118 protein-coding genes (2 of these 118 only partly in view) are annotated in these 109,602 nt (G+C 58.2%); 75 read left to right on the forward strand and 43 right to left on the reverse strand.

Translation table 11 applies throughout. The features are described from left to right. Window positions 1-53: the 3' end of a 3-mercaptopyruvate sulfurtransferase gene (gene sseA, locus AC2FJ6_RS15580; RefSeq protein WP_170771107.1), read on the forward strand. Its footprint begins 802 nt before the window's first position; 53 of the gene's 855 nt are visible here — the last part of the coding sequence; its start codon lies beyond the left edge, outside the window; its stop codon occupies window positions 51-53. Next, window positions 53-1,237, forward strand: a complete 1,185-nt coding sequence (locus AC2FJ6_RS15585) for an amino acid aminotransferase (protein WP_496669479.1) — start codon at window positions 53-55, stop codon at window positions 1,235-1,237. The genes sseA and AC2FJ6_RS15585 overlap by 1 nt, the downstream gene beginning before the upstream one ends. 106 nt (window positions 1,238-1,343) lie before the next feature. Here the strand turns inward: AC2FJ6_RS15585 and AC2FJ6_RS15590 are convergent, their stop codons facing one another. Together AC2FJ6_RS15590 and AC2FJ6_RS15595 are read right to left on the reverse strand one after the other, a co-directional pair. Further along, the gene (locus tag AC2FJ6_RS15590; protein ID WP_170771102.1) at window positions 1,344-2,648 is read right to left on the reverse strand and encodes an ammonium transporter; all 1,305 of its coding nucleotides are present in this window, start codon (window positions 2,646-2,648) and stop codon (window positions 1,344-1,346) included. Window positions 2,649-2,680: 32 nt separating this feature from the next. Further along, window positions 2,681-3,019 (reverse strand): P-II family nitrogen regulator, encoded by a 339-nt coding sequence (locus AC2FJ6_RS15595; RefSeq protein ID WP_058273036.1) that lies wholly within the window; start codon window positions 3,017-3,019, stop codon window positions 2,681-2,683. Between the two features lie 258 nt (window positions 3,020-3,277). On the opposite strand from AC2FJ6_RS15595, the gene AC2FJ6_RS15600 reads away from it, so the two are divergent. Then, a complete protein-coding gene (locus AC2FJ6_RS15600; protein WP_170771100.1) occupies window positions 3,278-5,464 on the forward strand; it encodes a transglycosylase domain-containing protein in 2,187 nt (728 codons plus the stop codon). A gap of 57 nt (window positions 5,465-5,521) precedes the next feature. On the opposite strand, the gene leuB is transcribed toward AC2FJ6_RS15600, so the two are convergent. Further along, window positions 5,522-6,625 carry a 3-isopropylmalate dehydrogenase gene (gene leuB, locus AC2FJ6_RS15605; protein WP_170771099.1) on the reverse strand — a complete coding sequence of 368 codons (1,104 nt, stop codon included), beginning with the start codon at window positions 6,623-6,625 and terminating at the stop codon, window positions 5,522-5,524. A 91-nt stretch (window positions 6,626-6,716) separates the two neighbouring features. Between leuB and AC2FJ6_RS15610 the strand changes: the two genes are divergently transcribed. Continuing rightward, on the forward strand, window positions 6,717-7,244 hold the full coding sequence (locus tag AC2FJ6_RS15610; RefSeq protein WP_170771096.1) for a redoxin domain-containing protein: 528 nt from the start codon (window positions 6,717-6,719) through the stop codon (window positions 7,242-7,244). A 24-nt stretch (window positions 7,245-7,268) separates the two neighbouring features. Here the strand turns inward: AC2FJ6_RS15610 and AC2FJ6_RS15615 are convergent, their stop codons facing one another. After that, window positions 7,269-8,123 (reverse strand): LysR family transcriptional regulator, encoded by an 855-nt coding sequence (locus AC2FJ6_RS15615; RefSeq protein ID WP_170771093.1) that lies wholly within the window; start codon window positions 8,121-8,123, stop codon window positions 7,269-7,271. Between the two features lie 182 nt (window positions 8,124-8,305). Here AC2FJ6_RS15615 and AC2FJ6_RS15620 point away from each other — a divergent pair, with 182 nt between their 5' ends. Next, window positions 8,306-8,704, forward strand: a complete 399-nt coding sequence (locus AC2FJ6_RS15620) for a hypothetical protein (RefSeq protein WP_170771090.1) — start codon at window positions 8,306-8,308, stop codon at window positions 8,702-8,704. Window positions 8,705-8,801: 97 nt separating this feature from the next. Here AC2FJ6_RS15620 and AC2FJ6_RS15625 read toward each other — a convergent pair whose 3' ends face one another. From AC2FJ6_RS15625 to AC2FJ6_RS15650, 6 genes are all read right to left on the reverse strand, one after another. Next, entirely contained in the window at window positions 8,802-9,830 is a 1,029-nt protein-coding gene (locus tag AC2FJ6_RS15625) for an endonuclease/exonuclease/phosphatase family protein (RefSeq protein ID WP_496669481.1), read from the reverse strand. Beyond that, window positions 9,827-10,657, reverse strand: coding sequence for a hypothetical protein (locus tag AC2FJ6_RS15630; RefSeq protein WP_170771085.1), 831 nt, complete (start codon window positions 10,655-10,657; stop codon window positions 9,827-9,829). The genes AC2FJ6_RS15625 and AC2FJ6_RS15630 overlap by 4 nt, the downstream gene beginning before the upstream one ends. Before the next feature lie 327 nt (window positions 10,658-10,984). Continuing rightward, window positions 10,985-11,590, reverse strand: a complete 606-nt coding sequence (gene leuD, locus AC2FJ6_RS15635; RefSeq protein WP_170771083.1) for a 3-isopropylmalate dehydratase small subunit — start codon at window positions 11,588-11,590, stop codon at window positions 10,985-10,987. A gap of 42 nt (window positions 11,591-11,632) precedes the next feature. Then, window positions 11,633-12,187 carry an HdeD family acid-resistance protein gene (locus AC2FJ6_RS15640; RefSeq protein WP_170771080.1) on the reverse strand — a complete coding sequence of 185 codons (555 nt, stop codon included), beginning with the start codon at window positions 12,185-12,187 and terminating at the stop codon, window positions 11,633-11,635. A 37-nt stretch (window positions 12,188-12,224) separates the two neighbouring features. Then, window positions 12,225-13,628 (reverse strand): 3-isopropylmalate dehydratase large subunit, encoded by a 1,404-nt coding sequence (gene leuC / locus AC2FJ6_RS15645; RefSeq protein ID WP_170771078.1) that lies wholly within the window; start codon window positions 13,626-13,628, stop codon window positions 12,225-12,227. A 43-nt stretch (window positions 13,629-13,671) separates the two neighbouring features. Next, window positions 13,672-13,779 (reverse strand): isopropylmalate isomerase, encoded by a 108-nt coding sequence (locus AC2FJ6_RS15650; RefSeq protein ID WP_174819376.1) that lies wholly within the window; start codon window positions 13,777-13,779, stop codon window positions 13,672-13,674. Between the two features lie 90 nt (window positions 13,780-13,869). On the opposite strand from AC2FJ6_RS15650, the gene AC2FJ6_RS15655 reads away from it, so the two are divergent. From AC2FJ6_RS15655 to AC2FJ6_RS15670, 4 genes are all read left to right on the forward strand, one after another. After that, on the forward strand, window positions 13,870-15,219 hold the full coding sequence (locus AC2FJ6_RS15655) for a mechanosensitive ion channel family protein (protein ID WP_170790124.1): 1,350 nt from the start codon (window positions 13,870-13,872) through the stop codon (window positions 15,217-15,219). A gap of 155 nt (window positions 15,220-15,374) precedes the next feature. Beyond that, a complete protein-coding gene (gene rsfS / locus AC2FJ6_RS15660; RefSeq protein ID WP_058276550.1) occupies window positions 15,375-15,734 on the forward strand; it encodes a ribosome silencing factor in 360 nt (119 codons plus the stop codon). A 44-nt stretch (window positions 15,735-15,778) separates the two neighbouring features. Further along, complete coding sequence (rlmH, locus tag AC2FJ6_RS15665; protein ID WP_170771073.1) at window positions 15,779-16,249, forward strand: 23S rRNA (pseudouridine(1915)-N(3))-methyltransferase RlmH; 471 nt, start codon at window positions 15,779-15,781, stop codon at window positions 16,247-16,249. 1 nt (window position 16,250) lies between these two features. Further along, window positions 16,251-16,736 (forward strand): flavodoxin family protein, encoded by a 486-nt coding sequence (locus AC2FJ6_RS15670; protein WP_480876316.1) that lies wholly within the window; start codon window positions 16,251-16,253, stop codon window positions 16,734-16,736. Window positions 16,737-16,738: 2 nt separating this feature from the next. On the opposite strand, the gene AC2FJ6_RS15675 is transcribed toward AC2FJ6_RS15670, so the two are convergent. Both AC2FJ6_RS15675 and AC2FJ6_RS15680 read right to left on the reverse strand, forming a co-directional pair. After that, entirely contained in the window at window positions 16,739-17,086 is a 348-nt protein-coding gene (locus tag AC2FJ6_RS15675) for a hypothetical protein (RefSeq protein ID WP_170786363.1), read from the reverse strand. 35 nt (window positions 17,087-17,121) lie between these two features. Then, window positions 17,122-17,820 (reverse strand): DUF599 domain-containing protein, encoded by a 699-nt coding sequence (locus AC2FJ6_RS15680; RefSeq protein ID WP_170771067.1) that lies wholly within the window; start codon window positions 17,818-17,820, stop codon window positions 17,122-17,124. Window positions 17,821-17,902: 82 nt separating this feature from the next. On the opposite strand from AC2FJ6_RS15680, the gene AC2FJ6_RS15685 reads away from it, so the two are divergent. The 7 genes from AC2FJ6_RS15685 to AC2FJ6_RS15715 all read left to right on the forward strand — a co-directional run bounded on the left by AC2FJ6_RS15685 (window position 17,903) and on the right by AC2FJ6_RS15715 (window position 24,634). Next, a complete protein-coding gene (locus AC2FJ6_RS15685) occupies window positions 17,903-19,342 on the forward strand; it encodes an FAD-linked oxidase C-terminal domain-containing protein (RefSeq protein ID WP_170771064.1) in 1,440 nt (479 codons plus the stop codon). 66 nt (window positions 19,343-19,408) lie between these two features. Further along, a complete protein-coding gene (locus AC2FJ6_RS15690; RefSeq protein WP_496669483.1) occupies window positions 19,409-20,509 on the forward strand; it encodes an FAD-binding protein in 1,101 nt (366 codons plus the stop codon). Window positions 20,510-20,513: 4 nt separating this feature from the next. Further along, window positions 20,514-21,836 (forward strand): glycolate oxidase subunit GlcF, encoded by a 1,323-nt coding sequence (gene glcF / locus AC2FJ6_RS15695; RefSeq protein WP_170771060.1) that lies wholly within the window; start codon window positions 20,514-20,516, stop codon window positions 21,834-21,836. 111 nt (window positions 21,837-21,947) lie between these two features. Then, a complete protein-coding gene (locus tag AC2FJ6_RS15700) occupies window positions 21,948-22,736 on the forward strand; it encodes a trypsin-like serine peptidase (protein WP_237217300.1) in 789 nt (262 codons plus the stop codon). Beyond that, window positions 22,733-23,545: a trypsin-like serine protease gene (locus tag AC2FJ6_RS15705; protein WP_170786374.1), complete on the forward strand. Its 813-nt coding sequence runs from the start codon at window positions 22,733-22,735 to the stop codon at window positions 23,543-23,545. The genes AC2FJ6_RS15700 and AC2FJ6_RS15705 overlap by 4 nt, the downstream gene beginning before the upstream one ends. Before the next feature lie 123 nt (window positions 23,546-23,668). Beyond that, window positions 23,669-24,136 carry an Hsp20 family protein gene (locus AC2FJ6_RS15710; RefSeq protein WP_496669485.1) on the forward strand — a complete coding sequence of 156 codons (468 nt, stop codon included), beginning with the start codon at window positions 23,669-23,671 and terminating at the stop codon, window positions 24,134-24,136. 255 nt (window positions 24,137-24,391) lie between these two features. Further along, window positions 24,392-24,634 carry a glycine zipper 2TM domain-containing protein gene (locus AC2FJ6_RS15715; protein ID WP_170771051.1) on the forward strand — a complete coding sequence of 81 codons (243 nt, stop codon included), beginning with the start codon at window positions 24,392-24,394 and terminating at the stop codon, window positions 24,632-24,634. Between the two features lie 73 nt (window positions 24,635-24,707). On the opposite strand, the gene AC2FJ6_RS15720 is transcribed toward AC2FJ6_RS15715, so the two are convergent. After that, on the reverse strand, window positions 24,708-26,891 hold the full coding sequence (locus AC2FJ6_RS15720) for an esterase-like activity of phytase family protein (protein ID WP_496669487.1): 2,184 nt from the start codon (window positions 26,889-26,891) through the stop codon (window positions 24,708-24,710). A gap of 270 nt (window positions 26,892-27,161) precedes the next feature. Here AC2FJ6_RS15720 and AC2FJ6_RS15725 point away from each other — a divergent pair, with 270 nt between their 5' ends. The 8 genes from AC2FJ6_RS15725 (at window position 27,162) to AC2FJ6_RS15760 (ending at window position 34,707) form a co-directional block, all read left to right on the forward strand. Beyond that, the gene (locus AC2FJ6_RS15725; RefSeq protein WP_170771047.1) at window positions 27,162-28,241 is read left to right on the forward strand and encodes a coiled-coil domain-containing protein; all 1,080 of its coding nucleotides are present in this window, start codon (window positions 27,162-27,164) and stop codon (window positions 28,239-28,241) included. Beyond that, a complete protein-coding gene (locus AC2FJ6_RS15730) occupies window positions 28,238-28,522 on the forward strand; it encodes a hypothetical protein (protein ID WP_170771045.1) in 285 nt (94 codons plus the stop codon). Before AC2FJ6_RS15725 ends, AC2FJ6_RS15730 begins: the two co-directional genes overlap by 4 nt. Next, window positions 28,515-29,633, forward strand: a complete 1,119-nt coding sequence (locus AC2FJ6_RS15735; RefSeq protein ID WP_170771043.1) for a hypothetical protein — start codon at window positions 28,515-28,517, stop codon at window positions 29,631-29,633. The genes AC2FJ6_RS15730 and AC2FJ6_RS15735 overlap by 8 nt, the downstream gene beginning before the upstream one ends. A 56-nt stretch (window positions 29,634-29,689) precedes the next feature. After that, window positions 29,690-31,621: an AAA family ATPase gene (locus AC2FJ6_RS15740; RefSeq protein ID WP_170771041.1), complete on the forward strand. Its 1,932-nt coding sequence runs from the start codon at window positions 29,690-29,692 to the stop codon at window positions 31,619-31,621. A 154-nt stretch (window positions 31,622-31,775) separates the two neighbouring features. Further along, window positions 31,776-32,072 carry a hypothetical protein gene (locus AC2FJ6_RS15745; RefSeq protein ID WP_170771039.1) on the forward strand — a complete coding sequence of 99 codons (297 nt, stop codon included), beginning with the start codon at window positions 31,776-31,778 and terminating at the stop codon, window positions 32,070-32,072. A 371-nt stretch (window positions 32,073-32,443) separates the two neighbouring features. Continuing rightward, window positions 32,444-33,781 carry a DUF6638 family protein gene (locus tag AC2FJ6_RS15750; RefSeq protein ID WP_170771037.1) on the forward strand — a complete coding sequence of 446 codons (1,338 nt, stop codon included), beginning with the start codon at window positions 32,444-32,446 and terminating at the stop codon, window positions 33,779-33,781. After that, window positions 33,782-34,048, forward strand: coding sequence for a hypothetical protein (locus AC2FJ6_RS15755; protein WP_170771035.1), 267 nt, complete (start codon window positions 33,782-33,784; stop codon window positions 34,046-34,048). 11 nt (window positions 34,049-34,059) lie between these two features. Further along, entirely contained in the window at window positions 34,060-34,707 is a 648-nt protein-coding gene (locus AC2FJ6_RS15760; RefSeq protein WP_170771033.1) for a DUF1523 family protein, read from the forward strand. Between the two features lie 56 nt (window positions 34,708-34,763). On the opposite strand, the gene AC2FJ6_RS15765 is transcribed toward AC2FJ6_RS15760, so the two are convergent. The 6 genes from AC2FJ6_RS15765 to AC2FJ6_RS15790 all read right to left on the reverse strand — a co-directional run bounded on the left by AC2FJ6_RS15765 (window position 34,764) and on the right by AC2FJ6_RS15790 (window position 41,988). Next, window positions 34,764-35,858 carry a flagellar basal body P-ring protein FlgI gene (locus AC2FJ6_RS15765; RefSeq protein WP_170771031.1) on the reverse strand — a complete coding sequence of 365 codons (1,095 nt, stop codon included), beginning with the start codon at window positions 35,856-35,858 and terminating at the stop codon, window positions 34,764-34,766. Beyond that, window positions 35,855-36,862: a flagellin gene (locus AC2FJ6_RS15770; protein WP_170771029.1), complete on the reverse strand. Its 1,008-nt coding sequence runs from the start codon at window positions 36,860-36,862 to the stop codon at window positions 35,855-35,857. The genes AC2FJ6_RS15765 and AC2FJ6_RS15770 overlap by 4 nt, the downstream gene beginning before the upstream one ends. Before the next feature lie 2 nt (window positions 36,863-36,864). Then, window positions 36,865-38,316 (reverse strand): flagellar hook-associated protein FlgK, encoded by a 1,452-nt coding sequence (gene flgK, locus AC2FJ6_RS15775; protein ID WP_170771027.1) that lies wholly within the window; start codon window positions 38,314-38,316, stop codon window positions 36,865-36,867. An 18-nt stretch (window positions 38,317-38,334) separates the two neighbouring features. After that, window positions 38,335-39,630: a flagellar hook protein FlgE gene (locus AC2FJ6_RS15780; protein ID WP_496669489.1), complete on the reverse strand. Its 1,296-nt coding sequence runs from the start codon at window positions 39,628-39,630 to the stop codon at window positions 38,335-38,337. Window positions 39,631-39,727: 97 nt separating this feature from the next. Continuing rightward, complete coding sequence (locus AC2FJ6_RS15785) at window positions 39,728-40,564, reverse strand: OmpA/MotB family protein (protein WP_170771023.1); 837 nt, start codon at window positions 40,562-40,564, stop codon at window positions 39,728-39,730. A gap of 86 nt (window positions 40,565-40,650) precedes the next feature. Further along, window positions 40,651-41,988, reverse strand: a complete 1,338-nt coding sequence (locus AC2FJ6_RS15790; protein WP_170771020.1) for a FliI/YscN family ATPase — start codon at window positions 41,986-41,988, stop codon at window positions 40,651-40,653. An 87-nt stretch (window positions 41,989-42,075) separates the two neighbouring features. Between AC2FJ6_RS15790 and AC2FJ6_RS15795 the strand changes: the two genes are divergently transcribed. The 9 genes from AC2FJ6_RS15795 to AC2FJ6_RS15835 are packed head-to-tail and all read left to right on the forward strand — an operon-like array spanning window position 42,076 to window position 46,642. Next, window positions 42,076-42,462, forward strand: a complete 387-nt coding sequence (locus AC2FJ6_RS15795) for a FlgB family protein (protein WP_170771566.1) — start codon at window positions 42,076-42,078, stop codon at window positions 42,460-42,462. A gap of 12 nt (window positions 42,463-42,474) precedes the next feature. Beyond that, a complete protein-coding gene (flgC, locus tag AC2FJ6_RS15800) occupies window positions 42,475-42,861 on the forward strand; it encodes a flagellar basal body rod protein FlgC (RefSeq protein WP_170353790.1) in 387 nt (128 codons plus the stop codon). An 11-nt stretch (window positions 42,862-42,872) separates the two neighbouring features. Further along, complete coding sequence (gene fliE, locus AC2FJ6_RS15805) at window positions 42,873-43,163, forward strand: flagellar hook-basal body complex protein FliE (RefSeq protein ID WP_170771019.1); 291 nt, start codon at window positions 42,873-42,875, stop codon at window positions 43,161-43,163. Window positions 43,164-43,167: 4 nt separating this feature from the next. Then, the gene (locus AC2FJ6_RS15810) at window positions 43,168-43,440 is read left to right on the forward strand and encodes a flagellar biosynthetic protein FliQ (protein WP_170353788.1); all 273 of its coding nucleotides are present in this window, start codon (window positions 43,168-43,170) and stop codon (window positions 43,438-43,440) included. Further along, window positions 43,440-44,150 (forward strand): flagellar hook-basal body complex protein, encoded by a 711-nt coding sequence (locus AC2FJ6_RS15815; protein WP_170771016.1) that lies wholly within the window; start codon window positions 43,440-43,442, stop codon window positions 44,148-44,150. The genes AC2FJ6_RS15810 and AC2FJ6_RS15815 overlap by 1 nt, the downstream gene beginning before the upstream one ends. Before the next feature lie 21 nt (window positions 44,151-44,171). Then, window positions 44,172-44,957, forward strand: coding sequence for a flagellar basal-body rod protein FlgG (gene flgG, locus AC2FJ6_RS15820; protein WP_170771014.1), 786 nt, complete (start codon window positions 44,172-44,174; stop codon window positions 44,955-44,957). After that, a complete protein-coding gene (flgA, locus tag AC2FJ6_RS15825; RefSeq protein ID WP_496669491.1) occupies window positions 44,957-45,373 on the forward strand; it encodes a flagellar basal body P-ring formation chaperone FlgA in 417 nt (138 codons plus the stop codon). Before flgG ends, flgA begins: the two co-directional genes overlap by 1 nt. Then, complete coding sequence (gene flgH / locus AC2FJ6_RS15830; protein ID WP_170771010.1) at window positions 45,373-46,104, forward strand: flagellar basal body L-ring protein FlgH; 732 nt, start codon at window positions 45,373-45,375, stop codon at window positions 46,102-46,104. The genes flgA and flgH overlap by 1 nt, the downstream gene beginning before the upstream one ends. Before the next feature lie 10 nt (window positions 46,105-46,114). Beyond that, window positions 46,115-46,642 carry a flagellar basal body-associated FliL family protein gene (locus AC2FJ6_RS15835; protein WP_170771008.1) on the forward strand — a complete coding sequence of 176 codons (528 nt, stop codon included), beginning with the start codon at window positions 46,115-46,117 and terminating at the stop codon, window positions 46,640-46,642. Window positions 46,643-46,647: 5 nt separating this feature from the next. On the opposite strand, the gene AC2FJ6_RS15840 is transcribed toward AC2FJ6_RS15835, so the two are convergent. From AC2FJ6_RS15840 to AC2FJ6_RS15870, 7 genes are all read right to left on the reverse strand, one after another. Continuing rightward, the gene (locus AC2FJ6_RS15840) at window positions 46,648-47,031 is read right to left on the reverse strand and encodes a hypothetical protein (RefSeq protein ID WP_170771006.1); all 384 of its coding nucleotides are present in this window, start codon (window positions 47,029-47,031) and stop codon (window positions 46,648-46,650) included. Continuing rightward, complete coding sequence (gene flhB, locus AC2FJ6_RS15845; RefSeq protein WP_170771004.1) at window positions 47,031-48,113, reverse strand: flagellar type III secretion system protein FlhB; 1,083 nt, start codon at window positions 48,111-48,113, stop codon at window positions 47,031-47,033. Before flhB ends, AC2FJ6_RS15840 begins: the two co-directional genes overlap by 1 nt. Then, the gene (locus AC2FJ6_RS15850; RefSeq protein ID WP_496669493.1) at window positions 48,110-48,883 is read right to left on the reverse strand and encodes a flagellar biosynthetic protein FliR; all 774 of its coding nucleotides are present in this window, start codon (window positions 48,881-48,883) and stop codon (window positions 48,110-48,112) included. The genes flhB and AC2FJ6_RS15850 overlap by 4 nt, the downstream gene beginning before the upstream one ends. Further along, complete coding sequence (gene flhA, locus AC2FJ6_RS15855; RefSeq protein WP_496669518.1) at window positions 48,880-50,907, reverse strand: flagellar biosynthesis protein FlhA; 2,028 nt, start codon at window positions 50,905-50,907, stop codon at window positions 48,880-48,882. Before flhA ends, AC2FJ6_RS15850 begins: the two co-directional genes overlap by 4 nt. A 69-nt stretch (window positions 50,908-50,976) precedes the next feature. After that, window positions 50,977-51,663, reverse strand: a complete 687-nt coding sequence (locus tag AC2FJ6_RS15860) for a lytic transglycosylase domain-containing protein (protein WP_170770999.1) — start codon at window positions 51,661-51,663, stop codon at window positions 50,977-50,979. A gap of 73 nt (window positions 51,664-51,736) precedes the next feature. Beyond that, window positions 51,737-52,165: an Lrp/AsnC family transcriptional regulator gene (locus AC2FJ6_RS15865; protein WP_170770997.1), complete on the reverse strand. Its 429-nt coding sequence runs from the start codon at window positions 52,163-52,165 to the stop codon at window positions 51,737-51,739. A gap of 33 nt (window positions 52,166-52,198) precedes the next feature. Beyond that, the gene (locus tag AC2FJ6_RS15870; protein ID WP_170770995.1) at window positions 52,199-53,419 is read right to left on the reverse strand and encodes an MFS transporter; all 1,221 of its coding nucleotides are present in this window, start codon (window positions 53,417-53,419) and stop codon (window positions 52,199-52,201) included. Between the two features lie 163 nt (window positions 53,420-53,582). Here AC2FJ6_RS15870 and AC2FJ6_RS15875 point away from each other — a divergent pair, with 163 nt between their 5' ends. The 7 genes from AC2FJ6_RS15875 to AC2FJ6_RS15905 all read left to right on the forward strand — a co-directional run bounded on the left by AC2FJ6_RS15875 (window position 53,583) and on the right by AC2FJ6_RS15905 (window position 58,368). Further along, window positions 53,583-54,197, forward strand: a complete 615-nt coding sequence (locus AC2FJ6_RS15875) for a ribonuclease D (protein WP_170770993.1) — start codon at window positions 53,583-53,585, stop codon at window positions 54,195-54,197. Then, window positions 54,194-55,162, forward strand: a complete 969-nt coding sequence (locus AC2FJ6_RS15880; protein ID WP_170770991.1) for a KpsF/GutQ family sugar-phosphate isomerase — start codon at window positions 54,194-54,196, stop codon at window positions 55,160-55,162. The genes AC2FJ6_RS15875 and AC2FJ6_RS15880 overlap by 4 nt, the downstream gene beginning before the upstream one ends. A gap of 12 nt (window positions 55,163-55,174) precedes the next feature. After that, window positions 55,175-55,774 (forward strand): LPS export ABC transporter periplasmic protein LptC, encoded by a 600-nt coding sequence (gene lptC / locus AC2FJ6_RS15885; protein WP_170770989.1) that lies wholly within the window; start codon window positions 55,175-55,177, stop codon window positions 55,772-55,774. A 3-nt stretch (window positions 55,775-55,777) separates the two neighbouring features. Beyond that, window positions 55,778-56,269, forward strand: a complete 492-nt coding sequence (locus AC2FJ6_RS15890; RefSeq protein WP_170770987.1) for an LptA/OstA family protein — start codon at window positions 55,778-55,780, stop codon at window positions 56,267-56,269. Further along, complete coding sequence (lptB, locus tag AC2FJ6_RS15895) at window positions 56,269-57,027, forward strand: LPS export ABC transporter ATP-binding protein (protein WP_170770985.1); 759 nt, start codon at window positions 56,269-56,271, stop codon at window positions 57,025-57,027. The genes AC2FJ6_RS15890 and lptB overlap by 1 nt, the downstream gene beginning before the upstream one ends. A gap of 252 nt (window positions 57,028-57,279) precedes the next feature. After that, on the forward strand, window positions 57,280-57,843 hold the full coding sequence (gene hpf, locus AC2FJ6_RS15900) for a ribosome hibernation-promoting factor, HPF/YfiA family (RefSeq protein ID WP_170770983.1): 564 nt from the start codon (window positions 57,280-57,282) through the stop codon (window positions 57,841-57,843). A gap of 60 nt (window positions 57,844-57,903) precedes the next feature. Next, window positions 57,904-58,368 carry a PTS sugar transporter subunit IIA gene (locus AC2FJ6_RS15905; protein WP_170770981.1) on the forward strand — a complete coding sequence of 155 codons (465 nt, stop codon included), beginning with the start codon at window positions 57,904-57,906 and terminating at the stop codon, window positions 58,366-58,368. A 61-nt stretch (window positions 58,369-58,429) separates the two neighbouring features. On the opposite strand, the gene dalA is transcribed toward AC2FJ6_RS15905, so the two are convergent. Continuing rightward, window positions 58,430-58,945 (reverse strand): divisome-associated lipoprotein DalA, encoded by a 516-nt coding sequence (dalA, locus tag AC2FJ6_RS15910; protein WP_170770978.1) that lies wholly within the window; start codon window positions 58,943-58,945, stop codon window positions 58,430-58,432. Window positions 58,946-59,114: 169 nt separating this feature from the next. On the opposite strand from dalA, the gene AC2FJ6_RS15915 reads away from it, so the two are divergent. Both AC2FJ6_RS15915 and AC2FJ6_RS15920 read left to right on the forward strand, forming a co-directional pair. Further along, on the forward strand, window positions 59,115-59,714 hold the full coding sequence (locus AC2FJ6_RS15915) for a L,D-transpeptidase (protein WP_170770976.1): 600 nt from the start codon (window positions 59,115-59,117) through the stop codon (window positions 59,712-59,714). A gap of 139 nt (window positions 59,715-59,853) precedes the next feature. Further along, on the forward strand, window positions 59,854-60,036 hold the full coding sequence (locus AC2FJ6_RS15920; RefSeq protein WP_170770974.1) for a hypothetical protein: 183 nt from the start codon (window positions 59,854-59,856) through the stop codon (window positions 60,034-60,036). Window positions 60,037-60,124: 88 nt separating this feature from the next. Here the strand turns inward: AC2FJ6_RS15920 and hemH are convergent, their stop codons facing one another. After that, the gene (gene hemH, locus AC2FJ6_RS15925) at window positions 60,125-61,174 is read right to left on the reverse strand and encodes a ferrochelatase (protein WP_170770973.1); all 1,050 of its coding nucleotides are present in this window, start codon (window positions 61,172-61,174) and stop codon (window positions 60,125-60,127) included. A 58-nt stretch (window positions 61,175-61,232) separates the two neighbouring features. Beyond that, window positions 61,233-62,063 (reverse strand): methyltransferase domain-containing protein, encoded by an 831-nt coding sequence (locus AC2FJ6_RS15930; protein ID WP_170770972.1) that lies wholly within the window; start codon window positions 62,061-62,063, stop codon window positions 61,233-61,235. Window positions 62,064-62,109: 46 nt separating this feature from the next. Between AC2FJ6_RS15930 and AC2FJ6_RS15935 the strand changes: the two genes are divergently transcribed. The 4 genes from AC2FJ6_RS15935 to AC2FJ6_RS15950 are packed head-to-tail and all read left to right on the forward strand — an operon-like array spanning window position 62,110 to window position 64,385. Then, window positions 62,110-62,808: a ComF family protein gene (locus tag AC2FJ6_RS15935; protein WP_170770971.1), complete on the forward strand. Its 699-nt coding sequence runs from the start codon at window positions 62,110-62,112 to the stop codon at window positions 62,806-62,808. A 37-nt stretch (window positions 62,809-62,845) separates the two neighbouring features. Next, window positions 62,846-63,103 (forward strand): glutaredoxin 3, encoded by a 258-nt coding sequence (gene grxC / locus AC2FJ6_RS15940; protein ID WP_170770969.1) that lies wholly within the window; start codon window positions 62,846-62,848, stop codon window positions 63,101-63,103. Next, the gene (locus AC2FJ6_RS15945; RefSeq protein ID WP_170770967.1) at window positions 63,100-63,930 is read left to right on the forward strand and encodes a carbon-nitrogen hydrolase family protein; all 831 of its coding nucleotides are present in this window, start codon (window positions 63,100-63,102) and stop codon (window positions 63,928-63,930) included. Before grxC ends, AC2FJ6_RS15945 begins: the two co-directional genes overlap by 4 nt. Window positions 63,931-63,944: 14 nt before the next feature. After that, window positions 63,945-64,385 carry a MarR family winged helix-turn-helix transcriptional regulator gene (locus AC2FJ6_RS15950; protein ID WP_170770965.1) on the forward strand — a complete coding sequence of 147 codons (441 nt, stop codon included), beginning with the start codon at window positions 63,945-63,947 and terminating at the stop codon, window positions 64,383-64,385. Between the two features lie 2 nt (window positions 64,386-64,387). On the opposite strand, the gene ubiG is transcribed toward AC2FJ6_RS15950, so the two are convergent. Beyond that, window positions 64,388-65,134 (reverse strand): bifunctional 2-polyprenyl-6-hydroxyphenol methylase/3-demethylubiquinol 3-O-methyltransferase UbiG, encoded by a 747-nt coding sequence (gene ubiG, locus AC2FJ6_RS15955; RefSeq protein ID WP_170770963.1) that lies wholly within the window; start codon window positions 65,132-65,134, stop codon window positions 64,388-64,390. Between the two features lie 48 nt (window positions 65,135-65,182). Here ubiG and pip point away from each other — a divergent pair, with 48 nt between their 5' ends. The 6 genes from pip (at window position 65,183) to infB (ending at window position 72,465) form a co-directional block, all read left to right on the forward strand. Then, window positions 65,183-66,160, forward strand: a complete 978-nt coding sequence (gene pip / locus AC2FJ6_RS15960) for a prolyl aminopeptidase (protein WP_170770961.1) — start codon at window positions 65,183-65,185, stop codon at window positions 66,158-66,160. Further along, window positions 66,157-66,975 carry an ABC transporter substrate-binding protein gene (locus AC2FJ6_RS15965; protein ID WP_170770959.1) on the forward strand — a complete coding sequence of 273 codons (819 nt, stop codon included), beginning with the start codon at window positions 66,157-66,159 and terminating at the stop codon, window positions 66,973-66,975. The genes pip and AC2FJ6_RS15965 overlap by 4 nt, the downstream gene beginning before the upstream one ends. Before the next feature lie 158 nt (window positions 66,976-67,133). Then, complete coding sequence (gene rimP, locus AC2FJ6_RS15970) at window positions 67,134-67,724, forward strand: ribosome maturation factor RimP (protein WP_170770957.1); 591 nt, start codon at window positions 67,134-67,136, stop codon at window positions 67,722-67,724. Further along, a complete protein-coding gene (gene nusA, locus AC2FJ6_RS15975; protein WP_170770955.1) occupies window positions 67,724-69,334 on the forward strand; it encodes a transcription termination factor NusA in 1,611 nt (536 codons plus the stop codon). The genes rimP and nusA overlap by 1 nt, the downstream gene beginning before the upstream one ends. Window positions 69,335-69,358: 24 nt before the next feature. After that, window positions 69,359-69,982, forward strand: coding sequence for an RNA-binding protein (locus AC2FJ6_RS15980; RefSeq protein ID WP_170770953.1), 624 nt, complete (start codon window positions 69,359-69,361; stop codon window positions 69,980-69,982). An 8-nt stretch (window positions 69,983-69,990) separates the two neighbouring features. After that, on the forward strand, window positions 69,991-72,465 hold the full coding sequence (infB, locus tag AC2FJ6_RS15985) for a translation initiation factor IF-2 (protein WP_170770950.1): 2,475 nt from the start codon (window positions 69,991-69,993) through the stop codon (window positions 72,463-72,465). Window positions 72,466-72,891: 426 nt separating this feature from the next. On the opposite strand, the gene AC2FJ6_RS15990 is transcribed toward infB, so the two are convergent. Next, window positions 72,892-73,176 carry a winged helix-turn-helix transcriptional regulator gene (locus AC2FJ6_RS15990; RefSeq protein ID WP_237215888.1) on the reverse strand — a complete coding sequence of 95 codons (285 nt, stop codon included), beginning with the start codon at window positions 73,174-73,176 and terminating at the stop codon, window positions 72,892-72,894. A gap of 214 nt (window positions 73,177-73,390) precedes the next feature. Between AC2FJ6_RS15990 and AC2FJ6_RS15995 the strand changes: the two genes are divergently transcribed. The 5 genes from AC2FJ6_RS15995 (at window position 73,391) to AC2FJ6_RS16015 (ending at window position 77,706) form a co-directional block, all read left to right on the forward strand. After that, window positions 73,391-73,999 carry an NAD(P)H-dependent oxidoreductase gene (locus AC2FJ6_RS15995; protein ID WP_170770946.1) on the forward strand — a complete coding sequence of 203 codons (609 nt, stop codon included), beginning with the start codon at window positions 73,391-73,393 and terminating at the stop codon, window positions 73,997-73,999. Further along, window positions 73,986-74,705, forward strand: coding sequence for a glutathione S-transferase family protein (locus AC2FJ6_RS16000; RefSeq protein ID WP_496669494.1), 720 nt, complete (start codon window positions 73,986-73,988; stop codon window positions 74,703-74,705). The genes AC2FJ6_RS15995 and AC2FJ6_RS16000 overlap by 14 nt, the downstream gene beginning before the upstream one ends. Before the next feature lie 63 nt (window positions 74,706-74,768). Further along, window positions 74,769-75,362 (forward strand): DsbA family oxidoreductase, encoded by a 594-nt coding sequence (locus tag AC2FJ6_RS16005; RefSeq protein ID WP_496669496.1) that lies wholly within the window; start codon window positions 74,769-74,771, stop codon window positions 75,360-75,362. A gap of 198 nt (window positions 75,363-75,560) precedes the next feature. Then, entirely contained in the window at window positions 75,561-76,751 is a 1,191-nt protein-coding gene (locus AC2FJ6_RS16010) for a low temperature requirement protein A (protein WP_170770942.1), read from the forward strand. Continuing rightward, complete coding sequence (locus AC2FJ6_RS16015) at window positions 76,744-77,706, forward strand: ion transporter (protein ID WP_170770940.1); 963 nt, start codon at window positions 76,744-76,746, stop codon at window positions 77,704-77,706. Before AC2FJ6_RS16010 ends, AC2FJ6_RS16015 begins: the two co-directional genes overlap by 8 nt. A gap of 24 nt (window positions 77,707-77,730) precedes the next feature. Here the strand turns inward: AC2FJ6_RS16015 and AC2FJ6_RS16020 are convergent, their stop codons facing one another. Further along, the gene (locus AC2FJ6_RS16020; RefSeq protein ID WP_170770938.1) at window positions 77,731-78,321 is read right to left on the reverse strand and encodes a TetR/AcrR family transcriptional regulator; all 591 of its coding nucleotides are present in this window, start codon (window positions 78,319-78,321) and stop codon (window positions 77,731-77,733) included. Window positions 78,322-78,413: 92 nt separating this feature from the next. Here AC2FJ6_RS16020 and AC2FJ6_RS16025 point away from each other — a divergent pair, with 92 nt between their 5' ends. Continuing rightward, window positions 78,414-79,562, forward strand: a complete 1,149-nt coding sequence (locus tag AC2FJ6_RS16025; protein WP_170770936.1) for an aromatic ring-hydroxylating oxygenase subunit alpha — start codon at window positions 78,414-78,416, stop codon at window positions 79,560-79,562. Between the two features lie 150 nt (window positions 79,563-79,712). Here AC2FJ6_RS16025 and AC2FJ6_RS16030 read toward each other — a convergent pair whose 3' ends face one another. The 5 genes from AC2FJ6_RS16030 to AC2FJ6_RS16050 all read right to left on the reverse strand — a co-directional run bounded on the left by AC2FJ6_RS16030 (window position 79,713) and on the right by AC2FJ6_RS16050 (window position 84,671). Next, a complete protein-coding gene (locus tag AC2FJ6_RS16030) occupies window positions 79,713-80,540 on the reverse strand; it encodes an alpha/beta hydrolase (protein WP_170770934.1) in 828 nt (275 codons plus the stop codon). Between the two features lie 3 nt (window positions 80,541-80,543). Then, on the reverse strand, window positions 80,544-81,425 hold the full coding sequence (locus tag AC2FJ6_RS16035) for a tryptophan 2,3-dioxygenase (RefSeq protein ID WP_170770932.1): 882 nt from the start codon (window positions 81,423-81,425) through the stop codon (window positions 80,544-80,546). Window positions 81,426-81,488: 63 nt separating this feature from the next. Further along, window positions 81,489-82,517, reverse strand: a complete 1,029-nt coding sequence (gene tdh / locus AC2FJ6_RS16040) for an L-threonine 3-dehydrogenase (RefSeq protein WP_170771564.1) — start codon at window positions 82,515-82,517, stop codon at window positions 81,489-81,491. Window positions 82,518-82,536: 19 nt separating this feature from the next. Further along, window positions 82,537-83,487 (reverse strand): PLP-dependent cysteine synthase family protein, encoded by a 951-nt coding sequence (locus AC2FJ6_RS16045; protein WP_170770929.1) that lies wholly within the window; start codon window positions 83,485-83,487, stop codon window positions 82,537-82,539. Then, a complete protein-coding gene (locus tag AC2FJ6_RS16050; RefSeq protein WP_170770927.1) occupies window positions 83,484-84,671 on the reverse strand; it encodes a glycine C-acetyltransferase in 1,188 nt (395 codons plus the stop codon). Before AC2FJ6_RS16050 ends, AC2FJ6_RS16045 begins: the two co-directional genes overlap by 4 nt. 194 nt (window positions 84,672-84,865) lie before the next feature. On the opposite strand from AC2FJ6_RS16050, the gene AC2FJ6_RS16055 reads away from it, so the two are divergent. Next, on the forward strand, window positions 84,866-85,183 hold the full coding sequence (locus AC2FJ6_RS16055) for a hypothetical protein (RefSeq protein WP_170770925.1): 318 nt from the start codon (window positions 84,866-84,868) through the stop codon (window positions 85,181-85,183). A gap of 47 nt (window positions 85,184-85,230) precedes the next feature. On the opposite strand, the gene AC2FJ6_RS16060 is transcribed toward AC2FJ6_RS16055, so the two are convergent. Continuing rightward, complete coding sequence (locus tag AC2FJ6_RS16060; RefSeq protein WP_170770923.1) at window positions 85,231-85,800, reverse strand: XRE family transcriptional regulator; 570 nt, start codon at window positions 85,798-85,800, stop codon at window positions 85,231-85,233. A gap of 118 nt (window positions 85,801-85,918) precedes the next feature. Here AC2FJ6_RS16060 and AC2FJ6_RS16065 point away from each other — a divergent pair, with 118 nt between their 5' ends. Beyond that, window positions 85,919-87,094 carry an acetyl-CoA C-acyltransferase family protein gene (locus AC2FJ6_RS16065; RefSeq protein ID WP_170770921.1) on the forward strand — a complete coding sequence of 392 codons (1,176 nt, stop codon included), beginning with the start codon at window positions 85,919-85,921 and terminating at the stop codon, window positions 87,092-87,094. Window positions 87,095-87,190: 96 nt separating this feature from the next. On the opposite strand, the gene ubiB is transcribed toward AC2FJ6_RS16065, so the two are convergent. Further along, on the reverse strand, window positions 87,191-88,720 hold the full coding sequence (gene ubiB / locus AC2FJ6_RS16070; protein ID WP_170770920.1) for a 2-polyprenylphenol 6-hydroxylase: 1,530 nt from the start codon (window positions 88,718-88,720) through the stop codon (window positions 87,191-87,193). Continuing rightward, a complete protein-coding gene (gene ubiE / locus AC2FJ6_RS16075) occupies window positions 88,721-89,473 on the reverse strand; it encodes a bifunctional demethylmenaquinone methyltransferase/2-methoxy-6-polyprenyl-1,4-benzoquinol methylase UbiE (protein WP_170770918.1) in 753 nt (250 codons plus the stop codon). It lies immediately after the preceding gene. An 86-nt stretch (window positions 89,474-89,559) separates the two neighbouring features. Here ubiE and mutM point away from each other — a divergent pair, with 86 nt between their 5' ends. From mutM to recF, 6 genes are all read left to right on the forward strand, one after another. Further along, entirely contained in the window at window positions 89,560-90,411 is an 852-nt protein-coding gene (gene mutM, locus AC2FJ6_RS16080) for a bifunctional DNA-formamidopyrimidine glycosylase/DNA-(apurinic or apyrimidinic site) lyase (RefSeq protein ID WP_170770916.1), read from the forward strand. 66 nt (window positions 90,412-90,477) lie between these two features. Continuing rightward, complete coding sequence (acuK, locus tag AC2FJ6_RS16085; RefSeq protein WP_170770914.1) at window positions 90,478-91,254, forward strand: acryloyl-CoA hydratase; 777 nt, start codon at window positions 90,478-90,480, stop codon at window positions 91,252-91,254. 224 nt (window positions 91,255-91,478) lie between these two features. Further along, window positions 91,479-91,742 carry a 30S ribosomal protein S20 gene (gene rpsT, locus AC2FJ6_RS16090; protein WP_170351928.1) on the forward strand — a complete coding sequence of 88 codons (264 nt, stop codon included), beginning with the start codon at window positions 91,479-91,481 and terminating at the stop codon, window positions 91,740-91,742. Between the two features lie 560 nt (window positions 91,743-92,302). After that, window positions 92,303-93,688 carry a chromosomal replication initiator protein DnaA gene (gene dnaA / locus AC2FJ6_RS16095; protein WP_170770912.1) on the forward strand — a complete coding sequence of 462 codons (1,386 nt, stop codon included), beginning with the start codon at window positions 92,303-92,305 and terminating at the stop codon, window positions 93,686-93,688. Between the two features lie 228 nt (window positions 93,689-93,916). Then, window positions 93,917-95,038 (forward strand): DNA polymerase III subunit beta, encoded by a 1,122-nt coding sequence (gene dnaN, locus AC2FJ6_RS16100; protein ID WP_170770910.1) that lies wholly within the window; start codon window positions 93,917-93,919, stop codon window positions 95,036-95,038. Window positions 95,039-95,097: 59 nt separating this feature from the next. Then, entirely contained in the window at window positions 95,098-96,192 is a 1,095-nt protein-coding gene (gene recF / locus AC2FJ6_RS16105) for a DNA replication/repair protein RecF (RefSeq protein WP_170770908.1), read from the forward strand. Here recF and AC2FJ6_RS16110 read toward each other — a convergent pair. Then, window positions 96,189-96,755: a carboxymuconolactone decarboxylase family protein gene (locus AC2FJ6_RS16110; protein ID WP_170770906.1), complete on the reverse strand. Its 567-nt coding sequence runs from the start codon at window positions 96,753-96,755 to the stop codon at window positions 96,189-96,191. The two genes, recF and AC2FJ6_RS16110, sit on opposite strands and share 4 nt — an antisense overlap. Window positions 96,756-96,855: 100 nt before the next feature. Between AC2FJ6_RS16110 and AC2FJ6_RS16115 the strand changes: the two genes are divergently transcribed. Next, window positions 96,856-97,428, forward strand: coding sequence for a TetR/AcrR family transcriptional regulator (locus AC2FJ6_RS16115; RefSeq protein WP_170770904.1), 573 nt, complete (start codon window positions 96,856-96,858; stop codon window positions 97,426-97,428). 102 nt (window positions 97,429-97,530) lie between these two features. Further along, a complete protein-coding gene (gyrB, locus tag AC2FJ6_RS16120; RefSeq protein WP_170770902.1) occupies window positions 97,531-99,948 on the forward strand; it encodes a DNA topoisomerase (ATP-hydrolyzing) subunit B in 2,418 nt (805 codons plus the stop codon). A gap of 379 nt (window positions 99,949-100,327) precedes the next feature. Here gyrB and AC2FJ6_RS16125 read toward each other — a convergent pair whose 3' ends face one another. Next, the gene (locus tag AC2FJ6_RS16125) at window positions 100,328-101,335 is read right to left on the reverse strand and encodes an AraC family transcriptional regulator (RefSeq protein ID WP_496669498.1); all 1,008 of its coding nucleotides are present in this window, start codon (window positions 101,333-101,335) and stop codon (window positions 100,328-100,330) included. Window positions 101,336-101,467: 132 nt separating this feature from the next. On the opposite strand from AC2FJ6_RS16125, the gene AC2FJ6_RS16130 reads away from it, so the two are divergent. The 4 genes from AC2FJ6_RS16130 (at window position 101,468) to AC2FJ6_RS16145 (ending at window position 105,326) form a co-directional block, all read left to right on the forward strand. After that, the gene (locus AC2FJ6_RS16130) at window positions 101,468-102,865 is read left to right on the forward strand and encodes an amidohydrolase family protein (protein WP_170337131.1); all 1,398 of its coding nucleotides are present in this window, start codon (window positions 101,468-101,470) and stop codon (window positions 102,863-102,865) included. 26 nt (window positions 102,866-102,891) lie between these two features. Then, a complete protein-coding gene (locus tag AC2FJ6_RS16135; protein WP_496669500.1) occupies window positions 102,892-103,656 on the forward strand; it encodes a DUF3299 domain-containing protein in 765 nt (254 codons plus the stop codon). After that, window positions 103,653-104,831 (forward strand): carbohydrate porin, encoded by a 1,179-nt coding sequence (locus AC2FJ6_RS16140; protein WP_170337128.1) that lies wholly within the window; start codon window positions 103,653-103,655, stop codon window positions 104,829-104,831. Before AC2FJ6_RS16135 ends, AC2FJ6_RS16140 begins: the two co-directional genes overlap by 4 nt. 114 nt (window positions 104,832-104,945) lie before the next feature. Beyond that, window positions 104,946-105,326, forward strand: coding sequence for a hypothetical protein (locus tag AC2FJ6_RS16145; protein WP_170337130.1), 381 nt, complete (start codon window positions 104,946-104,948; stop codon window positions 105,324-105,326). A 357-nt stretch (window positions 105,327-105,683) separates the two neighbouring features. Here AC2FJ6_RS16145 and AC2FJ6_RS16150 read toward each other — a convergent pair whose 3' ends face one another. Then, window positions 105,684-106,508, reverse strand: coding sequence for a hypothetical protein (locus AC2FJ6_RS16150; protein ID WP_170408651.1), 825 nt, complete (start codon window positions 106,506-106,508; stop codon window positions 105,684-105,686). A 121-nt stretch (window positions 106,509-106,629) separates the two neighbouring features. On the opposite strand from AC2FJ6_RS16150, the gene AC2FJ6_RS16155 reads away from it, so the two are divergent. The 3 genes in view from AC2FJ6_RS16155 to AC2FJ6_RS16165 are tightly spaced (each overlapping or abutting the next) and all read left to right on the forward strand, a layout consistent with a single transcriptional unit that may run on beyond the window. Further along, window positions 106,630-107,283 carry a hypothetical protein gene (locus AC2FJ6_RS16155; protein WP_170790471.1) on the forward strand — a complete coding sequence of 218 codons (654 nt, stop codon included), beginning with the start codon at window positions 106,630-106,632 and terminating at the stop codon, window positions 107,281-107,283. After that, window positions 107,280-109,232 (forward strand): transposase family protein, encoded by a 1,953-nt coding sequence (locus AC2FJ6_RS16160; RefSeq protein WP_496669502.1) that lies wholly within the window; start codon window positions 107,280-107,282, stop codon window positions 109,230-109,232. The genes AC2FJ6_RS16155 and AC2FJ6_RS16160 overlap by 4 nt, the downstream gene beginning before the upstream one ends. Next, window positions 109,213-109,602, forward strand: the 5' end (the start) of a protein-coding gene (locus tag AC2FJ6_RS16165; protein ID WP_170790470.1) for a TniB family NTP-binding protein. It continues 591 nt past the right edge of the window; 390 of the gene's 981 nt are visible here — the first part of the coding sequence; the start codon lies at window positions 109,213-109,215; the stop codon falls past the right edge of the window. The genes AC2FJ6_RS16160 and AC2FJ6_RS16165 overlap by 20 nt, the downstream gene beginning before the upstream one ends.

The raw sequence follows: 109,602 nt of genomic DNA on the forward strand, positions 1-109,602 counted from the left end.
GGGCTGAATGGGGTGCCTTCCCGACCCTGCCCGTCGCAACCGGAGAGAACTGATGTTCGAGAACCTCAAACCGCAGCCTGCTGACAAGATCTTGGCGCTGATGCAGATGTACCGCGACGACCCGCGCGATCAAAAGATCGACTTGGGCGTGGGCGTCTACAAGAATGCCGAAGGCGTGACCCCGGTGATGCGCGCCGTCAAGGCCGCCGAAAAGCGCATTCTGGAAGAGCAGGACAGCAAAGCCTATACCGGTCTGGCTGGTGATCCGGCCTATGCGGATGCGATGATCGGCCTGATCCTTGGCGATGCCGTGCCGCGCGGCAATATCGCTGCCGTGGCGACCCCCGGCGGCACCGGTGCCTGTCGTCAGGCGTTTGAGATGATCCGTATGGCCAACCCTTCGGCGCGCGTCTTTGTGTCGAACCCAACATGGCCCAACCACCTGTCGATCCTGAACTATCTGGGCATTGAAACCGTCCCGTACCGCTACTTCGACGGCGAGACGCGCGGTGTCGATTTCGACGGCATGATCGCCGATCTGAAAACGGCCAAGGCGGGCGACGTGGTGCTGCTGCATGGCTGCTGCCACAACCCCACCGGTGCAAACCTGAACATGGTGCAGTGGCAAGAGGTCGTGGACTTGATCAATGCGCAAGGCCTCGTGGCGATGATCGACATCGCATATCAAGGCTTTGGCGATGGTCTGGAAGAGGACGCGCAGGCGACTCGTCTAGTGGCCTCGTCGGTCAAGCGTTGCCTGATCGCGGCCTCCTGTTCCAAGAACTTCGGCGTCTACCGCGAACGGACTGGCCTGCTGATGGCGATCAGCGATGACGCGGCGCAGACATCGCTGAACCAATCGACGCTGGCCTTCCTGAACCGTCAGAACTATTCCTTCCCGCCTGACCATGGCGCGCGCGTTGTGACCACGATCCTGAATGACGACGCCCTGCGCGCCGACTGGGCGGCAGAACTGGAAGAGGTGCGCCTGTCGATGCTGGGTCTGCGCCAGCAACTGGCGGACGAGCTGCAACGCCTGACCGGTTCTGACCGCTTTGGTTTTGTTGCTCAGCACCGAGGCATGTTTTCGCGCCTGGGTGCCGCGCCGGAACTGGTCGAGCAACTGCGGGTCGATCACGGCATCTATATGGTGGGCGACAGCCGGTTGAACATCGCCGGTCTGAACGCAACGACGGTGCCGATTTTGGCTAAGGCGATTGTTGACGTCGGCGTCTGAGGCCCTTTCAAAATCAAGCAAAGCCGCGCTTTCCTGCGCGGCTTTTTTTTTGAAAAACAAAAAACCGGGCGCGAACGCCCGGTTTTGATTTGAATACTCTCGAGTCTTAGCCCTTCGAGAACTCGGGGTAGGCTTCCATACCCAGCTCTGCCATGTCGAGGCCGTTGATCTCATCCTCTTCGCTAACGCGGATGCCAACGGTGGCTTTCAGGATACCCCAGAGAACCAGTGCACCGACAAAGGTGAACACACCGTAGGCCGCGATACCCAGCAGCTGAGTGCCCAGCGAGGCCTCACCGTAGAAGATCACGGCGATGGTGCCCCAGATGCCTGCGAACAGGTGAACCGGGATGGCACCGACAACGTCGTCGATCTTGAACTTGTCCAGCATCGGAACCGCGAATACTACGATGATGCCGCCAACCGCACCGATCCACAGCGCGCCGAACAGGGTCGGGGCCAGGGGTTCAGCGGTGATCGAGACCAGACCGGCCAGCGCGCCGTTCAGCACCATGGTCAGGTCAGGTTTCTTGTACAGAACTTGCGTCAGGATCAGGGCTGCTACAGCACCCGAGGCTGCGGCCATGTTGGTGTTGGCAAAGATGCGCGACACGTCCGATACGTCACCCACGGTGCCCATCGCCAGTTGCGAGCCGCCGTTGAAGCCGAACCAACCCAGCCACAGGATGAACGTCCCCAAAGTGGCCAGCGCCAGGTTCGAACCGGGCATCGGGTGCACTTTGCCGTCCTTGTACTTGCCGATACGCGGGCCAAGGATGATTGCACCGGCCAGTGCCGCCCAGCCACCGACCGAGTGTACTACGGTCGAGCCTGCGAAATCCGAGAAGCCAGCCTCAGACAACCAGCCGCCGCCCCACTGCCACGAGCCCGAGATCGGGTACAGGATACCAGTCAGAACAACGACGAAGATCAGGAAGGGCCACAGCTTGATCCGCTCGGCGACGGCACCTGACACGATCGAGGCGGTTGCCGCAACGAATACAAGCTGGAAGAAGAAATCCGAGCCGATCGAGGCATAGTCAAGCGCCGCTGCATCGGAACCAATGCCCACTGGATCAAGCACGGTCGGACCACCAATGGCAAAGAAACCATTGAAGTCGCCGGGATACATCGTGTTGAAGCCGACCAACCAATACATGATCGCCGCTATGGAAAAGAGCGCGATGTTTTTGATCATCTGCATCGCCACGTTCTTGGAACGCACAAGGCCGCCTTCCAACATGGCAAACCCGGCCGCCATGAAGAAGACCAGGAAACCGGCCATCAGGAACAGCAGAGTGGTGAAGATATAGCCCACGTCCTCCATCGAAGAAGGCGGGTCATTCGCGAATGCAGCCGCCGGAAAGGCGACCAGCACAGCGGCTGTGGCGAGAATTCGGTTTAGTTTCATTTGATATCTGTCCTTTTACGGATGGGCGCGGATTACAGCGCTTCCTCGTTGGTTTCCCCGGTCCGCACGCGCAGGGCCTGCTCGACGTCGAGGACGAAAATCTTGCCGTCGCCGATCTTGCCGGTCTTGGCGGTTTTGGTGATGGTTTCGACGATCTGATCGGCCATCGTGGCGGGCACCACGATCTCCAGCTTGATCTTGGGTACGAAGTTCACGGCATATTCTGCGCCGCGATAGATTTCTGTGTGACCCGATTGCGAGCCGAAGCCCTTGATTTCGGTCACCATCATGCCGCGCACGCCTGCTTCGGTCAGTGCCTCGCGCACCTCCTCGAGCTTGAACGGCTTGATTGTCGCAATGATCAGTTTCACGTTGATCCCCTCTGCTTCCCCGGTCTGTCCGGCTTGTTTGCACTTGCAGCAAAAAAGCGTGCTCGGGTGCTGTAGGAAACGTCCCGGGTCTGCGAAGAGGGGGAAAATTGTGGCAAGGTGCACAATTTTTGCACAAATAATGCAAAACGATTAAAAGTTATGCATTCAAGAGAGGGAATTTACCAGTAATTCTGACCTCAACTTCATCGGTACGGCAGGGTATGGTGCGTCAAAACGATAATCGGGCAGAGTTCGGAAATGACTGAGTCCAGGCGCCGCAAGACCCCTCTGGTCGCGGAAAAAAGATACCCGTCCAAGGGCCGCAAGCCCAAGACGACCAAGCGCGCGGCCAAGCCAGCGGGCAAGAAATCTGTTGCGCGCAAAACCACCTCGCGCAAGGCCACGCGTAAGAAAACACGAAAGAAATCCGGTGGCGAGGGTGGCGGAATCTTCCGCCGGATGTTCCGCTGGCTGTGGCGTCTGATCTGGGGCGTGACCTGGCGCGTTGGGGCTGTGTGTGCGCTGCTATTGGCGCTGGCGATCGGCGTTGTCTACTCAACGCTGCCCAATGTCGATTCGCTTTTGGACGGTCGTGCGCGCGGTTCGGTCACGATGCTGGACCGCGATGGTAAGGTTTATGCGTGGCGCGGGGATCAGTTTGGTGGGGTCATCACCGCCGATACCGTGTCGCCGCATCTAAAACATGCGGTCATCGCGACCGAGGACAAACGCTTCTATCGCCATTTCGGCGTCAGTCCCCGTGGCGTTGCCAGTGCTGTGCGCATCAACCTCAGCGAAGGGCGGGGGCCGTTGTCGGGCCATGGCGGGTCAACCATTACCCAGCAGACGGCTAAGCTGTTGTGCCTTGGCGTGCCCTACGATCCCGCCGAGTGGGAATCCGAGGCCGCGTATGAGGCGGATTGCCGTCAGGGTTCGCTCTGGCGTAAGGCGAAAGAGGCCGTCTATGCGATGGCGATGGAGGTCAAGTATTCCAAAGACGAGATTCTGACCATCTACCTGAACCGCGCTTTCCTTGGGGCCGGTGCCCGTGGGTTCGAGGCTGCCAGCCAGCGTTATTTCGGGATCTCGGCGGCCGAGGTTTCGCCGTCCGAGGCAGCGATGTTGGCAGGGTTGCTGGTCGCGCCCACACGCTATGCTCCGACGAACAACCTGCAACGCTCGCAGGATCGGGCGCGACTGGTCGTCGGGCTGATGGAGGACCAGGGATACCTGTCCACCGCGCAGGCTAGCGAAGCCCGCGCGCGCCCGGCGGTTTTGTCGGATGCTGCTGCTGCCCGCGCAGGGGGGTATTTCGCCGATTGGGTCATGGCCAGCGGACCTGAATTCTTTACCCGTAATACGACCGAGGATGTGGTGATTCGCACCACGCTGGATCAGCGCATCCAGACATCGGCAGAAGAGGCGCTGAAATACATCTTTCAGGAAAAGGTGCGCGAAGGGTCCAAGGCGCAGGCCGCCATTGTTGTGATGTCGGCCGATGGGGCGGTGCGCGCCATGGTTGGCGGGCGCAAGACCCGCGTGTCGGGGGCGTTCAACCGCGCCACGCAGGCGCTGCGACAGACCGGGTCATCGTTCAAGCCGTTCGTCTATGCCACGGCGCTGGAACTGGGCTATTCGCCGTTGGATACGGTGATGGACGAGCCTTACTGCATCGATATCCCCGGCTCGGGCCAGTGGTGTCCCAAGAATTACACCAACAAGTTCTATGGTCGGGTGACACTGGCGGATGCCCTGAAGAACTCGCTGAACATCCCGGCGGTGAAAGTGGCCGAGATTTCAGGGCTAGAGAATGTGCGCACCGTTGCCAGCGAATTCGGTATCGCCAGCGATCTGGCCGAAGGCCCGGCACTGGCATTGGGCGCGTCTGAGAGCACGCTGATCGAGATGACGGGCGCCTATGCGGGTATTTTGAACGGAGGCTCTGCGGTTGAACCTTATGGCCTGACCGAGCTGAAGCTGTTGGGTGACGATACCCCTGTCATGGTGACGACAACCGGTATTGGTGAGCGTGTCATAAATGACAAGGCGGCCAAGCAACTGACCTGGATGATGGAGCGTGTGGTGTCCGAGGGCACCGGTGGGCGCGCCAAACTGCCGGGGTGGCAGGTGGCAGGCAAGACCGGCACCACGCAGGCGGCGCGGGATGCTTGGTTCATTGGCTTCACGGCGGACTATGTGACCGGTGTCTGGATGGGGTATGACGACAACACGCCGCTGTCTGGCGTCACAGGCGGCGGCCTGCCCGCCGAGATCTGGAAAGAGACGATGGTGCGCGTGACCGAAGGGATGACACCCACCCCACTGCCCATGCTGGCCCCGGACCCGCCGGTGCGAACCGAACAGCCGCGGCAGCAGCGCCGCAGGCAGAACAACGGGTTTGAGAAGGCCATCAACAACCTGCTGAACAATATATTCGGCAACTAAGTCACAAAAAAAGGCGGTGCGCTGGGCACCGCCTTTTCTACACGTGGTGAGGCGAAATCAGACGCTTTCGTTTAGCGCGGCCAGAATGGCGTCGCCCATTTCTGCGGTCGAGACCGGCTCAACGCCCTCTTCGGCCAGCAAGTCGGCGGTTCGGACGCCATCGGCCAGCACTTTTTCAATCGCGGCTTCCAGACGATCAGCCTCATCCCCCTGATCAAAGCTATAGCGCAGCGCCATGGCAAAGCTCAGGATACAGGCAATTGGGTTGGCCTTGCCCTGACCCGCGATATCGGGGGCCGATCCGTGGACGGGTTCGTACATCGCCTTGGGGCGACCATTGGCCATCGGCGCACCCAGCGAAGCGGATGGCAGCATACCCAGCGAACCGGTCAGCATCGCCGCGCAATCCGACAGGATATCGCCGAACAGGTTGTCGGTGACGATCACGTCAAACTGCTTGGGTGCGCGCACCAGCTGCATCGCGCCGTTATCGGCATACATATGGGACAGCTCGACCTCGGGGTAGTCCGCTGCGACACGGTCCACGACCTCGCGCCACAGGATGCCCGATTCCATCACGTTGGCTTTCTCCATCGAGCACAGCTTCTTGTTTCGGCGCATCGCCAGTTCAAAGGCCGAGCGCGCGGCGCGTTCGATCTCGGATTCGGTATAGCGCTGGGTGTTGATGCCTACACGCTCATTACCTTCGTTGAAGATGCCGCGCGGCTCGCCGAAATAGACACCCGATGTCAGTTCGCGCACGATCATGATGTCCAGACCGGCGACGATGTCTTTCTTCAGCGACGAGAAATCCGCGAGTGCGTCAAAGCACTGGGCCGGGCGCAGGTTGGAAAACAGGTCCATTTCCTTGCGCAGGCGCAGCAGGCCGCGCTCGGGCTTTACGCTGAAATCCAGATCGTCGTATTTCGGGCCACCCACGGCGCCCAGCAGAACCGCGTCCACCTCTTGCGCCTTGGCCATGGTTTCGTCCGTCAAAGGCGTGCCATGCGCGTCATAGGCGGCACCGCCGACCAGATCCTCGCTCACGTCAAAGTGAAGGCCGCGTTTTTCGCCGAACCAGCCGATGATTCTGCGCACTTCGGCCATAACTTCCGGGCCAATTCCGTCTCCGGGCAGGATGAGGAGCGAGGGGTTGGACATGAAAGGTCTCCTTGCGTTTCGTCGCACAGGCCCTAGCGTCTGCATCGCATCGGGTCAATGAGACGATCCCGCCAAACCACGAGGAAAACACATGCTGACACCCGGAAACCCGGTTCCCGCACTGAAAATTGAAACCGTCGCCGGTGGGGACTTCGATCTTGAGCGCGACAAGGGCGAAAACGGCACGTTGGTGATTCAGTATCGCGGGTTGCATTGCCCGATCTGCATTCGTCAGATGGGCGAGGTCGAAGCGGCGCTGGATGACTTTGCCGAACTGGGGATCGAGGTGGTAATGATCACCACGGACACCGCCGAGCGCGCTGCTGAAACGGTTGAAAAAGCGCGCGTGTCGCGCCTGCGTGTGGGTCACAGTCTGCCTATGGCCGAGGCGCGGGAAGACTGGGGGCTGAACATCTCGGAAGGACGTGAAGGGACTGCAGAGGCCGCGTTCTTCGCCGAGCCGGGACATTTCTACATCTCGCCCGACCGCAACCTGTATTTCGCCTGGCAGCAGACCATTCCCTTTGCCCGCCCCGCCATTGCCGATATTGCCGGAGGCATCAAATTTGCGCTGAACAACGGCTATCCCCCGCGCGGCACCTATACCGGTGCCCTGTAGGTGGTGGTAGATGGGCCTTCTGGATCAGCCAGAGGGCCCAAATGCGTCCGAAAAGGCGGCGCGCAGCCATTCGACCGTGACCTGAACCCGTTTGTATCCGACTGTGTCGGGGTTGAGATAGAGGTTCAGGCTTCGGTTAAATTCGGGCCGGCCTGTGCCCACACGCACCAGATCGTTGCGCCCTTTGGCCAGACACATCGGCAACAGACCCTTGCCGACCCCTGCGGCGACGGCTGAAACCAGAACGCTGGCATCGGTGGCGGTGACGCGCATGGTTTCGGTACTTTTGCTCAGCCGCTCGACAGCCCGGCTGATGATCGGGCGACTTGCTTCTTCGTCAAAAAAGGCGACCCAATTGGCAGGGGGTGTGTCCAGATGCGCCGCGCGGTATACGGCATATGGCACCTGACCAAGCGTGACGGTGTATTCCGCAGCTTCGGGTGGAACCTCGAACCACATCTGGATCGATGCTTCACCCGAGACACGCGCAGACGGTGCGCGGGTCATCAGTCGCAGATCCAGCCCCGGATTGGTGGCCAGAAAGCGATCCATGCCGGTCATTGCCAGCCGTTGCATTGTCCATGAATTTCCAACCAGCCGCATCACGCCTACGGCGCTGGCCTGCGATTGCGAAATCTGGTCGGTCATCTGGTGATAATGTGCCTCGATCTGTTCGGCCTGCCGGATCGCGATGACGCCCGCCTCGGTCGGGACAAAGCCGGATTTAGAGCGCACGAACAGGATAACTCCCAGCTCTTTTTCAAGCGCAGTCAGACGCCGCCCCATCGTCGTCGCGTCGACGTCAAGCGCGTGCGCCGCGCCGGTCAGTGAACCGGCCCGACCAATGGCCAGAAGCACTTTCAGATTGTCCCAATTCATGTCAGTTACCTGCAAAATTGCATGATCTTGATGCAGTTTAGTGCCTTTTTGTCAGCAGAAATCAAATCTAAATTCAGGCAATCCAGAAGAGGCACTGCACTTTCCAAAGTTCACAGTGGGTTATGAGTTTTCTTTTTGGGGTGTTGGGGTCTGTTCTGGATCCCGTGATAAAGGACAAGTGAATGCAAGTTTTTTCGAAAGTTTGGACTACGGCGGTCTGCCTGACATTTGTGGCGGCGTGCAGTCAAACCGAGGCTCCGCAGCCCATTCAGGCTGAGCCGATTTTCAACAAGTATGGTGACGTTATCGGATGCTCGGACGGTTCATCACCCGCAGGTACGGCAACCGAGCCCTGTGTGCCGCCGCCGCCTCCACCGGAAGGCTGTGATGATTCCTCGGTTGCTGGAACGGCGTCTGTTCCTTGCACCCCTCCGGGGGAAGAGCGTGACCCAAGCGACAGTTCGACATCCGGCGGTGGGCGTGACCCTGACGGAGGGCGCGATCCAAGCGACAGCACCTCGACCGGAGATGGGCGTGACCCAACGGGGGGGTCGTCCGCACCCGGCACGCCGCGCACGTAAGTTTTTCGATTTTTAAGTCTGTATAGTAACGAGTCTGTCCGGGTAATTGACAATCCTCGACCTGAAATTGGGCCACCGCTTGGTGGCCCTTTTTTCTTCAGTTCATGTCTATGTCGACCCAGACCAGCCGGTGGCGGCTGGCTTTTTCGGCTGCGTCCCGCTCTGGCGTGCCCGGTTTGGGCCAGTACACGCCCGCGCGCTGCACGGTCCAGTGGGCCGAGGGCAGAACATAGTCGACCCTCAGATCCCCGACCGCTTTCCATGTGACCGTAGTCAATGCACCGGTAGGGTCCTGCGGACGCGGGTCGGTCAGGCGCGGGTCGGTCAGCAGGCTGTGGATCGCCAGTTTGAGGCCTTCACCCTGCGTCGGATCCTGGTTTGCATCCCCGGCGATGATGAAAGGGCCATTGGGGGCCTGTCCCAGATCGCCATCCAGAACTGCGCGCCACAGCATGATCTCATCATGATTGCGCAGACCATTGCGATCCTCTGGCCCATCAAACACCGGAGGGGCAGCATGGAAGGTCATCAAAGTTAGCGGCCCTTGTGGGGTTTCTATTGGGACCGCCCAATGGGCCACGGACGAAAGTCGCTGGATGTCCTGCGCGTTGATGGAGGGGAAGGGTCGCCCATCGACCAGCGGCAACTTGGCATTCGGCAGGTCGCGCCAGCGCAGCGCGGTAAATTCCTGCACCTGATCCGTGGTGATGGGATAGCGCGACAACACTGCCATCCCCGCTTGACCGGTGAACCGGCCCCAGCCCTGGGCATCACCGGGCCCTGATGTGCGGCCATCGCCATCCATATCCAGCCCGGTTTCCAGGCCAGAGTTCGGCTGGGCGGCATAGATATGCGGATAGCTCAGCCCCTGTGATGACACTTGCGTGGTCAGCGCCCGGATCGTCTGACCGTTCAGGTCCCAGTCGATCCCCTGCAACGTGACGATATCGGCCTGAACCGCCAACAGGACCTCTACCACCGCTTGAACCTGTGCTTCGCCGCGCTGGATATCGCGCAGCAACAGTCCGGGCCCGTCGCGGCTGAGTTCGGTGTTGAAGGTGGCCACGCGTAAAGGTTCTGCCTGCGCCATGATCGGCAGCAGCAGAAGGATCAGGGCACGGATCATGCGGCCTGAGTGGACTCGGTTGTGGAATAGGCGCGGCGTTTTTCGACGATCAGGTTGGCAATCCGCAAAGTCGCCATCCCGCGCATGATCATGCTAGCGGGCAGGAAGGCCCATGCGCTCATCGTCCAGATCAGGGTTTGCGGGTTATTAAGCGAGATGGGATCGGCGTATTCCGTCAGTATCTTAATCAACGCCGGGATCAGGAAGGGCAACAGCACCCCGATCGAGATGTTCAGCCGTCCGTCCCGTTGCAGCCGGGTGACGACGTCGCCGCCCTTGGTCGGGTCGAATAGCGGTAGATTTGTCCAGACATTGAATGCACCGTTGCCGGTTGGCCAACCACGCAGCTTCACCGCGTAAGCAAAAGCCGCGATGGTCGCCAAGGCGGCGACATAGGCGACGCTGGCGGAAATACGCACTAGCTCGGTCAGTGGCGCACTTGCCCCTGACGGCAGGATCAGGACGATCAGGCGGACCGGAGAATAGGGGAAGTCCACGATATTCGCGATACCTAGGCCGACCGAATAGAAAACCTCGGTCAGGCTGGTGGGCATATAGGCGTTCTTGCAGATCAGCGTCAGGAAGGTGACCATTGTAACTAACCCGACAAAGCGCAACCGGTTCACCGGCGGCGCATCGCGGAATTCGATAAAGCTGGGAAAGGCCGAGTTATATTCGGCAAAGGTCAGAAAAAATGCGAGAATGGCGAGAAAGACGACGATCTCGGTCCCATTCGTTGACGATACGGGCAGATACAACGCGGGGGTCAGCACCACAAGTGCAACAAGAATGCCCCGAATTGCCGCCCCTGTTGTGCGCGCAATCACTTTCCGAACCCTTTCAAACTGGACGGGCCGATCTTTGCCGACTTCATTCCAACTTGTGCCCGTCATTGATTATTTTGACGGATGCCTCATTAGCGCCAACATTGACCCCCCAAGGCAATTCGCTCAAGCCAAGGTGCAGAAAACACGCCATTTGAGGCAAAAAGATGGCAAAACTGGTGCTGGTTTGCATCATTCCTGACGCAAATCCGTCGTCTAGTTTAAGGTCACCGCAACATGTTGTGGTTGCCGAATTTCAGACCCCAAGAATGCGAAAGGGACCGCCGAAGCGACCCCTTTAAGTTGCATTTCATACGATGTCTAAAAGAATCACACCCACGGACGCGCCTGAGAGGCGTGCTCTTCGAATTTGTCGATATGATGTTCTTTTTCCATCGACAGGCCGATATCGTCCAAACCGTTCAGCAGGCAGTGCTTGCGGTGAGGGTCGATGTCAAATTCGATCTCGACGCCGTCCGAGGTCGTGATCTTCTGATCTTCCAGATGCACAGTCATGCGGGCGTTCTCGCCCTTGTGCGCGTCGTCCATCAGGATCGCATGATGCTCTTCTTCGACGACGATGGGCAGGATGCCGTTCTTGAAGCAGTTGTTGAAGAAGATGTCCGCGAAGCTGGTCGAGATCACGACCTTGATGCCGAAATCCTTGATCGCCCAGGGCGCGTGTTCCCGCGACGAGCCGCAGCCGAAATTGTCGCCTGCCACCAGAATCTCGGTGTTGCGATAGGCAGGTTTGTTCAGAACGAATTCTTCATTCTCGCCGCCATGGTCGTGATAGCGCATCTCGTCGAACAGCACGACGCCAAGGCCAGACCGTTTGATGGTTTTCAGGTGCACTTTGGGAATGATCATATCGGTGTCGATATTGATCAGTGGCATTGGGGCGGCCACCCCGTGGACTTTGTCAAACTTTTCCATGTTCACACTCCTGCGGGAGAGGGCCGCGCCCGTGCCCCGCGTTTAAGCTTCTTTCGCTTCTGTTGTTTCGTCTTTGGGTGCGTCTTTGACGTAGAACGCCATAAAGACCAGGCCGAGCCCGTTAAAGATCATCTCGATGCCCAGTAGAATGCCCAGCAATTGCAGCATGATCGCAGGCTCGACTGTGGCAAAGCGCCAGATAAGCATCGCCAGGACAATCGACATGATGCCAGAGATCAGCGTGGCCCAGAAATATTGAGTGCCACGCATCTGGAACGACAGGATAACTCGGGCGATTCCGCCTGCCAGAAACAGGATCAGACAAACGGTGGCCAGCGTCAGCGTGCCCTGCAACGGGTGACCCAGAAAGGACCAGCCCAGAAACAGCATCACCACACCCATGATGAGTGACAGGATTTTGTTACCCGTGCCTTCGACGGTAAAGCCGCCGACAACCTGCAACGCGCCCGAGATCAGCAGCAACACACCCGTCACCACCGTTACGGCAATCGACGCCACCGCCGGCGCGCCCAGCACAAAGATGCCAAACACGATGGACAGAAGTCCAAGCAGCAGCCATTTGATCCAGTCACTCATTTGTTCAATCCCTCAAATATCTAGATATGAGGGTACCTTACATCAAGTCGCGGACGTCTGTCAGCCGTCCTGTGAGGGCCGCTGCGGCAGCCATTGCCGGGCTCAACAGGTGGGTGCGTCCTCCGCGGCCCTGACGACCCTCAAAGTTGCGGTTCGAGGTCGCGGCACAGCGCTCGCCCGGTTGCAACTGGTCGGGGTTCATCGCCAGACACATCGAACATCCTGCCAGACGCCATTCGAAACCGGCCTCTTTGAAGATGTCGGCCAGACCTTCTTCCTCGGCCTGCAATCGGACCAGACCCGAACCGGGCACGACCATTGCGCGCATCCCGTCCTTGATCTTTTTGCCTTTGAGGATTTCAGCAGCGGCGCGGAGATCTTCGATCCGGCCATTGGTGCAAGACCCGATAAAGACGGTGTCGATTTCCACGTCGCTCAGCTTCTGACCGGCTTCCAGTCCCATGTATTCGATCGAGCGGCGGGCCGCGTCAACTTTGCCGCCTTCGAAATCTTCGGGGTTCGGCACGGTTGCGGTGATCGGCAACACGTCTTCGGGGCTGGTGCCCCATGTCACCACGGGCGCGATATCTTCGCCGCGCAGGGTCACGACCTTGTCGAAATGCGCGCCTTCATCGGTGTAAAGCGTTTTCCACCACTCCATTGCGGCTTCCCACTGAGCGCCTTTCGGGGCGTGGGGGCGGCCTTTGACATATTCGAACGTGGTCTCATCGGGGGCGATCAGGCCCGCGCGGGCGCCGCCTTCGATCGCCATGTTACAGACGGTCATGCGGCCTTCCATCGACAGATCGCGGATCGCTTCGCCGCAATATTCGATGACATAGCCGGTTCCGCCAGCGGTGCCGGTCTCACCGATCACGGCCAGAGTGATGTCCTTGGCGGTCACGCCCGGCTGCAATTTGCCGGTGATCTCGACCTTCATATTCTTGGACTTCTTCTGGATCAGGGTCTGCGTGGCCAGAACATGCTCAACCTCAGAAGTACCAATGCCGTGGGCCAGAGCACCAAACGCGCCATGGGTGGCGGTGTGGCTGTCGCCGCAGACAACGGTCATGCCGGGCAGGGTCCAACCTTGTTCGGGGCCGACGATGTGGACGATGCCCTGACGGACGTCATGCACCGGGTAGTAGTGAATACCGAAATCCTTGGCATTCTTGTCCAGCGCTTCGACCTGAATGCGCGATTCCGGGTTTTCGATCCCGTTCACACGATCCGGCGTGGTGGGCACGTTGTGGTCCGGCACCGCGATGGTCTTTTCCGGTGCGCGCACTTTGCGGCCCGCCATGCGCAGCCCTTCGAACGCCTGCGGGCTGGTCACTTCGTGAACCAGGTGACGGTCGATATACAGCAGGCAGGTGCCATCTTCGGCCTCGTGGGCGACATGGGCATCCCAGATCTTGTCATAGAGTGTTTTGGGGGACATCGGTCCTCTCCCGTATGTAATGAGAAATAGCTGGCGAGGTGGCTTAGGCCGCCGATAGGCGGGCCAGAACCGTGCGGGCAGCCCCATAGAACCGTTCGCGCAGACGGGCGCGATCTTCAAGGTTCTGAATCTGGGCTACAGTGAGTCTCATGGCGTCCAGATATATTGCCCATTGCCGTCAATCAAGGTTCAAAACCGCGTCAGGCTTGCATCATGGGGCTGTGCTGTCCAAGCTGCAGGTATGAATCAAGACCTGATCCCCAGCTCGCTGTCGGACCTTTATGACAACATGGTCGCGGGCTTTTCTGTGCAATTCGAAAACCTTCTTGAACTGGTGGTCACGCCGGGCTGGCGTCAGCACCAGCTGGTGATCATTCTATTGCTATGGGCTTTGGCATTTGGCCTTAAGCTTTTCACGCAAGGCCGGTGGGATTCTTGGGCGCGGGCGCGCACTGGGTGGCCCAAATGGCGTTTGCGCGTTTTAGTACAGCTGATGCAGCGCTTGACGCTGGTCTATTTCGTGTTGCTGTCCTGGGCGCTGTATCTGGTCATGCAGCAGATCACATGGCCGTCCCGCAGTTATATCATTGGCGTTATCGCGACTTTGGCGACGGCGTGGTTGGCCATAGCGCTGGCGGCGCGACTGGTGCGCAACCGGACGCTGCGGCGGATCTTCAAATGGGCCATGTGGGTCTATGCAACGCTTGTCGCCCTGAATCTGACTGATGACGTGGCCGAGTTTTTGGACGGAGTCGCGATTTCTATTGGAGATCTGCATATCTCGGTGCTGGGGATCATCAAGGCGGCGCTGTTGATCGGTGTTCTGCTGACGTTGGCGCGTGTGGGTACGCGCGCAGCCGAACGTGGTTTGAAAAGCAATGATGACATCACGCCTTCCATGCAGGTGCTATTGGCCAAAGGCATTCAGGTGGTTCTGTATGGGGCCGTCTTCATGGCTGCGATCCGGACGCTAGGGTTTGACCTGACCGGAATCGCGCTGCTGTCTGGTGCGATCGGTGTGGGCATCGGGTTTGGGCTGCAAAAGGTGGTGTCTAACCTGATCTCGGGAATCATCATCTTGATGGATCGCTCGATCAAGCCGGGCGACGTGATCTCGCTGGGGGATACGTTTGGGTGGATCAACGCGCTGGGCGCGCGTTATGTCTCGGTCGTGACACGGGACGGGCGGGAATACCTGATCCCGAACGAAGATCTGATTACCAGTCAGGTCGTGAACTGGTCGCATTCCGACAAGTTCGTGCGGCTGGATCTGGAGTTTGGTACCAGCTATGGCGACGATCCCCACAAGGTGCGCGCCACCGCTATCCGTTCAGTGAAGTCCGTGGCCCGCGTGCTGAGTGGCGGTCTACATGAACCGGTCTGCCATATCACTGGATTCGGGGACAGCAGCGTCGACTACGTGCTGCGGTTCTGGATCAGCGACCCAACCAAGGGGCTGACCAATATCCGCGGCAATGTCTACCTAGCGCTCTGGGATGCGTTTCAGGCCGAGGGTATCTCGCTGCCCTTCCCGCAGCGCGAGGTGCGCCTGCTGCCCGACGCAGACCCGCAACAGATCGTAGAGGATTGACGCTGCGTTGATGGCGCGTTCATTGAAATGTTGCATTCCCCTTGTTACCTTATTAGTACCCCGGCGCCGGGATTTGATGGCGCGCAGCAAAGGAGGACTATGTCCTGTCTCTACATACCCAGGCGGGGTTGCCCGCCGATGACGGGGCCAGCGTGATGGCCCACTCTCAGTCAATCAGCGACAAGCTGCTTGAGCGTATCCTTTCCTCACTTTCCGATGACAAGGCCGAAGACGTCGTGCAGATTAACCTGCAAGGTAAGTCTTCTGTTGCGGATCACATGGTGATTGCCTCGGGTCGGTCGACCCGTCAGGTCTCGGCCATGGCGGAAAAGCTGACGGATCGCATCAAGCAGGAATTCGGTTTCACCTCGAAGGTCGAAGGCAAGGATGCCGGCGACTGGGTGCTGATCGATACGGGCGACGTTATCGTCCATATCTTCCGCCCCGAAGTGCGTGAATTCTATCAGCTGGAAAAGATGTGGCTGCCTCAGGGCGGCAGCGCCTCGGCGAACTGAGGCGCTATCCCGGCCTGTATTGAAAGGCCGGAGGCGAGAGAGATATGCGGATTAGCATAGTTGCGGTCGGGCGATTGCGCGCCGGACCCGAGAAGACCCTGCTTGACGATTACCTGACACGCTTTGACCGGACCGGACGCGCTTTGGGCCTTGGTCCTGCGCGGGTGATCGAGGTTGAAGACAAGAAAAACGCTGGAATGGGCGCCGAGGCGACGCTGCTTCGCAAGGCGCTGCCCAAAGGCGCGGTCATCTGTACTCTGGACGAACGGGGCCGTGTGATGTCCTCGCCGGAATTTGCCAAAAAGCTGGGCGGCTGGCGCGATGCCGGGCGGCAAGATTTGGCGCTGATCATCGGCGGGGCAGACGGAATAGACCCTAATCTGCGTGCCGAGGCGGATTTTTCGATCTCATTTGGTTCGATGGTATGGCCCCATATGCTGGTCCGTGTGATGCTGGCCGAGCAACTCTATCGGGCCGCAACCATTTTGTCGGGCGGCCCCTATCACCGGGTCTGATATGGCGCAGCTTTTGATCATTTACCATTCGCGCACCGGCGGGGCCCGGCAAATGGCCGAAGCTGCAGCCAAGGCTGCAGGGGATGAGGCGGATGTGGTTCTGAAACCCGCCGATCAGGCCGGACCCGAAGATTTGTTGCAAGCCGACGGCTATATCTTCTGCGCGCCCGAGAATCTGGCCGCGATTTCGGGTCTGATGAAAGAGTTTTTCGACCGCAGCTATTATCCGGTGCTGGGTCGGATCGCAGGCCGCCCCTATGCGCAGATGATCTGCGCCGGGTCTGATGGCGAAAACGCCGCGCGACAAACCGCCCGCATCGCAACCGGTTGGCGGTTGAAAGAGGTGCAGCCGCCGCTGATCATCTGCACCCATGCGCAAACACCCGAGGCGATTCTGGCCGAGAAAACCATCCCCGACGACCAGCTTGAAAATTGCCGCGAGCTGGGTCTTGCCATGGCCGCCGGTTTGCAGATGGGCGTGTTCTGACTTCAGTTCAGGTCGACCACAAAGGTATTTTTGGCCCAGCCATCGGTATTGGTGCGGGCCTGTACCTGCACTTGCGACGTGCCCGCCGGGATCGCCACACCGCTTAGTGAGCGCGTAAAGGGCTGTTCATTCTCATGCGGGTGATGCAGCACGCGTAGTCCCAGCTCTTTCCCCTCCATATCCAGCACACGCCAGCCATCTGCATAGTCATCCCATCCGGTTTCAGGATGTGAGACGGTCACATCGAATCGCCATGTGCCACCGTTTGATTTCGCGGTGACGGCTTCGATCACGGGGTCATCTGCAAGGGCCGGAGTTGCCAGAAGGGCGCTCAGAACAAGATATCTCATGATATGAACTTAACCTTTTGTGGTGAGCTGAGGGATCACGATCCGGTGTTTAGGAGAATTGTGCGGGAATGCGACGCGAATTCACGCCGATAGAGCATAGCCAGCGTGATCACCGTGCCCGCAATCAGCGCATAGGGGCCCAAGATCCATGCAACAGAAGCCAGCGCAAAATAGGTCGCCCGCAGACCACGATTGAAACTACGCGCGGCGGTGACGCAAATCTCGGCCGCTTGGGCGGCGCGCGGATAGGCGGCGGGCTCTTCAGGGTCATTTGGCACAGCCGCCATCAATACGGCGCAATAGCCAAACAACCGGTGTGCCCAGACATATTTTAGAAAAGCATTCGCCAAAAACAGCAGGATCACAAGAATTTTGACCTCCCACACCAGCGCGGGCGCGGTTCCCAGAGCCAGATCTTGCGCCAGCCCGGCCAGGCGCTCTGTGTTGCCCAGCAGAGCTAGTCCACCCCCGATGGCAATCATCGTGGTTGAGGCAAAGAACGTGCTGCCCTGCCGCATCGTGCCGACGACCTGCGCGTCAAACATGCGCGGCTGACGGGTCACCATTTCTTTCATCCAGTCTCGGCGGTAGTCGTCCATGATCATTCCAACCGAGGGCTTGTTCGGTGGCGGGTTTTCGATCCGCCAGCCGATCCCCAGCCACGCGCCGATCAGCAGGGCGATACCGACGAAATCCAACGGTGCGAAGGGCATTGATTGATAAATCCAGGACATGCATTGGACCCTACGTTTTACGGGAAAAACTTGCCAGATCGGAAAATTGGTAATATTATTTTACCAAACTGGAGGATCAGCCATGGAAATGCCGACGCCTAACCCTGACGTTCTGCGCCGAAAGGATGCGGTGTTGCGCCGTTTGCTGCAAGTGCTGCCTGAAGACGCCGTTATTCACGACCCGGCCGAGACGCGCGCTTATGAATGCGACGCGCTGACAGCTTATCGTTGCCCTCCGATGCTGGCGGTGCTGCCGTCCACGACCGGCGAAGTTTCGGACGTGCTGCGCATCTGCAGTGAAGAGGGGGTTCCGGTGGTGCCGCGCGGCTCGGGTACCTCGCTGGCGGGTGGGGCGTTGCCCACGGCTGACAGTGTTATTCTGGGCATTGCCCGGATGAACGATGTGTTGGAGACCGACTATGACAACCGCATCATCCGCGTGCAGACCGGCCGCACCAACCTGAGCGTGACCGGCGCGGTGGAGGCGGAAGACTTCTTCTATGCTCCTGATCCTTCATCGCAGCTGGCTTGTGCGATAGCGGGCAATATTGGAATGAATTCGGGCGGGGCGCATTGTTTGAAATATGGCGTGACCACAAATAATCTATTGGGCGTCAAAATGGTGATGATGGACGGCAGCGTGGTCGAGATCGGCGGCGCGCATCTGGACGCGGGCGGGTTGGACCTGCTGGGCGTGATCTGTGGTTCGGAAGGGCAGTTAGGCGTTGTGACCGAGGCAACGTTGCGAATTCTGCGAAAGCCCGAGGGTGCGCGGCCCGTGCTGATGGGGTTCGATGATAACGAAGTCGCCGGGCAATGTGTCTCTGACATTATCAAATCGGGCATTCTGCCGGTGGCGATCGAATTCATGGATACACTGTGCATCAAGGCGTGTGAGAATTTTGCGCAGGCGGGCTATCCCGATTGCCATGCTTTGCTGATTGTCGAGGTCGAAGGATCAGAGGCCGAGATCGACTATCAGCTGTCCAAAATCATAGAGATTGCCAAGCGTCACAATCCGGTCGAGCTGCGCGAAAGTCAGTCGGCTGAGGAAAGCGCGAAAATCTGGTTGGGCCGAAAATCCGCCTTTGGCGCGATGGGGCAGATGAACGATTACATGTGCCTCGATGGGACAATCCCAGTTTCTGCCTTGCCGCAGGTACTGCGCCGTATCGGAGAGCTGAGCGAGGAATATGGCCTTCCGGTGGGCAACGTGTTCCACGCGGGCGACGGCAATATGCACCCGCTGATCCTGTTTGATGCCAACAAGCCCGGTGATCTTGAGAAATGCGAGGCGTTCGGGGCGGATATCCTGAAGCTGTGCGTGGATGTGGGTGGCTGCCTGACCGGCGAGCATGGAGTGGGCATCGAAAAGCGGGATCTGATGTTGCATCAATACGCGCCAGCGGACCTTGAAGCGCAGATGGCCATCAAGGATGTGTTTGATCCGAACTGGTTGCTGAACCCAGCTAAGGTGTTCCCGCTGGATGTGTCTGAGGCGCGCCGGATTGCAGCCGAGTAAGGGGGCGCTGCCCCCATCGCGGCAAGCCGCGATTCCCCCGAGGTATTTTTGAACAGAAGAAGTGTCATGAGACCTGAAACAGAGGCCGAACTGGCCGAAATAGTGGCCGGGCTGCAGGGCCCCGTGCGAATTGCAGGCGGTGGATCCCGCGGGATCGGCGGGCCAGAGATGACCATCGAAACCGGCGGACTGAGCGGTATTTCCCTGTATGAACCCGGCGCGCTGACGATTGTGGCGCAGGCCGGTACTCCGGTGGCCGAGGTCGAGGCGGCGTTAGAGGCCGAAGGGCAGCAATTGGCGTTTGAACCGATGGATCATCGCGGTCTGTTGGGCACGAATGGTGCGCCGACCATTGGCGGTGTCGTGGCCGCTAATATCTCAGGCCCGCGCCGCATTCAGGCCGGGGCTTGCCGTGATTTCCTGTTGGGCGTGCGCTATGTCGATGGCAGGGGGCAAGTGGTCAAGAATGGCGGTCGGGTGATGAAGAACGTCACCGGCTATGATCTTGTCAAACTGATGGGCGGGTCATGGGGCACGTTGGGTGTTCTGACCGAAGTGTCGCTGAAAGTGCTGCCCAAGCCAGAGGCGGTGGCGACATTGGCCTTGCGCGCTGATGATGTCAGCGCGGCTGTTGCGGTGATGTCAGCGGCGTTGAAATCCCCGTTCGAAGCGTCGGGTGCGGCCTATGACCCGCAAGAGATGCGGGTTCTTCTGAGGGTCGAAGGGTTCACGGACTCTGTCGCCTATCGTGTTGAGCAGTTGAAATCGACATTGGCCGGTTTCGGAGAGATTGCTGAGATCGATGGCTCGGTCGAGCGGTGGCAGGCCATTCGGGACGTATCTGCGTTTCATGGTGTGGATGGGGATGTGTGGCGGATTTCGGTCAAACCTTCGGATGCGACCGGGATTGCGCAGCGGATTGGAGCGGATCGAACCCTCTATGACTGGGGCGGCGGGCTGATCTGGGCGCTGGTGCCCAAAGGCACGGACCTGCGCGCACGTCTCGGCGCTTTTGAAGGTCACGCGACCCTGGTCAGGGCCGATGCCGAAACGGTTGAGGCCCTGGGGCGGTTTCAGCCGGAAAACGCCGGAATTCAGGCTCTGACACAGGGCATTCGACAGCGTTTCGACCCGCGCGGGTTATTCAACCCGGGTCTGATGGGGTAAACAGATGCAGACAACATTCACTGAAAAACAACTGCAAGACCCGGCGATTCAGCGCTCGAACGAGATCCTGCGTAACTGCGTCCATTGTGGGTTTTGCACCGCCACATGCCCCACCTATCAGGTGCTGGGCGATGAGCTGGACAGCCCGCGCGGGCGGATTTACCTGATCAAGGACATGCTGGAAAACGAGCGTGTGCCGGATGAGAAAACGGTCAAACATATCGACCGGTGCCTGTCCTGCCTGGCCTGCATGACCACCTGTCCATCCGGAGTGCATTACATGCATCTGGTCGATCACGCGCGTGAATATATCGAACAGAATTACAAACGGCCCTTCACCGATCGCGCCCTGCGCTGGGTGCTGGCGCAGATTCTGCCCTATCCGATGCGGTTCCGCTGGGCTTTAATCGGGGCCAAGCTGGGCCGTCCGTTCAAATTCCTGATGCCAGATGCGCGGTTGCGGGCGATGCTGGATATGGCGCCAAAACATATCCCTCCGGTCAGTCGCAACGACGATCCGCAGAGCTTTGCCCCAAACGGTGCGCGCAAAAAGCGTGTGGCGCTGATGACAGGATGTGCGCAAAAGGCGCTGAACACTGATATCAACGATGCAACCATCCGTTTGCTGACCCGGCTGGGGTGTGAGGTTGTCGTGGCCGAAGGTGCGGGCTGTTGTGGGGCGCTGACGCATCATATGGGCAAGTCCGATGACAGCCACAAAGCAGCCGCTGCCAATATCCGCGCTTGGGTGGCCGAGATGGACGGGGATGGGTTGGATGCCATCGTCATCAACACTTCGGGCTGTGGGACGACCGTGAAGGATTACGGGCACATGTTCCGCAATGACGCGTTGGCCAAAGATGCGGCGCGGGTGTCGGAGATTGCCATGGATATCAGCGAGCTACTGATGCAGCTGGATATGCCCGAAGGTGGCGAAAAGGGTCTGACTGTGGCCTATCACGCAGCCTGTTCGTTGCAGCATGGTCAGAAAATCAAAACCTATCCTAAGGACCTTTTGAAACGTGCGGGGTTTACTGTGGTCGAACCTGCGGACAGCCATCTGTGCTGTGGCAGCGCCGGAACCTACAACCTGATGCAGCCTGAGATTTCCGGGAAACTCAAACAACGCAAGGTCAGGACGCTGGAGGCTGGTAACCCTGATGTGATTGCCGCAGGCAACATCGGATGTATGATGCAGATCGGATCGGCTACCGAGGTTCCGATTCTGCACACGGTCGAGTTGTTGGACTGGACGACCGGAGGGCCCCTGCCAAGGGCCATGCAGCAGGACCACAGGCCGGACCGCGAGGTGCCGATCTTAAGGTAGGTGTCTGAAGACGACTACGGTCGCGTTCAGATCCCGGCTGTCAAGCGAGCGCCCTAATTTCGCCTTACGCACTGCGTAGGAGGATAAGTCGAAGCTACGCCGGAGAACCGCTTGCGAAACTGGATCAAGGTCTTAGCACTGGCGCTGATGCCCATGGCCGCAATGGCTCAGGATTCAAGGTTGAAAAGCCTGGAAACCACCGATGCCGGGCGCGCGTGGATGGCTGTTGGGCGGCTGGATATCGGCGGTGCCGGGTTTTGCACAGGCACCCTGATTTCGCCGACTATTGTACTGACCGCCGCGCATTGTTTGTTTGACAAGGTTACTGGCCAACGCGTGGACTTGTCAGATGTCGAGTTTCTAGCCGCATGGCGCTTGGGTCGAGCGTCGGCCTATCGGGCGGCGCGGCGAGCTGTCATTCATCCCGAATACCAGTTTGGCGAGGACTCCACTGCCCGGATTGGCAGCGATATCGCGCTGGTCGAGCTGTGGCAACCGATCCGCAACACCACCGTCATCCCGTTTGAAACCGGCGCACGCCCGGCGCGAGGGGAAGAGGTTGGCGTGGTCTCATACGCGCAGGACAGGGCTGAAGCGCCATCGTTGCAAGAGGTCTGCTCGGTCATGACCCGACGTTCGGACGTTTTGGTGATGTCCTGTGATGTGGAATTCGGCGCGTCCGGGGCGCCTGTGTTTTCGTTCGAAGGCGACCGCCCGCGCATCGTCTCGGTCGTGGCTGCCAAGGCCGAATTCAATGGCCAACGTGTGGCCGTGGGCACAACGGTCGAGGATTCACTGGATGTTCTGCACCGTGAATTATCCGCCGGGCGCGGGTTCATCGCCGACACGCCGCCAGGGGCGGCCCGCAACAATGTGGGTGCGAGGTTTGTCAAACCGTGACGCGTATTCTTGCGACCCTATTGTGTCTGCTGGTGATGGCGACAACCGCAAGCGCCCAAAGTGCCAAGCGCAAGCTGACCGACCGGGAAGACCTCTATGGTTGGGAAGCGGTCGGGCGTCTGGATATCGGAACCCAAGGCTTTTGCACTGGCACCCTGATCGCGCAGGACATTGTACTGACCGCCGCGCATTGTGCGCTGGATAGGGCAACGGGCCGACCCTATGCGCCGGGGCAGGTGACGTTCCGCGCGGGTCTAAGTCAGGGGCAATCGCTGGCAGACCGAAAGGTTGTACAGATCGCAGTTCATCCCGACTATGCCAAGCATCCATCGCTTTCGAATGCTGGCGTTCGGGCCGACGTTGCCCTGATGAAGCTGGAACAACCGATCCCTCTTTCCATTGCGGACCCTTTTGCCTTGCACAGCGGGCGTGTGACGGGGGGTGAGGTCAGCCTGGCCTCGTACGGGCGGGGTCGATCCGAGGCGATTACCCGCGAACGGTCCTGCGATATTCTGCAAAGAGTGCAGGGGCTAATCCTGTTTAACTGCGATATCACCTTTGGGTCTTCGGGCTCGGCCCTGTTGGCGCGCAAAGGGTCGCGCTGGCAGATTCTGTCGGTGGTTTCGGCGGTTGGCGCAGTTAATGGCCGCAAGGTTGGGTTTGGCATGGAACTGGCCGGAATTGTCTCGGATCTGAAGGCCGATCTGCGCCGCGACGCACCGCAGCCCAAAGCCTCGATCAATCGTCTACAGGTCGGGTCGGGCAAGTCCAATTCCGGTGCGAAATTCATCAGCCCCGGCGGGGGTTGAACTCGGCCAAATCGTTACCCATGTGAACTGTATCGGGTCGCCACGAACGGGGCCTGATACAGCAAACCGCCCGTCCGAACCGGAGGGCATATCGTAGATCGCTCAGACTTGAGGATATGACACATGCGTACTTTTGATTTTGCTCCGCTGCACCGCGCAACCATTGGCTTTGACCAGATCGCCGACATGATGGATCGCGTTCTGACCAATGACGTGGCTCAGCCCAGCTATCCGCCTTATAACATCGAAAAAACCGACGCTGACGCCTACCGGATTTCCGTCGCTGTCGCCGGTTTCGCCGAGGCCGATCTGTCGGTCGAGGTGAAGGAAAACGCCCTGATCGTGGCCGGCAAGAAAGCCGCCGAGGACAAGGACCGTTCCTACCTGCACCGTGGCATCGCCACCCGCGTGTTCGAGCGCCGCTTTGCACTGGCTGACCACGTCCGCGTGACCGGTGCGAGCCATGAGAACGGCATGCTGAACATCGACCTCAAGCGCGAGGTGCCCGAAGCGCTCAAACCGCGCCGGATTCAGATTTCGTCTGGTCAGGCCATCGAAAAGGACGTGGTTGACGCCAAAGCCGTGAACTAAGGCCGTCCGACCACCGCGATAGTCCTGCCTCTCGGGGCTATCGCAGACTGCACGCCCCGCGTTCCTCCAGACGCGGGGCGTTGTTCCCCAAACCAATATCGATCCTGCGCAATAGTGCAGAGGTTGAATGTTCAACGAGCTACTTGAACCCAGCCGTCTTGATCTGGGTCAGTTCCGTGGTGGGTAGGGGTTCGTTGGGTCTTACATGACCAAAAGTAAGGACAATTGAGTGCGAGTGAATGGAAGGAATCTGAAATGAAGAAAGTAACTGTATCTTGCTTGCTTGTGGGCACGCTTGCGTTAGCGGCGTGCGGGGCGCCAACGACACCAACACAGGCCCAGGTCCAGCACGATGCGCGTTGCGCAGCAGGTATTTTGGGTGGCGCGGCTCTTGGTGGCGTTGTCGGCAATCGCTTTGGCGGCGGGTCAGGTCAAACACTGGCGACTGCGGCAGGTGCCGGACTTGGAATGTATGCAGGTCAGTCGGCTTGCAACTGACGAAAAGTTACATGCTGAAAAGTTTAGCGCCGCGCATTACCTGCGCGGCGCCAATAATTTAGGAATATGTGCTTCAGTTCCCAGCCGTCACCTGTCCGATCGACCAGAACATCGTCTCGCCCGAGGCATCGTCGACGCCGTCATTGTCGGTCATCACGAAAGCCTCGCCCGAAGGCAGGATGGCCAGACCTTCGATCTTGTCCAGCACGTAGCCGCCCGTTGAGGTCAGGTCTGGCAGCAGGTCGCGGACCTCTTCCTTGGTGACCACTGGCAGCTCACCACCCAGCGGGGCAGGGGTCATTTCTGACAGCGGGATGCGATAGATCTTTTTGGTCACGGCGCGGTGGTCGTGCTGGTTGTCGCGTTCAATGACATAGACATGATCACCAAAGGCCACGATCTCCGACAGACCGACCCAGCCTATTTCCGGGTCAGCCTTGGGATAGTGCACTGCACCCCATTCCTTGGTGTCCAGATTGTACGCGACCAGTTTCACGTGGTTTTCCGGGTCGTCTTTCCATTCGCGCTGTACGGCCATCCACAGGGTTTCGCCGACTTTGGTTATGCCCTCGAAACCGAAACGCTTCTCGACTGCCATCAGTTCAGGCGGCAGGCCGATCTCGCCTTTGCGGTCCTTGATCTTGCCTTCAGCAGAGACGTGGTAGATCGCGTGCGGGATAACGCGGTCGGTCCGCCCTTCGGACGCGACATAGAAGCCACCCTTGCCATCCAGCGTGATGCCCTCAAGGTCCAGCTTTTGCGCCGGGTTGCCGTCCTGACGGTGAATGCGGATCACGTCCACGATGCGGGCGGGCTGCTGGCTAGGGTCGATCTTAAAGATCGAAGGCTGGAAGCCGTAGAAGCTGTCATTGACCGCATAGATCATGCCGTCCTCATCCGCGACCAGACCGGAGAGGGCGCCCCAACCGATCAGCTCATCCGCGCCTTCCGAGGTCAAATGCGGATAGTTGGCGGGGGCGGCCTGATACTCAAAAATCGAGACATGCGCACGCGGGCCTCCATCTTCGATCAGGTCTTTTTCGTTGGCTGAGATCAGCAGATTGCGCTCGGGGATGGCAACATAACCTTCCGGCCCAACGCCTGAGGGCAGCAGCTGTTTCAGAACCGGGCTCGCAGGGTCGGTGGCGTCATAGACCCCCACGACCGAAGCGCGCTCCGCCCCGACAAAGATCATCGGAGTACCGCCAAAGGTGGCTGCGGTCACGCTTTCCGGCTCAACGCCTTTGCTGTCCGAGCGTTTGTCGGGGTAGTGACCGATCTGGATGATGGCTTTCTCGAACTCGGTGCCGTTTTCGTAAATAACGGTGCCGTTCTTGTGGAAGATCGTCCAACCGCGCGAGCCGCCCTCATAGTCGCCTTCATTGGCAGTGGCGAAGTGGTTGTCGTCGATCCATTTCACAGCGTCGGGTTCACGCAAGCGGCCCGGCTGGCTTTCGGTGAAGATTAGCGCGCCACGTTCATCGGTGGCATCGATGCCTTCCAGATCCACGCTGCCGGCCGAGAAATGGCTGATCACGGTGCCATCTTTGGCAATAACCGCGATGTGGTTATTTTCTTGCAGGGTGACGACGGTTTCACCCAAGCTGTTTATGTCCACGAACTCGGGCTCGGGGTCGGTCGGCGCAACCTCGGCCAAACCGGTCAGCGAGGCCATTTTCATGCCTGCGCAATCCAGCACGCCATCTATTAGCGGCACCAGCGCTAGCTCACCTGCGGGCAGCTGCGGGATGATGCCATCGTTGAGGTCTTCGTCCCGCTCATTTTCTATCGCCACAGCAACAAAGCTGGCATCGGGAGCGATGGCGACGCTGTCAGGCTGACCGCCCAGATCACAAGCGCCGGTTTGCGCTTTGCCCGCAATATCGACCGAGATCAGCTTGCCCGAGGGTGCGGTGTAGCTGTCCGACGTGTTCACGCCAACAAAAGCCGTCGAGCCAACGATTCCAACTGAGGTTGGCTCGCCACCCACCTCCATCGCACCCAAAGGTGCCGGGTTCGCCGGGTCGGCGATGTCGACCATACCGATCACGCCCAGCGGGCTGTCGGTATAGACCAGCGTCATGCCATCTGCGGTCGCCGCGATAATCTCAGGCGAGGTTTCGCGGTTCATATCCGCACCCTCAGCCATGTTCTTCACAACTGGAAATGACGCAATTCGGTTGAAATTCATCTCTGCCACGGCCTGACCGGCGGTCAGGGCCAAGGCAGATGTCAGACAGACACAGCGCAATGACATCGGTTGGTATCCTCTCTTGCTTAGTTGCAAGGGGGGATGGACGTGGTTCATTACGCTGGCGTGACGGTTTTGTTTCAAATTGGTGACAAGATGGGCTGCCTTCTTGCTGCCGCGATGCGTTTGTTCGTTTCAGGTCGCGCCCAGATTGCAGGGTCTATCTTTTGCCATGTATTTTTGCCAGTCTTTGCAGGAATTTTCCGCCCAAGGGGATGTAAATAGGCGTAACATTGCCTATCTTATTGGGGATTTTAACAAAAAAAGGGATAGCAGATGTCGAACCATCAATTTGACGCCTTGATCGAAGAAACGCAGACGAAAGTGCGTGAAAGCCAGTCGCAGATCGAAAGCCTGACCTCGCGGATTGACGCGGCGCGGGCCAAGATTGGCACGGCCGAGGCAGATATCGACATCGAAAACGCCACGCTTGAAGACGTACATGCCCATACCGAGGTGATGAACGCCAATATTGCTGAGCTGATTATGGGGCTGGATGACGTCACCAACGCGTTCTCCAAGGATTTCGACGAGATGCGCTCGAAAACTGGATGGGAGAGCTTTGTGGGCATTTTCGCCAAAGCCAAGTCCGAGTCGATGCGGCAGGAACGGATGCGCACCGCCAATATTGACGACAAGCTGCAGGACCTGATCGCCAAATCGGACGTGATCGTGAAGCTGTTGGAAGGGCAGCTGTCAGTGCTGGAAGAACAGCGAGTGAAGGTGGAAAACAACCTGACCGGCACTCTGGACGACCGTGAGGCCACCGTGGCCGAGCTGGAATCGCTGCGGGCCGAGATTCAGGGTATGGATCCGACCATTATTACTCTGGAAAACAAGATCAGCGTCGAACAGGACGCCGCCGCGCGGACCCAGTTAGAGACTGAATTGGCCGAGCTGAACAAGCAATACAACGCCAAGGTTCAGGAGGAGCAGGTCACGCTGGCCAAATCCCAAACGCTGGAGCGTTATATCGAAAAGGGCAAGACCTGGGTCGATTCATTGCAGAACCAGGCGGCGACGCAGATGGTGCTGATCAACAAGCTGCAGACAGACACGCAACAGCGCGTAGTGCTGTATGACGCCCTGACCAAATCTTTGAAAACTGCACAGCAGCAGGACGTGGCCCACCGCATCAACGAGATCGGCGTGCAGACGGACCAAGAGGCGCAAACAGCCATGGCCGCCATCGGCACCGCGACCAACCAGAAGATGGCCGACATGCTTGAAGCGCACGAAGGCCACATGGTTTTTGCCCGCGACGTGTTGGAGAAAAAAGCTAAGGCGGATGAACGCTTTGCCCGCCGCTTTGCCTCGATTGTCGAGAAGCATGATAAGAATTTGTACGGGGGATGACTGATTTCGAGAAGAGAACCCTAAAGCTATTTGTCATCACTTCAGCCTTTGTCAGTGTGATCGCTTTGGCTTTTGGCATTACTTTTGAGAATGGAACTGCAATTGCGACTGGGTCACTCGTCGCAGCTGTGAGCGTGCTGGTCGCGTTCCTGGGGCTTGCTCAATTCTGTGCCGAAAAACTCAGAGACTACGGTTTGGGAGAAGGTACAGAACACTTGTACGGCAAGGCCCATGCGAAGCGTGTTTTTGGCGAAAATTACAAAAAACCTCTAAATGACTGACCCTACCCAAGATCATGTCGGCCTGACCGACACCTTCGCCTCGCGCCGATATTTCCGCAAATTTGAGGTGATCTCCGTCCACCTCCTGCGCGTGGCCGCGACGATGGAGGCTGAGGGCGCGATCAGCAAGCAAGAGGTGCGGATCGTGTCGCGGTACCTCTCGGGGCTGCTTTATACCTTCCGTGCGCTGAGTATGAAATACCTGCTGGTCGGTCGCGATACGGGGCGGTTCTTTGGCAGCCTTGCTATGGACAAACGCGACAGCGGGTTTCCGGTGGCGGCCGAGTTGCTGACCATGGCCAATGACGCGCAACAGGCGCAGGTGCATCTGGCGAATATGCTCTCGGAAGACGATCTGAAAACCGACATGGTTCGCACCATCATCGGCGACCGGGAAATCCCGACCAAGCTGCAATTCGCGCTGTCTCAAAGGCTCTATTACGAGGAATTGCTGAAAGGTCAGTTGTTTTGGTCCCGCAACGATCCCGAGTGCCACTGGATTGGAAATGAGGGTGAGCGGCGCAAGTTCCTGATCCATTGGGCGGTCTATGACAGCCAGATCAACTTGCCGGTCATCTACATGATGCAGGTGGAGGACAGTGGCAGGACAGCACTGCCCAAAGACCAACGCCGCTGGCCAGAAGTGCAGGCGCATCTGATGGCGCAATCCTTGGGCGGTTTGAAGCTGGTGACGATTGCCAAAGGGTTCGATCAGGACTTCGACGATCTGCACCCCAAGCACCTGCGCCGCATCCATGTGGGGCCGATGTATTCCTCGGCCTATACCGAGCAATCCGGCCCCTTGCGGCAGGTGCTGGAGGACGCTCAGGCCCCCGAGGGTCAGGATTGGGCGCTGGCCTGGACCACCGAGGAACTGGAGAGCGAGGACGTTTTCGAGGAACGCGCCGGGTGGTTCTCGACCGTTGAGCGCGAAATTTTTGCTTTGGATCCGTTTGGCGCGCAAGGGGCCGAGACTGGGGCCACGCGCACGCAGCGGTCGATCATCCTGCCTCAGCGCCCGTTTCAGGTTCTGGCAGAGCGCGACCCGCCGGGTTTTGGTGACGTGCGCAAATTCGTTGTCAGCAAGACGGGGCAAGTGTTGCGCTATTAGATTTTTGCCTCCGGCGGAGGTATTTCTGAACAGAAGAAGCAAGGGCAGTTTTTGAGATGAGTTTGACGTCAGATCAGATGGAATTGCGCGAAGACGATATTCGTAAGCATTACCCGGCAGCGACCGCCTTGCTGAGCGGGTTCGAGCACGCTCCACGAATTGCCAAACCGGTTGAGGCGGCGGTCGAGCGGTCCTCGGGCGTGTCGACGGGGCGGCGGTTTCGATCCACCACACCGGGGTTGGTGACACGGCGCACGGTGCGCGCGGATGGGGTGCATCTGGTCGAGCGGATCGAGGCGGCGGATGATGGCGATGCGTTGGTTTCTCCGCAACAGGCCACGACGCAGCAGGCTGTGCGCCGCGCGATTGCCATCGCTCTGGCCGTGGCCGAGGCTTATGCGGAGCAAACCGCTCTGGCCGATCTGAAGCGCGCCAATCTGGCGGGGGATTTGCCCGCTGCGCGCAAGAGCGAGTTTTCGGAATTGCTGACGGCTGAGGCTTTGATCACGTCCCATACCTTCGGGAATGCGTTGGCTTATCTGATGTCTTCGCATCTGGGCGAGACCTCCGTCGACCTCGGCGAGATCGAAGAGGTTCTGACCGATAACGGCCAATTGGCCTTGCATGGTGCCCTGTGGGAGCTGGATCAGGTGTTGGCAAAACACGCACCCGATGATGCGCATCTGATCGCGGCCACGAGCGCCTATGCCGAACAACTGATGGACAAGGCCGCCTTGCGCGCGCAGTCCGCGGGCCATATGGCCCCGTTTCAGAACGCCGCCTGGCATATCGAGGCGGATGACTTGACGATCCGGGGGTTCGAACCCGCGTCCAAAGCCAAATCCACCACCCTGACCATGACGTTCAAGAAACCGAACGAGGTGGTGGGCAACCATATCGCCAAGTATCAGGCGATGAAACTGGCCAAGATGCTGATGGCCTACGACTTCGACCGCCGCCTGAACCCGTTTGCGGAACTCGGTGGGTTCATCTTTACCTTCATGGGCGACGGCAAACCGGGCACCGGCAAGACCACCCTGATCCAGATGATGGCCGGGTTGATCAACGACTATTGCCAGAACGCGGGCTATCCGTTCCGCTATCAAAACCTGAGCACCGACAATATAGACAGCTATCAGGGCAAATCCGGCCAGAACGCCAAGGCGTTTATCAACACGATCATCGACCCCTCGGTTATCGGCTTTGGCACCATCGATGATATCGACCAATTGGCAGGCAAACGCGGCGACCGGCAGTCCAGCGCGGGCCAACTGGAAATCACCGCCGTGCTGATGGAAAGCTTTGCAGGTGCCAACACTGTTGTGCGCGGCAATTGCACCTTTGGCATGTTCTCGAACTACCCCGAGAATGTGGACGACGCCCTACGCCAGCGGGCGGGCGCGCGGTTCCTGGTGGACGGGCCGCAAACGCGCGAGGATTACATCGACATCCTGCACCTGTTAATGGGCCGCAACCACGATATCCCGCTGGGTGAACACGACGCCTATGCCGCGCAGGAGATTAAAAAGACCGTCGCCGCCAGTTTCGAAAGCCACTCCCGCCCGCATGAGGACGCCTTGCTACAGGTCTATGACCGGGTTTCCGGTGAGATCGGCCAGATGGACACAATTGCCAAGCTGGGCACCTACCTCAAGGCGATCCAGCAGGCGGACGAGCGGTTTACGGGTCGCGCGATCAAGAACATCACCGACGCGGTCAAGGTCCGTGCGATGGATTTCGAACTGCCGGATGAGTGGATGGAGAACCCCGACCTGTTCCTGTTCCGCGACTACGACACCAAGAAGGGCATGATCGAGGAGCTGCGCCAGCCGATCACGGTCGAGATGGTGATGCAGGAAATCAACCGCTACGCCGACAGCGAGTTCCGCTATGCCGACAAGAGCGATGAGATCGCGATTGAGGACGCCGTGCGAGAATTGGGCCGAATGGAAGAGGCCAAGCGGCGATATCTGGAGGGGAAAGGGTGACGGCTACTTTGATCAAGCAATCAAACTGTCCAGATCAGTTGGCTGAAATGCCTTCACGTTTTCTTGGTCGGCCGTTGTTACCTCATGTGATCGCGCAGACTTTGAGCGTCAGAGCGCGCACTGATGCGCTCTGTCAGTCAAAGGAGAAAGAGACATGACGTTGACAGTCGCAATCACCGGTTTGGCCCTTGTTCTGGGCCTGATTTTGCCTTTGCGCTGGGGTGTGATCGGTTTTTTGGCTGCCGCAGCGGTACTGTTCCTGACCCAATTCGGCGTGAACGCGGGTGGCGGGTTCGAGGGCACCTCATGGGAAGAGACGCTGATCCTGTTTGAGGGCAGCGTGGTGTCTTACATCGGGTTCAACCTGCAAATCACCGCGCGGGCGTTTGCGTTGCCGTTGTTGGTGTTGGCGGTTGTTTTTGTACGCCGTGCGACAGCGAGTGCAGATTAGTCGTTATTCATTCAACAAAAAGGAAAGGATAGGGCCATTTGAAATCCACGGGACTGAAAAGGATCATCTACATTCTAGCGCTGCCTTTGTTGGGCGCGTGGCTTATAGTCTTCGCCGAGTTCGGAGAGTTATGGCCATTTTCCGACATTCCAGTTGAGTTGGACGGTCAAACACCTTGGAGCGCATTTAGGAAGAACTTTTTTGGGTTGGCCGTCGTCGCTTTCGCGATTGTAGACTTACCTAACTTTCTGGGATGGAACGACCGTGCGAAGCGACTGGGCTCCCATTCAAACGAAGATACGAACAATGGTTGATTTACGAAACGTTGTCTGTGAACTCCCAGCGCGAATTCTACTCTTGGAGGCCTTCCAATGATCCGCCTCATCGAAAAAGGCCTGATGTTCGGCAATCTTGTCCACATCTCCAGCCCGGCCTTGGTCGAACGGTATAACCGCGCGTTGCAGCATCTGGCGGGCAAGGCCACTCAGCTTACGGATTTCCACGTCGATATCTCGGGCTATTCCCCAGAGATTGGGCAGGAATTGGACGACCCGCTCTATCTCAACCCAAACGGGGTCAACCGGCAGTTCATCCTGCTGACGACCGAGCAGAAACGCGCGCCTCTGCTGAACGTCAAATTCTCGACTTCGCGTGACATTCTGCGCGAGTTCATCGAGATGAACGAGGCGCAGCTGTTCGCCCTGACCGCCACCGATGCCGTGGCCGGAGAGCTGGTGAACTCGGTCTTCAAACTCAGCACGCCCAATGATCTGCTGAACCTGCGCAAGATTGAGATCGAGGCCGATACGGTCGGCGGCACCTTGCGCAAGGCTGAACAGCTTGCGGGTTTGGTCGAACGGTTCAAGACCGAACAGGACGCCTGGTTCGATGATGTTCTGATTGCCGAGATGATCGATACCGCCAAGGACACCGGTGACGTCACCCGCAACCCGGTTCGGCTGCGCCACACAGTCTTTGAGCAGCCGAATTTCTGGACCGCGCATTATGGCGGGCTTTACCTTTTTCCGGACCTCGACCATCCGGCGGCGATCTGTATGGATGATACGCCTGACGATCTGTTGATGAAGTATGTGTTCCACAAATCGCAGCGCAATCAGATCGCCAAGTTTCTGGGCTACAACAATCTTGTCGAAACGGTCATCGAGGCGCGCGGCGTGGATTCCGCCGCCATTCTGCAACAAAAGATGGATTTTCTGACCGTGGCGGCGGCTGCGGGTTCAGGGGTTGATCTGACAGGGTTGGAGCGCCGCGACATGCGTCGTCTGGCCCGAAACCACGCCGACCACCTGCCCGAGGCCTATCACGGGTTGGCGCAATTGCTGCGCTGGGCGACCGATGGCGGGCCGTGGCCGCGAATCACTTCGGACCATCCGGCCTATTTCTACACCCTGCGCGCAAAGGACACCCCGCATCGGGATCTGGTGAATATGCTGCTGGCCGAATTGGCCCCGTTGGACCCGCGCCAGTTGTTCATCTGCCACAAGGAATTGTTCTACAGCACCTACAAAACCTGGCCTGAGAACAAGAAAACCTATGTTGCCGACTTTCTCGCGCGCGAGTATCAGGTGGACAAGGCCGGGGCTCGCGCTGCCTTGTTTGGGCATGAGCCCGACATGAGCGGCCAAGACCGGGTCAGTGAGGCGGTGATTGCGCGGGTCGGCCCCTGGGGCGCATTGGAGAGAGGGTGAATGTTCGTCGCGTTACGATTTCTGATCCCCCTGTTGATTGTCCTGACCGTGATCTATGTTGGGCTGTCGATCTATTCCCGTCTGGTGCGTCGCCGCAAGCTGATTGCCCATTGGGAAAAGAAGGGGTTGCGGGGTGATCGTGACGCATTTCTTGAACGGGGGATGCGGCAGTATGATAACTCGTTTCGCAAGAAACTGTTGTTGGGTGTCTATGTCATCCCGCTTGGGGCGATTGCCCTATTGATCTATATAACAAATTTCATGTGAGGACCGGCTAGATGGTCTATGTCAAATGGGCGTTCATCATTGTGTTCTGGGGGCTGATTGCCTCGGTTTTGGAATACACTCTGCCGCAACAGGATGTGGTGCGTATCGTGAAGACCGAGGTGCGGCGCGTCGATTTTGGTGAGAATTCGATCTTCTGGGCACAGCAGGACACCGGGCAAGAAGGTGCACAGACCGTCAACCGCGACGTGCGCTTTGTCGAAACTTTCCGCCCAAACGGTAAGCCGCGCGTCTATCGCAACGAAGATACTGGTTGGGGCTGGCCACCATATTTCAAGTTGGATAGTTCCAACTTGCAGGCTGAGTTGACCAATCTGGTGTCGACAGCTGACAATCCGCAATGGGTGGTCTTGCGCCACTATGGCTGGCGCAATCAGCTGATGTCGATCTTTCCCAACGCTGTTTCCGTGCGCCCGGTCGACAGCCCGGATGTGCGCCTGATCCCCTGGTTCAACATCATTTTCTTGACGGTGTTCGCAGCGCTGATCTGGGCAATTTGGGTACGCTGGCGACGCTTCCGCGCGGCGCGGGTCGATCCGGTGATCGAGAATGTTGAGGATGGGCTCTACGCTGCCGGCGACGCGATCGGCGAACAAAGCAGCCGTTTCAAAAAGTGGCTGAATACCTGGAAATCGAAGTAACGTACTCCAGGTACCGGGTCTGCTGCCATTCTTTGCCGCAGCAAACCCTTGTATATCTAGCGAACGACAAATTCCGCATGGAGCGCCCCAGCGGCTTTGATTGTCTTGAGAATGTCGATCATGTCACGCGGCGACACACCAAGCGCGTTCAGTCCGGCGACAACCTCGGATAAGGTTGTCGCCTCGGGAATTTCGGCCAATCCCGTGCCTTCCTCCTCTTCGATCCCGGCGATCGTGCGGGGCACCACAACAGTTTCGCCCCGCGCGAATGGGTTGGGTTGTATCGCAATTGGGGCTTCCTCGACCGTCAGGGTCAGGTTTCCTTGCGAGACTGCAACGCGCGAAATGCGCACCTCTTGTCCCATTACGATTGTGCCTGACCTTTGATCAACGACCACGCGGGCCTTTGTTTCGGGCTCGACCAGGATGTTCTCGATCCGACCGATCGCGTGTGCTGTTGATATGGCCTGAGTGGCGGCGATGTTCAGCTCAACGGTGCCCGAATCCCGCATGATGGCAACAGGTCGGTTGAATTCGGTATTGATTGCCACTTCGATCCGGCCTGCGGTGGTGAAATCCGGTTCGCGCAGGGCCAATCGCATCTGTGTCAGGGTCGACAGATCAAAGTCGATTTCCCGTTCCACCCGCGCACCCGAAGGGATCACGCCCGCGGTCGGCACGCCTTGCACCACCGTTGCGGCCTGACCTTCAGCCGAGGCACCGCCCGCAAGAACTGTACCCTGCGCGACCGCATAGATCTGCCCGTCGGCGGCGTTCAGCGGGGTCATGATCAACGTCCCACCCAACAGGCTGCTGGAATCCCCTATGGCAGAGACTGTCACGTCAATCTGCCCACCTACCCGCGCAAATGGCGGCAGGCTGGCTGTCACCAGCACAGCCGCTACGTTTTTGGGACGAAAATCTTCGCCGGTGACGTTCACGCCCAGCCGTTCCAGAATGTTCGACATGATCTCTTCGGTGAAGGGCGAGTTGCGCAACCCATCCCCGGTTCCGTTCAGCCCGACCACAAGACCATAACCGACCAGATCGTTGCCGCGAACTCCGTCGAAATCCACCAGGTCTTTCAGGCGGATTGCACCGGCAGATGCCAGGCTGGGCAGCAACATTAAAAGGAAAACAAGAACTCTCATCTCAGGAAATTCACCAGTGACAGGTTGGCGTTGCGGACGGTGACGGAATACAGGCTTTCCAACTGGAACTGGACCGTTTGCAGCTGTGCCGCCGTTTCATAAGGGTCTGCGGCGATCAGTTTGTTGCGGCTGTATTCCAAACTGGTGCGGGCGGCATTGTTGCGCGTGGCGGCTTGTTCAATCCGCGCCTCGGCCACACCGACCCTGGCCCGCAGATTGACGGTTTCGTTCTGGGTGTTGGCCAGATCGACCCCGAGTTGCTTGAAGAGATCTGTTCGCTGATCCCTTGTAATTCCCAGGGCTGGATCTGCAACAGCGGCTGCGACAGCGATATCGCGCAAGGCCGCCTTGAGCGCAGGATCGGTTGCCGTCACCGGGACTCTGACGCTTTCTGATTCCGATATTTGCATTGGGGACAGCGTCGTTGCAGAGCCCTGATAGATCACCGCATCAAAACCTGCCGGATCGTTGAACCAATCCTCGGCGCGTTGACGGATATCGGCCACTGTAACCGCCCCGGTTAGCTCGGTCTTGAGCGCGGCCAGCAGGGTTTGCGCCGGCGGCAAAGGAGAGACATCGGTCGCCGTTCCGGAAAACAGGCTGCGCCCGCCCGCCCGCGTGTTCAGCGCAGAAATAACCGTGTCCAACTCATTCTGCGCCTGAACCGAGGCGTTTTCGTGGGTCACGGCCTGGTTGGATGTTCCGAAAGACAGCAGAGATGCAGTGATTTCCGAGACGGAATGGTCAACGGTTGTCAGGCTCAGCTGCATGGCATCGGTGAACAACCCGGCCTCGGACGTGGCGACCTGAAAGGCATCAAGTCGGGCAAGGCTGCGATCCAGATCCAAGAGATGCGAATAATCTCCGTCCAAACGGCCCGATACATCCTGCACTTTGCCGGTGGCCATTTCGTAGGACAGTGTTTCGATCTGGTTTTTGATGTCGGTCGCGCGAGTTTTCAACGTCAAACCCCGCGCCAGATCTCCGATAGACGTCAGAACCATTCTTACAACCTCAACAGGGTTTCCATCAGCTCATCCACTACCGAGATCAGCCGCGCATTGGCGGCGTAGGTCTGCTCGATCTGGATGAGGCGCTGTAATTCCTGATCCGTGTCGACGCCCTGCTCGGCTTCGATCCGGGTCATCTCTTCTTGCGTGCTGTTGGCGAAAACCAGACGCTGATTGGCCGTATGCGCGTCGGCCCCGGTTTTGGACATAAGCGCTTCGGTCAAGTCCGAGGCGCGCATATCTCCGGTGCCGAAAACCGGGTTTGCAACCGGCCGGGCCGCACTGAGGATGGCGCTGAACGCATGCAATTGCGAGGCATCCCCCGGATCACCCGGAGCCGCCGCCCCAAGCCCCGCGCGCAGCCGCCAGCTTTGGCCACCCGCATCAGGATCGACGATTTGGTTCAGACTGATCCGCGACGCAAGTCCAGCCGCAGCAGCCGGGTCAAACCGATTGCTTGCATCCGTAAACACCCCTGCGTCAGTGGCGAGGGCGGTCGGGTCCAGCCCCGGTGTTTCGAACCGTTCGACCAGGTCTTGGGCCACCGTGTCCAGATTGGACTGAACCTCAACTGCAAGCGCGTCGCGGATATGGAACTGCGCGGCCAGTGCGCCGCCTCGGATCTGCGCGTTGTCGCCTAATGTTCGAACCGAGTTACCGTTTAGTGTCAGACCCGAAAGCAGCCCGTTGTCGACGGTCATATGGGGCTTGGTGTCACCGGTCGTGGTGTAAGAGAACTCGGCCGCGCTGCCCTCTAAGAGGATCAAGCCGCCGTCAGAATAGATCGATACCTGATCATTCGCGCGCGGCACGACGTTGACGGGTAAGATCTGGTTCACCTGATCAATCAGTACTTGGCGCTGATCCAGAAGCGCGCCGATGTCGCCCCCCACATATTTCACGGCGGGGATTTTGGCGTTGATCTCTTCCAGATCTTTGAGTGTCTGGTTCAGGCTGTCCAACTGTTTGCCGATTGCGCGATCGGCGTCCGATCGCATCTGACGCAACCCTTCCGAGGTCGCGTTCAATTTGTCTGCAAGATGGTGGCCCGTACGCGCCACCTGATCCAACCGTTCGGACGAATCAGGTAGGCTGGCGGCGGTAATCAGACTGCCGTCGAAATCGGCAAGCCTAGCCGCAAGCGAGGTCGAATCGTCGGGTCCGCCCACCAGACGTTCGAGTTGAGTGTGAAACCCCGAAACAGCCGTTTGAAGGGAAAGATCCGCGTCCGCGCTTCGCCTATTGGCCGTCAGGACCGGGTCCTGGTGCCGAACCACGCCGACACTCCGAACGCCGTGGCCGGAAATCGTGTTGGTCGTCAGCTCCAGCGACCTGCGCGCGTATCCCGGTGTCAGCGCATTGGCGATGTTGCCGGAGACAACTGCGGCGCCGCGGCTGGCGGCGGTCAGGCCGCCGATGGCGTTGTTCAAGGCTGTCGACATGTTCATGAGACAGATCCCCCTGGGTTAACGTTTGATATTGGTGGTTTCCTGAAGCATCTCATCCACCGTCTGGATCACCTTGGCACTTGAGGAATAAGCCCTTTGCGTCTGGATCATCGAGGTTAGTTCGGTCGCCACATCGGTCGTGGATTCCTCGCGTGCGAATGAGACCAGATCGCCAGTGGGACCCTCGCCCGCGTTCCACAGGAAAAAGGTCCCGCTTTCGCGTGAGGGCGCGTAGGTCTGGCTATCTAGTGCCGTCAGCCCGTTCGGGTTGGGCACATCCGCCAGCGGAATCTGGAACATGCGGCGACTGACGCCCGTGTCATAAAACGCGTAGACATATCCGTTCTCGTCGACCTGAACGCTGGTCATCGTTCCAACCGCCGAACCATCTCGAGTGATCGAGACCGGAGCAAATGTATCCGACAACTGCGTGATGCCATCGGCGTCGCCAATCTGACCGATATTGATCTCCATCGGGCCGCCCGCCACGTTCACCATCAGGCTTCCCGTTGCCGGGTCATAAGCACCACCGGAAACCGCTGTCACGCTGGCCAGTGTTCCGCCCGCGGTGCGACTGTCGGTGAAAGTCAGGGTATATTCCCCAACGATTGCCCCACCCGACGCGGAGTCGCGCAGGATCATAGTCCACTCATTACTACTGCCTGTGGCGGGAACCGTTGGGACCAGCTCAATATCCACGCTTTCCGATTTGCCCAAATTGTCGAAATATTCAACCGACAGGGGCTGTGTGTCGCCCGGTGCCCCGGCATCGGTGGCCGTGGCGGGCAGGTTCATACGCAGGTTCATCTGTGTGGTTGGCGCACCGGACAGTTGGTTGACGCTCAGCTGGATTGGTTCCAGCGCGGCAGGTGTGTCGCGCGGTACAGCCGGGATTGTCCCGTCCGGATTGGCGCGCCAGCCCAGCAGCACCAGCCCGGATTCTGTAACCAGATACCCTTCTTCATTGGTGCGAAACGAGCCAGTAGTGGTCAGCAGCATCTCATTCGAACCACCTGCTATCTGAGAGCTGGACCGCACCGGCAACATCCCACGCCCGCGCACGGCCAGATCGGTCGAGTTGTTAGTGGTCACAAGCGAGCCGCGTTGGTCGATAAGGCGCTGGCTGGTGGTGCGAACCCCGCCTGCCGAATAGCTGCCGCCTTGACCGGACGTGACCATGGAATGAAAATCCGTCTCGACCCGTTTGTATCCGAAAGTCGATGAGTTCGCGATGTTGTCGGAAATGGTCGCCAGCCGGTTGGCATTGGCCTTCAATGCGGCCACACCGGCATTCAGCGAAGAAGAAATAGTCATTGGCACGCCCTTCTGTTGCGTCAATTCTTGATGCAACAGCTAACGCGCTGGGCCTTAACAGCGCGCTAACAGGTAAAATGCGTCCTACCTTTTGCGGTCAAGGATTGCGTAGAAAGATGACCTCAACCCTGTTATTGCGCACGGCCATCGGGTTTTTGGCCGTCAATTCTCGGTCAGCATGTCCCGTGACGCGATCCAGTCGAGACGGCGTAACCCCTTTATCTTGAAGCATTTGCCGCACTTTCTGAGCGCGCGCGGTTGATACGTCCCAGGCCGGGTTCTGCGCCAGAACCACGGGCGAGGCGCGCACATGCCCTTCGACGGCCACCGCATTTGTCACCAAGTCCGAGGACCGCGCCACCAAAAGTGCCAGCGCCCGCATCATCGCCGTTGGTGTGTCACTATCCGATTCGAACAGGGGCTGGTCTTCGGTATCGAACAGCTCGACCACAAGACCTTCGTCGGTGACGCGCGTGACGATGTGCTGCAAGACCTTGTTCGAGACCATGCTTTCGCCTGTCCGCCCCATCAGTTCGGCCTCAAGCGTGGTGAAATCCTGAACCTCGCGCTCGCCGCCATCTACACTGACCCCGATGGAACCCTGCGCCTGCCTTGCTTCGGTCGGTCTGCGTTGACTGGCGCCAGAACCGCTCATGGCCAGGGTCTTCTCCGAGAACATATTGTCGCCACCAAAGGCCCCGCTACCCCCACCCGAAACCGGGTTCACCGGGATCGTCGGCGAAAAATAGTCCGCCAGCCCTTTGCGTTGTTTTTCCGTCGTTGCATTCAGCAGCCACATCAACATGAAGAACGCCATCATGGCCGTGACAAAGTCGGCATATGCGACTTTCCACGCGCCACCGTGGTGACCATCGCCACCTGACACACGTTTCTTCTTGATGATGATTGGCGCCGCATTGGATTGCGCACCCATCTCCACCACCTTTTTTATCACCCGACTACAGGGGTAGCCGGGCAGGTCTTAAGGTGGGCTTAACACTTAAAACTGTATTGATTTCCCTATCGCGGAAGGTTGGATCCGGCCCGCCGCAAGATCAGGTTCAACCGGTTGAAACTGCCTTCGATCCCATCCGGTTCAGACTTGGCAAAGAAGGTGTCCAGTTCCTCATGTACCCGCACGGCCTGATCCAGTAGCGGGTCCGCGCCCTCGGAATACAGCCCTGCCTTGATCATCACCTCGGATTGCTCGTAGCTGGCGACCAGCTTGCGGGCCTCGGCGATCATGCGGTTTTCATCCTCGGACGCGGCACCCGGCAGGCTGCGCGAGACTGAGCGGCTGAGATCAATGGCCGGGAAACGCCCGCGCTCGGCAATTTCGCGACTCAGGACAATGTGGCCGTCCAGAACGCCGCGCAGAATGTCGGCCACGGGTTCATCCATATCCGATCCGGCCACCAGAACACTGAACACGGCGGTGATATCGCCCTGATCCGCCGTCCCCGGTCCGGCGCGTTCGCACAGACCGGCGATCAGCGGCGTGACCGACGGAGGGAAACCGCGAAGGGACGGGGATTCGCCCATGGCGACGGCGATTTCGCGATGCGCCTCGGCAAAGCGAGTGACCGAATCGGCCAGAAACAGCACGTTCAGCCCCTGATCGCGCAGATATTCAGCCACCGACATCGCCGACCAGGCGCAGCGTCGGCGGGCCAGCGCGGACTGATCCGAGGTCGCGGCCACCACAACCGACCGTTTCATCCCCTCGGCCCCCAGCGCGTGTTCGACGAATTCATTCACCTCGCGCCCGCGTTCACCAACCAATGCGACGACAACGGCATCCGCCTGCATCGACTTGGCCAGCGTGGCCAACAGCGTCGACTTGCCCACGCCCGAACCCGCGAACAACCCCACGCGCTGCCCTTGTACCACCGGCAGCATGGTGTTGAGCATGGCCAGCCCGGTCTCCATCCGCGTGCCCAGCGGTTTGCGGGCGACGGCAGCGGGCGGGGCCTGCATGATGTCGCGATCCTGTGTGCCGGGCAGCAGAGGCTTGCCATCCAGTGGTTTCCCGAACGGATCAACCACCCGTCCAAGCCAATGCATCCCCGGCGCAAACTCAGGCGTCTGCTCTAGAATCACCCGGTCGCCCAGACAAACACCATCGGGCGCGGACGCGGGCATCATATGAATCAAATCCGATTCGACATGCAGCACCTCCCCGCCCAGATCCGGACTGCTGCGTCGCCGAAGGGTCAGGTGGTCGCCGATCCGTGCCTGCCCTTCAAGCCCTTGAATTTCAACAACTCCGCGCGCCACGCTGGACACACGCCCCATATGGCGCACAGCGGAAAGACGGTCGAATTCGCATTTTAGAAAGCTTGGGTCGAGATCGGACATCGTGGGTTCTCCAACGGGTTTCTGAAAACGGTTTCTAAAGGAATCGGGGTTAAGCCTTGATTGAAATTGATCGAGGGAGAAGCCCCGATGTTCTATGACCTGAACGTCTTTAAGACAGCGCACGCAATGGCAACCCATGCCGGGCAACGGCAGGCCGTAATTGCGCGTAACATGGCCAATGCGGATACGCCGGGCTACCAGCCCCGTGATCTTGAGGCCTTTCGAACAGCATTCGAAGAAACCGGGCTCGAGGGGGCGATGATCGCCACGCGGGCCGGGCATCTGAACGGCAACAACGCGTCGCAGCCTTGGGCCGAATATGACGTCGCGCCTTCGGGCGATCCCAATGGCAACGGTGTTTCTATCGAGGAAGAGATGTTCAAGGCGGTCGAGGTCAAGCGCCAGCATGACCGCGCACTGACCATTTACAAATCCTCGATGAACATCCTGCGCACCAGTCTTGGCCGGTCATAAAGGGGTAGTGAGATGAGTGATTTTTCCCATTCCCTTGCCGCCTCGACCAGCGCCCTGCGCGCGCAATCGGCGCGTCTGCGACACGTGTCTGAGAATATTTCGAACGCCGATACGCCGGGGTATCGCCGCAAGACTGTACCGTTCGAAACCGTGCAAAAAGACGGGCGCGAGGTGGTACAGGCCGGGCGGGTCAAGCTGGACCGCCGCGACGCGTCGCGCGTTTACGACCCCGGTCATCCGATGGCGGATGAGACCGGCCATTATCGCGGCTCGAATGTCGATCTGATGATCGAGATCGCCGACGCCCGCGAGGCACAGCGCAGTTACGAAGCCAATCTCAAGATGTTCGACCAGACACGTCAGATGTCGTCGAGCCTGATGGAACTCCTCAGAAAATAAAGGACACCAGAATGGATATCCGAGCCCTCAATGCTGCCCAGAACTATACTGGCGCGCGCCCTGCAACGCAGGCCGATCCCGATCACGCCGGAATGGCGCAAGGATTACGCAGTACGTTTCAGGATTTCGCCGCTACGCTGAAACAGTCCGAGGCCATCTCGCAGACCGCGATGACCGGCCAGGCTGATCCGCACGCGCTGGTGCAGGCGCTGGCGCAGACCGAACTGGCGGTTGAGACGGCTGTGGTCGTGCGCAACAAAGTGGTCGAGGCCTATCAGGAAATCCTGCGGATGCCGGTCTGACGCGATGCTCAGCGAAGGTCTGTTCTATGACATCGTGCGTCAGGCGCTGTGGGTCGCGGTGATCACCTCGGTCCCGATCCTGGCTGTGGCGCTGGTTTCGGGCCTGATCGTGGGCCTGTTCCAGGCGCTGACCTCGGTGCAGGAGATGACGTTGACCTTCGTGCCCAAGCTGATCGCCATCGTCATCGTGTTCTGGATTTCCATGGGGTTCATGACCCAGACGCTGGTGACGTTTTTTACCACAACCCTTGTCCCGCTGATCGCCGGAGGTCGCTGATGGATACCGCCTATACCACCTTGTCCCGCCAGTCGGGGCTGATGAATGAAATGCGGTTGGTGGCGAACAACATCGCCAATGCCAACACCACCGGATACCGCGCGCAAGGCTTGGTGTTTTCCGAATTCGTCCGCGACATGCCCGGCAATCCCTCGCTGTCGATGGCGCGGGCTGAGGTGCGCAATACGTCTCTGCAGCAAGGGGTTCTGACCCAAACCGGAGGAGATTTCGATTTCGCCATCGAAGGCGATGGTTTCTTCATGGTCGAAACTCCGGCCGGCAATCGATTGACACGGGCAGGGGCGTTCTCGCCAAGCGCCGAGGGAGATTTGGTCACGATGGATGGCCACCGTGTGCTGGATAGCAACGGCGCGCCGGTTTTTGTACCCCCCGACGCGGCCTCGATCGACGTGGGCAGCGACGGCACACTCAGTATTGAGGGGCAATTGCTGGGGCAGCTTGGTGTCTACCGGGTCGAAGATCCCAAGACCCTGGTGCGCGAAGGCAGCACGCAGTTCCGTAGCGACGGCGACGTAGTGCCGGTCGAAGAGCCGGTGATCGTTCACCGCTTTCTCGAAGGATCCAACGTCAACGCAATCGAACAAGTGACACGGCTGGTCGAAATCCAGCGCGCCTATGAGCTGGGCCAGAGCTTTCTTGAAACCGAAGACGAACGGGTGCGTGGCGCGCTCAAGGCGCTGATGCGCTGACTTTAGAACGGAGGATTTGACATGCGGGCATTGAAAATCGCAGCGACGGGTATGACCGCGCAGCAGATGCGGGTTGAGACGATCTCGAACAACCTCGCGAATATGAACACCACCGGCTACAACGCGCGGCGGGCTGAATTTGCCGATCTGCACTATCAGCAGATGGCACGGGCCGGGTCGGTGAACGCCAATGATGGCACGGTTTTGCCGACAGGTATTCAGTTGGGGCTTGGCGTCCGCCCCGCTGCGGTGACGGTGCAGCTTGCGCAAGGTGCATTGTCGGCAACCGGCAGCGATCTGGATGTGGCGATCGAAGGGCGTGGGTATCTGGAGGTGACGTTGCCCAACGGTCAGTCCGCATTTACCCGCGACGGTAGCCTTAAGCGGTCAGCCGAGGGTCTGATTGTCACCTCGGACGGGTTCGCGGTTGCGCCCGAGATTACAATCCCCGACGACGCGCGCTCAATCTCGATCAACGCAGCGGGCGAGGTCTACGCCTATTTCGACGATGCCGCCGAAGGGCAGCTGCTGGGTGAATTCACCCTGGCGAGTTTCTCGAACGCCAAAGGCTTAGAGGCCATCGGCAGCAACCTGTTCAAAGAAACCGAAGCTTCGGGCGCACCAGTTGTCGGATCTCCGGGCGAGGATGGCCTGGGCACGCTGCGACAGGGCTATCTTGAGGACAGTTCCGTCGACGCCGTGCGCGAGGTCACCGAACTGATCGAAGCCCAGCGGGGATACGAGATGAACGCCAAGGTGATCTCGGCCGTCGATCAGATGATGGGCGCAACCACACAGGTGCGTTGATGCGGGTGCTGTTTTTGACACTTGTGATGGCAGGACCCTGCGCGGCGATGGCCGATATTGTGGTCCCGACCCGTACGATCCGCGCGAAAGAGATCATCGCGCCCACTGATCTGGCCACCAAGGAACAGGACATACCCGGCGCGATTTCCAACCCGGACGTGCTGGTTGGGCAGGAGGCACGCGTGGCGCTCTATCCCGGCCGTCCCATTCGCGCGGGCGATTTCGGACCGCCCGCAATCGTCGACCGCAATGATCTGGTGGTTCTGATTTTTGATCGCCAACCGCTGTCGATCACTGCAGAAGCGCGCGCGTTGGGTCGCGGGGCAGTCGGCGATCGCATTCGGGTGATGAACCTGTCGTCGCGAACCACCGTGACCGGCTTTATCCGAACCGACGGACAAATCGAGGTAAAATGATGTCAGTATATACCAAATCACTCCTACTGGGCGCGTTGGTTCTGACCGCCTGTGGCCGCGTCGATCACCTGGGTAAACCCCCCAGCTTCACACCCAATGAGGATTCGCCCGAACATGTCGCCATGCTTTGGCCCGGCCTGCCACTGCATACGCAGCCCCAACGCGCGGTCGATCAATCGTCGCTGTGGACGGGCGGGCAGCAATCGCTGCTGGGCGATCAGCGGGCGATCAAGAAAGGCGATATCCTGACGGTCGTGATCGAGTTGGATGAAAAAGCCGAGATTTCCAACGACACCAACCGGTCCCGCGCGGGATCCGAAAGCCTTTCGGTGCCCGGTCTGTTCGGGCTGCCGCAAAGAGCGGCAGAGCAACTGCCCGAAGGCGCATCTTTGGATGAGGCGGTGTCGATTGATTCAGCCTCCAACAGTCGCGGCAAAGGGTCGGTAAAGCGCAAAGAGAAACTGACGCTGCGCGTTGCAGCAACCGTGATTGATGTGCTGCCCAATGGCGTATTGGCGATCTCGGGTTCGCAGGAATTACGGGTGAATTTCGAACTGCGCGAGCTGCTGGTAACCGGCTATGTGCGCCCGCAGGATATCTCGCGCCAGAACGAAATCACGTATGACAAGATTGCCTCTGCGCGGGTGTCCTATGGCGGGCGCGGTCAGATTACCGATGTGCAGCAGCCGCGCTATGGGCAACAGGTTCTAGACACTCTTCTACCGTTTTGAGGGTTGATTGATGAAAAAACTGATCCCCGTTTTCTTTCTGTTGGCAGGCCTTGGCGTAGGTGTCGGGGCCGGGCTTTTCCTGGCCCCATCCGACGCGCCCGCACAAGAGGGCAAGGAATATGCGTCCGCGGAAAAGGAGCCCAAGGACAAAAAGGCCAAAGATGAGAAACCCAAACCGAAGTCCAAAACGTCGGAGAAAGACGACAAGAGCAGCGATGTGGAATATCTGAAACTGACCAAACAGTTTGTGATACCAGTTGTTGAAGCCGAGCGCATTTCGGCCATGGTAACGATGTCCGTTAGCCTTGAGGCTAAACCGGGCATGACCGACACTTTCTATGCCATAGAGCCGAAATTACGCGACCGCTTCCTGCAAGTTCTGTTCGATCACGCGAACACAGGTGGGTTTGACGGCAATTTCACCACTTCGGAAAATCTGGACACGCTGCGTAAGTCCTTGTTGGAAGTGGCGCAGAAAGACCTGGGCAAGGAAATCTCGAACGTGATGATCCTGAGCGTGAACCGGCAGGATGCCTGAGCGCATTAAGGTATCTGTTTCTTCTGCAAAGCGCGGCGTCGGTTTTCCGTTTCGATATCAGACAGCCGGGTAACCGCCTGCTGGCGCCCAAACGCGGAGCGCAACGCGTCCAGAGCTGCAAGCTTTTGCGATCTCACCCGCGCCAGTTCCATGTTCAACTGACGACGGGTATTGGATTCCCACCCATGCCACAGGATATCTGTTCCGGTGACACGATATCCTTCGGTGTCGTTGGTATCCCAGCGCGTTTGCCGAACTTGACCGTCCAATCGTGCCAGCTGGTTTTGGATACGGATCTCGGCCTGCAAGATGGGTGCCAGGGCTTGATGCTCTTTCTGGAAAAGTGCGTCTGTGGCTATTTGCAAGTTTGAAAGCTTTTGGCGTTTCATCAAATCTGCCCTTTTGCTTTTTTGCGCATTGCCTCGGCAAACCGAATAGCCGCAGCGACGGGTTTATAGTGTTCCTCTGCAATCTCCTGCCCGATCTCGACGGTCGCGTGCAGCGCGCGCGCGGTTGGCGGGTCCGAGTGTATTGGAACGCCCGCTGTTCCAGCCGTCGATCGAATGGCGGCTGCGACCTCGTCCACGCCCTTGGCAACACAGACCGGGGCCGAGCCGGCGGCCCGCGACCACTTTAGCGCGACTGCAAAATGGGTTGGGTTGACAACAACCACATCTGCCTTGGGCACGTCCGCCATCATCTGATTTGTCGCGATCTCTTGCGCGCGCTGGCGGCGCTGCTGTTTGACATGCGGATCGCCCTCGGCGTCCTTGGTTTCGTCCTGAATTTCTTTGCGCGACATCCGGTTTTTGCGGATATGCTCGGCATATTGCCAAAGGTAATCCACCGCTCCGATCGCGAGAGCCACGGCGACGACGATAAACAGGAACCGAAACAACAAATTCATCATCAAAAGCAAAGATGCCTTGGCCGGTGCCGCGCTGGCTGACAAGATCTGGTCCAGATTGGCGCGCAGAAACAGGGCAAGGCAGGTGCCGTAGATCACCAGTTTCACAAAGCTCTTGGCAAATTCGAACAGACCGCCACGCCCGAACTTGTTCTTGGCGTTGGATGGGATCGAAATACGCGAGAGTTTGGGCTTCAGCTTGCTAGGCGCAAAAATCAGGGCCCGCTGGGCAATCAGGCAGAGCAATACGGCCGCGGCGGGCAGGGCGAACAGGATGGACATCGCCACCAGAGCGGTTTGTAGTAGCCCAGCGACCGGATTGACGGCTGGAACCTCGATCAACAATTCTGACAAGTCGCTGGCTTGATCGACCAGAACGACGAACAGTGTCCCCATTTGCTGGACGCCATAACTGCCTGCGACCAGCAGAGCCACCAGGAACCCCGAATAGGCCGCGACAACCGACAGGTCGTTAGACTTGGCAACTTCGCCCTTCTCGCGTGCTTTCTGAAGCTTCTGTGGTGTTGGCTCGAATGACTTGTCACTGTCGTCATCACTGCTCATCTGCTGGCTCCGACCGGGTTGACGATGAAGGAAAACAGCGCGTCAGCCCAGACCGACAAGATCAAAGGCGTGCCGGCAAACAACAGGAACAGACCGGCAAAGGTAATCGCGGGGGCGCCGACAAAAGCCACCATAAGCTGTGGCATGGCGCGGTTGATCACGCCCAGCGCGAGGTTATAGATCAATGATGCGATGACGAGCGGCATGGCGAGGCTGAAGGCAAGGCTGAAACTGCGCGCGATCCGCTGCACGCCCCATTCCGACAGGTCCGAGACTGCTGGGGCCACGCCCATCGGAAACAACATGTAGCTGTGGATCAGGAATTGCGCGACGTGAACATGTAGCCCCAGCAAGACAGCCAGCGTCAGGCCGGCCAGGGTGAGCACGTAGCCCATAGCCGGAACCGGGTCAGCGGCCGCGCCACCCAGGATCTGGGACAGAGAGGTCGCTTGCGCGGCGATAGAGCCGGCGGTTTGCAGGGCCAGCACGAATAGTCGCAGCCCCAGCCCCAGTGCCACGCCGATCAATATCTCGGTCACGATAAGCCGCACCATCGGCAGCAGGCCGGGGGCCGGGATTGGTGCGGGGGTGGCAGGCAGGATGATCAGTGTGAACGCTACCGAGATGCCCAGTTTCACGCGGGTCGAAATGCTGCGCTCGCCAAATGCGGGCAGCAGAGAAACCAGTGCAGAGACACGCAGGAACACGGCAAAGAGGTGCCACAGCCCATCCCCCAATTGAGGTAGAAGCTCGGGTGGCAGGGCGATCACGCGGGCACCGTTCCGACCAGGGCAGGGCGTGCTTCCAGCCCGATTTCCTCGAACGAGAGGACCGGGTTCGCGACGCCGCGCGCGTGCATGATCGTGCGCAGCAATCGCCGTCGCCGGGTCGAGGTCACAACCGCTGGATAAAGCCCATGATCGGCCGATTGTGACACCGTGTTGACGACCCCATCGGCCAGTTTGTTGAACAGGTTGGGCGGCAGCGCCACGTCCAGCCCCGCATTTGGCGCGTCGATCTGGTAGGTCGAGAACGTCTCCTCCCATTCCGGGGCCAGCTGAATCAGCGGGATCGAGCCATCCTCGCGCTTCATCTCGGCCACCAGTTGAAAGCCCAAGCGCTGACGGACCAGTTCGCAGATACCTTCGGGCTGTGTTGTGGTCAGGCGCGCCTCGGCCACGCTTTCCAAGATCAGGGCCATGTTGCGGATCGAAACACGCTCATCCAGCAGCAGCCGCAACACCGCGTGTAGCGTGTCGATCGGCACTTTGTCGGGGATCAACTCGTCCAGCAGCTTGCGGTTGGCCTCGGCCCGGATCGGATCGCTGAGCTTGGTCATCTCGGCTAGCAATCGGCGCAGAGATTTCAGCGTCAGCAGGCGCGAGAAGTTCTGTTTGATGATCTCAAGCAGGTGCGTGGCCAGAATCTCTGGAGGAGAGACGATCGTGGCCCCGCTCATCGCCGCGGCCTCTTGATCTTTGGGCAGAATCCATCGGGCAGGGGCGCCATAGACGGGTTCGGTCACGTCGGTGCCGTCGGGCAGCAAATCACGGTCATCTTGCACCAGCGCCAGCACCAGATCTGGGTTCAATTCGCCACGCGCCTGTTCAACCCCGTGGACCTTGACCACATATGTGCCCATGGGCAGATCGGCGCGGTCGGTCAGGCGGATGTCTGGCAGGATCAGACCAAATGTCGAGGCCACATAGGTCCGCATATTGGCGATCCGGGCATCCAGCCCGGTGCCGGGGTTCAGCACCATGCTGACCAGATCCGGCGCAAATTCCAGATGCACGTCGTCCAGATCCAGAATGTCGCCAATCGCCTGAGAAACCGGCGTGTCGTCGGTGGTCGCTGGGGTAATGGCGGCGTCAGCCTCGGCCTTTTGTTTGCGGTGCACACTATAGGCGGCATAGCCCAGCACACAGGCCCCGAGGATAAAAGGCAGGAAGGGCAGACCCGGCACCAGAGCAAACAGCACCATCAGCATTGCCACCGTCCCCAACGCCGCCGGGTGCTTGCCCAGTTGTGAGAAAATGGCGTTGTCCGTGGCCCCTTGCGTGCCGCCACGCGCCAGTAGCAGCGCCGAGGCGATCGAGATGATCACGGCTGGGATTTGCGACACCAACCCGTCGCCCACGGTCAGGATGGCATAGGTTTCAAACGCCGAGGATATCGGCATCCCATGCACGATCACCCCCATGATCAGACCCATCACAAGGTTTAGCAGGGTGATCAGCAGACCAGCAACCGCATCGCCTTTGACGAATTTCGAAGCACCGTCGAGCGAGCCGAAGAATGTCGTCTCTTGCTGTTCGCGTTCGCGCCGTTCCTTGGCTTGCTGGTGGTCGATGGCCCCGGCGGACATGTCGCTGTCAATGGCCAGCTGTTTACCCGGCATCCCGTCCAGCGCAAAGCGCGCACCGACCTCGGCCATGCGGGCGGCACCCTTGGTGATGACCATGAAGTTCACGATCAGCAGCACGCCGAACACCACCAGCCCCAGGAAGATGCTGCCGCCCATGACGAACTGAGCGAACCCTTCGATCACATCCCCGGCAGCGTTTGGGCCGGTATGACCCTGACCGATGATCAGCTTGGTTGACGACACGTTCAGCGACAGCCGCAGCATCAGTGAGGCCAGCAGGATCGTGGGGAAGGATGAGAAATCCAGTGGCCGTTCGATGAACAGGGTCAGGGTGAAGATCAGAATGGCCAGCGCGAAAGACGCCGCCAGACCCACATCCAGCACCCAGGCGGGCATCGGCAGGATCATCATCACGATGACCGTCATCAGCGCCAGCGCCAGCAGGACGGTGGGCGAGAACAGGGAACGGGGGCCGATCTTGGGCACGCGACCCTCCTAGTTGAATGGGATAAAGGCGGTGGCGGTTCCGGTGGCAGGAACCAGCGAGCCAAGTGCAGTGCTGCGCGTTTGGCGGGTGTCCTGCGGGATCAGCGGCGCAGCCGCTCCGGTGAACGGGTCTCGCGCCGCCAGAGGCGCGTCGATACCCTGCTCTAACCCGGCCAGAACGCGCCGGAACCGGCCGGAATAGGCCTGTGCCAGATCCGGCGTGCGCGAGTGATAGGCCCCGGCGGCTGCGGTCCATGACCCGAGCTCGGCATGCAGTTTTTTCAGGAACCGGGCGGCGTATTGTGCGTTTTCGAGTGGGTCGAACATCGCGTCGATCGACCGAAAAGCCTTACCGTGCCACCGGTAGTTGATCTGAAAGCAGCCGACATCAAAGCTGCGTTTGCCTGCTTTGAAGATGTTGAAAAGATAGGTTTTCGCCTCGTATTCCGAAGTAAACCAGAACCCCTTGCCCTCAACATTGATGGTCCAAGGCCATGGGGCAAGCTGGCCGTCCACCGCACGGCCTGTTTCGACCCGCGATATGGCGCGCAGCACGTCCAGCGGCACGTCATGCGTGCGTGCAGCGCGTCGGGCGGCATGGTCGCAGATCCCGGCAGTGCGGGCATCTGGCGCGGCGGCCAGCGGTTGCGCGACGAAAAGCGCGACAACCAGTCCTGAGATGAAACGATGGGGCATTCTGCCGGTCCGGGATTCTGATCAGTCCCGGCCAAGCTAGTCCCGCTTAGGTTTACAGAGGGTTATCGGCCAATCAGATTCGATCAATCCGCCGCCCGAACACGACGCTGGTATTGGTGCGCAGAACGCCGGGGATTTTGGCCAGCTCATCCACCAGAATGTCCAAATCTTCCAATCTTGGGGCTTCGGCGGATAGCAACAGGTCGAACTCTCCGTTAATGGACAGGCACAGTTTGACCTCGGGGTAGGCCTCGAGCCGCTTGATGATGCGCGTGGTTTCCTTTTGCTGCACCTCCAGCAGGACAACGACCTGTACGCGGGGGCTGTCTTCGGGTGTGGTCAGTACGACGGAGTAACCCGCGATCACGCCGCGCTCTTCCATGCGGTTGATCCGCTCGTGCACGGTGGTGCGGGCTACGCCCAGCTTGGCCGCGATCTTGGTGGTCGACTCGCGGGCATTGTGTTGCAGGGCGGCGATGATGCGGCGGTCCAGTTGATCCATGACGCCAGATGTAGTGCAAGGGGGGGGTGAGGCTCAAGGCTTGTTGTGGGGGAGTTGGGTCAGGGACCGGGGCCACAGAAAGCCCATAAACCCGATCCCCCAGGCCGCCGCAAAGGTCATCCAGGCAAAGGTTTGGGTTGTGCCCTTGTCTGTCATCAGCCAGCCCGCAAGGGGATAGAGCACCAACCAGCATAGATGCGACAGTGTGAATTGCGCGGCGAAAAGCGCTGGGCGATCCTCAGGCGGGGCCGAGCGGGTCAGTAAGCGGCCCGCCGGGGTCAGCGTTGCCGAATAGCCAAACCCGACGCAGGCCCAGATCAGCGCAAGGCTGGGTAGCGAGATCAGTGACAGCGCCGACATCGCGGCGGCCACGGCCATCGACAACGTGCCAAAGCTCGCGCCGGTCAGCATGACGTCGCGGTCTCGCAGTTTCTCTAACAGGGCGGGCAGGGCAAAAGCGGCCAGCATCGAACCGCCTCCGAACCCGGCCAGAGCCGTTGCCACTGCGCTTTCCGACAGTCCCAGATCGCCGCGCACGATAACCACCGTGTTGACAATAATCGTCGCGCTGAGGGCTGCAGCCGTCCAGTTCAGCGCCAGCAACCCCCTGAGGCGTGGTGTGGCCAAATAGATGCGCAGGCCGCGGGTGGTGCGGTCAAAGATACCGCGGGGTTGTTTGGGTTTGGGCGAGGGCAGGACGACCGAAACCACCAGCAGGGCCGAGGCGACAAAACCAACCCCAGTGCCCCAGAACAGGCTGTCAAAACTGACAATCGTCAGCAAAGCAGCGGCAAGCAGTGGGCTTACGACGCTCTCCAGATCATAGGCCAGCCGGGACAGCGATAGAGCCTTTGTATAGTCGTGCTCATCCGTAAGCACATCCGGGATCGTGGCCTGAAACGCGGGCGTGAACCCGGCCGAGGCCGATTGTAGGATGAAAATCAGCACAAAAACCTGCCAGATCTCGGTTACGAAGGGCAAGCAGACAGCCACAGCCGCACGGACCAGATCCAACACCACCAGCATTTTGCGGCGATCCAGCCGCTCGGCCACGGCGGCAGCAATGGGCGCGACCAGCACATAGGCGACCATCTTGATCGTCAGCGCCGTGCCCAGCACCATGCCTGCAGCATTACCTGCAAGATCAAATGCGAGAAGCCCTAGCGCAACCGTCGCCAAACCGGTGCCGGTCAGCGCCACGATCTGGGCGGCCAACAGGTGGCGGTAAACGCGGTTTCGCAAGATGCTCAGCATGGGCCGGGCGGTCCTTTCCATTGGAAACGGATACTTGGTTGGTTTTCCCAGCCCAGTCTCGGATGGTCAAGAATCGCGTATCTTGATTGCATTCTATGGATGGCGTTGAGTTCACGGGCCAAACCGCCTATCTCGGGGGCGATACCGCACAAAGGAAGACCCCGTGGCGAACCATCTTTATCAAAACGACCTGCCGGACGGGTTGGACCTTGGCCCTGTCGTGGCCATCGACTGCGAAACCATGGGGCTTAACCCGCATCGCGACCGTCTGTGTGTGATCCAGATGTCGGGCGGCGATGGCAACAGCCATATTGTGCAGGTCGCCAAAGGTCAGACCGAGGCCCCAAACCTGTGCGCGATGCTGGAAAACCCCGACGTACTGAAGCTGTTCCATTTCGGACGCTTCGATATCGCCGCGATGTATCACGCCTTTGGCGCACTGGCCGCGCCGGTCTATTGCACCAAGATCGCCAGCCGTTTGGTGCGCACCTATACCGACCGCCACGGGCTGAAAAACCTGTGCCAGGAACTGATCGGGGTCGATATCTCGAAACAGCAACAGATGAGCGATTGGGGTGCCGAAACCCTGACAGAGGCGCAGCTGGACTATGCGGCTTCGGACGTTTTGTATCTGCACAGTCTGCGCGAGGCGCTGGACGGTCGGCTGGCCCGCGAAGGCCGGACGGAAATGGCCCAGGCCTGTTTTGACTTCTTGCCGATGCGAGCGAAGCTTGACCTCGCCGGTTGGCCCGAAACGGATATTTTTGCGCACTCATGACCGATACAGACGCCTTCCTGAAAACCGCCCGACAGGTGATCACCGACGAAGCCCGCGCGCTGGACGTGCTGGCCGACAGCCTGAACGAAGACTTTGCCGAGGCCGTGCAGCTGATCCTGCAAGCCACAGGCCGCATTATCATCAGCGGCATCGGCAAATCAGGTCATATCGGCCACAAAATCGCGGCAACTTTGGCCAGCACCGGCACGCCCGCCTATTTCGTTCACCCTGCCGAGGCCAGCCATGGCGATCTGGGCATGGTGTCCAAGGGCGACGTTGTTCTGGCTATTTCGAATTCTGGCGAAGCGCCGGAACTGGCAAACTTGCTGGCCTTTACCCGCCGGTTTGGGATTCCGCTGATCGGCCTGTCCAGCAAGCCTGAAAGCACGCTGATGAAACAGGCGGATGTGCACTTGCTGATCCCCTCGATGGGCGAGGCATGTGGGTTTGGCATGGTGCCCTCGATCTCGACCACGCTGACATTGGCGATGGGCGACGCGCTGGCGATCGCGCTGATGAAACATCGCGATTTCAAGCCCGAGGATTTCCGTGCTTTCCACCCCGGAGGCAAGCTGGGCGCGCGGCTCAGCACGGTGCGTGACCTGATGCATACGGGCGAGGCCCTGCCCCTGCTGGCATCCGATGTCGCCATGAGCGATGCGCTGATAGAGATCAGCCAGAAAGGGTTCGGTGTCGCGGGCGTGACAGAAAGCGGTGGCCAGCTTTCGGGGATTATCACCGATGGGGACCTGCGCCGTCACATGGATGGTTTGCTGTCCAAAACAGCCGCGCAGGTGATGACCGAGAACCCGACGACAATCGGACCCGATGCATTGGCTGAAGAAGCCGTGGCGATCATGAATGACCGCAAGATCACCTCGTTGTTTGTGGTCGAACCGGATACGGACGGCCCCGCGCTGGGTCTGCTGCACATTCACGATTGCCTGCGCGTCGGGCTGGGATAAGAGGGCGGGGCCGTGGACAGCCACTCTCGGATGGTGCAGTTTTTGAAGGTGGTCCTGCCGCTGGCGGCCATTGTGCTGTTGTCCACCGTGTTCCTGCTGTCGCGCAGCATCGAAACCGACGTGACGGTCCCCTTCACCCAACGCGATATCGAGGAACGTCTGGCCGATCAGGTGGTCACCAATCCGAGCTACCGTGGCACCACGCGCAAGGGCGAAGAGGTACTGATCGAAGCCACGCAAGCCACGCAAGGAACCGAGAACTCTGTGCCCACGGCATCCGAGTTTCAGGGCAGGCTGGGGCTTTTGAATGGCGGTATCATCACGCTGGATTCCAATTCGGGCACGATCCGCCCTGACAAGAACACGGCAACCTTCGTGGGAGATGTCGTGATTACCACGACCGACGGTATTCGGGTGACAACCGATCACCTGAACACGGCCTTGGACGAAATTCGAGGTGATACGCCGGGTCAGATTGACGGAACCGGCGCGATCGGCGATTTCTCGGCCGGTCGCATGACATTCGGGGCGGAAAAAAAGGACGGTCCGGTCCATATTCTTTTTACAGATGGCGTGAAGCTGATATACCAGCCGCAACAAGCAGAAAGATAAGCTGTGTTCGATTTTCGTACTGTCCTTCTTACCGTCTCTTTGCTGGCCGGTGCCAATCTGGCTGCGGCGCAGGGAACCCAGGTCGCGTTTGGTGCCGTCAAGGCAGACCCCAGCCTGCCGGTCGAGGTGACATCGGAATCGCTGAACGTGAACCAGGAGGACGGCTCGGCCGAGTTCGTGGGCAACGTGATCGTCATCCAGGGAGAAATGCGGCTGACTGCGGGTCGGGTACTAGTGATCTACAATGAGGACCGCTCGGGTATCGAGCGGATGGAGGCCACGGAAGACGTTGTTCTGGTCAGCCCGCCCGATGCGGCGGAAGGAGATTGGGCGGAATATACCATCGACTCGGGCCAGATCGTCATGCGCGGTAACGTTCTGCTGACCCAGGGCCCCAGCACGATCAGCGGCGATCAGATGAATGCAAACCTGACCTCTGGGTCGGCAACGGTGACGGGCAACGTCAAGACGATCCTTCAGCAGGGGGCCAACTGATGGCGCGACCCAGTCTGAGCGTGACCGAGGGCACATCGGGGCTCAGGATCGAAAAGCTGCGTAAATCCTACCGGAAGAAAACGGTTATCCGCGATGTCTCGATGACATTGGGCCGGTCCGAGGTTGTGGCGCTGTTGGGGCCCAACGGGTCGGGTAAGACCACGACCTTTTATTCCGTGGCTGGGCTGGTTTTTCCCGAGGCTGGAACCGTGACCATCGACGGTCAGGTGGTGACGACCCTGCCCATGTACCGCCGCGCACGGCTTGGTATTGGGTATCTGCCGCAGGAAATGTCGATTTTCCGGGGTATGAGCGTTGAAGAAAACATATCTGCCGTGCTGGATATCACCGTAAGACACGCGCATCGCCGCAAGGAACGGCTAGAAGAGCTGTTGTCCGATTTCTCGATCGAACATCTGCGTCGCGCGCCTGCGCTGGCCCTGTCTGGTGGCGAACGGCGCCGGGTCGAGATCGCGCGTTGTCTGGCGGCTGACCCCAAGTATTTGCTGCTGGACGAACCTTTTGCTGGTGTGGACCCGATCAGCGTGGGCGATATCCGTCACCTTGTGGCCGATCTGAAAAAGCGCGGGATCGGTGTTCTGATCACCGATCACAACGTGCGCGAGACGCTCGAGATCGTGGATCGCGCCTATATTCTGCATGATGGTCAGGTACTTATGTCCGGCACTCCTGACGAAGTGGTCGAAAACGAAAACGTGCGCCGTGTCTATCTGGGCGAAAACTTCCGTATTTCATAGGTTTGCGTGGTATTGCGCCGGATGCATGGCGGAAATCTCGTATATACACGCCTGTTTTGATTGACTCTTCCGCCGTCTCTTGCCTCAATTGGGGCATGGCATTTTCTCGGTTCCAGTCTGGATCACGATGCCCCTTCTTCGAAGGGATCAAGTTCCGGCTACCGCGGAACATGTCGATACCCCCCACCCGATAAAAAAAAGCGCGTTGTATTTCACAGCGTCTAAATGGGTGTGAATTGTGAAGGAGATCACATGCGTTACCAAATCAGCGGAAAACAGATCGACATCGGCGAAGCACTTCAGACCCATGTGCAGACCGAACTTGGCGAGGTGGTGGGCAAATACGCCCAGCGACCGACCGACGCCAATGTCGTCTTTTCCCGTTCTGCGCATGAATATGTGTGCGAGACCACCGTACATCTTTCCACCGGCCTGACGGCGCAGGCCAAAGCCCACGCAACCGAGATTTATGCAGCATTCGAGGGGTGCTGTGACAAGATGGAAACACAATTGCGCCGATACAAACGCCGTCTCAAGGACCATCACAAGGATCGGTCCGAGCCGGTTGAACTCTTTGGAGCTTCCTCTTATATCCTCGCCTCTGACGAATCTGAGTCGGCGGATGAGCCTGAAACTCTGCAGCCGATGATCGTGGCTGAGATGGAAACCAAGATCCCATCGCTGAGTGTTGGTGAAGCCGTTATGCAGATGGAACTGGCTGGTGCCCCGGTGCTGGTGTTCCGGAATGAGAACAAGGATGGATTGAATGTCGTGTATCGTCGGGAAGACGGAAACATCGGCTGGATTGATCCGTAACAGGCAAGATTAGAAAGACGTGCCCCTGCGCCAGTGGGGGCATCGTCATGGAGCGTTATCATGGAGCTTTCGAGCATTCTGAAGCCCGAAGCAGTGCGTGTGTTATCCGCCGCATCCAGCAAGAAGCGGTTGTTTCAGGAAATCGGCGATGTTGCGGCTGCGACACTGGGTCTGGACGCGCAGGTCGTTGTGGATGCGCTTCTGGAGCGTGAAAGCCTTGGGCCCACAGGCGTGGGCCATGGCGTTGCTCTGCCTCATGCGCGGCTGACCGAGCTACAGGATGTCTCGGGCGTGTTTGTCATGCTGGAAAAGCCGATTGATTTCGGGTCGGTAGACCGGCAGCCTGTTGATATCGCTTTTGCATTGTTCGCCCCCGAAGAGGCGGGAGTGGATCACCTGAAGGCACTGGCGCTGGTATCTCGGACGCTGCGCGATACCTCGGTTTGCGCCAAGCTGCGGGCCAATCCCGATCCAGTCAAGCTCTATGCGATTTTGACCGAAGCGCAATCCATGCAGGCGGCTTAATCGTCTGATTGAAAAAGAAAAGCCCCTGAATATCGGGGGCTTCTTATGTAAGTGGCTGTGGTCAGCCGCCGGTTCCCATTTCCAGAGTCCACCAGATTTTCCCGCCATTCTCCTGATGCCAGGCAAAGCCCATTTGTGTGGCCTTTGGGTCCAGAATAACCGAGCGTGGCCCCGGTTCCTGCATCCAGGCGGCCAGCGTTTCGGTTTCGGTTTCGAATGTCTCGGAAATTGCCTCGCCCAGAAATGTGCCGAAATATCCCACACGCGCCGCCCGGTCGATTGGCGAAGAGCCGTCGGACCCGAAATGCCATGGCCGGTTCTGACGCGCCATGTCCTTGGAGTGGGTCGCGGCAGCGGCGTTCAGCTGCGCATTCAGTTGAACCGGTTGTAGTCCCGACGCCTGACGCAGCGCGTTGACCGAATCAAGCATGCGGAATTGCAGTTTTTCGGGATTGCCTCGAATCTTGTAGACAGTCGGCAAAGGACGCCCGTCGGCACCGTAAGTCGGCGTGCTGCTGGGGGTACATGCTGCCAGAGCAACGAGGCAAGCAAACAATAAAGAAATAATACGCGTCATGGTGGGCCTGATGTTTCTGTTGTCCTAGGGCATAGCGCGCTCGACGGGGTTGGGCAAACCTGCAATAGCCGATTCTCGCGTGATTTTGCCGGTTTGGTTTGCGAAAGACGCATTCTGGCAATAAAATACGTCAGTTTTTCAGATTTGGTATAGAGAGGGACCGCTCGATATGGTCAAGAAACCTATTCCGGCGACAAGTCGCCGCGTATTTCTGACGACCGCCACGGCGGCGCTGGCGTCACCTGCGATTGCGCAGTATATCCCCGGTGATCCGCTCAGGCCGGCCCCAGAGCCCGAACCTCAGGTGCGCCGCAATATTTCTGGCTTCCGCGCTTTGGATTGGAAACCCTATTTCGACAACACTCGAAACGGCGCAATTTTGGTCGATACCATCTCACGGGCGCTACATTATTGGTCAGAAGATCAAAGTGTGTACAAACTGTATCCGTCTTCAGTGCCCTTGACCGAGGAATTGACCCGCCGGGGACGCACCAGCGTGATCCGAAAAGTCGAAGGTCCAAGCTGGGCGCCGACGCCGTCGATGAAGAAACGCAACCCGGAATGGCCGGACTATATTCCACCGGGTCCGGATAACCCGTTGGGAACGCACGCTTTATATCTAAGCTGGAAATACTATCGCATTCATGGAACCCACGATACGCGCAAAATCGGGCGTAGATCATCCAATGGTTGCATCGGTCTTTTCAACGAAGATATTGCCGAGTTGTTTTCGATGGCCAATGTTGGCACGCAAGTGTTGCTAATTTGACGACAAAATCGCGCGTGAACCCGCTTGCGACGCAAGTTCCATTTGCATTCCAGTCGGATAGCTGGTTAGAAAAATATACGAGGTAAGTCTTGGGTGTGCGGTTTCGCTAGTTGGAGCCGTACTTATTCTGGAGGTTAATATGAAGAAACTCGTTCTCGCCGCTGCACTGACCGCTGCTGCATCGACCGCTTTTGCTGGCAACCTGGAAGAGCCGGTTGTTGAAGCACCTGTTGTTGTCGAAGAAACTCAGGGTTCGTCGCAGGGCATCATCCTGCCGCTGGTCCTGCTGGTTGTGGTTGCCGCAGCTGTTGCAGCAAGCTAATTCGACGAGCGAAATACATAGAAAAGGCGGTGGAGCATTCCACCGCCTTTTTTTTATGCGCTCATGCAGGCGCCGGATCAGGTCGGGTTTAGTCCAGCCAGCCCTTCAGATTGTCTTCGATGACCTTGCCAAGAGCTGCGATATGCGCGTCGTCGTCATTGAGGCAGGGGATGTAGGTAAAGCTCTCGCCGCCGGCTTCTTCAAAGCTTTCCTTGATCTCTTCGTTGATCTCTTCCAGCGTCTCGATGCAATCGGCGGAAAACGCCGGAGCGATCACGGCGATGTTTTTCTTCCCCTGACGTGCCAGGTCCGCCACGTGATCGACCGTATAGGGTTTCAACCATTCCTCGGGCCCGAATCGCGACTGGAAGGTTGAGACAAGCTGATCATCCGCCCAGCCCAACCGTTCTTTCAGCAGGCGAGAGGTTTTTGCACATTGGCAGTGATAGGGATCACCCTGCTGCAAGTAGCGGTCCGGCATCCCGTGATATGAGCAGACCAGAATATCAGGCTTGGTTTCCATCGCGGCGTAAGCCTGTTCCACAGATCCGGCCAGCGCGTCGATATAAGCGGGTTCGTCGAAATAGGCGGGCACGGTGCGTGACGCAGGTTGCCAGGCTTCTTCCATCAGGGCGCGGAAGAACTGGTCATTGGCGGTGGCGGTCGTGGCGCCCGCATATTGCGGATAGAGCGGGAAGAACAGGATGCGCTCACAGCCCGCTGCCACCAATTCGCGCACCTTGGATTTGGTCGAGGGATTGCCGTAGCGCATACAGAAATCGACCATCACCCGATCGCCATAGCGCGCTTGCATCGCATCGCGCATCTTGGCGGTTTGATCCTTGGTGATCGTCATCAGCGGGCTTTCGCCTTTTTCGTGATTCCAGATCGATTTGTAGGCCTCGCCCGAACTGAAGGGCCGCTTGCTGAGGATGATCCCCTGCAAGATCGGCTGCCATTTCCATTTCGGATAGTCGATGACGCGCTGGTCCGAAAGAAACTCGTTCAGATATCGGCGCATTGGCCAATAGGTGTAATCGTCCGGAGTGCCCAGATTGGCCAGCAGGATGCCGACGCGGCCCATTTTGACCTTGGGGTGGTCTTCGGGGGCATGAGCGGGTCGAGTGGCGTCAAACATGGGATTGTTTCCTGAATTCGTCGTGTTCCGGGCTGAGATAAACGGAAATGGTCCGCCGTCAATCGGACAGTTTGCCTTCTTTTGTCCCCAATGCATCGGCAAGGCGGGTTTGGGCCGATCCCGGGCGAAGGGGCTTTTGCTGACTGTCATCTGGGGACCAGCCGGTCAGGCAAATCAGTTCATAGGTGGTTTTCAACCGCCTTTGGGGGGTTGCGAAGTGTTCGGCGTATATCTGCTGGGCGCGGTCAAAGACCTGTCGCCGAGTGGGGCGTCTGATGCGGTCGGTTAGGCTGTTGGTCTCGCCCATTACGCGCAGATCCTGCATCAGATGTCGCAGGTCGCGGTATTCGGCCGTCAGTCGCGCCGTGTCGGCCACCGGCAGGGCCAGCCCGGCCCGTTGCAGCAAGCCGCCCATATCACGCAGCTCTCCCATCGGCGCGATGCGTGGGCTGAGCCCGCCCGAGACCTCGATTTCGGCCTGACCCAATGCTGCGCGCAGCTCGTGCAGGGTTTCTCCGCCCAGACAGACCACCAGCAGCAGCCCGTCAGGCTTTAGCGCCCGATGGCATTGGATCAACTGGCCTACGGGGTCGTTGGCCCAGTGCAGCGCCATTGCGTGAATCACCAGATCATGCGCACCGGGGGTCAGGGCCAGCACCTCATCATCGGCCACGATCTGTGCCTCTGGGAACACATCCCGCCAGATATGGGCAAACGGCGTCACCACAGCCGGGGCCGTAAAGGTTTTGTTAACCATGCTGAGTCGATCCTGAACCTCGTCCACGGCGGCGCGGTGCAGGAACAGGGCCTCGTCCCGGGTGCGGGCGCGATGCAGGGTCAGGGCCTCGCGGTCGAACAGAGAGGGTGCGTTGGAAGCAGGCAGTTTCATAAGGCGCAAGTATCGCATCTGGCCGCGGATTCAAACCGCCCTTCAGATGATCTATCCACCGCGTTGCATGGGCTGCGGCGAGTTGACCGAGTCTGACTTTGGCCTTTGCGGCGCGTGCTGGCGTGACACGCCGTTCATCGGCGGGGTCGTCTGCGAAAGCTGCGGGTTGCCTCTGCCGGGCGAGGCGGATGGGTACCGGATCGAATGCGATGACTGCATGAAGACGCCCCGGCCATGGCGGGATGGACGGTCGGCATTGTTGTATGACGGCAAGGCGCGAGGACTGATTTTGGCGTTCAAACACGGGGACCGGCCCGAACTGGCGCGCCCCGCTGCGCGCTGGATGACCGAGGCAGGTCGGGATTTGTTCCGCGAAGACATGCTTGTGGTGCCGGTGCCCTTGCATTGGTCCCGATTGCTGAAGCGACGCTACAATCAATCCGCTCTGTTGGCGCAGCATTTGGGCCAGCAAACCGGGCTGGAGGTCTGCCCCGATCTTCTGACCCGCCGGGTCAAAACGCCGGTTCTGGACGGGAAAACCGCCGCGCAAAGGGCCGAGACGCTGGAAAACGCCATCGCGCCCCATCCCAGGCGCATCAGCCGGATACAGGGTCGGGATGTCCTGCTTGTCGATGACGTGATGACCTCGGGTGCGACGCTGGCGGCCTGTGCGCGTGTCTGCATGGATGCAGGGGCAAATCATATTTTCGTGTTGACCCTAGCGCGCGTTGCCAAGGATGCCTAATTCGCGCAGGATTACGCGAAACCCGAAGGGATGATTTATGAAACCGGTTGAGATCTACACATCGCCTCTGTGCGGCTTCTGCCATGCCGCCAAGCGCCTGCTGAAGCAGAAAGGCGTCGAGTTCAAAGAGGTTGACGTCTTCATGCACCCCAAACGCAAGCCCGAGATGATCAAGCGCGCCGGCGGCAAACGCACCGTGCCGCAAATCTTCATCGGCACCCAGCACGTTGGCGGCTGTGATGAATTGTACGAGTTGGACCGTCAGGGCAAGTTGGATCGCCTGCTGGCGGCATGAAGACTGCGCTGCTGCAGATCACCTCGTCGGATGATCCGTCTGACAATCTGAACATGGTGCGCGCCCTGATGGCTGAGGCGGCCGCGCGGGGCGCGCAATTCATCCTGACACCCGAGGTGACGAACTGCGTCTCGACCTCGACCACGCGGCAACGCGAGGTGTTGCAGCACGAAGAAGATGACCAGACGCTGGCGGGCTTGCGTGAACAGGCTGCTGCGCTGGGCGTGTGGCTGCTGATCGGCTCGCTTGGGATCAAGACGCACGACGCCGATGGGCGCTTTGCCAACCGGTCGTTCATGATCGACCCGCAAGGGCAGATCGTGGCGCGCTATGACAAGATCCATATGTTCGACGTGCAGGTCTCGGAAACCGAAACCTTCCGCGAGTCGAAGAACTATCGCCCCGGCGACCGGGCCGTGATTGCGCAGACCGATTTCGGTAAGGTCGGCATGGCCATTTGCTATGACATCCGTTTTCCGCACCTCTTTGCTGCCTTGGCGCAGGCGGGTGCGCGAATTCTGACCGTTCCGGCGGCGTTTTCTCCGGTCACGGGCAAGGCGCATTGGGAATCGCTGCTGCGCGCGCGGGCGATTGAGACCGGCTGTTGGGTGCTGGCCCCGGCGCAAACGGGTGCGCACCCGAAAACGCGCGGAAAAACACGACATACGCATGGCCACACCATGGCCATTGCCCCGTGGGGAGAGGTCGTCATCGACGCAGGCACCGATCCGGGCATTCACATTTTCGATTTGGATGATAGTTCTGTGTCAGAGGCGCGCCGCCGCGTGCCCTCATTGACGCACCTGCGGCCCTTCGAAGGGCCCTGACCCAAGATCGGACCATGGCAGACGACACCAATGCCCTTGCGGTCACGCTGTTCAGCGAGATCCTGACCGCAGACCAACTATTGCGCAACCGGCTCAGCCGGGTGCTGCCCAAGGGCATGGAGATCTCGCATTTCTCGGTGCTGAACCATCTGGTGTTCGTGGGCGATGAGCGAACGCCCGCGCAACTGGCCAGCACATTCCACGTCACGCGCGGGGCGATGACCAATACCTTGGCTAAGCTGGAATGGGCCGGATACATCCACATCCGCCCCGACTGGGACGATGCCCGCCGCAAGATGGTCGCCATCAGCCCCGCCGGTCGTCGCGCGCGCGATCAGGCGATTTCGTCGATTGCCCCGCTGATCAACCGTGTGGTCGGAGAGCTTGGGCCGGAACGCGTCCGCAGCACGTTGCCGGTGCTGCGGGATTTACGGTTGCAGTTGGAGGGGGAGTAGCCTCAGGCAGGCTTCACACTCGCCGTCACATAATTCACGCTCAGATCTCGGTCCGAGATCGACCAGCTCCACAGGATCGGATTAAACACAAATCCCTTGCGGTCCACTGGCTCCAGCCCGGCTTGGCGCAGCAGGTCGAACAGCTCATCGGGTGTGATGAACTTGTTCCACTCATGCGTGCCCCGCGGCAGCCAGCGCATAACAACCTCGGCCCCGAAGATGGCCATAGCGTAGGATTTCGGGTTGCGGTTGATGGTCGAACAAACTTGCAGTCCGCCGGGTTTCAACAATTGCTGAGTGGCGGTGAGATAGCCCAGCGGGTCGGCCACATGCTCGACCACTTCCATGTTCAGCACCACGTCGAACTGTTCGCCCGCGGCGGCCATGTCCTCGGCGGTGGTGTGGCGATAGTCGATGTCCAGCCCCGATTGTTCGGCATGGATGCGGGCGACGGGCAGGTTGCGTTCAGCAGCGTCGGCGCCCACGACCGTCGCGCCCAAACGCGCCATCGGTTCGCTCAGCAGCCCTCCGCCGCAGCCGATATCCAGCAGGCGCAGCCCCTCAAAGGGCTTCGCGGTCGTCAGGTCACGGTCAAATTCACCGGCAATCTGCTGCGTGATATAGTCCAGACGGCACGGATTGAGCATGTGCAGAGGTTTGAATTTCCCATGCGGGTCCCACCATTCGGCGGCCATCGCCTCGAATTTTGCGATCTCGGACGGGTCAACCGTGTTCGGATGCGCTTGCATTCCTGTCTCCGTGTGCTCTTTTACGTTTAAAGACTATATAGGGCCCTAATGGATAAGTACCCGGACCAAAAGCGCGCAGTTCAATATCTGTACCCGCCGATCGACCCGTTCGATCAGCGGATGGTCGATGTGGGCGATGGGCACCGTATTTATATGGAGCAATGCGGCAATCCCGAAGGGCTGCCGGTTGTGATCCTGCATGGCGGCCCCGGTGGCGGGTGCAGCCCGGCGATGCGGCGCTATTTCGATCCGCGTGTGTTCCGGGTGATTCTGTTTGATCAACGCGGGTGTGGCCGGTCGCGGCCCCATGCGTCGGTGGTGGATAACACGACGTGGGATCTGGTGGAGGACATCGAGCGGTTGCGGACGCTGCTGGATATCGACGACTGGACGGTGTTTGGCGGCAGCTGGGGGGCGACCTTGGCGCTGATCTATGCGCAGGCGCATCCGGACCGGGTGAACCGGCTGGTGCTGCGCGGTGTGTTTCTGGCCACGCAGGCCGAGCTGGATTGGTTCTATGGCGGTGGTGCGGGCAAGTTCTGGCCCGAGCAATGGGCGAAGTTCACCGCTCTGCTGACCGAGGATGAGCTGTCGGACACCATAGGCGCCTATCACAAACGACTGTTCTCGGGTGATCGTGCGACGGAAATCCTGTATGCGCGGGCCTGGTCGGCGTGGGAGAACGCGCTAGCTTCGATCCACTCGCACGGGTCCACGGGGGAAAGCCCCGGAGAATATGCGCGTGCCTTTGCGCGGCTTGAGAATCATTACTTCACCCATGGCGCGTTTCTTGAGAAGGACGGTCAGATTCTGGATCAGGTGGATCGGATCGCCCATATCCCCTGCCATATCGTGCAGGGGCGCTATGACATGATCTGCCCGCCGCAGGCCGCGTGGTCTTTGGCCGAACGTTGGCCCAATGCTGAGCTGAAGATGGTGCGACAAGCAGGCCATGCCCTGTCCGAACCTGGCATCAGCGCCGAGCTGGTGCGCATCATGGACCGCGTGGCGGAGGGCATCGCATGACCCGGATGGACCGTCGTGCCTTATTTGCCTCGGGTGCTGCGGCGGCGTTGCTGGCGGCCACAGGGTCCGCGCTGGCGGATACGCCCAAAAAGGGCGGAACGCTGCGGCTGGCCGTGCCGCGTGATGACAGTTTGGAGCAGATTGCGCGTGGGGCTGTCTTTGACACCCTGACCGAGATCGCGCCTGATGGCACTCTGCGCGGCGAATTGGCGACCGGGTGGCACACCGATGCGGATGCGCGAGTCTGGAGCTTTGACCTGCGCGGCGATGTGACCTTCCATGACGGCGGGGCGCTGGATGTGGCAGATGTGGTGTCGGTGCTGCAACAGGTCGGATGGGCCGAGGCGCTGACGGCGGCTTCGGTGCGGCTGGAACTGACCGAGGCCAATCCCGGCCTGCCGTTCCTGCTGGCCGATACGCGGTTCGTCATCACGCGCGATGGGCAGGGCGTGACGCCCTTGCACGCCGCCAATGGCACCGGGTGCTACCGGGTTGAACGGGCCCAGGATAATCGGCATTTTCTGGGCCGCCGGGTGGCGGATCACTACAAGGATGGACAGGCCGGTTGGGCCGACGCGCTTGAGGTGATCGTGATCCCTGACGCCCGCGTCCGGGCCGAGGCGTTGCGCGACGGTTACGTGGATGTCGCGGCGCTGCCTGATAGCGATGGCCTGAAGGATCAGCGCGGCCTTCGCTATCACCCCAGCCAAGATGACATGGCGCTGGCCGTGGCCCGACAGGTGGGAATGCCGCGCCAGATCGGGGGGCGTGCGCTGGACGACGGACGCATCGCTGAACGGTGGTGGCTGGCCTGACCTGATCACGTTTCACGCCGGGGGTTGCAGACTCGGGAAAGCCTGCGTATATGCAGTTGCAACAGCGGCGCGTTGGACTTCTGGTTCAAGGCTCCACCGGAAAATACGACGGGCCGCGCGCCCGTTTTTTTGTGCCCGATTGAAGGGTAGAGATCTGAATGACAAACGACCTGATTGCCAAAGCTGCCATCGACCGGCGACTGGCCGAGATCATCACCCCCGTGATCGAGGATCTGGGGTATGAGCTTGTGCGCATCCGACTGATGAGCGGCAAGACCACCACGTTGCAGATCATGGCTGACAAGCCCGATGGTGGCATCGAAGTGGATGACTGCGCTGAGATTTCCAACGCCGTCAGCGCCACGCTGGATGTCGAGGATCCGATTTTGGACGCCTATACGCTAGAGGTGTCCAGCCCCGGTATCGACCGCCCTCTGACCCGTCTCAAGGATTTTGAGAATTTCGAAGGGTATGAAGCGAAGATTGAAACCGCGGAACTGATCGACGGCCGCCGCCGCTTTAAGGGTGAGCTGGCCGGGATCGAAGGGGATGAAGTTCTGATCAATATCCCCGAGGGAGATGAGACGATCACCATCGGTCTGCAATTCGACTGGCTGAGCGATGCCAAGCTGGTTTTGACCGATGACCTGATCAAGGAAATGCTGCGCCAGCGTAAAGACGCTGGATCCTTAAACGAAAACGCTTTCGACGAGATTGAGACCGAAGGGTCCGAAGAGGAGACGAACTGATGGCAATCACCTCAGCCAACCAGCTGGAGCTGCTGCAGACCGCCGAGGCCGTGGCCCGCGAAAAGATGATCGACCCCGGTCTGGTTGTCGAAGCGATGGAAGAATCGCTCGCCCGTGCCGCCAAGAGCCGCTACGGCGCCGAGATGGACATCCGTGTCAGCATCGACCGCAAGACCGGTAAGGCGACCTTTACCCGCGTCCGCACCGTGGTTGAGGATGAAGAGCTGGAAAACTATCAGGCCGAGTTCACCGTCGAACAAGCCAAGCAGTACATGGAAAACCCTGAGGTCGGTGACGTCTTCGTCGAAGAAGTGCCGCCGGTTGAAATGGGCCGGATCGCGGCGCAATCCGCCAAACAGGTGATTCTGCAGAAGGTCCGCGAAGCGGAACGTGATCGTCAGTACGAAGAATTCAAGGATCGCGCAGGCACCATCATCAACGGTGCGGTCAAGCGCGAAGAATTTGGCAATGTCATCGTTGATCTTGGCGGGGCCGAGGCCGTTCTGCGTCGCAACGACAAGATCGGCCGCGAAAGCTATCGCCCCAATGACCGCGTGCGCGCCTACATCAAAGAGGTTCGCCGCGAGGTTCGTGGCCACCAGATCTTCCTGTCGCGCACCGCGCCGGAATTCATGGCCGAGCTGTTCAAGATGGAAGTGCCGGAGATTTATGACGGCATCATCGAGGTTAAGGCCGTGGCCCGCGACCCCGGTTCGCGCGCCAAGATCGCCGTGATCTCTTATGACGGCTCGATCGACCCTGTCGGTGCCTGCGTTGGTATGCGCGGCAGCCGTGTGCAGGCGGTTGTGAACGAGCTGCAGGGTGAAAAGATCGACATCATCCCGTGGAACGAGGATCAGCCGACCTTCCTTGTGAACGCGCTGCAGCCCGCGGAAGTCTCCAAGGTGGTTCTGGATGAAGAAGCTGGCAAGATCGAAGTTGTGGTGCCTGAGGAGCAGCTCTCGCTGGCAATCGGCCGCCGCGGACAGAACGTGCGTCTGGCCAGCCAACTGACCAACCTGGACATCGACATCATGACCGAGGCCGAAGAATCGGCACGTCGTCAGAAGGAATTCGAAGCCCGGACCCAGCTGTTCATGGAGACGCTGGATCTGGACGAGTTCTTTGCCCAACTGCTGGTGTCCGAAGGCTTCACCAACCTCGAAGAGGTGGCCTATGTCGAGCTGGACGAGCTTCTGGTCATCGACGGCGTTGACGAAGGCACCGCTCAGGAATTGCAGACCCGGGCCCGTGAATTCCTGGAAGCACAGGCCAAGGCGGCTCTGGACGCAGCCCGTGCGTTGGGCGTCGAGGACAGCCTTATTGAATTCGAAGGCCTCACACCCCAGATGGTAGAGGCGCTGGCCAAGGATGACGTGAAGACTCTGGAAGACTTCGCCACCTGCGCCGACTGGGAACTGGCCGGTGGCTGGACCACGGTCGACGGCGAGCGCATCAAGGATGATGGTGTTCTGGAACCTTTCGGCGTGACGCTGGAAGAGGCACAGGACTTGGTCATGACGGCACGCATCATGCTGGGCTGGGTTGACCCGGCCGAGCTGGAGCAGGCGGACGAAGACGGCGAAGCAGAAGAGGAGGCCGAGGCCTGATCTCAGGGCCTCGGGGTGGCGTGAATGGGTCGCGGTGGCGTCCATAAGGATCGGTCGGACGGGCCCGAACGCAAGTGCATCGCCACGGGCGAGGTTCAGCCGAAATATGGGCTGATCCGCTTTGTAATGGGTCCGGACGGTCAGGTCTTTCCCGATGTTGCGGCGAAATTGCCGGGGCGCGGGGTCTATGTGGCGGCGGATCGCGCCGCGCTGGACAAGGCCGTCGGCAAAAAGCTGTTCTCGCGCGGGTTCAAGGCGCAGGCAACGGCGCAACCGGACCTGAGTGATGAGGTCGAAAAGCAAGTCGCGCGGCGGGTGATCGAGCTGATCAGTCTGGCGCGCAAATCCGGTGACGCGGTTGCCGGGTATGAAAAGGTCAAGACGTGGCTGGACCGGGAAGAGGCCCAGGTACTGATTCAGGCCAGCGATGGATCGGGGCGCGGCAAGTCGAAACTCAGCACGCCGCACTTCGGAAAATACATCGGATGGCTGACTGCGGATGAATTAGGGGCGGCATTTGGGCGCCAAACCGTGATTCATGCGGCGCTGGCCTCTGGCGGACTCGCCAAACGTGTTGTAGAGGAAGCGCAGCGCCTGCGTGGCTTGCGCGAAACGGATGACGGCGGCAAGGGCCGCACGGAAGGGTAAGAAGCTTTATGAGCGATAGTGACGGCAAAAAGACATTGGGTCTTCGTGGCGGGGCACGCCCCGGAAATGTGAAACAGAGTTTCAGCCACGGACGCACCAAGAATGTCGTGGTGGAAACCAAACGCAAACGCGTGGTGGTCCCCAAGCCGGGTGCCGGAAAGCCGAGCGGCGGTGCAACGCCTTCGGGTGATCCGTCGCGCCGTCCTGCCGGGATTTCCGACGCCGAAATGGCCCGCCGGATGAAGGCGCTGCAGGCCGCTAAAGCGCGCGAGGTCGAAGAGGCCGCCGCCCGTGAGGCTGCTGAAAAGGCGCGTGAAGAAGAACGCGCCCGTCGCCGCGCGGAACAGGAAGCCAAGGAACGCGAACAGCGTGAGGCTGAAGAAAAGGCACGTGCCAAGGCCGAGGAAGAAGAGCGAAAGCGTCAGGAGGCAGAAGAAGCCGCCAAACGCGCCGCCGCTGCCCCCGCGCCCGAAGAGCCCAAAGCCGCGCGCAGCCCAGCCAGCAAGCCCGCACCTGCGGCTGCTCCGCGCAAGCAGGATCGCGAGCGTGAACAGCGCGGTCGTGGCAAGGGCCGTGATGACAACCGCCGCTCGGGTAAACTGACTCTGGGTCAGGCCACCGGTGGCGAAGGCAACCGCCAACGCTCGATGGCTGCGATGAAGCGCAAGCAGGAACGTGCGCGCCAGAAAGCCATGGGTGGTTCGGTTGAACGCGAAAAGGTGATCCGCGACGTTCAGCTGCCCGAGGCGATCATGGTTTCGGAACTGGCCAACCGTATGGCCGAGCGTGTCGCTGATGTTGTCAAATCGCTGATGCAGATGGGCATGATGGTCACGCAAAACCAGACCATCGACGCCGATACCGCGGAACTGATCATCGAAGAGTTTGGCCACAAGGTCACTCGTGTCTCCGATTCGGATGTGGAAGACGTCATCAAAGAGGTCGAGGACAAGGACGAGGACCTGCAGCCGCGTCCGCCGGTCATCACCATCATGGGTCACGTTGACCACGGTAAAACCTCGCTGCTGGATGCGATCCGCGACGCGCGCGTTGTGGCCGGTGAAGCCGGGGGCATCACCCAGCATATCGGCGCCTATCAGGTGAAAACCGATGGCGGCACCACGCTGACCTTCCTGGATACTCCGGGCCACGCGGCCTTTACCTCGATGCGCTCGCGCGGGGCTCAGGTCACGGATATCGTGGTTCTGGTGGTTGCCGCCGACGACGCGGTGATGCCGCAGACCATCGAGGCGATCAACCACGCTAAAGCGGCCGAAGTGCCGATGATCGTGGCGATCAACAAGGTCGACAAGCCGGATGCAAATCCGGACAAGGTGCGCACCGATCTGCTTCAGCACGAAGTGATCGTCGAGAAAATGTCAGGTGAGGTTCAGGACGTCGAAGTCTCCGCCATCACCGGTCAGGGTCTGGACGAATTGCTGGAAGCCATCGCGCTGCAGGCTGAGATTCTGGAACTGAAAGCCAACCCCGACCGCGCCGCCCAAGGTGCTGTGATCGAGGCGCAGCTAGATGTGGGTCGTGGCCCCGTGGCCACCGTTCTGGTTCAGAACGGTACGCTGCGTCAGGGCGATATCTTTGTTGTGGGTGAGCAATACGGTAAGGTCCGTGCGCTGATCAACGACAAGGGCGACCGCGTCAAAGAGGCAGGCCCCTCGGTTCCGGTTGAGGTTCTGGGTCTCAACGGCACGCCCGAAGCCGGTGACGTTCTGAACGTGACCGAGACCGAAGCGCAGGCCCGCGAGATTGCTGCCTATCGTGAGCAAGCCGCCAAGGACAAACGCGCCGCCGCCGGTGCCGCGACCACCCTTGAGCAGCTGATGCAGAAGGCCAAGGAAGACGAAAATGTCACCGAGCTGCCGATTCTGATGAAGGCGGACGTACAAGGTTCGGCCGAAGCCATCGTTCAGGCGATGGAGAAGATCGGCAACGAAGAAGTGCGCGTGCGCGTTCTGCATTCGGGTGTCGGTGCAATCACCGAGACGGATGTCGGTCTGGCCGAAGCCTCCGGCGCGCCGATCTTTGGCTTCAACGTCCGTGCGAACGCCTCGGCGCGGAACACTGCGAACCAGAAGGGTGTGGAAATCCGCTATTACTCGGTGATCTATGACCTCGTGGATGACGTGAAAGCAGCTGCTTCGGGCCTGCTGAGTGCCGAGATCCGCGAGAAGTTCATCGGTTACGCCGAGATTCGCGAAGTCTTCAAGGTCACTGGCGTCGGCAAGGTTGCTGGTTGTCTGGTTACAGAAGGTGTCGCACGTCGTTCCGCAGGTGTCCGCTTGCTGCGCGACAACGTGGTGATCCACGAAGGCACGCTGAAAACGCTGAAGCGATTCAAGGACGAAGTGACCGAGGTTCAGTCGGGTCAGGAATGCGGTATGGCGTTCGAAAATTACGACGACATCCGCGCCGGCGACGTGATCGAGATCTTCGAGCGCGAAGAGGTCACGCGGACGCTGGACTGATCCGATTGCTACAGAAGAAATTGGCAAAAGCGGTCCCATTGGGCCGCTTTTTTTGCTTTTGTTAAGCTCCAACGACTGAACTGCGGGACAAAGCGGAAATCGCAATGCGTATCGACTGGCCTTTGCGGCCACTTACTTGGCAAAGCCGCTGCCGCGGCGCGGCCGTAAAAGCAGCCGTTTGCTGTAGATGCCAGAACCTAATTCAACAAAACTCTCGGCCTGCGGGACAGGTGTTACGTCACCGTTCTGTTCAAATGGCGCTGAGCGGTCGGCAGAAATTTGTTCGCACTACATTCTTCGGGAAAACAAACCCTTGGGAGACTGTTTCAAGTAATCTTGTCACTTCATCCGTAGATTGGTGAAAACCTCGTTTGGTATATGGTCGGAAAAAGCTCTAGCTTTCTGATCATTAAACACAGACCAAAGTCATCGCTTTAAGCCGTTAGGCAGCTTCTCGCTCCACTTTCGCAATTCGTCGAGAAACCCAAGTGCCGTGCGGCCAAGGTCAGTGATAGAATACTGCACGGAAACCGGCGCGGTATCCATCACATGTCGGCTCACCAGCCCCTGATCCTCTAGCTGGCGCAGCCGCTCGGCAATCATCTTTTTGCTGGCCCCGCCCAGCAACCGAGCAAGATCGTTGAAACGCACCGGACGATCCTTCAGGTGCCATAGGATGGACCCGGTCCATTTGCCCCCGATGATACGCATGCCCTGCTCAATTGCGCATGGCTCCTGGCAGGCCTCTGTCACAATTTTGCGCCCTTTTACATCTTCGTCTACCCGCGCCCGCATCGCTATCCATTTCCTTATGCACAAGGTTACAAAAAGTATACTAGTTGATTTTCTTCACCTCAATACTCAAATGCTCTCAACCCCCCTCATTCGTCAAGGGGTTCATACAGTGCACATATAGGACATGGACATGAGCAAAATCCTGATCGTGAACGGCACTCAGCCGTATGAGTTCGCCCCCGGACAATTGAACGCTAGCCTGGTCGAACGCGCAGGCAACACGTTGGCCGCAATGGGCCACGAAGTACGTATGACCACCGTTGCGGATGGCTATGACGCAAATTCAGAGGTTGAGGCGCATGTTTGGGCCGATACGGTCATCATGCAGTTCCCGGTAAACTGGATGGGCGTCCCATGGATCTTCAAGAAATATATGGATGAGGTCTACACAGTCGGGATGGATGGCCGCCTATGCGATGGTGACGGTCGCACCACCAACGCACCAAAGGCCAATTACGGCATGGGTGGGTCACTGCACGGCAAGACATACATGCTTTCGGTGACATTTAATGCGCCGAAGGAAGCATTCGACAACCCCACCGAGCCGTTCTTTGCCGGGGCAAGCGTTGACGATCTGCTGCGCCCTATGCATCTGAACGCCAAGTTCTTCGGTATGCAGGCCCTACCGACATTCGCTGCCTTCGATGTTATGAAGAACCCCGAAATCGAGGCTGATTTCGCTCGATTTGACGCGCATCTGAAAACCACTTTTTCCGAGGTCGAACATGTCCCAGCCTGATATTCACCTTTATACTGCAGGCACGATGAACGGCTACAAACCGGTCATTTTTTTGGAGGAGGCAGGTGTTCCCTACGACCTGACTCATATCAATTTTTCCAAACAGGAACAAAAGGCGCCGGACTATCTGGCGCTGAACCCAAATGGAAAGATCCCGACAATCGAGGATCGTTCGGAAGGCCGCGCGATCTTCGAATCCGGTGGGATCCTGTGGCATCTAGCTGAGAAATACGGAAAATTCCTGCCGTCGGACCCGGTCAAGCGGTCCGAGGTTATGCAGTGGATGCTGTTTCAGGTCGGCCACGTGGGACCAATGATGGGACAGGCAATGTATTTCCAGCATATCGCCGCCCCCAATGGCCATGAAGAGCCATTCTCGATCCGTCGCTACGTGGACGAAAGCCGCCGGTTGATGGAGGTGATGAATACACGTCTGGAGGGGCGTGAATGGATCGCAGCGGACGAATACACCATTGCTGACATGATGCTTTACCCGTGGGCGCGTGCCTATGTCTGGGCCCGAGTGGATGTGTCAGACCTTCCGCATTTGAACGCCTGGTTCGACCGGATTGATGCCCGACCCGCTGTGCAGCGAGCGCTGACCATCCCCAAGGCCAACCCACATTTCTGGGATGCTGACGCAGATGCCAGCGCCTTTGCCAAGGAAAACGCAGCGCGTTTTTCCGGCGACGTGAAAGGAACCTAAGCCATGCCAGTTGCGCCCTCTATCCGTGTCGATGTCGTGTCAGACGTTGTTTGTCCATAGTGTGTGATTGGCTACCACCAGCTCGCCAAGGCCGCCCGCGACGCAGGCGTCGAACTTGATATCCACTGGCACCCATTCGAGCTGAACCCTCAGATGACAGAAGGCGCAGAGAACCTGCGCGACCATCTGGTATCGAAATACGGGACCACGTTGGAAGGCTCGAACCAGGCGAGAGCCCGCCTGACCGAGATGGGCGTGGCACTGGGACTCACGTTCAATTGCGCCGATGACACGCGGATGTATAACACCTTCCGCGCGCATCAATTGATTGACTGTGCAGCCGAGCAAGGCAAAGGCCACGAAATGAAGCAGGCCCTCTTTTCGACGTTCTTTACACGTCGCGAAAACGTCTCTGATGTACAGGTTCTGGCCGACGTGGCTGCAGGCATAGGGCTGAACCGAGCGGATGCGCTGGACATGTTGCAAAGCCAAGATCGAGCCAATCTCGTGCGCCAGAAAGAGCAATTCTGGATCAGCCAAGGTGTTCGGGACGTGCCCGCAATGGTGTTCGACCAACGTCACCTTGTGACCGGCGCACAGGGCGCGCAAAACTACGCCCGCATCTTGCTGGATCTACAAGACGACAGGGCCGCGTAAAACCCGTGAATACCGGGCGCTTCCAGCGCAAAAACCCACGATCGGACGGGTGTTGCCCGGCATGCCACCGCTGAGCAACCATAGCGGGGGTTGCATGACGTAAGTCTCCGCGACAACCTTCCTCTTGTAGAAAAAACCTAGTCGGAGTGGCCGCATGTCGGCCACTATAGCCTTTCAATCTTGAAGAGTTCCCAATTTATGGCACTGCATGACCACCCCATGTGGCGAAAGCCCCAACATCACCAGGACCTCGACCACGCACATGATCATGTCCACTGGGCCGAGTTGTTCTACGACCTGATCCATGTCGTGACGATCTTTCTGCTGGGCAACTACTTGTCGCATCATCTTGATCTGCATGGTTTTCTTGTCTTCGCTGGGGTCTTCATCACGCTCTGGTACGCGTGGGGCGAACTCAGCATATTCAACTCGATCTACGTCAGCACTGACTTCTGGCACCGGCTGATTATGGCCGTGATGATCTGCACGGTGATGTTCATGGCAGCAGCGATCCCTGCTATTGAAGGAAAGGGTTGGGTTTTCTTCGCGTTAGGATTTGCAGCGAACCGGGCCATGATCGCGGCGCTGTACTACCGCGCTCGGCGGGCCAATTCATCAGGCGAGTCAATGTCCTCGGCGCAAATCCGCAATTTCTCGGTCTTTGCGGTAATCTTTGCGACTACAGCCTTTTTGCCCACACCTCTTGCTTACTGGGCGTTTGCCGCCGCAATGGTGGCTACACAGGCAATGTACATGATCCCCGGTGTAACAGTCCTGCGTTTCGAGAGGTTTGTCCCGCGCCTTGGTCATATGGCTGAGCGGTTTGCTCTGTTGACATTGATCATATTGGGGGAAGGGTTCTTCAAACTGGTCGTTACCCTGTCCGAAAAAGGAATTTACAAAGTATCGCCGGACGTATTGGTCAACTTCGTCATCGGCGGCGTCTCGATGTTCGTGATGTGTTGGGTCTATTTCGACTTTGTCGGCAATGCCAAACCAAAGGACAAAAAGGTGTCGACGTTGGTCATCTGGTGGCTTGCGCACCTGATCTTGATGCTTTGCGGCGTCATGGTCGGCGTGGCTCTTGCTGCCGAGGTGAAAGTCGGATTTTGGGAACCATACCCAACAGAATATGCTGCCATTGGCTGTTTCGGACTTGCCGGTTACATCGCCATGCTGTGGGTGCTGCAAAACGTCATAGAACATCGTTTGGCAACGGATTTCGGGCGATGGGATGTGCGTGTATTCGGGATAGTGCTGGCAATCATCTGTTTCTTTATCGTCCCACATGTCCCCTCCTTGGTTGGCAATCTGATCTGGGGGACAGCTTTGCTATCGCAAATCGCGATCCCCCTCACGCGCGCCTGGACGCAGTTTCGACATGAGTGAGGCAGTCACAAGTTCGGGCTATCTAAGAAGGAAAGTATATTGGTGGCTCGAGCGCCCGGACCGGGCGGCCATCGGTCCCTGGTTGCTTGAGATAGCACTGATTGCCCTAATCACGCTGAATGTGGCCGCCGTTATCCTAGAGACGGTCGATTCCATATACACCCGCTGGGGCCTGGCGCTGAACCTCTTTGAGGGTCTTTCTCTGTTCGTATTCGTGGTCGAATACTCGGCAAGGCTGTGGGTCGCCACCGAAAATCCAAAGTACAAATCGCGCGCTGCTTGGGCCGTTTCCCCGATCGCCATCATCGATTTACTAGCGATTTTACCTGCGCTGCTCTATTTGATCTTCCCGGTTGATCTGCGTCTACTCCGGACCTTCCGCATGCTGCGACTACTCAAACTTACTCGGTACTCGCCTGCACTCGGCATGCTGCTTGCTGTGTTTGAGGAAGAGGTCGGCGCATTCTTTGCAGGTTTCTTCATCCTGATGGTGATGCTGATCTTTGCGGCCAGTGGTGCTTGGCTGGCAGAGCACGAGGCGCAACCGGAGGCATTCGGCTCGATCCCAGCGGCGATGTGGTGGGCGATGGCAACGCTGACGACCGTTGGTTATGGCGACGTGACGCCCGTGACAGTTGCCGGTAAGGTCTTCGGCGCTGCGATCACGGTGATTGGCATTGGTATGGCTGCGTTGCCTGCAGGGATCATTGCCAGCGGCCTAAACGACCAGTTGCACCGCCGACGGGCCAGTCTGGAACGTGAATTTCGAAGGGCCTTGGAAGATGGCGATATCTGCGAAGCCGATGAGAAGGAAATCGACGCAGTTCGCAAGCAATTGGGTCTCTCGCGCCGCGCTGCAGATCATATCCGAAACCGCGTGCATGCCGAAACGATGCCACAGGTTGATCACTGTCCCACCTGCGGTCAGCCAACGAAGCAAAGTGACAAGCCCTGAACGGTCACTTCCGTTCGGCACGCGTCAGCTTGACCGCCCGAACAAGCTGTCAACCGTGTCTGAGATTTGTTTTGAAAACCGAGCCGTCAATTCACTGGCCTGCGTTTTGCCGTACATCCCACCAATCGCATTCATTGAAATGGCAAAATACTGCACTGCTCCGATCAATTGAAATACCCGGGCGCGCAGTTCGGTTTCACTTGCTTCTTGCCCGACCGGGGTATGACTGGCGATCTCAATCAAACTGTCCAGATAGACCTTCATCGGCCAAACTTTGGCATTCGTCTGAACGTCTAGTAACGCTCGAACAGTCAGCCGCGCGTCATCGGGCAGCGATAAGTTGGACGCCAGAAATCGATCAAAATAGGTCTTTAGGTGCATCACTGGATCGGGCTGTTTCGCCGCTTCGATTTCAGCAAATTGCCTGTTGGCGAGACCGGATAGAACCTCGGAATACAGCTTTTGCTTCGTTCCGAAGAAATGCAACAAGGCCTGTTTTGACACACCTGCTTCGCCGGCCAAAGCGGCAAGGCTTGCGCCATGATATCCGTGGGTTGCAAACTGTTTTGAGGCGACCGTCAAATAGCCTGCCCTGGGATCGTTTTGCCTATTCATGGAACGCTCTCCTTTTGTGACGCTACGTATCAGATGAATTTTGGCTTACCAAGCGGTAAGACGCTTACCGATTGGTAAGTAAGGGCGGATTGATGGACAGACAAACAGAAATCGAACTGATAAAAGAGATCATCGGACTGGCCGATCAGAAATCGGCTTTCCTGGATGATTCGATCGCGCATTCCCCGATTTCACGCTACTCCAGCTCGGAACGATTCGAGCGTGAGCGGGCTATGATCTTCACGCGGCGCCCTGTTATCGTCGCGCAAAGCTCGGAGCTTGAAGTGCCTCGTGCTTTTCTGACCAAACGGTTTTTAGACTTGCCTGTTTTGCTGACACGCGACGAAAATGGGAATGTTCGTGCTTTCCTTAACGTTTGCCGTCACCGCGGCGCGAAATTGGAACGCGAGGCAAAGGGCTGCAAGCGAGTCTTTACTTGCCCCTACCACGCCTGGAGCTGGACCAACGAAGGTGAATTGCGTGCAGTGCCGCAAGAAGCGCAGGGTTTTCCTGACCTTCCACGTGCTGAGCGCGGCCTGCGTCGATTGCCCTGCGCCGAGAAAAATGGGTTCATTTGGATCGTTGCAGACCCAGATATCGCTGAGATGCCGGATATTGATGGCTGGCTTGCGGGGATCGGTGCGGAGCTGGATTGGATCGGGCTGGATCAGCACCGTATCGCCGCGATCGAAGAGATTGACATTAAGGCAAACTGGAAGTTGTTGATGGAAGGTGGAATGGAAGCTTATCACTTCCGGGTCGCCCACAAGAACACGATAGGTCCCTATTTCCCCGACAATCTGCTGACCTACCAGATGTTCGGTCCGCATATGCGCGCAGTTCTGCCTCGGATTTCAATGCCAGATATGCGCGATACGCCCGAAGACAAGTGGGAAATACGACGGGATGCCAATATGGTGTATACCTTGATGTCAAACTCTCAGCTTTTAGTGCAACAGGACCATGTTATGTGGTTCCATTTCGAACCCATTGCCCATGACTTGACCCATGTCCGAATGGCAACGCTGGTTCCACGTGCCTTGCCAGATACGGCGGAGATGCAAGCACATTGGGACAAGAACCAAAAAATCACAGTGACAGCATTGATGGAGGATTTCGAATTGGGCGAAGAAATCCAATCCGGCTTTGCCTCGCGCGGCAACCCAAGCCATCTATTCGGACGTTTCGAAGGCGCGCTACACCGATTTAACGCGAGCGTCGAAGAAATGCTTGCAGGCTAAAGACCTTTGACCTTCTTGTTAGCGGCCTGGAAACTCACAGCTACACGGGCTTTGTGCAGTCGTTCGCTGCGGAATGGCGCAGTTTTGTCAATTGAAGGTCCGCTAAGGGCTCGAACCGGACGCTACTGGCGTCGCAGAAAATGCCCTTGCCTATTTCGTCGCCGCCCAAAACGTCCCCGGATGCATGATGATATCGAAATGCTGCAAGCCCTTTTGCAGATCGAAATTGACCGAATGCCCACCCTTGCGCAGCAGTTCAGCATAGTCCCGGCTTTGGCGAATGAATTCGGGTGTGTCTCGTTCGCCGACGGTTACTCGATAGCGCGGGCCGGGTGCTGGGAGGTGTAGGATGGGGGACAGGTCGTGCACTTCGACGGGGGTTAGTTGCAGAGGATCGTTGACGGGCGTCAGGCTGATCGGCTCCAGATCGTACACCCCGCTGATCAGGATCACATCGCGCACGCGCAGCCCCGCGCGGGCCAGTGCGTCGGCTGAGGTGGCCATGACCATCGCTGCCAGATGCGCCCCGGCGCTGTGACCAGACAGAGTGATGCGCGCAGGGTCAAACCCCAGATTACCGGCGTTTGCGGCCAGCCATAGCAGGGCGGTGCGGCATTCTTCGATCATGTCGCCGATCCGCGCATCGGGGGCCAGAGTGTAGTTGAGGGTGGCAAAGGATTGCTCGGCCTCGATCATCGCCGGGGCTACCATAGCGGACTCGCGCTGGCTTAGCGCCTGCCAATAGCCGCCGTGGATGAACACATGCAACGGTGCGCCTGTGCCTTTTGCGGGGAAGAAATCCAGCACCTGCGTGGGGCTATCACCGTACGCGAGGTTCTCATGACAGTCCAATTGCGCCCGGTGCTGCGCGCTGAGCGCGGCCCAGCTTTCGACATAGGGCGTTAGGTCGCCGCCAATCATCGAGCGGGGGGAATATTCCTGATCCAGTTCGGCCTGTGTGAAACCTCGGTACAGCATGGGCTACTCCTGATCCGCATACATCAATTCGGTGCGTACATCGTAGAGATCATGAAAGAACCGCAAGTCCAAGGCTTTGCGCAGGAATGAAACGCCGCTGGAACCTCCGGTACCCGGTTGGTTGCCGATTACGCGCTCGACCGCGGTGACGTGGTCAAAGCGCCAGCGCTGGAACAGGGATTCAACGTCCATCAGTTTTTCGGCCAGCGCATAGAGGTCCCAATACTGCGCGGTGTTGCGGAAGACCTGTACCCACAGTTTCACAACGCGCGGATCGCCTGAATAGGGCTGCGCATAGTCTCGGTCCAGCAGGTCCTGGGGCACATCAAATCCCTGCCGGGCCAGCATAAACAGAACCTCATCATAGAGGGATGGTTTGGTCAGCGCGGCGGTCAGCATCTCCATCACTTCGGGGTCATGGGCGTGCACTTTCAGGGTCGCTGCGTCCTTGTTGCCCAGAATGAACTCGATCTGACGGTAGCCATGGCTTTGGAATCCCGATGAGCTGCCAAGGGCCTGCCGGAAGGTCATGTAATCGACTGGGGTCATGGTCAGTAGGGTTTCCCACGCGGCGATCAACTGCCGCTGGATTGCTTTCACCCGGTCCAGATTCTTCATCGCCGGGCCGAATTCGTCCTGTTGCAGAAAGTGGCGCACCTCGACCAGTTGGTGGTGCATCAATTTCAGCCACAGTTCGCTGACCTGATGGATGATGATGAACAGCATCTCATCGGGTTGGGCCGGGTCCTGAAAGGTCTTTTGCAGGTTCAGAAGCGTCTTGAGCTGAAGGAAGTCGCCATAGCTCTTGCGGTGGGTCTGGGTGAAATCGGTTACAAGGGATGGTTCGATCCCACGTTCCAGATATCTGTCGGTCTTGTCGCTCATGACGCCCCCTTGATGCGGTATTTCGCACCTGTCTAAGGCGTCATTTTGCAACTATCCAGTGTGTCAGGTCCAGTCCAGCACCACCTTGCCCGATTGGCCGGACTTCATCGCGGCGAAGCCGTCGGCAAAGTCGTCGACTTTCATCTGGTGCGTGATCACTCGGCTGACATCCAGACCGTTCTGCAGCATGGCGATCATCTTGTACCAGGTTTCAAACATCTCACGGCCATAGACGCCTTTGATGGTGATCGCTTTGAACACGATGCGCGACCAGTCGACGGGCGATTTGCCGGGCGGAATCCCCAGCAGGGCGATCTTGCCGCCCATCACCAGTGCCTCGACCATCTGGTCCAGCGCGGCTTGCGAGCCCGACATTTCCAGCCCCACATCGAACCCCTGCGTCATACCAAGATCCGCGATAACATCTTGCAGGTCTTCATTCGAGACATCGACGCTGCGCACGGTTGGCACCACATGTTCGGCCAGTTTCAGGCGGTCGGGGTTGATATCGGTGATCACCACATGGCGCGCACCGGCATGGCGGGCCACGGCTGCCGCCATTATGCCGATGGGGCCAGCGCCGGTGATCAGAACATCCTCGCCCAGCAGATCAAAGCTGAGCGCGGTGTGAACGGCATTGCCCAGCGGATCGAGGATTGCCCCGATCTCATCCGTGATATCGTCTGGCAGCGGCACCACGTTAAAGGCGGGCAGTTTCAGGTATTGGGCAAAGGCACCCTGTTCGTTCACGCCAATTCCGCGCGTGCCTGGGTCCAGATGGAACTTGCCAGCGCGACTTTGGCGACTGTCATTGGTGATCAGATGCCCCTCGCCCGAGCATCTTTGACCGACTGCCAGACCGGTCACGTTGCGCCCCAATTCCACGATCTCACCGGCGAATTCATGGCCAGTGATCATCGGAACCGGCACCGTGGCCGAGGCCCATTCATCCCAGTTCCAAATATGAATGTCGGTGCCGCAGATGCCAGTCTTGTTGATGCGGATCAGAACTTCATCCGGGCCGATCTCAGGCACCGGGGCCTGTACCATCCGCAGACCTTCCTCGGGTTTGGATTTCTCAAGCGCTTTCATGGTGTTGGGTCGCATTGGATTACTCCCACAAATCGGTCGACAGGTATTTCAACCCGCTGTCACACATCACAATCGCAACGCAGCCGCCCTTTTCCGGGCCACGCAGCAGCTGGATCGCGCCGGCAAGGTTGGCACCCGCCGAGTAGCCTGCGAAAATGCCTTCGGTTCGGGCCAGCAACCGCGCCCCATCCCGCGCTGCGTCGCCTGACACGGACAGATGCCCGGCCAATGAGATGCCGTTCAGGTGAACCAGATCATCCATTGCGTATCCGCCACCTTGGATTGGGTGATCGGGGTTTGTGATGGCTTCGCCAGCGATGGCCCGCGCGCCTTCGGGTTCCACGGCATAGCAGCGCACGCCATGCGGCGTCAGATAGGCGGCGGCCCCGGCCAGAGTACCGCCAGAGCCCGCAAAATCACAAAAGGCTGTGACGGTGCCGCCGGATTGCTCCCAGATTTCGGGTCCAGTGCCGGTTGCATGGGATTTGGGATTGCCGGAATGGCCGAATTGATCAGCCCGAAAAGCGTCGCGCTCGGCCGTGATGCGTTGTGCGGTCTCATCCACCAGTGCCAGATCCGCGCCCGATACCTCGCCGGGTTTGCTGCCCTCGGTTTGCGGCACGATCACGACTTCGGCCCCCAAAGCGCGCATCATCCGCGCGCGCTCGACCGAGTTTCCTGCGCTCATCACCGCTACAAAAGGATGCCCCAGAATGCCGCAGACAATCGCGAGACCTGTGCCCATATTGCCCGAGGTCAGCTCGACCACCGTCTGCCCTGGTGACAGGGTGCCATCCGCGCGGGCCAGTTCGATGATCGACCTTGTGGCGCGATCCTTTTTCGAGAACCCTGGCAACAGGTAATCCAGCTTGGCCAGAATGCGGCCCTCCAGACCTAGGTGCTGACAGACGCGCGACAGGTCAACAAGCGGTGTATTCCCAATCGCGTCGATGACAGAGGGCAGGATCACGAAATCACTCCTAGTTCTTTGCCGACCTTGCCAAACGCGGCCAAGGCGCGGTCCAACTCGTCGCGGGTCAGCGCCGCGTTCATTTGTGTTCTGATCCGCGCCTGTCCGCGCGGGACGACCGGGAAGAAAAAGCCCGAGACATATACGCCCTCGTCAAACAGCCTGTTGGCCATGTCCTGCGCCAGCGTCGCCTCGCCCAGCATCACCGGGATGATCGGGTGTTCGCCGGGCAGCAGGTCAAAGCCCAGTTTTTCCAGACCTTCCCGCCAGTATTTGGCGTTGCCGAACAGTTGGGCGCGCAGCATGTCGCCTTGTTCGACAAGACGGATCGCTTCAAGCCCGGCGGCGACGATCGAAGGCGGCAGCGAGTTCGAGAACAGATAGGGCCGCGCCCGCTGCCGCAGCAGGTCGATCACTGGCTGCGGCCCGGCGATATAACCGCCGATTGCCCCCCCAAGTGCCTTGCCCAAAGTTCCCGTCAGAATGTCCACATCGACGCCGAAATGATCCGGCGTGCCGGCACCGTTCGGCCCCATGAAGCCGGTGGCGTGGCAGTCATCGACCATGACGATTGCGTCATACATATCGGCCAGTTCACGGATTTTTGGCAAGTTGGCCAGATAGCCATCCATGGAAAACACGCCGTCGGTGGCGATCATGATATGCCGCGCCCCATCCGCGCGCGCCTGTTTCAGCCACGCCTCCAGATCGTTCATATCGTTGTTTATGTAGCGATAGCGCTTGGCCTTGCACAGCCGTACCCCGTCGATGATCGAAGCGTGGTTCAGACTATCCGAGATGATGGCGTCCTCAGGACCCAGTAGCGGCTCGAACAGCCCGCCATTCGCATCGAAACAAGCTGCAAACAAGATCGCATCATCCTTGTTCAGGAACTGCGCCAGCTTCTGTTCCAGCTCGCGGTGGATGTCTTGTGTACCGCAGATGAACCGGACCGAGGCCATGCCGAACCCTTTGGGGCCCATCGCACCAACGGCGGCGTCGATCAGCGCAGGGTGATCGGCAAGACCCAGATAGTTATTGGCGCACAAGTTTATGACCTGCTTGTCGCCCACCGTAATCTCACCGCCCTGAGGCGAGGTGATCATGCGTTCGCGTTTATACAGACCCTCGGATTCGATCTGCGAAAGCGTGTCCGTGATGTGTGATAGGAATGCATTTGCCATCTGGGCCTCCATAGCTCCCCGGTGTCTAGCATAGCGGATGCATTTCCGAAATAGAAGAATTGCAGTATTGCGGAAAATTTTCTTACATTGCGGATTGAAGGAAGCTTTAAGTGATAACTTTTTGCTGAACTCAATGTGATCCACTTTTTTCCACGCCGCGTATTCATTTGCATATCAACTGGGAGGGAAACGATATGACTAAGATCTCAACAGTCGCGGCATTGGCTCTGATGTTCGGTGCAACAGCGGCTTTCGCAGGGCCTGGCAATGGCAACACCGGTGGTGGTAACAGTGGGCTTGCTCAGTCGATGGCCGGGGCTGTTTCAGGTGGCGCGGCCACGCTCGGTCGGGACTTTGGAAGCAAAGGCAAAGGCACTGCTTCGGCGGTGAGCGGCGGCGGAAATGGCGGCTGGGGCAATATTGGAAGCAGTCTCAGCAGCATTACCGGTACAGACGGTCAGGTGTCCAACCGTGGAGGAACCCGCGGCGCAAACGACCTACCCGACGAGTAATAATTTATCAATCCGGACTGGCCGCCTGTTCAGGCGGCCGGTCGATCCTATAGACCGGTTTTCACAATTAGAAAAACGCGTGCCGGTCCATTATGTGCAATGATCGAGTGCGCAACATCCGCTGCATAACGCCCTGTGTCGCCTTGATGCAGAACCTCAGTTGCGGTGCCTGATTCAATCTCGACCGATCCCATCAAAACAGTCAAATGTTCACGAGAGCCTTTTGCATGCGGTTGGCTGATCAGTTTTCCGTCCGGCTCGAACCAGATATCGTACACTTCGTGCCCACCGGCATCTTCTGGCGGGGAGAGGATGCCGATCCGACAGCCATACCCCATATTGTCGATACTGGGCACATCCGACTGTTTCAGTACTTCAATTGTGTCGCCCTGAACCTCTTCATCCAAAAGCCCGGCAAAGTCTACATTCAGCGCACGTGTCAGGTTCCACAATGTCGCAATGGTGGGGCTGCTTTCCCCGCGTTCGATCTGGCTGACCATGGAGCGGGACACGCCACTGAGGTTGGCGACGGCCTCAAGCGACAGGCCTTTGGCGCGGCGCGCTTCTTTCAGGCGGGCAGGCAGGCGTGTCAGGATATCGTCTGTGGTTTCCGTCATTACGGAAACTCATGCGCCTTTGGAGGAGCGATGTCAATTCTGCTTGTGACGGTACGTCGTATAGGACAGCTACGCTGCAGGACGTAATAGTGCCGCCAGACCCAAGAGGAGATGAGATATGAAAGACATCGTTATTCTGGATGGTGCCCGCACCGCGGTTGGTACGTTTGGCGGGGCACTGGCCTCGACCGCGCCGATTGATCTGGCGACCGTTGTGACTGAGGCCGCGATGGAGAAGTCGGGCGTCGAAGGTGGTCAGATCGGCAATGTTGTGTTCGGCCATGTGATCAACACAGAACCGCGTGATATGTATCTGTCTCGGGCCGCTGCCAAACAGGCGGGAATTCCGGTCGAAACGCCTGCGATGAACGTGAACCGACTATGCGGTTCGGGTGCGCAGGCGATTGTGTCGGCAGTGCAGTCGCTGAAGTTGGGTGATGCAGATTTTGCTGTGGCCGGTGGTGCCGAAAGCATGTCGCGCAGCCCCTATATCCTACAGCAGGCGCGCTGGGGTGCAAAAATGGGCGATATCAAGTCGCTGGACATGATGCTGGGTGCGCTGAATTGTCCGTTTGGCACTGGTCATATGGGTGTCACGGCTGAGAACGTCGCGGATGAGCACCAGGTCACGCGCGAGCAGATGGATGAGTTCGCCTTGACCAGCCAGACCCGTGCTGCTGCGGCGATTGAGGCTGGGTACTTCCAGAGCCAGATCACGCCGGTTCAGGTCAAAGTCAAGCGCGACATGGTCGATTTCATGGTCGACGAGCATCCCAAGACGACCTCAATCGAGGCGCTGGCAGGTCTGCGCCCGGCGTTCAAGAAGGATGGTCGGGTGACGGCGGGCAATGCGTCGGGCATCAACGACGGTGCGGCGGCGATGGTTCTGGCCACGGCTGATGCTGCTGAAAAGGCGGGTCTGAAGCCCAAGGCGCGTATTCTAGGCTATGGCCACGCCGGTGTGCGCCCTGAGGTGATGGGTATTGGTCCGGTGCCTGCGGTGCAGAACCTGTTGGCCCGAACGGGTCTGTCGATCGAAGATTTCGATGTGATCGAAAGCAATGAAGCCTTCGCCTCGCAGGCGCTGGCGGTGAACAAGGAACTGGGTCTGGACGCGACCAAGGTGAACCCGAACGGCGGCGCGATTGCGCTGGGCCACCCGGTGGGGGCAACCGGGGCGATCATCACGCTGAAAGCGCTGTATGAGCTGGAACGCATCGGCGGCTCGAAAGGTCTGGTGACCATGTGTATTGGCGGCGGTCAGGGTATCGCCATTGCATTCGAACTGCTCTGATCTCAGACTGTGTCGGGGGGCTGTCTGCCCCCCTTCGCGCCTTTGGGCGCGAATCCCCCCGAGGATATTTTCAGCCAGATGAAGGGCGGATCGGTTTTAGCTGAGCGCTGAAAGGATCAGCACGATGGCTGCGCCTGCGGCGGCTCCGATCGTTGCAGGAAGCGCCGCGGACCAGAAGCGAGCAGACTTGGGGTCGTCTTTTTGGGTTTGGGCGATTAGCGCGTTTTCGACCAGCGCAGGCAGACGAGGGCCGAAACGGGCAAGGACTAGTGCAGTTTTGCTGAAATCGCGCAGGGCGGCACGGGGGCCGATGGATTTCTTGATGTAGTCCTCGACCACGGGGCGGGCGACTTCCCAGATGTTGACCTGCGGGTCGAGCGAACGGGCCACGCCTTCGACGACGACCATTGTACGTTGCAGCAGGATAAGTTCGGTGCGGGTTTCCATGCCGAAGCGTTCGGTGACTTCGAACAGGTAATTCAGCAGGCGGCCCATCGAGATATGGGTGGCGTCCATGCCGAAGATGGGCTCTCCGACTGCGCGCAGGGCGCGGGCGAACTCGTCGACATCTTGATTGGCGGGGACATAGCCCGCTTCGAAATGCACCTCGGCAACCCGTTTGTAGTCGCGGCGAATAAAGCCAAAGAGGATTTCGGCGTAAACCCGGCGGGTATATTCGTCGATATGCCCCATGATGCCGTAGTCATAGGCGATGATATCGCCATTAGCCGCGACCTTGAGGTTGCCTTGATGCATGTCGGCGTGGAAATAGCCATCTCGAAGGGCATGCAACAGGAAAAGCCGCAGGACGCGTTCGCCCAGATCGCGACGGTTATGATTGGCGGCGTCCAAGGCGTCATTGTCGCCCAACGGGATACCGTCCGCCCAGCTAAGGGTCATGACCCGGCGCGCCGAGAGCGACCAAACCACCGGAGGCAGCCAGAACCCGGAATCATCTTTGGTGTTGGCCGCGTATTCCGAGGCTGCGGCGCTTTCCAGACGCAGGTCCAGTTCGCCCCGCACGACACCGTCGAAATGTTCGATCACCTCCATTGGGCGCAAGCGGCGTGCACCGGGGGCGAACAGCTGCACGATGCGGGCGGCGAAATAGAAGGCGTCCACATCCTTGCGGAAGGCGCGTTCGATGCCGGGGCGCAGGACTTTGACGGCGACATTCTCACCGTTACTAGTTAGCTTGGCCTTGTGAACCTGCGCGATGGAAGCCGCGGCGATGGGTTCGCTGAATTCCGAAAACACCTCATCCACGGGTTGGCCCAGTTCTTTGGCGACTTCGGCCATAGCTTCATCGCGGGAAAATGGGGGCAGTTTGTCTTGCAGCACGCGCAATTGGGCGGCCAGTTCATTGCCGACCACGTCGGGGCGGGTCGAAAGCACCTGACCGAATTTGATATAAGCCGGACCCAGCGCCGTCAGGGCGCGGGTGGCGGGCGGCATGTCCGGATCGCCCTTGTAGCCCAGCCATTGAAACGGTTTGCCCAAAGTGTGGGCAAGGATGCGAAGGGGTTTGGGGGCTTCGAACGCGTCCAGAACCACATTCATGGCGCCTGTGCGCTCCAGCGTGGCGCCTGTGCGGATCAGGCGGATGATGTTGTGAGGGCCGCGCATTTAGATCTTCCAACCGGAATGCAGCGCGGCGATACCCATGCTGAGATTGCGGTATTTGGCGTTTTCGAACCCGGCCGCGCGGACCATGCCCAGAAACGTTTCCTGATCGGGGAATTTGCGGATCGACTCGACCAGATATTGATAACTGTCGTAGTCATTGGCGATCAGCTTGCCCATGCGCGGGATGACGTTGAAGCTGTAGAGGTCATAGAGCATTTGCAGCCCGTCATTCGGCAACTGGCTGAACTCCAGTACCATCAGGCGGCCGCCGGGTTTCAGCACACGGTAGGCTTCGTTCAGTGCCTCTTGCGGGCGGGTCACGTTTCTGATGCCGAAGGAAATTGTGTAGACGTCGAAGGTGTTGTCCTCGAAGGGCAGGGACATGGCGTCGCCCACCACCCAGTTCAGGCTGTCGGCCATCTGATCTGCTTCGGCGCGTTGGCGGCCTTCGACCAGCATCGGCTCGGTCAGGTCCAGAACGGTGGCGTGGCCGTGCCCCGCGCGCTTGAGGAAACGAAAGGAAATGTCTCCGGTACCGCCCGCGACATCCAGAAGGCGCTGACCGGGGCGCGGAGCCAGCCAGTCCATCATCGCGTCTTTCCAGACCCGATGGATCCCCATCGACATGACATCGTTCATCACGTCATATTTCGAGGCAACCGAGTTGAACACGCCTTGCACACGCCCGGCCTTTTCAGCCTCGCGTACGGTTTCGAACCCGAAATGAGTGGTCTTGTCGCTGTTGTCGGACATAAGCCTTGCCGTTCGTCGAATTTCGCCTCTGTTATAGGGCCATAAGAGGCGGGCACAATGCGGCCCTTTGGAATAGGAGCCATCTAATGCCCGAATTGCCCGAGGTCGAGACAGTAAGACGCGGTTTGACCCCGGCGATGGAGGGGGTGGTGATCGAACGCGCCGATGTGAACCGTCCCGATCTGCGCTGGCCCTTCCCCGACCGTATGGCCGAGCGGCTGACAGGGCAGCGGATAGATCGGTTGCGGCGGCGGTCAAAATACATTCTGGCCGATCTTTCCAGCGGCGAGACCTTGCTGATTCATCTGGGCATGTCGGGGCGGATGACGGTCTCGGGCGATCCGTTGGGTCAGTTCGTGCATGATCATCCTGCGGCGCAAAAACATGACCATGTGGTCTTTCACATGGCTAATGGTGCGCGCGTCACCTTTAACGACCCGCGCCGGTTCGGGGCGATGGACCTGTTGCCCACCGCGAATGCCGAGGCGCATAAGCTGCTCTCGGTTCTGGGGCCGGAACCCTTGGGCAATGACTTTCACGAGCAGCACCTGATTGATGCGTTCATGGGCAAGAACACCCCTGTCAAATCCGCACTGCTGGATCAGGGAATCGTTGCCGGATTAGGGAATATCTATGTCTGCGAGGCGCTTTATCGCGGCAGAGTGTCGCCACGTCGCAAAGCTGGGAAAATTTCGACGCCGCGTGTTGCAGCACTGGTCCCGATTATCCGGAAGGTCCTGCAAGATGCCATTCAGGCTGGCGGGTCGTCCCTGCGTGATTTCCGCCAAGCCGATGGAGAACTTGGATATTTTCAGCACAGCTTTGATGTCTACGGGCGCGAAGGCGAACCCTGCCGCACCGAAGGCTGCGGCGCGCCGATCAAGAGAATCACCCAGTCCGGTCGCTCATCCTTCTATTGCGCGCAATGCCAAAGATAACTTGATCCAGCTTTTGCGCGTGATAATGAATCGTATCTGAACGGAACAACCGGAAGCTTACACCTCATGGCTTTTGAGACGATCATCGTCGAAATCGAAGACCACGTCGCTCTTATCAAGCTGGACAGACCCGATGCCCTGAACGCGCTGAATTCGCAGCTTATCGGCGAATTGTGCGCGGCATTGGAAGATGCCGATAGCAATGACAAGGTGCGCTGCATCGTCATCACCGGCTCGGACAAGGCATTTGCTGCAGGCGCGGACATCAAGGAAATGTCCATGATGAGCTTTGTCGACGTCTACACTACGAATCTGTTTGCGGATCTGAACGACCGCATGACGGCCATCCGCAAGCCGATCATTGCAGCCGTGGCAGGCTATGCGTTGGGCGGTGGGTGTGAACTGGCGATGCTATGCGATTTCATCATCGCCGCAGACAGCGCCAAGTTCGGCCAGCCCGAGATCAATCTGGGCGTGATCGCAGGTTTGGGCGGCAGCCAGCGACTGACCCGCTTCGTGGGCAAGTCCAAGTCGATGGACATGAACCTGACCGGTCGGTTCATGGACGCGGACGAGGCAGAACGAGCCGGTCTTGTCAGCCGCGTGGTGCCGGCCAAGAAACTTCTAGAAGAGGCGATGGCAGCCGCACAGAAGATCGCAGAGAAATCTCAGCTGAGTGCAATGGCCGCGAAAGAGGCGGTCAACCGCAGCTACGAACTGACGCTGAGCGAGGGGATGCTGTTCGAACGCCGCGTCTTCCATTCGATGTTTGCGACTGAAGATCAAAAAGAGGGCATGGCTGCGTTTCTTGAAAAACGCGCCGCGCAATTCCGCGACAAGTAAGCAGGCGGCATATCGGATCAGGCGGGCAGGGCCCGCCTTTTTCATGTCTGATATGCGGCTACAAGAATCTGCTTGGCAAACCCCGGCAGTTTGGATAGTAAGCGCCGCTATACATGCGCGTGCGGCCCGCTTGGCCCGACTCACACTCGTGATTTCTGATCCGGTGCGGATAATTCCGTGGCGCGCAACCCTAGATAACCGTACCGAACAAAGGTCAGAGACACATGGCTAACTCGCCCCAGGCAAAGAAACGCGCTCGTCAGAACGAAAAGCGTTTTGCAATCAACAAAGCGCGCCGTTCGCGCATCCGCACCTACCTGCGCAAAGTTGAAGAAGCGATCGCTTCCGGAGACAAAGACGCAGCAACTGCTGCTCTGCGTGCAGCTCAGCCCGAACTGATGCGCGGCGTCACCAAAGGCGTTTTCCACAAGAACACTGCATCGCGCAAGATGTCGCGTCTGTCGGCGCGCGTCAAAGCGCTGGGCTGAGGCGCACAGTGACCGCTGGTGACCCTAGGTCACGTAAGCAAGACTGATCTATTTAAAGGGCGTCGCGCAGTGCGGCGCCCTTTCTGCTGTTGCCAGAATACCGCGTCCTCACGAAACCGAGAGATTCTTTCGCCCCCAGACCCGAGTCAATATCAGAGTTTCGTTGCCCCGAGCGTCACCCTCTTGCTACCACTGTTTTAGCGATTCACTCGCTTGGGGGGACAGGCTGTTTCACCGACCGGACTGAGGGGCATCAGGATGGTCAGGGAACGATTGTCGGCAACCGGTTGCACCGGTTTGCTGGTCTGCTGTGGGACTTGGCGCACCAAGGACCTAGGCCCTGTCGAAAATTGAGATTGCGAGCCACGACCCGGTTTTCGGGGCGATCCGGTTATGGAACGTCTGCGAAATTGGTTTGTGCAGGCTTTCTGGGACGAAGGCGCCGAGCTTTGCGGGTTCGGCGGGTGGGTATCCTTTTGCGAGTGAGCGTCAGAACCGGGCAACCGGACACATTAATAAGGCCGACAGGCCAATAAAGAATGGGATGCGTGAGGCGCTGAATGACACAAGAGAAATGGGGACTACTGCAAAACAATTTGCTCAAGGCAATCGGCAAGAACAATTACACGACCTGGATTGAACCTCTGCAATTCCAAGAAGTTCAGGATGGCGTTGCGGTGTTCTCGGTGCCGACGAACTTTATGGGCAATTACGTCAGCCAGAATTTTGCCGACCTGATTCTGTATGAGATGAATACATCCGGGGAATCCGTTCAGCGTCTGGCCTTTCGGGTCGCGGCCAACTCGCCTGCGCGCCCTTCGGTCGAAGCTACACCTGCGGTTGAAGTCCCGCAGGATGAGCTTCTGTCGCAGCAGGCTGCCGTCGGAAATGAGGCGCTTGAGTCCCTGCAAGCTGCTCCGCTGGATACCCGTTTTACCTTTGATACGTTTGTTGTCGGCAAACCCAACGAATTGGCCCATGCCGCCGCGCGCCGCGTGTCCGAAGGCGGTCCGGTGACCTTCAACCCGCTGGTTCTGTATGGTGGTGTTGGTCTGGGTAAAACCCACCTGATGCACGCCATTGCGTGGGAGTTGAAGACCAAGCGCCCTGATCTGAACGTGCTGTACCTGTCAGCAGAACAGTTCATGTATCGTTTCGTTCAGGCCCTGCGCGAACGCCGGATGATGGATTTCAAACACCTGTTTCGCTCGGTCGACGTGCTGATGGTTGATGACGTGCAGTTCATCGCAGGCAAGGATTCCACGCAGGAAGAGTTCTTTCACACCTTCAACGCGCTGGTGGATCAGAACAAACAGATCATCATCTCGGCCGATCGTGCGCCGGGTGAGATCAAGGATCTGGAAGACCGTGTCAAATCGCGCCTGCAATGTGGTCTGGTTGTGGATCTGCATCCCACTGACTATGAGCTGCGTCTGGGCATTTTGCAGAACAAGGTACAGCACTATAGCGCCACCTATCCCGACCTGCAGATCGCTGATGGCGTGCTGGAATTTCTGGCCCACCGCATCTCGACCAATGTGCGGGTGCTGGAAGGTGCGCTGACCCGTCTGTTTGCTTTTGCCTCGCTGGTAGGTCGCGAGATCGATATGGAACTGACGCAGGATTGTCTGGCTGACGTGCTGCGTGCCTCAGAGCGCAAGATCACCGTCGAGGAGATTCAGCGCAAAGTGTCCGAATACTACAACATCCGTCTGTCGGATATCATCGGCCCCAAGCGCTTGCGGTCTTATGCTCGCCCGCGTCAGGTGGCGATGTACCTGTGCAAGCAGTTGACCAGCCGCTCGCTGCCCGAGATCGGGCGTCGGTTTGGCGGGCGCGACCACACCACCGTTATGCATGGTGTGAAGCGCATCGAAGAGCTGAAGACCACCGACGGTCAAATCGCCGAAGACGTGGAAATGCTACGCCGCGCTCTGGAGGCGTAGGACGTATCTTCAGAAAACAGGAAAACGCCCCGGAGCCTCACATCCGGGGCGTTTTCTTGTGCGATAAACTCCACGGTTGATTGGGAACTGTGCCCAAGCGGCCACGTGGCCCTTGACCCTTTGGGCAATCCGACTCAGAAATCCATAAAAAATCCTTGTGCCTCAGGGTGGAACCGCTAACGTGCCAGTCCCGCCCCTATCGGCACGCAAGTCAGAGGAATTGAGGGTATGAAGATCAGCATCGAACGCGGCACCCTTCTCAAGGCCGTTTCGCAGGCCCAATCCGTTGTGGAGCGTCGCAACACCATTCCGATACTGGCCAATGTGCTGATCGAGGCCGAAGGTGATCAGGCCATGTTCCGCGCCACCGATCTGGATATCGAGGTGGTCGACAAGGCCCCTGCGCAGGTAGAACGCGCGGGCGCGACCACAGTGGCCGCCACCACCTTGCATGAAATTGTGCGGAAACTGCCCGATGGCGCGCTGGTTACGCTGACAGCTGACAGCGCCGCAGGGCGTCTGACGGTCGAGGCCGGGCGGTCGAACTTCTCGCTGGCGACGCTGCCGAAAGAGGATTTCCCGGTGATGGCGTCCTCGGAATATCAATCGAACTTTACAGCCTCTGCGGCGCTGCTGCGGCGGCTGTTCGACAAGTCGAAATTTGCAATCTCGACGGAAGAGACGCGCTATTATCTGAACGGCGTCTATATGCATGTGGCCGATGGGTCAGATGGCGGCAAGGTGCTGCGCTGTGTGGCCACCGATGGGCATCGTCTGGCGCGCATCGATGCGGACTTGCCTGATGGGGCGGCAGACATGCCGGGCGTGATCGTACCACGTAAAACCGTAGGTGAGCTGCGCAAGCTGCTGGACGATGACGAGATGGACATCGCTGTCTCGGTCAGCGAGACGAAAGTGCGTTTTGCTACTCCCGATATCACGCTGACTTCCAAGGTGATCGACGGCACCTTCCCCGACTACACTCGTGTTATTCCGCAAGGCAACACGCGCCAGTTGGAAGTGGATGCCGCCGAGTTCGCTCAGGCTGTGGACCGGGTGGCGACCGTCTCGTCCGAACGCTCGCGCGCGGTGAAGTTGCAGTTGGATGCGGATAAACTGGTTTTGTCGGTCAATGCGCCCGATAGCGGTGCGGCTGAGGAAGAACTGGCCGTGGCATATGGCGATGAGCGGCTGGAGATCGGGTTCAACGCGAAATACCTGCTGGAGATTGCGTCTCAAGTGGATCGCGAGAATGCGGTGTTCCTGTTCAATTCGGCCGGTGATCCAACCCTGATGCGCGAGGGCAATGACCAAAGCGCGGTTTATGTTGTCATGCCGATGCGCGTCTAGTCGCGCTGGCGCGCGATGCCTCCGGCGGAGGTATTTTTGAACAGAAGAAGGGAGGGGTCATGGGATTGGCCCTGACCGAGCTTACGGTCTCGCATTTTAGGTCTCATAAGCTGGCGCGTTTGTCTCTGGATGGGCGGCCGGTGGCGATCCATGGGCCGAACGGGGCCGGGAAGACCAATATTCTGGAAGCGGTGTCGTTGTTTTCGCCCGGTCGCGGCATGCGGAGGGCGAGTGCCGCTGAGATGACGCGACGACCCGAAGCGCTGGGGTGGAAGCTGTCAGGCCTGCTGAACGCACAGGGGCAAGGCTATGAGATCGAGACATGGTCCGAAGGGGGCGCTGCGCGGCAGGTTCGGATTGATGACAAGGCGGCCAGTCAGATTGATCTGGGCAAGCTGGCGCGCGTGGTCTGGCTGATCCCGTCGATGGATCGGCTGTGGATCGAAGGGGCTGAGGGGCGACGGCGGTTTCTGGATCGTATCGCGCTGAGTTTCGATCCCAGTCATGCCGAGGCCTCGCTGACCTATGAGAAATCCATGCGCGAACGCAACCGCCTGCTGAAAGAGCAGGTGCGGGATGCCCATTGGTATGCCGCGCTGGAAGGGCAGATGGCCGAGACCGGGTATCGCATCCATGCGACGCGTTTGGCGGCCTTGGAGCATTTGCGCGGGGCGCAGGAGCAAGCTGAAACCGCGTTTCCTTCGGCTGATCTGGAATTGGTGCAGTCTGAGGGTGCGATGCCGGGTACGGTTGAGGATCTGCGTGAGGCGCTGAATGAAAGCCGGTTTCGCGATCTGGCGGCGGGGCGGACCTTGGTGGGGCCGCATCGATCGGACCTGTACGGTGTCTTCGCGGCCAAGGGTGTACCGGCCAAGGATTGCTCGACCGGAGAGCAAAAGGCCCTGCTGGTCTCGCTGATCCTGTCGAATGCGCGGGCGCTGGCGGGGATGGTGGGTGCACCGCCGATTGTGCTGCTGGATGAGGTGGCCGCCCATCTGGATGCCGGGCGGCGAGCGGCGCTCTATGATGAGATTTGCGCGCTGGGTGCGCAGGCCTGGATGACGGGCACCGGGCCTGAGCTGTTTGTGGAATTGGGCGACCGGGCCCAGACGCTGGTTGTGACCGAAAGCGACGGGGCCTCGGTTGTCGCTTAGGCAGGTTCGCTGACCTTGCGTTCCCACAGGAAGCCGCGCATCACTTGATCGACCGGGGTTTGCGCCATGTGATTCATGTAGTTCGACATGGTTTTCTGAGCCAGACCCAGCACCACGTCCAGCACCGCGCGGTGCGAGTAACCTGCGTCAAAGAAGGCTTGCAGCTGTTCCTCGGTCGGGTTGCCGCGGCTTTGCATCACTTGCAGGGTGAAGGTGCGCAGTGCCTCAAGCTTGGCGGACGGCAGCGGGGTTTCGTTGCGCAGCGCCTCGGTGATTTCGTCCGAGACCTTCATCATCTTGGCGATGCCGGTATGGGCGGGCACGCAGTAGTGGCATTCGTTTTCCACGTTGATGGTCTGCCATACGACGGTTTTTTCGTCATTGTCGAAATCGGTTTGCAGAAACAGGTGGTGCAGCATCTGGTAAGCTTCCAGGTGCTGGGGGCTTTCGGCCATCACCTTGTGCAGGCCGGGCAGGCGCCCAAATGCGGCCTGCGACTTTTCCAGCAGCGGTTTGGACCCTTCGGGCGCTGTTTCGAGGTCATGAGAGGGGAAGTTTGCCATGTCAAAGCTCCTGTTTCTGGTGAAGTGAATCACATTTAGGCTTTCTTGAGTGATCGCTCAAGTATATATTTGAGCAAACGTTCAAGAATTGGTGACGGCGATGCCAAGAAAACCATCATACGACCGGGATGCGCTGATTGCGCAGGCGCGGGATATATTCTGGCGGCAGGGGTGGGCCGGCACGTCGCTGAAAGATCTAGAACACGCGCTGAACCTGAAACCTGGCAGCTTTTATGCCGCATTCGGGTCGAAGGATGCGCTTTATGCACTGACATTAGAGCGATACGCGCAGGACGGCGTAGCGCGTCTGATGGCGATGGCTGATGAGATGGGTCCGTTGCGGGCACTAAAAGCGCAACCGCATGTGGTGATCGACGCGGGTGCTGTGCCGACGCATGCCTGTATGCTGGCCAAGACCTATGCGGAATTGCAGGCCAAAGGTCATGAGTTGGCGGACAAGGCGAGTGGCCACATGGTCGAGATGAAAGAGTGTTTCGCCACGCTCTTCCGTCGTGCTCAGCAAGCCGGAGAGATCGGGCCGGATCACGACCCGGATCGGCTGGCTGCACGGTATCAGTCGGACATTCTGGGCCTGCGATTGTCCGCCGAACGCAACGATGTGAATGCCGCAGAAATCGCCGCAGATATCGCGTCGGATTTGGACCGGCTTTGATCGGCCGAAAACGGCAGAGAAAACCACAAAATCTTGGGGGAGCGCGTGACATTCCCCACCAGAAAACGTATAAGTTACCAAAATAATATAGGTACTAACGGCATGTCCGACGACGCACAGGCACCACAGGAATACGGCGCTGATTCCATTAAAGTTCTCAAAGGCTTAGAAGCTGTTCGCAAACGTCCCGGTATGTATATCGGGGATACGGATGATGGCTCGGGTCTGCACCATATGGTGTATGAGGTCGTCGACAACGGAATTGATGAGGCGCTGGCCGGTCACGCCGACCATGTAACCGTAAAAATCCACGCCGATTCCAGTGTTTCAGTCAGCGACAATGGGCGCGGGATTCCGGTGGATATTCACCCCGAAGAGGGTGTGTCCGCCGCTGAGGTCATCATGACCCAACTGCACGCGGGCGGTAAGTTTGACAGCAACTCGTACAAGGTGTCGGGCGGTCTGCACGGCGTGGGTGTCTCGGTGGTGAACGCCCTTTCCGATTGGCTAGAGCTGCGCGTCTGGCGCAACGGCAAGGAACATGTGGCGCGCTTTGAAGGTGGCGAGACAGCAGAGCATCTGAAAGTGGTTCAGGAGTGTGGTGAACGGACCGGGACCGAAGTGCGGTTTCTGGCCTCGACCGATACATTCTCGAACCTCGAATATTCGTTCGATACGTTAGAAAAGCGCTTGCGTGAGCTGGCCTTCCTGAACTCGGGCGTGCGGATCATCCTGATCGACGAGCGCCCCGCCGAACGGCTGGAAACCGAGCTGTTCTATGAGGGCGGTGTTAAAGAATTCGTCAAATACCTCGACCGGTCCAAGACACCAGCGATGCCTGAGCCGATCTATATCAAGGGTGAACGCGACGACATCGGCGTGGAAATCGCCATGTGGTGGAATGACAGCTATCACGAGACGGTCCTGCCTTTCACCAACAACATCCCTCAGCGGGACGGCGGCACGCATGTGGCCGGGTTCCGGGGTGCTTTGACCCGGACGATCAACAATTACGCGCAGTCCAGCGGGATCGCGAAGAAGGAAAAGGTCAGCTTCACCGGCGATGACGCGCGCGAAGGTCTGACCTGCGTGTTGTCGGTTAAAGTACCTGATCCGAAATTCTCATCCCAGACCAAGGACAAGCTGGTGTCGTCCGAGGTGCGCCCAGCGGTCGAAGGCTTGATGAACGAAAAGCTGGCCGAGTGGTTCGAAGAGAACCCGAATGAGGCCAAGGGGATCGTCGGCAAGATCATCGAGGCCGCTTTAGCCCGTGAAGCCGCCCGCAAAGCCCGCGAACTGACCCGCCGCAAGACGGCGATGGATGTGAACTATTTGGCCGGTAAGCTGAAGGACTGTTCCGAGAAAGATCCGTCTAAGACTGAAGTTTTCCTCGTCGAGGGTGACTCGGCCGGTGGTTCCGCCCAGACGGGTCGGGACCGTCTCACTCAGGCCGTACTGCCGTTGCGTGGTAAGATCCTGAACGTCGAGCGCGCGCGGTTTGACCGGATGTTGTCATCTCAGGAAATTGGTAACCTCGTGATGGCGCTGGGCACCGGCATTGGTCGGGACGAGTTCAACATCGAAAAGCTGCGCTACCACAAGATCGTCATCATGACGGATGCCGATGTGGACGGCGCGCATATTCGGACTCTGCTGTTGACCTTCTTCTACCGGCAAATGCCAGAGCTTATCGAAGGTGGATACCTTTATATCGCGCAGCCACCGCTCTATAAGGTTTCGCGTGGTAAATCAGAGGTTTACCTGAAGGATCAGGCGGCTCTGGATGACTACCTGATCAATCAAGGGGTCGAGGGCGCGGTGCTGAAGCTGGGCTCGGGCGAGGAAATCATCGGGCAGGACCTGACTCGCGTGGTCGATGAAGCGCGTCAGTTGAAACGTGTTTTGGACGCCTTCCCAACCCACTACCCGCGTCACATTCTGGAACAGGCTGCGGTGGCAGGTGCCTTTGTGCCCGGTGCGGTCGATGCCGACCTGCAAGGCGTCGCGGACAAGGTGGCCGCTCGTCTGGACCTGATCGCGCTGGAATATGAACGCGGCTGGCAGGGCCGGATCACACAGGATCACGGCATTCGTCTGGCCCGCATCCTGCGCGGCGTCGAGGAGGTCCGTACACTGGACGGCCCCATGCTGCGGTCTGGTGAGGCACGCAAAACCGGCAGCTTCACGCAAAGCCTGCAAGAGGTCTACAACACCCCCGCCACCCTGATCCGCCGCGACCGGACGCAGGCCATCCACGGCCCGCTGGACCTGTTGCGCGCCATTCTGGAAGAAGGCGAAAAGGGCCTGTCTCTGCAGCGCTACAAGGGTCTGGGCGAAATGAACCCTGATCAGCTGTGGGAAACCACGCTGGACCCAGATGCACGTACACTGTTGCAGGTCCGCGTGGATGACATGGTCGAGGCGGATGACCTGTTCACCAAACTAATGGGCGATGTAGTCGAACCGCGCCGAGAATTCATCCAGCAAAATGCACTAAGCGTGGAAAATCTGGATTTCTAGGGATTTTGTAGGTGCGCCCATAGCTTTGCATTTCGCCCAAAGAGTTACATTTTTAGCCCAAAACTTTGGGCGCATTAACCTTCAACTTTCTTGGTTCGAGGCTCCATATCTTCGGGTCTCATTCTTTGCTTGTTTCGCGCCATCGCCGTATTGCCGGGGAAGGTTTTCGGATGGCCGCTTCCAGCCCGAAGCGGACCTTCGCAACCAAGCTTTGCTAACTCCGAAATACACAACGAAACGGCCAGTTGCAGAGGTTGTATCGGCGGTGGCAACCAACCATTCATGTCGTCGACTAACCTGTTCAACGTCGCACTACAACTTCTCCGAACTGATCCCACGAGGACCTAATCTTCGAAGCGTTCATTTGGCTCGACCACATTTACTTGCTTCGGAACTTGGTCGGTGTCATTCCGGTCTGACCTCGGAAAAAGCGAGTGAAATGGGACTTGTCAGAATAGCCGAGCATCAGTCCGATCTCTGCAATTGTCATCTGGTTTTGTTTGAGGTGCTCCTTGGCGACATCGATACGCAGCCGTTTGATTTCGCGCGGTAACGTTGTGCCTTGTTGATGAAGCGCTTTCAGGAACCGTTCCGGCTGTATTCCCAGCAACTCGGCCACCATCTCCGGCCCCAAATCGGGTTCATCCAGTTTGCCGCGCAACACAGAGCGCAAAGCAGCCACCACAGTTACTTCTTCATCTTGTCGCGGTGAGGCCATCGGCTTGGCAGAGCCGTCAGAGACATGGTGCAAAAACAACCATTCCACAGGAAAACTAATTTGCATTCCGGGATCGGTTCCAAGGCCAACCTCGATCCCTTTGTAGTCGATAGGCAGCCCATTGATGTATCTGCTTTCCCATCGCACACGGGAAGAGTCCCAGGACTCTCCGACGACGGTCTGCAATAGGCGTACATAGATTGCGGCACCAAAACCGGTCACCTGAATGGGTGGGACGGTTGGTTCCTGTTGCCTCTCGATACGATAAGTCGCTTTGTCTGCTTCAATGACAAGGCTGTGCCGCACAGAATTGGACTCCTGCGGCACGAGCTCAACAAAGCGGGTAAAAAACTCGAACAGCGTTTTTGTAGATTGCAAGGCTTGAGCGAAGGGCGGCCACTCTTGCAGGTCAAACGCTTCCCCTACATTCAGTCCTAGGTATCGATCCCCTGATACTTCTGAGAAAGCATTTACCAAGCCGTAAACCAACTCGGAGTGAACGAACACGGATGGGTTAGTCATCAGTTCAGCTTTCAAGCCGACCTGATCCAATGCTGGTTGCGGATTGATCTTACGTTCGGTGAGATATTGCAGAAAGGGAGCGGCTAAAGAGAGGCGAACAAAGCCCTCGCTTTGCTCTCGGGAGGTGGAGTTGAAAGGCAAGCTCATAACCCTTGTTGGATTAGCTTTAAGAAGTGGCCATTTTTGCAGTCACATTCGTACATCTTAATTCAAAAGGGGCAACCGAGCCAATGAATTCCAGACTATAGTTGGCAAAACATGAATATGAAGGGAGTACTTATGTCCGGCTTACGAATGTCTCTTTGCTCGACGGCAATTGTCGCGGCAGTTCTTTCTTTTTCGGCGACCGCGCAGGCTCAGGATCAAGAAGAACCCCAAACGCTGTTTACCAACGTGCATGTCTTCGACGGTGTGAATGAGCAACGCATTGAAAATGCCAGTGTTCTGGTCGAGGGCAATCTGATCAAGTCCGTCTCAACCGATGCCATTGATGCGCCGAGCGCGACGGTTATCGACGGCGGTGGGCGCACTCTGACACCGGGCTTTATAGAGAATCACGCGCACCTGATGCTCATGGGGCCATCGATTGCCGAGATGGAAACCAACTCGACCTGGGAGGATTTCGCCATCCACGGGACCCGGATGGCCGAAATGTACCTGATGCAGGGCTTCACGACCGTTCGCGATGCCGGGGGCGCTGGGGGCGGGCTGCGGCGCGCAATTGACGCCGGCCAGATCGTCGGCCCCCGCTTTTATCCTTCCGGGGCATTTCTCGGAACACGTGGTGGTCACGCCGATTTCGCATCCTTCACATCTCCGCCGGGTGGGGTGACCAACTTTGGGACTCTGAATATGGCCCAACAGGTCAACGGTGTTGACGAAATTTACATGTATGGCCGCAACAACCTGCGCATGGGTGCCACGCAATTGAAGTTCATGCAATCAGGTGGGGTGATTTCGGCATTCGATCCATGGCAGTTGCTCGCCGGTTCGAAAGAAGAGATCGAGGCCGCTGTTCAGGTTGCCAACGAGTACGGCACCTATGTCATGGCACATTCCTACCGCAAAGAAGCGATCATCAATGCCCTGAATGCAGGGGTCAGAACCATTGAACACGGATTTCACTTTGACTGCGAGATTTCTGCTTTGATGAAAGAAAAAGGAGCGTACATCACGACGAACATCACAGCATTTGATCCAGGCCTACTTGATGTTCCTTCCGTGAAAAACAACCCTAACAGTTTGAGGAAAGCCAAATCGGCCTCGGCGACCTTCGAAGCCTATATTCCCAGCATGAAGGAATGCCCGGCGCCGCGCGGGTTCCAAACCGATTGCGTGGGCTCAGTCGAGGCGTGCAACATCCAGATCGCCTACGAGAAACATCTGAATAACCATTTCTTCGGCCCCTATGCGTCGATGGTAACCCTAACTTCGGTAGGTGGCGAGATCGCGGCACTTAGCGGTGATTTCATGAACCCCTATCCGGAAGGCAAACTGGGTGTGATCGAAGAAGGTGCCTATGCCGACATCCTGCTGATAGACGGCAACCCCCTCGAAGACTTCTCTGTCGTCGGAACGGGTGATCAGTGGTTTGGTGCGGACCCGAGGCCGGACAGCCCGGAAACAATCCGCCTGATCATGAAGGACGGTGTGATCTACAAAAACACACTGGATTGACCAGATAAAGCAGCCGGAGAGCATTCATGCGAAATTGGTTTTGCTCCGCAGTATTCGCAGGGTTGGTTTTGTGCGGTTATGATGCTGCGGCGACGCCTGGAACCGCGTTGGACTGGGCAGACCTGCTAGATCCGTCTGCGCAGGTCTTTGATGACCCCTATCGTGATCTCAGCCCTGAACAGTTCGACGATGTTCTTTTCGTTGTGCGTATACGCGGCAGGTTGCAGCAGGAGGTTGGCAGCGCCGAAGAACGGCAGAAATGGCAATTGCTTTTAGCAGAGACCGAAGACGCCTTGGTGTCAGACGGAATTGACGTCGACTGGTTACTCGATCAGCGCGAGGTTGTGACTGAACGTCGAAGAAAGGCTGGAACGAGCGGAAACCCGCAATTCGACGGCCGAACAATCACACTCGCGGGCTTTGCCATTCCTGCTCCGAGCGATCCGGACGGCCGGCCTGTGGCGTATTTGGTGCCAGAAAGAGGGATGTGCAGCCACATGCCTCCACCTCCGCCTAACCAGATGATCCGTGTGCGGTTGAACGGGGACTGGGCGCCTAGCTATTTCCACGAACCCGTTCGGCTGACAGGCACGCTGACTATCGATCCTTCCGTTCATAATATGATGGTTGTGGATGGCCTCATGCCTATGAATGCGACTTTCCAGCTAGAGGCGGAACGTGTCGAAACTCTGGAAACCGAGGCAGACAGGTTGGAATGGAAGCAGCGTGCTGCTGATCGCATGCGCGCGGCAGGAAATCGCAAGACCGGTGGGGCACAGGCGTCAAAATGATAAGACTTCTGGTTGCCGCATTGAGCATTGCATTTGCTGGCGCAGCGTCGGCTCAGGGACTATCCGGGCCATCTTCAGTCGAAGCCGATCTTGCGCCCGGAGACGGGCTCACCGATCCGCAATATCGTTCCGATTTTCCACGCAACATCGCACCGGGTTGGTTTCAGTGGAAAGACCGACTGGCTGAGGGTGGTTTTCGGTTCAACATTGATTACCTGGCATTGGGCCAAACCACGGATGCTGATCTGGGAACCGGCGAAGCAGCCAGCGGAATTGCGCGGTTCTACGGCAGTTGGCAGGCAACTGAACGGGGGTCTCTGACATTCAAGATCGAAGACAGGCACAGTTATACTGACGTTGCTCCGCAATTTCTCGGGCTGGATGGCGGAGCCCTTTCAATCACGGGAACAGCCTTCAATGACAACGGTTTGCTTCTGACCAATTTGTTCTGGACCCAAAGGGCTGAGAATGGGTCGTGGGCGCTGCAAGTCGGCCAGATTGATGTAACGGACTTTGTGGATATCTACGGGTTGGTAAGCCCCTACAGTGGTTTTCAAAACCTGTCTTTCAATACCAACCCGACAATCAACACGCCCAACCAAGGCCTTGGTATTGCCGGTGGGGTAAAGCTGAGCGAGAACCTCTACGCCGTTGCCAGCGTATCAGACGCAAACGCCGACCCGTCCGATCCAAACTTTGATGTGTTTAGCGACGGCAATCTCTTCAAGTCGCTCGAACTTGGGTACACGTCCGGCTTTGATCGCATCTACTTCGACAATATCCATCTGACCCTCTGGCATGCGGATGCGGCTGACGATGGCAGTCGAGCAGAAGATTACGGCGCAGCGTTTTCCGCCGCATGGTTTGTTGACAATAAATGGATGCCGTTCTTCCGTGCAGGGGCCTCGAAGGGAACCGCAGCGCTTTATGAACGGTCGATTTCTGCCGGTCTCGGTTACTATGGTCGCAACACCGATTTGGCCGGTCTGGGCCTAAACTGGGCCGAGGCAAGAGGCATAGACGGTGACCAGTTCACGCTTGAAGCTTTCTACCGCTTTTCAATCTCACCCGGACTGCAGATCACGCCATCGGTACAATTCATTTCCGACCCGCTTCTAAATCCCGATCAGGACCGGATTACCCTGTTCGGTCTAAGAACCCGGATCGTTTTCTAATGCGGGGTGAAGGCAGTCACTAAGGGGTGTGCCAAAGGGCAACTAAGAGAGATCAAGCGCGTGCCGGAATTTTCAACGCCGGTCGAATGAAGTTGGGAAGCAAAGGAACAATCTATGAAGATTGCATACGGAATTCTTGCAGCCTTAGCAGTTGTGTTTTTCATCCTTGGAGGCAGCGATGCCCATGCCAAAGACAACAAGGGTAAAAAGCCGAACAAGGGGGGCAAGAACGGTGATGTCAGCATTCAGATAGAAGACAAACCCGGCAAAGGCCCAAAAGCTGTACCACCTGGACAGATCAAGCGCTACACGCGCGGTGCCAAGCTCCCATCTGACCTGGAGTTCGAGGATATTGGGGACCTTTCCAAATGGAAGCTTGGGGAGCCGGGCAAAGGAAACCGCTACATTCTGGTCGATGACGAAGTCCTCGAAGTTACGAATGACCTGTCTACCGTGGTCGATGCCGTCGGCATCGTCGGTGATCTTCTAAATTAGGCGAAAGTACGATGTTTCAGAGCAAGAACTACCTCGTTTGCCCTGACGCTGGCCGGGGCGATCATTTGTGAACCCCGGCCCAAGTTCAAAACCCGGATCCGAGGCGCTACGATGATAAAGGCCCTTCTTGTTCTTTTTGCGCTTGCTACCTTTTCGTCAGCACGCGCCCTACTCGCTCAGGAAAACGGTGCAACTGAAGTCCCGCAAACAATACGCTTTGAGGGCTATGTATAGCCCAGTCGCGAAGCAGAACTGTCGCCTTTGGTGGACAATGTGGTCAACCGGACTTTGCAAAGTCTGCTTTCTGCGCATTGCAGACCTTCGCGCACGGCATAACACCCAACATTAGAGAGTGCATCATCCCAGAACTTTTAGATCTTTTGGTGCGAGCCGACTTTTCTCCGGCAATGTCCCAAATTTAATTCCTTCGATTTCGAGTTTGTCTCGTATCGCTACAAGTTCACCCAGTTTGTACTCAGATTGCTCAGGAACAACGTATAGTACTTGAGGAACCTTTCTCAAAAGAAGTGCTGCTCTTGCCAGTTGGTCAATCAAGTAGCCAGGATCAATTCTATTCCTCGGGCCTTTGATCTCAATCGCCGCAAAAGGCTCCGAGCCTTTGTATACGATTAAGTCTGTGGCAAGAGGCTCGAACGTTCTGCCTTCTCGAACAGTCAAATTTTCCACATTGAAGATGTCACTAGTGTTCTGTTTGAAAAGCATTTTTGCGTTTACTTCGAAGTCTCGGGCTCTTCGCTGGCCGCCAAAACCACCTCTAGCAATCACGACCGCAGGCTTCTCCGCCAATCGAACTTCATCAAGAATAGACTTAGTTTCCGCCTGAGATAACTCCCCTGAAAGAACGGCATCAGCTATCTCTTTGGATTTCCTAGGGTCATACCGATCTATCCTTGAAAGCAAAATAACTTGCATCATGGCCAGCCAGTCGGGCTTTGATTCAAAAAGATCGGGTCGGTTCTGTTCTAACCATTTCGCCGCGGACATCGGATTGCGAAGGCTTGCAGGCTTTGTGCCTCTAATAGCGGCAACGCTTTGGAGTGCATCGTCCGGAAACGCGTACCCGCAGGCTTGGCTGTCTTGGACAACGCGATTCAGCCACGCTCCGAGGGCAATCCAGTTTTCAGTTTTGGCCAAATCTTGAAATTCGTCTTCAGTCATCATCGGTCGCAATCATTTTATTCGCATCGAGCCCATTGCCAATGCGAATGGATGCATGTATAGAGCCCGTATGAGGATAGATCGACACGCACCCCCGACGGCCCGACGCGTTCACAAGCGCGGAATGAAAAAACGCGCTGGCAAAATGTCTGGCGTCAAGTTCCCAGGCGTCATTCAGCTCGAAAGCCAAATGGAAGCAGCACTGGTTCGTTGCATGCAGGTCGACCCTCGTGTGGTCTCGCTTAAGCCACAGCCTTGCACAATCGACATGGGAACCGGAAGAGCATTTGCAAACAAAGAAGCGGCGCTAGAGGCTTATGAAGGGCGTCGGTACAGGCCTAAGCTTTATACACCAGACCTAGAAGTCACACTTGTCGACGGCCGTTTGTTCTACTTGGACGCCAAGCACAGCGCTCACATAGATAAGAAACCTGAGTACCTGGACTATCCTTCACTTCTTGCCGAAGTCGGAATCTCGCTTGTCATTGTAACTGAGTCCTTATTGCAGGGGCCGATTGATCGAAATGCTTGGCTGCTATTGCAAGGACAAGCCGAAGAGACCGCCCCTAAACTTGCAAGCAAAATAGCGTGTCTCAAACAGCAACGTGTGACGTTCAAAGAACTAAGAGAGAACATTGGCATCCCCCAAGCGAAGATTCTTCGCCTTATTCTTGATGGCTATCTGGTGTTCGATTTTTCATGTGAAGCTCTTGGGCCATCCACGAACCTGAATACTGCGAACCGCGACCAAAGACATCTGGAGGTAATCGAATTTTGAAGCAGATTGTCAAAAGGCGGCACCAGAGAACCATCAAATATAGGGGAGAAACCTATGCTGTCGATGGAGCGATAGCTGGGCGGGATGCATATCAGATATCGAACTCCCAAGTTGATCCTTTTGAGATATCTGGACAAGAATATCGAGACCATGTGCACGATGGGCTAGTGAAGGAAGAAGGCTTCGACAAACGTCCTCGTAATGTAACCGCTAAAGATGCACGTGAAGCTCAGCTCAGACTACGCATTGTGGAAAATGCACTAAAGCTTGGGGAGGAAGGCGTTCATTGGGCAAAACGCATACCGATACTTCAACGCGAGTTCGCCGAAGAACCCACCTTCAAAATCAAGGGTAACCGTTTTCCGAGGCAATCGACTGTTCAGAATTGGGTCAAATTGTATCGGCGCGGCGGGCCGGACGCGCTTTTGCCCAAGCACAGCAATTCAGGAAATCGTATGCCAAGGTTTGACAGCGTTTTCCACGAGATAGTGCTCGATCTATTGGAAATGCAATATACGTCGTCGGACAGACAAAATCTAACAAGTCTGTCTAGCGACGCTTATAATCAATACCAGTTGGTTTGCCATGAGAATGGCATAAAACCTGGGTGCTGCGGACGCAAGGCAGTCGAAGCGATTGTGCACACAATCCCTCATTTTGACGTTCTAAAGTGGCAACTGGGCAGTAACGAGGCGCGCCAACACATGCGAATTGCCCAAAAATACTATGATATAACAGCACCTTACGATCAAATAGAATTGGACTGCACAAAAGCTGACATAATGCTGGTTGATGATAGCGGGGAGGTAATAGGTCGGCCGTGGATTTGTGCAGCGATTGACTGTGCTACTAGTTGGATTGTCGCATTTCAGGTCTTCCTACCAGATCCATCATCAGAACATGTGGCCAAAGCTCTAAAGGAGATGATTAGCTACCCAGAGGAAGACTTTTTCGAACAGCACGAAATTGTAAACAGGAAAAAAATCGCCGCACTGCCGAAAGTGGTTGTAATGGATCAGGGTTCAGAGAACGTGGGCGAACCCATCGATGCTTTTATCGAAGTTGCTGGTGTCCATGGCCATTGGGCGCAACCTCGAAAACCCCAGGAAAAGCCGTTTATCGAAAACTTGTTCGGGGCAGTACGAAGCAAAGTCAGCCAGCTTCCGGGTGCGACTAAGTCAAAGGCATATCCCGACCGGGATCGAACCAAAAAAGCAATGGATGAAGCCCGCCTGACGCTAAGAGTGTTCAATTCAATAATGCAACGCTGGCGCTACGACGAATATGGAAGAACTCCGAGGAGAAAAGTCCAAGACATCTTTAAACGGGGTGAAACACCTAGCGCCGCTTGGGACAGATTGGCAGATGAACACATAGTGCCAGAACCCCCGTCTTTGGACGAGCATCACGCAGCGCTGATGATCCAATCCGAATCTCGAACTCTGTGGCACTACGGTATCGAATTCGAGAGTATGCAATACAACTCTGAAGACTTGGCAAGGCTGTACCGACGACTAGGCCCGCGCCAGCGTGTTGAAATACGCTATGCTCCACTTGATGCTAGGGAAATTTTGGTCGTGGATCCGCATACAGGCGAGTTGGTGCGCGCGTCCAACAAAGCAAAAGACTTGGCAGCACTTTCTTATCATGAGCTAAGAGAATGCCGGTCACCCAAGGCGAAACACAACGGACCAATCAAAACGGCTTTGGAGATCCACAAAGATATCCAAGCGCGCAGGACGTATAAGCAGGGCAAAAAAACTAAACTGCAAAGGAACCGCTCTGCGGAAATCGACAAGTTGCGGGCCGCTGATATGCAGAACAGAAGTTTGAAAGAACCACAACTAATTGACCAAATACGGTCAGAGGTTGGTCACAACAAGCTCGCAGTTACGAGATCAAAGAACTTGCCAAGGGTCGAAAGAAAAGATGCTGGACCAAACAACTAGTAGAGCTCTGCAAGGTGCATTCATCCGACATAGCCGCCACGAATGGGCTGTCTCGGAGATAAAACGTCTTTTGAATATTGCAGCAACCGAGGGTGGACGGATCATACCAATCTTGGGGCCGACGAGATGTGGAAAGACAGAACTGACAAAGGACTTGAAGGCACAAGTTGAAAATGACCGCCACGGCCCAAGTGCTATTCTGGTATCATCAGATGTCATTCTGGGCCGACTTGCGCCACGGCCTTCCGAGCGGGATTATTACGGTTCCTGCTTGCGAAGCATGGGCTTTGATTTCGTAGAACGAGAGCGACCTGCCCAAATTCGAGAACGTCTCTTTCGGCTCGTAGCTGAGCACGGCATTCAAACAATC

The organism is Ruegeria sp. CDSA089 (assembly GCF_059612205.1).

What these genes read in the sequence shown, in the direction of transcription:
- AC2FJ6_RS15585 (WP_496669479.1), top strand. Translation starts at nt 53, where the DNA reads ATGTTCGAGAACCTCAAACCGCAGCCTGCTGACAAGATCTTGGCGCTG.
- AC2FJ6_RS15590 (WP_170771102.1), bottom strand. Translation starts at nt 2,648, where the DNA reads ATGAAACTAAACCGAATTCTCGCCACAGCCGCTGTGCTGGTCGCCTTT.
- AC2FJ6_RS15600 (WP_170771100.1), top strand. Translation starts at nt 3,278, where the DNA reads ATGACTGAGTCCAGGCGCCGCAAGACCCCTCTGGTCGCGGAAAAAAGA.
- leuB (WP_170771099.1), bottom strand. Translation starts at nt 6,625, where the DNA reads ATGTCCAACCCCTCGCTCCTCATCCTGCCCGGAGACGGAATTGGCCCG.
- AC2FJ6_RS15610 (WP_170771096.1), top strand. Translation starts at nt 6,717, where the DNA reads ATGCTGACACCCGGAAACCCGGTTCCCGCACTGAAAATTGAAACCGTC.
- AC2FJ6_RS15615 (WP_170771093.1), bottom strand. Translation starts at nt 8,123, where the DNA reads ATGAATTGGGACAATCTGAAAGTGCTTCTGGCCATTGGTCGGGCCGGT.
- AC2FJ6_RS15620 (WP_170771090.1), top strand. Translation starts at nt 8,306, where the DNA reads ATGCAAGTTTTTTCGAAAGTTTGGACTACGGCGGTCTGCCTGACATTT.
- AC2FJ6_RS15625 (WP_496669481.1), bottom strand. Translation starts at nt 9,830, where the DNA reads ATGATCCGTGCCCTGATCCTTCTGCTGCTGCCGATCATGGCGCAGGCA.
- leuD (WP_170771083.1), bottom strand. Translation starts at nt 11,590, where the DNA reads ATGGAAAAGTTTGACAAAGTCCACGGGGTGGCCGCCCCAATGCCACTG.
- AC2FJ6_RS15640 (WP_170771080.1), bottom strand. Translation starts at nt 12,187, where the DNA reads ATGAGTGACTGGATCAAATGGCTGCTGCTTGGACTTCTGTCCATCGTG.
- leuC (WP_170771078.1), bottom strand. Translation starts at nt 13,628, where the DNA reads ATGTCCCCCAAAACACTCTATGACAAGATCTGGGATGCCCATGTCGCC.
- AC2FJ6_RS15650 (WP_174819376.1), bottom strand. Translation starts at nt 13,779, where the DNA reads ATGAGACTCACTGTAGCCCAGATTCAGAACCTTGAAGATCGCGCCCGT.
- AC2FJ6_RS15655 (WP_170790124.1), top strand. Translation starts at nt 13,870, where the DNA reads ATGAATCAAGACCTGATCCCCAGCTCGCTGTCGGACCTTTATGACAAC.
- rsfS (WP_058276550.1), top strand. Translation starts at nt 15,375, where the DNA reads ATGGCCCACTCTCAGTCAATCAGCGACAAGCTGCTTGAGCGTATCCTT.
- rlmH (WP_170771073.1), top strand. Translation starts at nt 15,779, where the DNA reads ATGCGGATTAGCATAGTTGCGGTCGGGCGATTGCGCGCCGGACCCGAG.
- AC2FJ6_RS15670 (WP_480876316.1), top strand. Translation starts at nt 16,251, where the DNA reads ATGGCGCAGCTTTTGATCATTTACCATTCGCGCACCGGCGGGGCCCGG.
- AC2FJ6_RS15675 (WP_170786363.1), bottom strand. Translation starts at nt 17,086, where the DNA reads ATGAGATATCTTGTTCTGAGCGCCCTTCTGGCAACTCCGGCCCTTGCA.
- AC2FJ6_RS15680 (WP_170771067.1), bottom strand. Translation starts at nt 17,820, where the DNA reads ATGTCCTGGATTTATCAATCAATGCCCTTCGCACCGTTGGATTTCGTC.
- AC2FJ6_RS15685 (WP_170771064.1), top strand. Translation starts at nt 17,903, where the DNA reads ATGGAAATGCCGACGCCTAACCCTGACGTTCTGCGCCGAAAGGATGCG.
- AC2FJ6_RS15690 (WP_496669483.1), top strand. Translation starts at nt 19,409, where the DNA reads ATGAGACCTGAAACAGAGGCCGAACTGGCCGAAATAGTGGCCGGGCTG.
- glcF (WP_170771060.1), top strand. Translation starts at nt 20,514, where the DNA reads ATGCAGACAACATTCACTGAAAAACAACTGCAAGACCCGGCGATTCAG.
- AC2FJ6_RS15710 (WP_496669485.1), top strand. Translation starts at nt 23,669, where the DNA reads ATGCGTACTTTTGATTTTGCTCCGCTGCACCGCGCAACCATTGGCTTT.
- AC2FJ6_RS15715 (WP_170771051.1), top strand. Translation starts at nt 24,392, where the DNA reads ATGAAGAAAGTAACTGTATCTTGCTTGCTTGTGGGCACGCTTGCGTTA.
- AC2FJ6_RS15720 (WP_496669487.1), bottom strand. Translation starts at nt 26,891, where the DNA reads ATGTCATTGCGCTGTGTCTGTCTGACATCTGCCTTGGCCCTGACCGCC.
- AC2FJ6_RS15725 (WP_170771047.1), top strand. Translation starts at nt 27,162, where the DNA reads ATGTCGAACCATCAATTTGACGCCTTGATCGAAGAAACGCAGACGAAA.
- AC2FJ6_RS15730 (WP_170771045.1), top strand. Translation starts at nt 28,238, where the DNA reads ATGACTGATTTCGAGAAGAGAACCCTAAAGCTATTTGTCATCACTTCA.
- AC2FJ6_RS15735 (WP_170771043.1), top strand. Translation starts at nt 28,515, where the DNA reads ATGACTGACCCTACCCAAGATCATGTCGGCCTGACCGACACCTTCGCC.
- AC2FJ6_RS15740 (WP_170771041.1), top strand. Translation starts at nt 29,690, where the DNA reads ATGAGTTTGACGTCAGATCAGATGGAATTGCGCGAAGACGATATTCGT.
- AC2FJ6_RS15745 (WP_170771039.1), top strand. Translation starts at nt 31,776, where the DNA reads ATGACGTTGACAGTCGCAATCACCGGTTTGGCCCTTGTTCTGGGCCTG.
- AC2FJ6_RS15750 (WP_170771037.1), top strand. Translation starts at nt 32,444, where the DNA reads ATGATCCGCCTCATCGAAAAAGGCCTGATGTTCGGCAATCTTGTCCAC.
- AC2FJ6_RS15755 (WP_170771035.1), top strand. Translation starts at nt 33,782, where the DNA reads ATGTTCGTCGCGTTACGATTTCTGATCCCCCTGTTGATTGTCCTGACC.
- AC2FJ6_RS15760 (WP_170771033.1), top strand. Translation starts at nt 34,060, where the DNA reads ATGGTCTATGTCAAATGGGCGTTCATCATTGTGTTCTGGGGGCTGATT.
- AC2FJ6_RS15765 (WP_170771031.1), bottom strand. Translation starts at nt 35,858, where the DNA reads ATGAGAGTTCTTGTTTTCCTTTTAATGTTGCTGCCCAGCCTGGCATCT.
- AC2FJ6_RS15770 (WP_170771029.1), bottom strand. Translation starts at nt 36,862, where the DNA reads ATGGTTCTGACGTCTATCGGAGATCTGGCGCGGGGTTTGACGTTGAAA.
- flgK (WP_170771027.1), bottom strand. Translation starts at nt 38,316, where the DNA reads ATGAACATGTCGACAGCCTTGAACAACGCCATCGGCGGCCTGACCGCC.
- AC2FJ6_RS15780 (WP_496669489.1), bottom strand. Translation starts at nt 39,630, where the DNA reads ATGACTATTTCTTCTTCGCTGAATGCCGGTGTGGCCGCATTGAAGGCC.
- AC2FJ6_RS15785 (WP_170771023.1), bottom strand. Translation starts at nt 40,564, where the DNA reads ATGGGTGCGCAATCCAATGCGGCGCCAATCATCATCAAGAAGAAACGT.
- AC2FJ6_RS15790 (WP_170771020.1), bottom strand. Translation starts at nt 41,988, where the DNA reads ATGTCCGATCTCGACCCAAGCTTTCTAAAATGCGAATTCGACCGTCTT.
- AC2FJ6_RS15795 (WP_170771566.1), top strand. Translation starts at nt 42,076, where the DNA reads ATGTTCTATGACCTGAACGTCTTTAAGACAGCGCACGCAATGGCAACC.
- flgC (WP_170353790.1), top strand. Translation starts at nt 42,475, where the DNA reads ATGAGTGATTTTTCCCATTCCCTTGCCGCCTCGACCAGCGCCCTGCGC.
- fliE (WP_170771019.1), top strand. Translation starts at nt 42,873, where the DNA reads ATGGATATCCGAGCCCTCAATGCTGCCCAGAACTATACTGGCGCGCGC.
- AC2FJ6_RS15810 (WP_170353788.1), top strand. Translation starts at nt 43,168, where the DNA reads ATGCTCAGCGAAGGTCTGTTCTATGACATCGTGCGTCAGGCGCTGTGG.
- AC2FJ6_RS15815 (WP_170771016.1), top strand. Translation starts at nt 43,440, where the DNA reads ATGGATACCGCCTATACCACCTTGTCCCGCCAGTCGGGGCTGATGAAT.
- flgG (WP_170771014.1), top strand. Translation starts at nt 44,172, where the DNA reads ATGCGGGCATTGAAAATCGCAGCGACGGGTATGACCGCGCAGCAGATG.
- flgA (WP_496669491.1), top strand. Translation starts at nt 44,957, where the DNA reads ATGCGGGTGCTGTTTTTGACACTTGTGATGGCAGGACCCTGCGCGGCG.
- flgH (WP_170771010.1), top strand. Translation starts at nt 45,373, where the DNA reads ATGTCAGTATATACCAAATCACTCCTACTGGGCGCGTTGGTTCTGACC.
- AC2FJ6_RS15835 (WP_170771008.1), top strand. Translation starts at nt 46,115, where the DNA reads ATGAAAAAACTGATCCCCGTTTTCTTTCTGTTGGCAGGCCTTGGCGTA.
- AC2FJ6_RS15840 (WP_170771006.1), bottom strand. Translation starts at nt 47,031, where the DNA reads ATGAAACGCCAAAAGCTTTCAAACTTGCAAATAGCCACAGACGCACTT.
- flhB (WP_170771004.1), bottom strand. Translation starts at nt 48,113, where the DNA reads ATGAGCAGTGATGACGACAGTGACAAGTCATTCGAGCCAACACCACAG.
- flhA (WP_496669518.1), bottom strand. Translation starts at nt 50,907, where the DNA reads ATGACGGTCATCGTGATGATGATCCTGCCGATGCCCGCCTGGGTGCTG.
- AC2FJ6_RS15860 (WP_170770999.1), bottom strand. Translation starts at nt 51,663, where the DNA reads ATGCCCCATCGTTTCATCTCAGGACTGGTTGTCGCGCTTTTCGTCGCG.
- AC2FJ6_RS15865 (WP_170770997.1), bottom strand. Translation starts at nt 52,165, where the DNA reads ATGGATCAACTGGACCGCCGCATCATCGCCGCCCTGCAACACAATGCC.
- AC2FJ6_RS15870 (WP_170770995.1), bottom strand. Translation starts at nt 53,419, where the DNA reads ATGCTGAGCATCTTGCGAAACCGCGTTTACCGCCACCTGTTGGCCGCC.
- AC2FJ6_RS15880 (WP_170770991.1), top strand. Translation starts at nt 54,194, where the DNA reads ATGACCGATACAGACGCCTTCCTGAAAACCGCCCGACAGGTGATCACC.
- lptB (WP_170770985.1), top strand. Translation starts at nt 56,269, where the DNA reads ATGGCGCGACCCAGTCTGAGCGTGACCGAGGGCACATCGGGGCTCAGG.
- hpf (WP_170770983.1), top strand. Translation starts at nt 57,280, where the DNA reads ATGCGTTACCAAATCAGCGGAAAACAGATCGACATCGGCGAAGCACTT.
- AC2FJ6_RS15905 (WP_170770981.1), top strand. Translation starts at nt 57,904, where the DNA reads ATGGAGCTTTCGAGCATTCTGAAGCCCGAAGCAGTGCGTGTGTTATCC.
- dalA (WP_170770978.1), bottom strand. Translation starts at nt 58,945, where the DNA reads ATGACGCGTATTATTTCTTTATTGTTTGCTTGCCTCGTTGCTCTGGCA.
- AC2FJ6_RS15915 (WP_170770976.1), top strand. Translation starts at nt 59,115, where the DNA reads ATGGTCAAGAAACCTATTCCGGCGACAAGTCGCCGCGTATTTCTGACG.
- AC2FJ6_RS15920 (WP_170770974.1), top strand. Translation starts at nt 59,854, where the DNA reads ATGAAGAAACTCGTTCTCGCCGCTGCACTGACCGCTGCTGCATCGACC.
- hemH (WP_170770973.1), bottom strand. Translation starts at nt 61,174, where the DNA reads ATGTTTGACGCCACTCGACCCGCTCATGCCCCCGAAGACCACCCCAAG.
- AC2FJ6_RS15930 (WP_170770972.1), bottom strand. Translation starts at nt 62,063, where the DNA reads ATGAAACTGCCTGCTTCCAACGCACCCTCTCTGTTCGACCGCGAGGCC.
- AC2FJ6_RS15935 (WP_170770971.1), top strand. Translation starts at nt 62,110, where the DNA reads ATGATCTATCCACCGCGTTGCATGGGCTGCGGCGAGTTGACCGAGTCT.
- grxC (WP_170770969.1), top strand. Translation starts at nt 62,846, where the DNA reads ATGAAACCGGTTGAGATCTACACATCGCCTCTGTGCGGCTTCTGCCAT.
- AC2FJ6_RS15945 (WP_170770967.1), top strand. Translation starts at nt 63,100, where the DNA reads ATGAAGACTGCGCTGCTGCAGATCACCTCGTCGGATGATCCGTCTGAC.
- AC2FJ6_RS15950 (WP_170770965.1), top strand. Translation starts at nt 63,945, where the DNA reads ATGGCAGACGACACCAATGCCCTTGCGGTCACGCTGTTCAGCGAGATC.
- ubiG (WP_170770963.1), bottom strand. Translation starts at nt 65,134, where the DNA reads ATGCAAGCGCATCCGAACACGGTTGACCCGTCCGAGATCGCAAAATTC.
- pip (WP_170770961.1), top strand. Translation starts at nt 65,183, where the DNA reads ATGGATAAGTACCCGGACCAAAAGCGCGCAGTTCAATATCTGTACCCG.
- AC2FJ6_RS15965 (WP_170770959.1), top strand. Translation starts at nt 66,157, where the DNA reads ATGACCCGGATGGACCGTCGTGCCTTATTTGCCTCGGGTGCTGCGGCG.
- rimP (WP_170770957.1), top strand. Translation starts at nt 67,134, where the DNA reads ATGACAAACGACCTGATTGCCAAAGCTGCCATCGACCGGCGACTGGCC.
- nusA (WP_170770955.1), top strand. Translation starts at nt 67,724, where the DNA reads ATGGCAATCACCTCAGCCAACCAGCTGGAGCTGCTGCAGACCGCCGAG.
- AC2FJ6_RS15980 (WP_170770953.1), top strand. Translation starts at nt 69,359, where the DNA reads ATGGGTCGCGGTGGCGTCCATAAGGATCGGTCGGACGGGCCCGAACGC.
- infB (WP_170770950.1), top strand. Translation starts at nt 69,991, where the DNA reads ATGAGCGATAGTGACGGCAAAAAGACATTGGGTCTTCGTGGCGGGGCA.
- AC2FJ6_RS15990 (WP_237215888.1), bottom strand. Translation starts at nt 73,176, where the DNA reads ATGCGTATCATCGGGGGCAAATGGACCGGGTCCATCCTATGGCACCTG.
- AC2FJ6_RS15995 (WP_170770946.1), top strand. Translation starts at nt 73,391, where the DNA reads ATGAGCAAAATCCTGATCGTGAACGGCACTCAGCCGTATGAGTTCGCC.
- AC2FJ6_RS16000 (WP_496669494.1), top strand. Translation starts at nt 73,986, where the DNA reads ATGTCCCAGCCTGATATTCACCTTTATACTGCAGGCACGATGAACGGC.
- AC2FJ6_RS16010 (WP_170770942.1), top strand. Translation starts at nt 75,561, where the DNA reads ATGGCACTGCATGACCACCCCATGTGGCGAAAGCCCCAACATCACCAG.
- AC2FJ6_RS16015 (WP_170770940.1), top strand. Translation starts at nt 76,744, where the DNA reads ATGAGTGAGGCAGTCACAAGTTCGGGCTATCTAAGAAGGAAAGTATAT.
- AC2FJ6_RS16020 (WP_170770938.1), bottom strand. Translation starts at nt 78,321, where the DNA reads ATGAATAGGCAAAACGATCCCAGGGCAGGCTATTTGACGGTCGCCTCA.
- AC2FJ6_RS16025 (WP_170770936.1), top strand. Translation starts at nt 78,414, where the DNA reads ATGGACAGACAAACAGAAATCGAACTGATAAAAGAGATCATCGGACTG.
- AC2FJ6_RS16030 (WP_170770934.1), bottom strand. Translation starts at nt 80,540, where the DNA reads ATGCTGTACCGAGGTTTCACACAGGCCGAACTGGATCAGGAATATTCC.
- AC2FJ6_RS16035 (WP_170770932.1), bottom strand. Translation starts at nt 81,425, where the DNA reads ATGAGCGACAAGACCGACAGATATCTGGAACGTGGGATCGAACCATCC.
- tdh (WP_170771564.1), bottom strand. Translation starts at nt 82,517, where the DNA reads ATGAAAGCGCTTGAGAAATCCAAACCCGAGGAAGGTCTGCGGATGGTA.
- AC2FJ6_RS16050 (WP_170770927.1), bottom strand. Translation starts at nt 84,671, where the DNA reads ATGGCAAATGCATTCCTATCACACATCACGGACACGCTTTCGCAGATC.
- AC2FJ6_RS16055 (WP_170770925.1), top strand. Translation starts at nt 84,866, where the DNA reads ATGACTAAGATCTCAACAGTCGCGGCATTGGCTCTGATGTTCGGTGCA.
- AC2FJ6_RS16060 (WP_170770923.1), bottom strand. Translation starts at nt 85,800, where the DNA reads ATGACGGAAACCACAGACGATATCCTGACACGCCTGCCTGCCCGCCTG.
- AC2FJ6_RS16065 (WP_170770921.1), top strand. Translation starts at nt 85,919, where the DNA reads ATGAAAGACATCGTTATTCTGGATGGTGCCCGCACCGCGGTTGGTACG.
- ubiB (WP_170770920.1), bottom strand. Translation starts at nt 88,720, where the DNA reads ATGCGCGGCCCTCACAACATCATCCGCCTGATCCGCACAGGCGCCACG.
- ubiE (WP_170770918.1), bottom strand. Translation starts at nt 89,473, where the DNA reads ATGTCCGACAACAGCGACAAGACCACTCATTTCGGGTTCGAAACCGTA.
- mutM (WP_170770916.1), top strand. Translation starts at nt 89,560, where the DNA reads ATGCCCGAATTGCCCGAGGTCGAGACAGTAAGACGCGGTTTGACCCCG.
- acuK (WP_170770914.1), top strand. Translation starts at nt 90,478, where the DNA reads ATGGCTTTTGAGACGATCATCGTCGAAATCGAAGACCACGTCGCTCTT.
- rpsT (WP_170351928.1), top strand. Translation starts at nt 91,479, where the DNA reads ATGGCTAACTCGCCCCAGGCAAAGAAACGCGCTCGTCAGAACGAAAAG.
- dnaA (WP_170770912.1), top strand. Translation starts at nt 92,303, where the DNA reads ATGACACAAGAGAAATGGGGACTACTGCAAAACAATTTGCTCAAGGCA.
- dnaN (WP_170770910.1), top strand. Translation starts at nt 93,917, where the DNA reads ATGAAGATCAGCATCGAACGCGGCACCCTTCTCAAGGCCGTTTCGCAG.
- recF (WP_170770908.1), top strand. Translation starts at nt 95,098, where the DNA reads ATGGGATTGGCCCTGACCGAGCTTACGGTCTCGCATTTTAGGTCTCAT.
- AC2FJ6_RS16110 (WP_170770906.1), bottom strand. Translation starts at nt 96,755, where the DNA reads ATGGCAAACTTCCCCTCTCATGACCTCGAAACAGCGCCCGAAGGGTCC.
- AC2FJ6_RS16115 (WP_170770904.1), top strand. Translation starts at nt 96,856, where the DNA reads ATGCCAAGAAAACCATCATACGACCGGGATGCGCTGATTGCGCAGGCG.
- gyrB (WP_170770902.1), top strand. Translation starts at nt 97,531, where the DNA reads ATGTCCGACGACGCACAGGCACCACAGGAATACGGCGCTGATTCCATT.
- AC2FJ6_RS16125 (WP_496669498.1), bottom strand. Translation starts at nt 101,335, where the DNA reads ATGAGCTTGCCTTTCAACTCCACCTCCCGAGAGCAAAGCGAGGGCTTT.
- AC2FJ6_RS16130 (WP_170337131.1), top strand. Translation starts at nt 101,468, where the DNA reads ATGTCCGGCTTACGAATGTCTCTTTGCTCGACGGCAATTGTCGCGGCA.
- AC2FJ6_RS16135 (WP_496669500.1), top strand. Translation starts at nt 102,892, where the DNA reads ATGCGAAATTGGTTTTGCTCCGCAGTATTCGCAGGGTTGGTTTTGTGC.
- AC2FJ6_RS16140 (WP_170337128.1), top strand. Translation starts at nt 103,653, where the DNA reads ATGATAAGACTTCTGGTTGCCGCATTGAGCATTGCATTTGCTGGCGCA.
- AC2FJ6_RS16145 (WP_170337130.1), top strand. Translation starts at nt 104,946, where the DNA reads ATGAAGATTGCATACGGAATTCTTGCAGCCTTAGCAGTTGTGTTTTTC.
- AC2FJ6_RS16150 (WP_170408651.1), bottom strand. Translation starts at nt 106,508, where the DNA reads ATGATGACTGAAGACGAATTTCAAGATTTGGCCAAAACTGAAAACTGG.
- AC2FJ6_RS16155 (WP_170790471.1), top strand. Translation starts at nt 106,630, where the DNA reads ATGAAAAAACGCGCTGGCAAAATGTCTGGCGTCAAGTTCCCAGGCGTC.